This is a genomic window from Natronospira proteinivora, from assembly GCF_024170465.1.
GTDB lineage: Bacteria > Pseudomonadota > Gammaproteobacteria > Natronospirales > Natronospiraceae > Natronospira > Natronospira proteinivora.
Genome location: NZ_JALJYF010000002.1, coordinates 173,015 through 285,164, shown reverse-complemented (window position 1 = coordinate 285,164; position 112,150 = coordinate 173,015). Strand labels below are relative to the sequence as shown.

The 112,150-nt window shown below is 61.0% G+C and carries 108 protein-coding genes (2 of these 108 cut by a window edge); 63 read left to right on the top strand and 45 right to left on the bottom strand.

What is annotated here, in order from left to right:
* Positions 1-1,037 carry the 3' portion of a BtrH-related acyltransferase DarH gene (gene darH, locus J2T60_RS08605; protein ID WP_253448439.1) on the top strand. The gene continues 1 nt to the left of window position 1, outside the view, so only the last 1,037 of its 1,038 coding nucleotides appear in the window; the start codon is cut by the window's left edge — 2 of its three bases fall inside, at positions 1-2; its stop codon occupies positions 1,035-1,037.
* A gap of 18 nt (positions 1,038-1,055) precedes the next feature.
* Here the strand turns inward: darH and J2T60_RS08600 are convergent, their stop codons facing one another.
* From J2T60_RS08600 to J2T60_RS08580, 5 genes are all read right to left on the bottom strand, one after another.
* Positions 1,056-1,943, bottom strand: a complete 888-nt coding sequence (locus J2T60_RS08600; protein WP_253448437.1) for a beta-ketoacyl-[acyl-carrier-protein] synthase family protein — start codon at positions 1,941-1,943, stop codon at positions 1,056-1,058.
* Positions 1,940-3,091: a beta-ketoacyl synthase N-terminal-like domain-containing protein gene (locus J2T60_RS08595; protein WP_253448434.1), complete on the bottom strand. Its 1,152-nt coding sequence runs from the start codon at positions 3,089-3,091 to the stop codon at positions 1,940-1,942. Before J2T60_RS08595 ends, J2T60_RS08600 begins: the two co-directional genes overlap by 4 nt.
* Positions 3,091-3,360 (bottom strand): phosphopantetheine-binding protein, encoded by a 270-nt coding sequence (locus J2T60_RS08590; RefSeq protein WP_253448431.1) that lies wholly within the window; start codon positions 3,358-3,360, stop codon positions 3,091-3,093. The genes J2T60_RS08595 and J2T60_RS08590 overlap by 1 nt, the downstream gene beginning before the upstream one ends.
* 84 nt (positions 3,361-3,444) lie before the next feature.
* The gene (locus J2T60_RS08585) at positions 3,445-4,602 is read right to left on the bottom strand and encodes an ABC transporter permease (protein ID WP_253448428.1); all 1,158 of its coding nucleotides are present in this window, start codon (positions 4,600-4,602) and stop codon (positions 3,445-3,447) included.
* A 1-nt stretch (position 4,603) separates the two neighbouring features.
* Complete coding sequence (locus J2T60_RS08580; protein ID WP_253448425.1) at positions 4,604-5,572, bottom strand: ABC transporter ATP-binding protein; 969 nt, start codon at positions 5,570-5,572, stop codon at positions 4,604-4,606.
* Between the two features lie 89 nt (positions 5,573-5,661).
* Between J2T60_RS08580 and J2T60_RS08575 the strand changes: the two genes are divergently transcribed.
* The 17 genes from J2T60_RS08575 to J2T60_RS08495 all read left to right on the top strand — a co-directional run bounded on the left by J2T60_RS08575 (position 5,662) and on the right by J2T60_RS08495 (position 21,020).
* Positions 5,662-6,426, top strand: coding sequence for a beta-ketoacyl synthase chain length factor (locus J2T60_RS08575; RefSeq protein ID WP_253448421.1), 765 nt, complete (start codon positions 5,662-5,664; stop codon positions 6,424-6,426).
* The gene (locus J2T60_RS08570; RefSeq protein WP_253448418.1) at positions 6,413-7,192 is read left to right on the top strand and encodes a lysophospholipid acyltransferase family protein; all 780 of its coding nucleotides are present in this window, start codon (positions 6,413-6,415) and stop codon (positions 7,190-7,192) included. Before J2T60_RS08575 ends, J2T60_RS08570 begins: the two co-directional genes overlap by 14 nt.
* Positions 7,193-7,416: 224 nt before the next feature.
* Positions 7,417-7,686 (top strand): phosphopantetheine-binding protein, encoded by a 270-nt coding sequence (locus J2T60_RS08565; protein ID WP_253448415.1) that lies wholly within the window; start codon positions 7,417-7,419, stop codon positions 7,684-7,686.
* A 3-nt stretch (positions 7,687-7,689) separates the two neighbouring features.
* Positions 7,690-7,935 carry an acyl carrier protein gene (locus J2T60_RS08560; protein WP_253448412.1) on the top strand — a complete coding sequence of 82 codons (246 nt, stop codon included), beginning with the start codon at positions 7,690-7,692 and terminating at the stop codon, positions 7,933-7,935.
* Positions 7,936-7,939: 4 nt separating this feature from the next.
* Positions 7,940-8,515 (top strand): COG4648 family protein, encoded by a 576-nt coding sequence (locus J2T60_RS08555; RefSeq protein ID WP_253448409.1) that lies wholly within the window; start codon positions 7,940-7,942, stop codon positions 8,513-8,515.
* The gene (locus J2T60_RS08550) at positions 8,512-9,891 is read left to right on the top strand and encodes a class I adenylate-forming enzyme family protein (protein WP_253448406.1); all 1,380 of its coding nucleotides are present in this window, start codon (positions 8,512-8,514) and stop codon (positions 9,889-9,891) included. The genes J2T60_RS08555 and J2T60_RS08550 overlap by 4 nt, the downstream gene beginning before the upstream one ends.
* Positions 9,891-10,241, top strand: a complete 351-nt coding sequence (locus J2T60_RS08545; protein WP_253448404.1) for a 3-hydroxyacyl-ACP dehydratase FabZ family protein — start codon at positions 9,891-9,893, stop codon at positions 10,239-10,241. Before J2T60_RS08550 ends, J2T60_RS08545 begins: the two co-directional genes overlap by 1 nt.
* On the top strand, positions 10,238-11,944 hold the full coding sequence (locus J2T60_RS08540) for a glycosyltransferase family 2 protein (protein WP_253448401.1): 1,707 nt from the start codon (positions 10,238-10,240) through the stop codon (positions 11,942-11,944). The genes J2T60_RS08545 and J2T60_RS08540 overlap by 4 nt, the downstream gene beginning before the upstream one ends.
* Positions 11,945-13,507, top strand: a complete 1,563-nt coding sequence (locus J2T60_RS08535) for an HAL/PAL/TAL family ammonia-lyase (protein WP_253448398.1) — start codon at positions 11,945-11,947, stop codon at positions 13,505-13,507.
* On the top strand, positions 13,504-13,938 hold the full coding sequence (locus tag J2T60_RS08530; protein ID WP_253448395.1) for an acyl-CoA thioesterase: 435 nt from the start codon (positions 13,504-13,506) through the stop codon (positions 13,936-13,938). The genes J2T60_RS08535 and J2T60_RS08530 overlap by 4 nt, the downstream gene beginning before the upstream one ends.
* A gap of 20 nt (positions 13,939-13,958) precedes the next feature.
* Positions 13,959-14,522 carry a LolA family protein gene (locus tag J2T60_RS08525; protein WP_253450796.1) on the top strand — a complete coding sequence of 188 codons (564 nt, stop codon included), beginning with the start codon at positions 13,959-13,961 and terminating at the stop codon, positions 14,520-14,522.
* Entirely contained in the window at positions 14,519-16,843 is a 2,325-nt protein-coding gene (locus tag J2T60_RS08520; RefSeq protein WP_253448392.1) for an MMPL family transporter, read from the top strand. Before J2T60_RS08525 ends, J2T60_RS08520 begins: the two co-directional genes overlap by 4 nt.
* A 2-nt stretch (positions 16,844-16,845) precedes the next feature.
* The gene (locus tag J2T60_RS08515) at positions 16,846-17,418 is read left to right on the top strand and encodes a DUF3261 domain-containing protein (protein ID WP_253448389.1); all 573 of its coding nucleotides are present in this window, start codon (positions 16,846-16,848) and stop codon (positions 17,416-17,418) included.
* A complete protein-coding gene (locus tag J2T60_RS08510) occupies positions 17,415-18,602 on the top strand; it encodes a beta-ketoacyl-[acyl-carrier-protein] synthase family protein (RefSeq protein WP_253448385.1) in 1,188 nt (395 codons plus the stop codon). Before J2T60_RS08515 ends, J2T60_RS08510 begins: the two co-directional genes overlap by 4 nt.
* An 11-nt stretch (positions 18,603-18,613) precedes the next feature.
* Positions 18,614-19,054, top strand: coding sequence for a hotdog family protein (locus J2T60_RS08505; RefSeq protein ID WP_253448382.1), 441 nt, complete (start codon positions 18,614-18,616; stop codon positions 19,052-19,054).
* Positions 19,051-19,788 (top strand): 3-oxoacyl-ACP reductase FabG, encoded by a 738-nt coding sequence (fabG, locus tag J2T60_RS08500; protein ID WP_253448379.1) that lies wholly within the window; start codon positions 19,051-19,053, stop codon positions 19,786-19,788. The genes J2T60_RS08505 and fabG overlap by 4 nt, the downstream gene beginning before the upstream one ends.
* The gene (locus J2T60_RS08495) at positions 19,788-21,020 is read left to right on the top strand and encodes a beta-ketoacyl-ACP synthase (RefSeq protein WP_253448376.1); all 1,233 of its coding nucleotides are present in this window, start codon (positions 19,788-19,790) and stop codon (positions 21,018-21,020) included. The genes fabG and J2T60_RS08495 overlap by 1 nt, the downstream gene beginning before the upstream one ends.
* Here the strand turns inward: J2T60_RS08495 and J2T60_RS08490 are convergent.
* A complete protein-coding gene (locus J2T60_RS08490) occupies positions 20,991-21,731 on the bottom strand; it encodes a pseudouridine synthase (protein ID WP_253448373.1) in 741 nt (246 codons plus the stop codon). The two genes, J2T60_RS08495 and J2T60_RS08490, sit on opposite strands and share 30 nt — an antisense overlap.
* Positions 21,732-21,835: 104 nt before the next feature.
* Here J2T60_RS08490 and J2T60_RS08485 point away from each other — a divergent pair, with 104 nt between their 5' ends.
* Both J2T60_RS08485 and J2T60_RS08480 read left to right on the top strand, forming a co-directional pair.
* On the top strand, positions 21,836-22,993 hold the full coding sequence (locus J2T60_RS08485; protein ID WP_253448371.1) for a DmpA family aminopeptidase: 1,158 nt from the start codon (positions 21,836-21,838) through the stop codon (positions 22,991-22,993).
* Positions 22,994-23,024: 31 nt separating this feature from the next.
* The gene (locus J2T60_RS08480) at positions 23,025-23,495 is read left to right on the top strand and encodes a c-type cytochrome (protein ID WP_253448368.1); all 471 of its coding nucleotides are present in this window, start codon (positions 23,025-23,027) and stop codon (positions 23,493-23,495) included.
* Between the two features lie 177 nt (positions 23,496-23,672).
* Here the strand turns inward: J2T60_RS08480 and J2T60_RS08475 are convergent, their stop codons facing one another.
* From J2T60_RS08475 to J2T60_RS08460, 4 genes are read right to left on the bottom strand one after another with little or no spacing between them, the layout of a single operon-like run.
* A complete protein-coding gene (locus J2T60_RS08475; RefSeq protein ID WP_253448365.1) occupies positions 23,673-24,230 on the bottom strand; it encodes a hypothetical protein in 558 nt (185 codons plus the stop codon).
* Entirely contained in the window at positions 24,227-27,334 is a 3,108-nt protein-coding gene (locus J2T60_RS08470; protein ID WP_253448362.1) for an efflux RND transporter permease subunit, read from the bottom strand. Before J2T60_RS08470 ends, J2T60_RS08475 begins: the two co-directional genes overlap by 4 nt.
* A complete protein-coding gene (locus J2T60_RS08465; RefSeq protein ID WP_253448359.1) occupies positions 27,331-30,555 on the bottom strand; it encodes an efflux RND transporter permease subunit in 3,225 nt (1,074 codons plus the stop codon). Before J2T60_RS08465 ends, J2T60_RS08470 begins: the two co-directional genes overlap by 4 nt.
* Positions 30,556-30,580: 25 nt before the next feature.
* The gene (locus J2T60_RS08460) at positions 30,581-31,666 is read right to left on the bottom strand and encodes an efflux RND transporter periplasmic adaptor subunit (protein ID WP_253448356.1); all 1,086 of its coding nucleotides are present in this window, start codon (positions 31,664-31,666) and stop codon (positions 30,581-30,583) included.
* A gap of 263 nt (positions 31,667-31,929) precedes the next feature.
* Between J2T60_RS08460 and J2T60_RS08455 the strand changes: the two genes are divergently transcribed.
* The 3 genes from J2T60_RS08455 to J2T60_RS08445 are packed head-to-tail and all read left to right on the top strand — an operon-like array spanning position 31,930 to position 34,773.
* On the top strand, positions 31,930-33,252 hold the full coding sequence (locus J2T60_RS08455; protein ID WP_253448353.1) for a dipeptidase: 1,323 nt from the start codon (positions 31,930-31,932) through the stop codon (positions 33,250-33,252).
* 12 nt (positions 33,253-33,264) lie between these two features.
* Positions 33,265-33,801 (top strand): hypothetical protein, encoded by a 537-nt coding sequence (locus tag J2T60_RS08450; protein ID WP_253448350.1) that lies wholly within the window; start codon positions 33,265-33,267, stop codon positions 33,799-33,801.
* 15 nt (positions 33,802-33,816) lie between these two features.
* Positions 33,817-34,773, top strand: a complete 957-nt coding sequence (locus tag J2T60_RS08445) for an SDR family NAD(P)-dependent oxidoreductase (protein WP_253448347.1) — start codon at positions 33,817-33,819, stop codon at positions 34,771-34,773.
* Between the two features lie 16 nt (positions 34,774-34,789).
* On the opposite strand, the gene mnmM is transcribed toward J2T60_RS08445, so the two are convergent.
* Together mnmM and J2T60_RS08435 are read right to left on the bottom strand one after the other, a co-directional pair.
* Positions 34,790-35,347: a tRNA 5-(aminomethyl)-2-thiouridylate-methyltransferase MnmM gene (gene mnmM, locus J2T60_RS08440; protein WP_253448344.1), complete on the bottom strand. Its 558-nt coding sequence runs from the start codon at positions 35,345-35,347 to the stop codon at positions 34,790-34,792.
* Positions 35,347-36,438 carry an NAD(P)/FAD-dependent oxidoreductase gene (locus tag J2T60_RS08435; RefSeq protein ID WP_253448341.1) on the bottom strand — a complete coding sequence of 364 codons (1,092 nt, stop codon included), beginning with the start codon at positions 36,436-36,438 and terminating at the stop codon, positions 35,347-35,349. The genes mnmM and J2T60_RS08435 overlap by 1 nt, the downstream gene beginning before the upstream one ends.
* Positions 36,439-36,525: 87 nt before the next feature.
* Here J2T60_RS08435 and J2T60_RS08430 point away from each other — a divergent pair, with 87 nt between their 5' ends.
* The 3 genes from J2T60_RS08430 to J2T60_RS08420 all read left to right on the top strand — a co-directional run bounded on the left by J2T60_RS08430 (position 36,526) and on the right by J2T60_RS08420 (position 40,396).
* Entirely contained in the window at positions 36,526-38,910 is a 2,385-nt protein-coding gene (locus tag J2T60_RS08430; protein ID WP_253448338.1) for a Lon protease family protein, read from the top strand.
* Entirely contained in the window at positions 38,903-39,376 is a 474-nt protein-coding gene (locus tag J2T60_RS08425) for an LEA/WHy family protein (protein WP_253448335.1), read from the top strand. The genes J2T60_RS08430 and J2T60_RS08425 overlap by 8 nt, the downstream gene beginning before the upstream one ends.
* Before the next feature lie 75 nt (positions 39,377-39,451).
* Entirely contained in the window at positions 39,452-40,396 is a 945-nt protein-coding gene (locus J2T60_RS08420) for a sensor domain-containing diguanylate cyclase (RefSeq protein WP_253448332.1), read from the top strand.
* 28 nt (positions 40,397-40,424) lie between these two features.
* Here J2T60_RS08420 and J2T60_RS08415 read toward each other — a convergent pair whose 3' ends face one another.
* Both J2T60_RS08415 and J2T60_RS08410 read right to left on the bottom strand, forming a co-directional pair.
* On the bottom strand, positions 40,425-41,486 hold the full coding sequence (locus tag J2T60_RS08415; RefSeq protein ID WP_253448328.1) for a mandelate racemase/muconate lactonizing enzyme family protein: 1,062 nt from the start codon (positions 41,484-41,486) through the stop codon (positions 40,425-40,427).
* Between the two features lie 2 nt (positions 41,487-41,488).
* Positions 41,489-42,547, bottom strand: coding sequence for an N-acetyltransferase DgcN family protein (locus tag J2T60_RS08410; protein ID WP_253448325.1), 1,059 nt, complete (start codon positions 42,545-42,547; stop codon positions 41,489-41,491).
* Between the two features lie 153 nt (positions 42,548-42,700).
* Here J2T60_RS08410 and nadD point away from each other — a divergent pair, with 153 nt between their 5' ends.
* From nadD to J2T60_RS08355, 11 genes are all read left to right on the top strand, one after another.
* Positions 42,701-43,399, top strand: a complete 699-nt coding sequence (nadD, locus tag J2T60_RS08405; protein WP_253448322.1) for a nicotinate-nucleotide adenylyltransferase — start codon at positions 42,701-42,703, stop codon at positions 43,397-43,399.
* A gap of 5 nt (positions 43,400-43,404) precedes the next feature.
* Complete coding sequence (gene rsfS, locus J2T60_RS08400) at positions 43,405-43,803, top strand: ribosome silencing factor (protein ID WP_253448320.1); 399 nt, start codon at positions 43,405-43,407, stop codon at positions 43,801-43,803.
* A gap of 5 nt (positions 43,804-43,808) precedes the next feature.
* On the top strand, positions 43,809-44,279 hold the full coding sequence (rlmH, locus tag J2T60_RS08395; RefSeq protein ID WP_253448317.1) for a 23S rRNA (pseudouridine(1915)-N(3))-methyltransferase RlmH: 471 nt from the start codon (positions 43,809-43,811) through the stop codon (positions 44,277-44,279).
* Between the two features lie 11 nt (positions 44,280-44,290).
* A complete protein-coding gene (locus J2T60_RS08390; RefSeq protein ID WP_253448314.1) occupies positions 44,291-44,872 on the top strand; it encodes a Maf family protein in 582 nt (193 codons plus the stop codon).
* 143 nt (positions 44,873-45,015) lie between these two features.
* The gene (gene rng / locus J2T60_RS08385; RefSeq protein WP_253448311.1) at positions 45,016-46,485 is read left to right on the top strand and encodes a ribonuclease G; all 1,470 of its coding nucleotides are present in this window, start codon (positions 45,016-45,018) and stop codon (positions 46,483-46,485) included.
* A gap of 27 nt (positions 46,486-46,512) precedes the next feature.
* Positions 46,513-50,379 carry a YhdP family protein gene (locus J2T60_RS08380; protein WP_253448308.1) on the top strand — a complete coding sequence of 1,289 codons (3,867 nt, stop codon included), beginning with the start codon at positions 46,513-46,515 and terminating at the stop codon, positions 50,377-50,379.
* On the top strand, positions 50,376-50,708 hold the full coding sequence (locus J2T60_RS08375) for a hypothetical protein (protein WP_253448304.1): 333 nt from the start codon (positions 50,376-50,378) through the stop codon (positions 50,706-50,708). The genes J2T60_RS08380 and J2T60_RS08375 overlap by 4 nt, the downstream gene beginning before the upstream one ends.
* Positions 50,709-50,740: 32 nt before the next feature.
* On the top strand, positions 50,741-51,577 hold the full coding sequence (locus J2T60_RS08370; RefSeq protein WP_253448301.1) for a carbon-nitrogen hydrolase family protein: 837 nt from the start codon (positions 50,741-50,743) through the stop codon (positions 51,575-51,577).
* Between the two features lie 40 nt (positions 51,578-51,617).
* Positions 51,618-53,057 (top strand): metalloprotease TldD, encoded by a 1,440-nt coding sequence (gene tldD, locus J2T60_RS08365; RefSeq protein ID WP_253448298.1) that lies wholly within the window; start codon positions 51,618-51,620, stop codon positions 53,055-53,057.
* 1 nt (position 53,058) lies between these two features.
* A complete protein-coding gene (locus J2T60_RS08360; RefSeq protein ID WP_253448295.1) occupies positions 53,059-54,039 on the top strand; it encodes an alpha/beta fold hydrolase in 981 nt (326 codons plus the stop codon).
* A gap of 111 nt (positions 54,040-54,150) precedes the next feature.
* Positions 54,151-54,591 carry a MerC domain-containing protein gene (locus J2T60_RS08355; RefSeq protein WP_253448291.1) on the top strand — a complete coding sequence of 147 codons (441 nt, stop codon included), beginning with the start codon at positions 54,151-54,153 and terminating at the stop codon, positions 54,589-54,591.
* A 17-nt stretch (positions 54,592-54,608) separates the two neighbouring features.
* Here J2T60_RS08355 and J2T60_RS08350 read toward each other — a convergent pair whose 3' ends face one another.
* Positions 54,609-54,776 carry a hypothetical protein gene (locus J2T60_RS08350; protein WP_253448288.1) on the bottom strand — a complete coding sequence of 56 codons (168 nt, stop codon included), beginning with the start codon at positions 54,774-54,776 and terminating at the stop codon, positions 54,609-54,611.
* A gap of 263 nt (positions 54,777-55,039) precedes the next feature.
* Here J2T60_RS08350 and J2T60_RS08345 point away from each other — a divergent pair, with 263 nt between their 5' ends.
* The 5 genes from J2T60_RS08345 to holA all read left to right on the top strand — a co-directional run bounded on the left by J2T60_RS08345 (position 55,040) and on the right by holA (position 60,086).
* On the top strand, positions 55,040-56,617 hold the full coding sequence (locus J2T60_RS08345) for a TonB-dependent receptor (RefSeq protein WP_253448285.1): 1,578 nt from the start codon (positions 55,040-55,042) through the stop codon (positions 56,615-56,617).
* Positions 56,618-56,702: 85 nt separating this feature from the next.
* Positions 56,703-57,587 carry a metal ABC transporter substrate-binding protein gene (locus J2T60_RS08340; protein WP_253448283.1) on the top strand — a complete coding sequence of 295 codons (885 nt, stop codon included), beginning with the start codon at positions 56,703-56,705 and terminating at the stop codon, positions 57,585-57,587.
* Between the two features lie 73 nt (positions 57,588-57,660).
* Positions 57,661-58,161, top strand: a complete 501-nt coding sequence (locus J2T60_RS08335; protein ID WP_253448280.1) for an ATP-binding cassette domain-containing protein — start codon at positions 57,661-57,663, stop codon at positions 58,159-58,161.
* A gap of 2 nt (positions 58,162-58,163) precedes the next feature.
* A complete protein-coding gene (locus J2T60_RS08330) occupies positions 58,164-58,979 on the top strand; it encodes a metal ABC transporter permease (protein ID WP_253448277.1) in 816 nt (271 codons plus the stop codon).
* A 75-nt stretch (positions 58,980-59,054) separates the two neighbouring features.
* A complete protein-coding gene (holA, locus tag J2T60_RS08325; RefSeq protein WP_253448274.1) occupies positions 59,055-60,086 on the top strand; it encodes a DNA polymerase III subunit delta in 1,032 nt (343 codons plus the stop codon).
* Positions 60,087-60,091: 5 nt separating this feature from the next.
* Here the strand turns inward: holA and J2T60_RS08320 are convergent, their stop codons facing one another.
* From J2T60_RS08320 to J2T60_RS08305, 4 genes are all read right to left on the bottom strand, one after another.
* Positions 60,092-61,192, bottom strand: coding sequence for a 5-(carboxyamino)imidazole ribonucleotide synthase (locus J2T60_RS08320; RefSeq protein WP_253448271.1), 1,101 nt, complete (start codon positions 61,190-61,192; stop codon positions 60,092-60,094).
* Positions 61,193-61,216: 24 nt separating this feature from the next.
* Positions 61,217-61,720, bottom strand: coding sequence for a 5-(carboxyamino)imidazole ribonucleotide mutase (gene purE / locus J2T60_RS08315; RefSeq protein ID WP_253448269.1), 504 nt, complete (start codon positions 61,718-61,720; stop codon positions 61,217-61,219).
* A gap of 152 nt (positions 61,721-61,872) precedes the next feature.
* Positions 61,873-62,385 carry a ribosome biogenesis factor YjgA gene (yjgA, locus tag J2T60_RS08310; RefSeq protein WP_253448266.1) on the bottom strand — a complete coding sequence of 171 codons (513 nt, stop codon included), beginning with the start codon at positions 62,383-62,385 and terminating at the stop codon, positions 61,873-61,875.
* A 27-nt stretch (positions 62,386-62,412) separates the two neighbouring features.
* Positions 62,413-63,474 (bottom strand): isoaspartyl peptidase/L-asparaginase family protein, encoded by a 1,062-nt coding sequence (locus tag J2T60_RS08305; RefSeq protein WP_253448263.1) that lies wholly within the window; start codon positions 63,472-63,474, stop codon positions 62,413-62,415.
* 237 nt (positions 63,475-63,711) lie between these two features.
* Here J2T60_RS08305 and J2T60_RS08300 point away from each other — a divergent pair, with 237 nt between their 5' ends.
* From J2T60_RS08300 to J2T60_RS08275, 6 genes are all read left to right on the top strand, one after another.
* A complete protein-coding gene (locus J2T60_RS08300) occupies positions 63,712-65,196 on the top strand; it encodes a circularly permuted type 2 ATP-grasp protein (protein WP_253448260.1) in 1,485 nt (494 codons plus the stop codon).
* Positions 65,177-66,115: an alpha-E domain-containing protein gene (locus J2T60_RS08295; protein ID WP_253448257.1), complete on the top strand. Its 939-nt coding sequence runs from the start codon at positions 65,177-65,179 to the stop codon at positions 66,113-66,115. The genes J2T60_RS08300 and J2T60_RS08295 overlap by 20 nt, the downstream gene beginning before the upstream one ends.
* A complete protein-coding gene (locus J2T60_RS08290) occupies positions 66,112-67,152 on the top strand; it encodes a zinc-binding metallopeptidase family protein (RefSeq protein ID WP_253448254.1) in 1,041 nt (346 codons plus the stop codon). Before J2T60_RS08295 ends, J2T60_RS08290 begins: the two co-directional genes overlap by 4 nt.
* 78 nt (positions 67,153-67,230) lie before the next feature.
* Positions 67,231-68,580, top strand: a complete 1,350-nt coding sequence (gene pmbA / locus J2T60_RS08285; protein WP_253448251.1) for a metalloprotease PmbA — start codon at positions 67,231-67,233, stop codon at positions 68,578-68,580.
* Between the two features lie 13 nt (positions 68,581-68,593).
* Complete coding sequence (locus tag J2T60_RS08280; protein ID WP_253448248.1) at positions 68,594-69,322, top strand: proteasome-type protease; 729 nt, start codon at positions 68,594-68,596, stop codon at positions 69,320-69,322.
* Positions 69,319-69,534: a hypothetical protein gene (locus J2T60_RS08275; RefSeq protein ID WP_253448245.1), complete on the top strand. Its 216-nt coding sequence runs from the start codon at positions 69,319-69,321 to the stop codon at positions 69,532-69,534. Before J2T60_RS08280 ends, J2T60_RS08275 begins: the two co-directional genes overlap by 4 nt.
* A 1,168-nt stretch (positions 69,535-70,702) precedes the next feature.
* On the opposite strand, the gene J2T60_RS08270 is transcribed toward J2T60_RS08275, so the two are convergent.
* The 3 genes from J2T60_RS08270 to J2T60_RS08260 form a co-directional block, all read right to left on the bottom strand.
* On the bottom strand, positions 70,703-70,975 hold the full coding sequence (locus J2T60_RS08270) for a hypothetical protein (protein WP_253448242.1): 273 nt from the start codon (positions 70,973-70,975) through the stop codon (positions 70,703-70,705).
* A 44-nt stretch (positions 70,976-71,019) separates the two neighbouring features.
* Positions 71,020-72,162: a hypothetical protein gene (locus tag J2T60_RS08265; protein WP_253448239.1), complete on the bottom strand. Its 1,143-nt coding sequence runs from the start codon at positions 72,160-72,162 to the stop codon at positions 71,020-71,022.
* Between the two features lie 174 nt (positions 72,163-72,336).
* On the bottom strand, positions 72,337-73,683 hold the full coding sequence (locus J2T60_RS08260; protein ID WP_253448236.1) for a YihY/virulence factor BrkB family protein: 1,347 nt from the start codon (positions 73,681-73,683) through the stop codon (positions 72,337-72,339).
* Positions 73,684-73,766: 83 nt separating this feature from the next.
* On the opposite strand from J2T60_RS08260, the gene J2T60_RS08255 reads away from it, so the two are divergent.
* Positions 73,767-74,570 carry a cobalamin-binding protein gene (locus J2T60_RS08255; RefSeq protein WP_253448233.1) on the top strand — a complete coding sequence of 268 codons (804 nt, stop codon included), beginning with the start codon at positions 73,767-73,769 and terminating at the stop codon, positions 74,568-74,570.
* 94 nt (positions 74,571-74,664) lie between these two features.
* On the opposite strand, the gene J2T60_RS08250 is transcribed toward J2T60_RS08255, so the two are convergent.
* The gene (locus J2T60_RS08250; protein WP_253448229.1) at positions 74,665-75,723 is read right to left on the bottom strand and encodes a PepSY-associated TM helix domain-containing protein; all 1,059 of its coding nucleotides are present in this window, start codon (positions 75,721-75,723) and stop codon (positions 74,665-74,667) included.
* Between the two features lie 181 nt (positions 75,724-75,904).
* Between J2T60_RS08250 and J2T60_RS08245 the strand changes: the two genes are divergently transcribed.
* Positions 75,905-77,020 carry an SLC13 family permease gene (locus J2T60_RS08245; protein WP_253448226.1) on the top strand — a complete coding sequence of 372 codons (1,116 nt, stop codon included), beginning with the start codon at positions 75,905-75,907 and terminating at the stop codon, positions 77,018-77,020.
* A 9-nt stretch (positions 77,021-77,029) separates the two neighbouring features.
* Here J2T60_RS08245 and J2T60_RS08240 read toward each other — a convergent pair whose 3' ends face one another.
* The 4 genes from J2T60_RS08240 to J2T60_RS08225 form a co-directional block, all read right to left on the bottom strand.
* On the bottom strand, positions 77,030-77,503 hold the full coding sequence (locus J2T60_RS08240) for a Crp/Fnr family transcriptional regulator (RefSeq protein WP_253448224.1): 474 nt from the start codon (positions 77,501-77,503) through the stop codon (positions 77,030-77,032).
* A gap of 74 nt (positions 77,504-77,577) precedes the next feature.
* The gene (locus J2T60_RS08235; RefSeq protein ID WP_253448221.1) at positions 77,578-78,345 is read right to left on the bottom strand and encodes an ABC transporter permease; all 768 of its coding nucleotides are present in this window, start codon (positions 78,343-78,345) and stop codon (positions 77,578-77,580) included.
* Positions 78,342-79,280, bottom strand: coding sequence for an ABC transporter ATP-binding protein (locus tag J2T60_RS08230; protein WP_253448219.1), 939 nt, complete (start codon positions 79,278-79,280; stop codon positions 78,342-78,344). The genes J2T60_RS08235 and J2T60_RS08230 overlap by 4 nt, the downstream gene beginning before the upstream one ends.
* 101 nt (positions 79,281-79,381) lie before the next feature.
* Positions 79,382-81,910: a bifunctional diguanylate cyclase/phosphodiesterase gene (locus J2T60_RS08225; protein WP_253448216.1), complete on the bottom strand. Its 2,529-nt coding sequence runs from the start codon at positions 81,908-81,910 to the stop codon at positions 79,382-79,384.
* A gap of 279 nt (positions 81,911-82,189) precedes the next feature.
* Between J2T60_RS08225 and J2T60_RS08220 the strand changes: the two genes are divergently transcribed.
* Entirely contained in the window at positions 82,190-82,999 is an 810-nt protein-coding gene (locus tag J2T60_RS08220; protein WP_253448213.1) for a hypothetical protein, read from the top strand.
* The gene (locus J2T60_RS08215; protein WP_253448210.1) at positions 82,996-83,160 is read left to right on the top strand and encodes a hypothetical protein; all 165 of its coding nucleotides are present in this window, start codon (positions 82,996-82,998) and stop codon (positions 83,158-83,160) included. The genes J2T60_RS08220 and J2T60_RS08215 overlap by 4 nt, the downstream gene beginning before the upstream one ends.
* Positions 83,161-83,266: 106 nt before the next feature.
* On the opposite strand, the gene katG is transcribed toward J2T60_RS08215, so the two are convergent.
* The 7 genes from katG to J2T60_RS08180 all read right to left on the bottom strand — a co-directional run bounded on the left by katG (position 83,267) and on the right by J2T60_RS08180 (position 89,928).
* The gene (gene katG / locus J2T60_RS08210; protein WP_301288400.1) at positions 83,267-85,477 is read right to left on the bottom strand and encodes a catalase/peroxidase HPI; all 2,211 of its coding nucleotides are present in this window, start codon (positions 85,475-85,477) and stop codon (positions 83,267-83,269) included.
* Between the two features lie 210 nt (positions 85,478-85,687).
* Positions 85,688-86,893, bottom strand: coding sequence for a cyclopropane fatty acyl phospholipid synthase (cfa, locus tag J2T60_RS08205; RefSeq protein ID WP_253448204.1), 1,206 nt, complete (start codon positions 86,891-86,893; stop codon positions 85,688-85,690).
* A 128-nt stretch (positions 86,894-87,021) separates the two neighbouring features.
* Positions 87,022-87,291, bottom strand: coding sequence for a DksA/TraR family C4-type zinc finger protein (locus tag J2T60_RS08200; RefSeq protein ID WP_253448201.1), 270 nt, complete (start codon positions 87,289-87,291; stop codon positions 87,022-87,024).
* A gap of 127 nt (positions 87,292-87,418) precedes the next feature.
* Positions 87,419-87,793 carry a VOC family protein gene (locus tag J2T60_RS08195; protein ID WP_253448198.1) on the bottom strand — a complete coding sequence of 125 codons (375 nt, stop codon included), beginning with the start codon at positions 87,791-87,793 and terminating at the stop codon, positions 87,419-87,421.
* An 85-nt stretch (positions 87,794-87,878) separates the two neighbouring features.
* Entirely contained in the window at positions 87,879-88,841 is a 963-nt protein-coding gene (locus J2T60_RS08190; RefSeq protein ID WP_253448195.1) for a helix-turn-helix transcriptional regulator, read from the bottom strand.
* Positions 88,842-88,868: 27 nt separating this feature from the next.
* Entirely contained in the window at positions 88,869-89,360 is a 492-nt protein-coding gene (gene soxR / locus J2T60_RS08185) for a redox-sensitive transcriptional activator SoxR (protein ID WP_253448193.1), read from the bottom strand.
* A gap of 10 nt (positions 89,361-89,370) precedes the next feature.
* Positions 89,371-89,928 carry an NADPH-dependent FMN reductase gene (locus J2T60_RS08180; protein WP_253448190.1) on the bottom strand — a complete coding sequence of 186 codons (558 nt, stop codon included), beginning with the start codon at positions 89,926-89,928 and terminating at the stop codon, positions 89,371-89,373.
* A gap of 189 nt (positions 89,929-90,117) precedes the next feature.
* Here J2T60_RS08180 and J2T60_RS08175 point away from each other — a divergent pair, with 189 nt between their 5' ends.
* The 5 genes from J2T60_RS08175 (at position 90,118) to J2T60_RS08155 (ending at position 93,078) form a co-directional block, all read left to right on the top strand.
* Entirely contained in the window at positions 90,118-90,462 is a 345-nt protein-coding gene (locus tag J2T60_RS08175; protein ID WP_253448187.1) for a YciI family protein, read from the top strand.
* 6 nt (positions 90,463-90,468) lie between these two features.
* A complete protein-coding gene (locus J2T60_RS08170) occupies positions 90,469-91,719 on the top strand; it encodes an RNA polymerase sigma factor (protein ID WP_253448185.1) in 1,251 nt (416 codons plus the stop codon).
* Between the two features lie 78 nt (positions 91,720-91,797).
* The gene (locus J2T60_RS08165; protein WP_253448182.1) at positions 91,798-92,163 is read left to right on the top strand and encodes a nuclear transport factor 2 family protein; all 366 of its coding nucleotides are present in this window, start codon (positions 91,798-91,800) and stop codon (positions 92,161-92,163) included.
* Entirely contained in the window at positions 92,160-92,573 is a 414-nt protein-coding gene (locus J2T60_RS08160) for a YciI family protein (protein ID WP_253448180.1), read from the top strand. Before J2T60_RS08165 ends, J2T60_RS08160 begins: the two co-directional genes overlap by 4 nt.
* A gap of 19 nt (positions 92,574-92,592) precedes the next feature.
* Positions 92,593-93,078, top strand: coding sequence for a VOC family protein (locus J2T60_RS08155; RefSeq protein WP_253448178.1), 486 nt, complete (start codon positions 92,593-92,595; stop codon positions 93,076-93,078).
* A gap of 81 nt (positions 93,079-93,159) precedes the next feature.
* Here the strand turns inward: J2T60_RS08155 and J2T60_RS08150 are convergent, their stop codons facing one another.
* Positions 93,160-93,393, bottom strand: coding sequence for a metallothionein (locus tag J2T60_RS08150; protein ID WP_253448176.1), 234 nt, complete (start codon positions 93,391-93,393; stop codon positions 93,160-93,162).
* A gap of 170 nt (positions 93,394-93,563) precedes the next feature.
* Here J2T60_RS08150 and J2T60_RS08145 point away from each other — a divergent pair, with 170 nt between their 5' ends.
* The 4 genes from J2T60_RS08145 to J2T60_RS08130 all read left to right on the top strand — a co-directional run bounded on the left by J2T60_RS08145 (position 93,564) and on the right by J2T60_RS08130 (position 97,281).
* Positions 93,564-94,040 (top strand): hotdog fold domain-containing protein, encoded by a 477-nt coding sequence (locus J2T60_RS08145; RefSeq protein ID WP_253448174.1) that lies wholly within the window; start codon positions 93,564-93,566, stop codon positions 94,038-94,040.
* A gap of 87 nt (positions 94,041-94,127) precedes the next feature.
* Complete coding sequence (locus J2T60_RS08140; RefSeq protein WP_253448172.1) at positions 94,128-94,592, top strand: ArsI/CadI family heavy metal resistance metalloenzyme; 465 nt, start codon at positions 94,128-94,130, stop codon at positions 94,590-94,592.
* 7 nt (positions 94,593-94,599) lie between these two features.
* A complete protein-coding gene (locus J2T60_RS08135) occupies positions 94,600-95,169 on the top strand; it encodes a sigma-70 family RNA polymerase sigma factor (protein ID WP_253448170.1) in 570 nt (189 codons plus the stop codon).
* A 186-nt stretch (positions 95,170-95,355) separates the two neighbouring features.
* On the top strand, positions 95,356-97,281 hold the full coding sequence (locus J2T60_RS08130) for an alpha/beta hydrolase family protein (protein ID WP_253448167.1): 1,926 nt from the start codon (positions 95,356-95,358) through the stop codon (positions 97,279-97,281).
* A gap of 60 nt (positions 97,282-97,341) precedes the next feature.
* On the opposite strand, the gene J2T60_RS08125 is transcribed toward J2T60_RS08130, so the two are convergent.
* The 3 genes from J2T60_RS08125 to J2T60_RS08115 form a co-directional block, all read right to left on the bottom strand.
* Positions 97,342-99,321 (bottom strand): serine hydrolase domain-containing protein, encoded by a 1,980-nt coding sequence (locus J2T60_RS08125; RefSeq protein WP_253448164.1) that lies wholly within the window; start codon positions 99,319-99,321, stop codon positions 97,342-97,344.
* 17 nt (positions 99,322-99,338) lie between these two features.
* The gene (locus J2T60_RS08120) at positions 99,339-100,358 is read right to left on the bottom strand and encodes a GGDEF domain-containing protein (protein ID WP_253448161.1); all 1,020 of its coding nucleotides are present in this window, start codon (positions 100,356-100,358) and stop codon (positions 99,339-99,341) included.
* A 208-nt stretch (positions 100,359-100,566) separates the two neighbouring features.
* Positions 100,567-101,565: a helix-turn-helix transcriptional regulator gene (locus tag J2T60_RS08115; RefSeq protein WP_253448159.1), complete on the bottom strand. Its 999-nt coding sequence runs from the start codon at positions 101,563-101,565 to the stop codon at positions 100,567-100,569.
* Between the two features lie 149 nt (positions 101,566-101,714).
* Here J2T60_RS08115 and J2T60_RS08110 point away from each other — a divergent pair, with 149 nt between their 5' ends.
* On the top strand, positions 101,715-102,539 hold the full coding sequence (locus J2T60_RS08110) for an ADP-ribosylglycohydrolase family protein (protein WP_253448156.1): 825 nt from the start codon (positions 101,715-101,717) through the stop codon (positions 102,537-102,539).
* A gap of 2 nt (positions 102,540-102,541) precedes the next feature.
* Positions 102,542-102,700 (top strand): hypothetical protein, encoded by a 159-nt coding sequence (locus J2T60_RS08105; protein ID WP_253448153.1) that lies wholly within the window; start codon positions 102,542-102,544, stop codon positions 102,698-102,700.
* 29 nt (positions 102,701-102,729) lie between these two features.
* Here J2T60_RS08105 and J2T60_RS08100 read toward each other — a convergent pair whose 3' ends face one another.
* The 7 genes from J2T60_RS08100 to recB form a co-directional block, all read right to left on the bottom strand.
* Positions 102,730-103,098 carry a helix-turn-helix domain-containing protein gene (locus J2T60_RS08100; protein ID WP_253448150.1) on the bottom strand — a complete coding sequence of 123 codons (369 nt, stop codon included), beginning with the start codon at positions 103,096-103,098 and terminating at the stop codon, positions 102,730-102,732.
* Entirely contained in the window at positions 103,098-103,391 is a 294-nt protein-coding gene (locus J2T60_RS08095; protein ID WP_253448147.1) for a type II toxin-antitoxin system HigB family toxin, read from the bottom strand. The genes J2T60_RS08100 and J2T60_RS08095 overlap by 1 nt, the downstream gene beginning before the upstream one ends.
* A 116-nt stretch (positions 103,392-103,507) precedes the next feature.
* The gene (locus J2T60_RS08090; protein WP_253448144.1) at positions 103,508-104,680 is read right to left on the bottom strand and encodes a vWA domain-containing protein; all 1,173 of its coding nucleotides are present in this window, start codon (positions 104,678-104,680) and stop codon (positions 103,508-103,510) included.
* Positions 104,677-105,855 carry an ATP-binding protein gene (locus J2T60_RS08085; RefSeq protein ID WP_253448141.1) on the bottom strand — a complete coding sequence of 393 codons (1,179 nt, stop codon included), beginning with the start codon at positions 105,853-105,855 and terminating at the stop codon, positions 104,677-104,679. The genes J2T60_RS08090 and J2T60_RS08085 overlap by 4 nt, the downstream gene beginning before the upstream one ends.
* Before the next feature lie 41 nt (positions 105,856-105,896).
* Positions 105,897-107,771 (bottom strand): hypothetical protein, encoded by a 1,875-nt coding sequence (locus tag J2T60_RS08080; protein WP_253448138.1) that lies wholly within the window; start codon positions 107,769-107,771, stop codon positions 105,897-105,899.
* Between the two features lie 97 nt (positions 107,772-107,868).
* A complete protein-coding gene (gene recD / locus J2T60_RS08075) occupies positions 107,869-109,887 on the bottom strand; it encodes an exodeoxyribonuclease V subunit alpha (RefSeq protein WP_253448136.1) in 2,019 nt (672 codons plus the stop codon).
* Positions 109,880-112,150 carry the 3' portion of an exodeoxyribonuclease V subunit beta gene (gene recB, locus J2T60_RS08070; protein ID WP_253448133.1) on the bottom strand. 1,488 nt of this gene lie beyond the right edge of the window, so only the last 2,271 of its 3,759 coding nucleotides appear in the window; the start codon falls outside the window, past its right edge — the gene reads right to left on this strand; its stop codon occupies positions 109,880-109,882. The genes recD and recB overlap by 8 nt, the downstream gene beginning before the upstream one ends.

Genomic DNA, 112,150 nt, shown 5'->3' with positions numbered 1-112,150 from the left:
TGGCAGCCGTGGCCACAGACACTTATTCCCCCGGGTTGATCGGCGTGCCCACCTTTGAGCATCAACATGCCGCTCATTGTGAGACCGGCGTCATGGCCCGTCTGCTGGGGCATGCGGGCCTGCCTCTTAGTGAGCCGGCAGCCTTTGGGCTCTCGGCGGCCTTTACCTTCGCCCATTTGCCCATGGTTCGAGTTAATCAACAGCCCCTCACTTCTTATCGCATGCCACCGGGCCGGGTGGTTCGAGGTCTGGAGAAGCGACTGGGATTGACCATGCACCGGGAACGCTTCCGGGACCCGGTGGCGGGCATGCAGGCCCTGGATGACCATCTGGCCGAGGGTCGCCCGGTGGGCTTGCAGACCTCGGTGTACTGGCTGCCCTATTTCCCCCGGGACATGCGCTTTCATTTCAACGCCCACAATCTGATCGTCTATGGGCGGGAAGGGGAGGATTATCTGATCAGTGACCCGGTTTTTGATCACCCGGTGCGGGCGCCCTGGCGGGATCTGATGAAGGCTCGTTTTGCCCGGGGGCCCTTTGCGCCCAAGGGTCTGATCTACTATCCCGAGGATTTCCCCAAGCATTTGGACTGGTCGGGAATCGCCCGCCGTGCCATTCGCAGCAGCTGCAACATGATGCGTTACTCGCCGGTACCCTGGATCGGCTTGCGGGGGATCCGTCATCTGGCCAAGCGTCTGGAAAAGCTGTCGGGAAAATCCCTGGAGGATCGCGAAAAGCAGCTCTATGTGGCCCAGATCATTCGCATGCAGGAAGAAATCGGTACCGGTGGTGGTGGCTTCCGTTTCCTCTATGCGGCTTTCCTCCAGGAAGCGGCTGACTGGATGCAGTCTCCGGCCCTGGAAGACAGTGCGGCCTTGATGGCCGAGGCGGGTGAACAGTGGCGCGACTTTGCCCTGGAAGGCGCGCGTTACGTGAAAAGTGGTGACCCGGGTCAGCTCAGGGGTTTGCCCGAGCAGCTACGTTGCTGCGCCGAACAGGAAGGGCGGGCACTGAAACATCTTGCCCGCCAGCTCTGAATCGGGATCGGTGGCCCCTTAACGATCCAGCAGCCATAGCCGCCATTGACCCTGGGGGCCGGTCTGATCGATATGGGCCAGTCGTCCGGCGCCGTTACAGATATGCTCGGCAAAGGCCATGGCCGGGTTGCTCAGTATCCAGCCCTGGGTCTGGTGGTAGTCCCACACCGCATAATTCGGGAAGGCGGCCTGCAAGGAAGCCGGGTGGCGATCGGCCGAGGTGCCTACTGCCAAGCAGTCCGGCCGGGCATCGTGCAAGGCATCGGCCAGCACAGATGGATCACCATAATCGCCGCCATGTTGCAGAAGGGCCCCTTCCTGATGCAAATCCGCAGTGAGCAGAAGCCAGCCACTGCCTTCTCCGGGTATGCGGCCTTCCGGCGTCTTGGTGCGGCTGCGGTGCAATGCCAGGTCGTCGTCGCCTTCATCTACGCCACCCACCATGGCGCAGTCAGTCTGTCCCAAGGCCAGGTCCATGGCTGCCGTTTCCAGTGCCGCATCAAACGCCCCCTTCAAGCGAGCAATGGCCAGGTTTTCCCCGGACGTTCCCAGATGGGCGGCTACATGAAAGCCGGCAATATTGCTCAATACATTCACGAAACGAAAGGGCGTGATGGGCAAATGGCGCTGTACCTGGTCTTCCAATAGCCGGACGGTGTCAGTGAAGCTGCCGTGGGCGGTGGCCAGATAGGTACCACAGTCATCGGGGAGCTTGCCTGAGTAATGCCGCCGACAACGATGGGCCCCGAGTACCGCCAGGCTAATGAAACGGTTGGCCCGTCGAATGGGGGGCAGGCCTTCGGTCTTGAACAGGTCTCGCAGGTCCTGTCCCTCGGGCGAGTCCAGTGGGCGACTGAACTGGCCGGCTGCCAGGACCCGGAATTGCTGGATGGCCGGCGCACTCACAGGGTCACCACCAGGCTGGTGTTATTGCCGCCGAAACCAAAATAGTTCAGCAGCAGCCGTCCGGGTTCCGGCCAGGCTTGCTGTGTATCCAGGGGCAGCAGGGGCAGTGACTCGATCTCCTCTTCCTCTGCGGTTTCCTGGGTCTGCGGGGGATGGTCGCCGTAGCCCAGAGAGGCGGGCAGAAACCCCCTGTCGCGGCAGACGCTCAAGCTCAGCAGTTCCACCAGTCCGCAGGCCCCCAGACTGTGTCCCAGACCGCCCTTGAGGGAAAAGTAGGGGGGTGCCTGCTCACCGAATACCTGGTGGATGGCGTTGGCTTCCGCCTGATCATTGCCGGCCGTGCCGGTGCCATGGGCCTTGATCGCCTGCACCGGGGTATTGCCGGTTTTATCGAGGGCCGAGCGCATGACACGGGCCAGGCTGTCTTCCGAAGCCACCGTGATGCCGGTGAAGTCGATGGCGGTGTCGCCGCCTTCCAACCGTGCTACGGCACCCTTGTCGTCCCGGCGTAGCACGGCCACAGCCACCCCCTCCCCCAGGATGATGCCCTGCCGAGAAGGATCGAAAGGACGGTAGTCTTGCGGGGACAGCAGCATTAGTCCATGAAAGCCGCCAAAGCTGATGCCGTTATAGGCTTCAAAGCCGATGACCACCACCGCGGGTGCCAGATCCAGACTCAGGATGCGTTGTGCGTAAAGCAGGGCGTTGGCGCTGGAGCTGCAGGCGGTGTTGAAGGTCGTCTGGGGACCTTCCAGGCCGTGGCGCTGGCAATACTGATCCAGCATGAAACCCCAGCGGGCATCTTCCAGGGCGGGGGATGAATCGCTCTGATGCAGCTGCTCGATGATGCGTTTTTCATTCTCGCCGATATTCAGCGAAGAGGTGCCCATGAGAACCGGGGCCTGGACTCGTTCCGCCGCACTCAAGCCAGCCCGGCTCAAGGCTTCATCCAGTAGCCGGTCCAGGGCCTGTTCGGGGGCTTCCCGCTGGTGCAGGAAGCCGTAAGGTCGTTCCACACCCGGATAGCCGGGAACCGGCAGCGGGGTCCAGGTGGGCGGAGCACCGGCCTGGAAGGCGGCAGCCGGGTCGTTGTGGGGGCAGGCCATGGCATGGCCCACGATGTGCACGGGGTGGATTGGCTTGGGCATCAGTCGGGGCGCAGGAAGTCGGCCAGGGTGTTGATATTCGCCATCACGCGGCGCAGACGCTTGCTGTCATTAAGCTCGACACCAAACTGCTGTTTCAGTGCCACCGATACCTGGAGGCCATCCAGGGAATCCAGTTCCAGGGAAGTGTCCGGCCCGAACAGGGCCTCGTCATCGGCGATCTGTTCCGGGCTCAGTTCGTCCTTGCCGGTCTCCTCCAGGATCAGTTCCTTGAGCGATTGCTTGAATTGATCATCCTGAGAGCCAGACATTCCCTTCTCCGCCGTGTGGACATTGCTGCCAGTGGTCAATGGGCAGTTTATCAAAAAGCCGACAGCAAACGGGGCTTGGGCTTGCTAGTGGCGGCGGGCGATGATGCCCACCGCCAACAGGAAGCAGAGCAGGGCAAACAGGGAAAGCCCCAGCAGCGGCAGCCATATTACGGACAGGGCGTCCTCGCGCAGAAAGGCGGCCAGAAAACCATCCAGTGCCCAGCCCATGGGAGAGAGCCACGCCACGGACTGCATGGTATCCGCCATGACAAATCGCGGCACCATGATGCCCCCGGCGGCGGCAAAGAGGATATTGAAGACACCGCCGGCCGTGGTGGCCTGCATATGGGTTTTTGCAATAACGCCCACCAGCAGGGCAAAGGTGATGGCGGCCAGACTGGTAATGGAGGCCACCAGTATCAGGGCGGTGAGATGAATCGGCGGTTGAAGGGCCTCGGCGCCCGCCAGGGGAACAATCCAGAAGCCAATCGCCAGCATGGCCAGCAACTGGACCTGGTTGACCAGAAAGTAGGCCGGCAGTTTGGCCAAAAGGAGAATGCTCGGACCCACCCCCATGAGGCGTAGCCGGTCCAGGGTGCCTTCCTGGCGTTCCCCGATCAGTACCGTGGACAGGGGGATTACCACGAAAAACATGCCAAAGACCAGCCAGGCCGGAACCGATTGCTGCACCGAGCTCAGGGTGGTGGTGGGATCTGCCTGGCCAGGCCGCAGACCGCGAATGGCGTGGCGATCCAGTTGGGTCAGCAGGTCGGCCACTTCCCCGTCACCTTCCATCTCCGACAGGGCTTCGCCCAATGCCATCTGGATGGCACTATCGATGACTTGCAGAGAACGGCCATCCACGCCGGGGTCCGCCAAGCGGTCCAAAGCGGGAGCGGGATTTTCACCGGGATCTTCAACCAGGGCCGTCAGTCGTTCTCCAAAATCCGCTGCCAGCTGTAGGCGTACCTCATCCCGGGCCAGGGGATCATTGGCGTCCACAGTCACCAGCAGGACTCGTTTTGACAGGTGATCGAGAAAGCTTTCCGCGGTGGCGTCGGGGATGGGGTCGGCCACAGCGACTTGTCCCATTTCCTCGCCATCCGGCGCAAAGACATCCTGCAGGGCCACCGACATGACCAGGATGAAAACCGCCGGCATGAGAAACAGTACCGCCAGGCCATGGGGGTCCCGGGCCAGCACCTGCCATTCCTTCCAGATCAATGAGATCAGTCGATGCATCTTATTCCCTCAGGGCCCGGCCGGTGAGTGACAGGAAAAGGGTTTCCAGGCTGGCCCCAAAGCGCAGGGTGCTGATGACTTGTTGCTGTGCTTCGATCAATTCGGTGATGGCCGACAGACTGAGGTTGCATTCGGCCAGGCTCAGGGACAGTTCATGGTCGCGTACTGCTTCCACCACGATGCCTTCTTTTCGCAAGGCCGCGAGCAGTGAATTGGGTGCCGACCCTTCCAAGCGCAGCTGAAGTCGCCCCAGGGCGCGGGCTTGACGGAGTGCCTGGTCCAGGCTGTCATTGAGCAGCACGCGCCCCTCATCCATGATGGCCACATCGTCACAGAGCTGTTCCACTTCTTCCATGTAGTGGGTGGTGTGGATCACGGTCATGCCCTCGTCCCGGCAAAGCCGGCGAATGGATTCCAGTATGAAATGACGGGACTGGGGATCGATGCCCACGGTGGGTTCATCCAGCAAAAGCAGTCGGGGTTCCCCCAGCAGTCCCACTGCCAGGTTCAGCCGTCGCTTCTGCCCGCCACTGTATTGTTCCACCCGGTAATTCAGGGCTTCTCCCAGATCCGCAATGGCCGCACAACGGTCCACGGCCCGCTGCCGTTCCCTGGGGTGACGCCAGAGCAGGCCGGCGAAGAAGTCCAGATTCTGTTGGCCGCTGAGACTGGGGTAGAGGGCAATATGCTGAGGCACCAGGCCCGCGATACGCCGCAAGGCGGTGCGTCGCCGGTCCAGGGGCTGGCCATCCAGCTCAAAGCGACCGGCATCTGCGGGTGTCAGGCCCATGAGCACGGATAACAAGGTCGTCTTGCCGGCCCCATTGGGGCCAAGTAGCCCCAGGATGCGGCCCTCGGCGACAGTGAGGTCGAGCCCGTTCAGGGCGGGATGCGGCCGTCCCGGCCATTGTTTTTGAACCCCGGATAACTGCAGCAGGGGAGTGGGTTTGCCTGGGGCCGGATTGCTCATTGCACGGTCTTTTTAGGGTCGCCATTCAGCGGAAAGGGGAAACAGGCTTTACACTATCGCCATCTTGGATGGGGATTGGCAAGCGGACCATGAACAATAATTCGACCGAGATCGATTTTCGATTGCGTGACTGGCAAGCCTGGGCGCCCGGCATGAGCAGCCATAAGGACTGGCTGGCCTGGATCGAGCGGGGTGGGCCACCCGCTGGCGAGGAGCGTGCCGACGTCAGTTTTCTGCCTGCCATGCAGCGTCGTCGTCTGGGCCCCATGGCGCGAATGGTGTTTCGAGTGATGGAAGACACCCTGCATGATGCCGATGATCATGCGCCCATGGTGTTCGCTTCGCGGCATGGCGAATTGGCCCGATCTTATTCACTGTTACAGTCATTGGCCGAAGGCGAACCGCTGTCACCCCGGGACTTTTCTCTCTCCGTCCACAACGCCATTCTGGGGCTGCATTCCATTGCCCGCAAAAATCGGGAGCCGGCTACGGCAGTGGCGGCGGGGCTGGATACCTTGCCTGCGGGCTTGCTGGAAACTGCCGTGCAGGCAGCGGTTTCCCAGCGGGACTGCCTGATGGTCTGGGCCGAGCAGTCGATACCGGCCTTTTATCGCCATTATCTGCCCGAGGACGCCCCCGTCGCCTGTCTGGCCTTGCGCGTTGCGCCCAAGGAAGACACCCAGGCCGGCCCCCTGTTTCGTCTTGCCTGGCGTGCCGTGCCACCAGGTGACCCCGCCGGTGAAACGGCCGTTCTGCAATCCATGCTGACGGGGCTGGTTCGGCCACAGGGCAGGGGTGATTGGCGTAGCGAGCGACGGGCATGGCAGCTGGAGCCGGTTCATGTGGCCGCTTGAACGTATCTACCGCAGCCTGGGTACAGGCTGGGTCTTTCTCAGCTTTGGTCTTGGTGGTGTGGTTATGAGCCTGGCGGTGCTTCCCCTGGTGCTGCTGATCCCGGGAAGCGCCAAAGCCCGCCGCCGCCGGGTCCGCGGTCTGATTCGCTGGGGCTTTGCCACCGTGCCATGGCAGATCGAGAAATTGGGTCTGGGGCGTTTCGAGATCGAAAACGAGCATTTGCTGGCCCAATCGGGGGGCTGTCTGGTGTTGCCGGTCAAGCATCCCACCCTGATTGACGTGGTAGTGTTGATCTCCCGGTTACCCGAGGCTGATTGCGTGGTCAAACAGTCTGCCTGGCGCAATCCGGTGCTGGCATTGATGGTGAGTGCGGCGGGCTATGTAAGCAATGCCGAGGCCGAATCGGTGGTGGCTACCGCTGCTGAGCGCCTCAACACCCGAAACGAACCCTTTATCGTTTTTCCAGAAGGGACCCGTACCGTGCCCGGCGAGCCCCTGCGCTTTCGCCGGGGTGCGGCCCGAATTGCTCTGGCCAGCAGCGCACCGATTATGCCGGTGGTCATGGAATGCACGCCGCCCACCCTGAATAAGGGGACTCCTTGGTATCGGGTGCCGGATCGGGTGTGGACACTGAAGATTCGGGTCCTGGAGGCGCGCCCCCTCAGCGCCTTCGCCGAGGTGGAAGGACTGGAAGAGAGCCTGGCTGTAAGACGACTGACCCAGGGACTGAAGCGCTTTTTTGAACGTGAGCTTGGGCTCTTGTAGAATTCCGCGCCTTGTCCGAGGGAGCTGGGTGGCTTTTGGGGACCGCATACCCCTCATATGAGGGGTTCGGAGACCGGCGAGGGGCGCGTATATTGGACTTGCTACGCGAGATCGCCGGGGAGCCGCACAGGTCTTGCCGATTTAACAGAATCTCCGCCGGGTGACTTGCGCATGGGTCCTGGAAGGACTGCTGAGTCATACCGCGTGGATTGAGGGTAAAGAGCATGTCTGGATTGAAGACAGAGTTGCGTGAATTGCTGATCGAGGCCCTGGAGCTGGAAGATATTGCCGTGGAGGATATCGATCCCCAGGCGCCCCTGTTCGGCGATGGCCTGGGACTGGATTCCATTGACGCACTGGAGATCGGTGTGGCGGTGCAGAAGAAATACAATGTACGTCTTGATGCCACCTCCGAAGACACTCGGGAACATTTTTACAGTATCGAGAACCTGGCCCGATTCATTGAATCGGCACGGGCCAATGGAGCGGGGTGAATCATGGCGAGCGCAACCGTGGATTTTGATGAAATCAAGCGCATTCTCATCGACCATTTTGAGATTGATGAGAGCGACATCCAGCCCGAGGCCCATCTCTATGAGGACCTGGAGCTGGACAGCATTGATGCGGTTGATCTGGTAATCAAGCTGCAGGAAATCACCGGGCAGAAGATCAAGCCGGAGCAATTCAAGGACGTGCGTACCGTGGATGATGTCATTCGCGCCATGGAGAAGCTGCTGGCCTGATGCCATGAAGAACCCCCTTCCGGCGATCACTGGCATTGGCCTGGCGGTGTATCCCCTGGCAGTGATTGCCGGAATCCGCTTCTGGGAAGTGGGTACGCTCTGGATGGTCCTGCTGGGTCTGATGACCCTTCGCTTGCTGTCCGCCCGATGGTTTCATCGGCAGACACTGATCCTGCAAGGGAGTCTGGTCGTGATACTGGGGATCCTGCTGGCCCTACCGCTTTGGCTGGAACTGGATTTCATGCTGGGGATTCGTTTTTATCCGGTCCTGGCCAATCTGGCCGTGTTCAGCCTGTTTTTTTCCTCCCTGTTCAGCGAACGTCCCCTGGTGGAACGGATTGCCCGTTTGCGGGAGGGGAAACTTCCACCGGAGGCCATCCCCTACACCCGCCAGGTTACCCGGGTCTGGAGCCTGTTTCTGTTTGCCAACAGCCTGGTCGCCCTGGCCACGGCCCTGTGGGCACCGGACTGGCTTTGGGGGCTTTATAACGGCCTGATCAGTTATTTGCTGGTGGCCACCTTGTTTGCCATTGAGTACGGTATTCGTCAGCATCAGCGGCGCCGGTGGTCAGCGCCATGACCATTGCCACTCAGCTAACCGCCGCCCTGAATCAATCCGATACAGGGCGAATCATCAGCTGGCATCCGGAGGCCGAAGGCCATTCCCTGGGTCTGTTGCGGTCCATGGTCGAGCAGGTCCGACGTAACGTGTCCGAAGACTCCCGCCAGCAATGGCTGGTGGTGGATGACAACGCCACCCGGTTCCTGGCCGCTGTGCTGGGGGTGCTGGCGGCCGGTGCAACCCCCGTGCTCCCCCCTCACAGTGGCGTGGCTGCGGTGCGACAGCTGGTGGATGACCAGCGGGGTCTGGTCAGTGGGGCCCCCGAGCTGGCGGACGACCGGGATGTGGCGGTGGCGGCGGGAGCCCCGGTGAATACGCCCATTGAGCTTTCCCGCAAGGCTCGCCTGCTGTTGTTTACCTCCGGCTCCACCGGTGAGCCCACGCGGGTGGACAAGACCCTGGCCCAGCTGGAAGACGAGCTGCTGGTGTTGCAGGAGGCCTGGGGCGATCTCCTTGAAGCGAGTGCGGTGGTGGCCACGGTGCCCCATTTCCATCTCTATGGCTTGCTGTTTCGCTTGCTCTGGCCCTTCGTAGCCGGGCGGCCCGTGCCGGAGCTGGCCCTGCTGGAGCCCCCCCGAATTGCCGCTGCCATCGATCGCTTCCCCCGCAGTGTCCTGGTGAGCAGCCCAGCCCATCTCAAACGCTGGCCGGGCTATACCGCTCTGGTGGCTTCCGCCGGTCGGCTGGATGGCGTGTTTTCTTCTGCCGGGCCGCTACCCGCTTCCACCTCCCTGGCCCTGCACCGGGCCCTGGACCCCCTGGCGGTATGGGAAGTCTATGGCAGTACCGAGACCGGTGGCATTGCTTTCCGTGATCAGGGACGGCCCGAGCATGCACACTGGCAGACCTTTGCCGGCGTCGAGCTGGCATTCCCGGACGCTGAGCCGGGGCCCATGCAGGTCCGATCCCCGGCCACTGGTCATGAATGGCTGGATACGGGTGACCGGGCTCGGCGGCGGCTGGATTCCGCAGGCGGATTCGAGTTGTTGGGGCGTAGTGACGGGGTGATCAAGATCGAGGATCGCCGTATCTCACTGGCCGAAATCGAGACTGCCCTGGAAGCCAGCGACTGGGTCCGGGAAGCCGCGGTGCTGCGCCTGAACGGCGAGCGGCAGACCACGGCAGCAGTATTGGCCCTGAGTGAGGTCGGTCAGCAAGCCCTGGAGGCCTTGGGCAAGTGGCAATTCAAGCGGCAGTTGCGGGCGCAACTGGCCACCCGTTTCACCGAGGTTGCTCTGCCGCGACGCTTTCGCTACCTGGAAACCTTGCCCCGCAATCCCATGGGCAAGCTGCGCCGGGCTGATCTGCTGGCCTTGTTTCAGGAGGGGGCCTGATGAGTCTGCCACCCATACTGAGCGAGCGTGTCAGGGGGCCGGTGGCCGAATACCGCCTGGCCGTGCCCGTCGATCTGCCCTGGTTTCGGGGCCATTTTCCCGGCCACCCGGTGTTGCCCGGCCTGGTTCAGGTGGAATGGGCCCGCCAACTGGCCGAGCGGGATCTCTGTCCCGATGGAGGCTTCCAGGGCCTGCGCTCGGTGAAATTCCAACGGGTAATCCAGCCGGATTGTGAGCTTTGCCTGCACCTGGAAGCCCGCGATGGCCAGGTGGACTGGCGTCTGACCCTGGATGGACTGGATGGCCCCCTGTGTTCCGAAGGCCGACTGTTTTTCGGAGCATCCCAATGAACCTGTCCTTTTGTGCGGTAGTTCCGGTCTATCGTCAACCCGAGCGGGTGGCCGAGGTGGTGGCGCAGTTGCGCGATCAGGGATTGCCCTGTTACCTGGTGGATGACGGCAATGATGCCGACACCGCTCGGCGCTTGGCGGAAATCGCCCAGGCCGACCCCCATGTGATCCTGCTTCGTCAGGCCATTAACCGGGGCAAGGGCATCGCCGTGCTGTGCGGCATGCGCCAAGCCCGGGCCGACGGTTTCAGCCATGTTCTGCAGGTGGATGCCGATGGCCAGCATGATCTGGCGGACCTGCCGGCCTTTCTGGACGCGGCCCGAGCCGAACCGCAAGCCCTGATCTCCGGCCGGCCTCGCTACGATGCCTCGGTGCCCGCCGGCCGGGTCTTTGCCCGCTATATCACCCATGTCTGGGTCTGGATTGAAACCCTGAGTTTCCAGATCCGGGATTCCATGTGCGGCTACCGCATCTACCCCCTGGCCGCCAGCCTGGCGGTGGCGGATGAGGAAGGGGTCGGGCCGCGCATGGACTTCGATACCGAGATCATGGTGCGTCTGTTCTGGCGGGGCACCGCGGTACGTTTCATCGAAACCGGTGTTCGCTATGACACCGGCAGCCGCTCCACCTTTCGCCTCTTTCGGGACAATGTCCGTATCTCGGCCATGCATGTACGCTTGGTGTTCGGGATGCTGGCTCGTTGGCCCGGCTGGTTGATGGCCGGGCGCCGGGCCGATCACTGGGCCGGGGTGGAGGAACCGGGCACCGTGTTGGGGATGCGCATGGCGGTCTGGGCCTATCGCCTGCTGGGGCGTCGGGGTATGGCGGTGGTGCTGTTTCCCGCCGCCCTCTATTTTCTGCTGTTCAATGGCCGTGCCCGCCGGGCCTCCATGCATTACTTTCGCCGCCTGCATGCCTTTGACCCCAGCCAGCCCCGGCCCGGCTGGAGAACCACCTTCCGGCATTTCTGGCAGTTTGTCCGCGCCAACATCAAGCGAGTGGAAGCCTGGTCCGGTGGTGGGGATCCCGATGCGCTGGAAATGCCCAATTGGGAGGCATTCCAGTCCCTGCTGGACCGGGGGCAGGGGGCCCTGCTGGTGGGGGCCCATGCCGGCAATCTGGAGGTGGGCCGGGCCCTCGCTACCCGCTATCCCGAGGTGAAGATCAATGCCCTGATCTATACCGCCAATGCCCGCAAATACAATCGAGTGATGCGAGCGTTGAACCGGGAGCATGGTGCGCGGGTGATCATGGTGGAGGAGATCGGGGCCGATACGGCCCTGATGCTGAAATCTCGGATCGATCAGGGGGAATTCGTGGTGATCGTGGGAGACCGGGCACCGGTGGCGGTCGACAGTCCCCGCGTCCGTCTGCCCTTTTTGGGGGATGAGACAGATTTCCCCATTGGTCCCTGGGTGCTGGCCCATGCCCTGCAGTGTCCGGTATACGGCTTTTTCTACATGGATCGTCCCGACGGCAATGCCCGGATTTATTTTGAGCGCTTTGCTGAACGCTTGCGCTTGCCCCGGCGGGAGCGCGAAGCCAAGCTGCGTTCGGTGGTGGATGAATATGTCCGCCGCCTGGAATCGCTGCTGTGCGAATACCCCTATCAATGGTACAACTTCTATGACTTCTGGCAGGACGAGACCCCGGCGCGGCGTGCCGGGGTGGTTGAGCCGGAATCCCCTGTGGAGAAAGAGTAGATGAGTCAACGAGCCGACAAGCTGTCGTCCCAATCGGCCGATTGCAAGCCACTGGCCATTGGCAGTGAGACCCTCTCGGTGGCATCGGTGGATGCCGTTGCCAGGTCGGTGCAACCGGTGGCCCTGAGTCAGGACAAGGCCTTTCGAAAGCGTATTCAAAAGGGCGCCGACCGGGTGGCCGAGCTGGTGCACAGTGGCGCCCAGGTCTACGGTATTTCCACTGGTTTTGGTGATTCCTGTACCGTCTCCATTCCCAATGAACAGCTGCATGCCCTGCCCCTGAATCTGACCCGCTACCACGGCTGTGGTCTGGGGGAGCATCTGGCACCCGAGCTGGTTCGAGCCACCATGCTGGCACGGATCAATTCCCTGGCCCACGGGGTCTCCGGGGTTCGGCTGGAGCTGCTGGAAAAGCTGGTCGCGCTGTTGCAGGAAAATGTACTGCCCTTGATGCCGGCAGAAGGCTCGGTGGGCGCCAGCGGTGATCTCACGCCCCTGTCCTATCTGGCTGCGGCCCTGGTGGGGGAGCGGGAGGTGCTGCACAAGGGACAGCGACGGCCCGCCGCCGCTGTGCTGGACGAGCTGGGTATCAGGCCGCTTGAACTGCTCCCCAAGGAAGGTCTGGCCCTGATGAATGGCACCGCAGTGATGACCGGCATTGCCTGTGTCACCTGGACCCGTGCCCGCCAGCTGGTGGATCTGGCCAATCGCATCACGGCCATGGCCTGCCTGGCCATGGCCGGCAATGCCAATCATTTCCATCCTCGGCTGTTTGAAATGAAGCCTCATCCCGGCCAGAGCCGTTCCGCTCACGCCATTCGTGCCGTGCTGCCGGATGACAGTGGCAAGCCTGGTACCCGGCTCCAGGACCGCTATTCCATTCGCTGTGCCCCCCATGTCATCGGGGTGCTGGATGACAGCCTGGACTGGTGCGAGCGCTGGCTGGAAATCGAGCTGAACAGCGCCAACGACAACCCCCTCATCGACCCGGAAACGGGAGAGGTCTATCACGGTGGCCATTTCTACGGTGGCCATGTGGGCCAGGCCATGGACAGTCTCAAGACGGCCATCGCCAGCGTCTCCGACCTGCTGGATCGGCAGATGGCACAACTGGTGGACAGCCGATTCTCCAATGGCCTGCCTTCCAATCTGGCCTGGGAGGCCAATCCCGAGCATGCCAGCAGTCATGGCCTCAAGGCTCTGCAGATTTCGGTATCCGCCTGGACCGCCGAGGCCCTTAAACTCACCATGCCGGCCACCTCCTTTTCCCGCTCCACCGAGTGCCACAATCAGGACAAGGTGAGCATGGGTACCATTGCCGCCCGTGATGCTTTGCGGGTGCTGGAGTTGAGTGAGCAGACTGCGGTCGGCCTGTTGGTTTCGGTGAGCCAGGCCCTGGAGATCCGTCGGCGCCGGGGCGAGTTGAGTGAATTGCCCGCCGAGCTGGCCGAGACCCTGTCCCAGGTGCAGAAACTGTGCCCCTTCGTGACCGAGGATCGTGCCCTGGAAGGGGATTTGCGTGAACTGCTGGCGGCCCTGCGAGAAAGAAGGATTTCTGCATGAAGAAGGCCGAGATCGTCGAAAGCATTGATATAGAGATTCCCTTCCAGGATCTGGATCCCATGGGGGTGGCTTGGCATGGCAATTACTTTCGCTATTTCGAGGCCGGCCGGGCTGCTCTGTTGCGCAAGATCGATTATGACTATCCCCAGATGCGGGCCTCGAACTTCATGTGGCCCATCGTGGACACCCGGGTCAAATACATCGCGCCGCTGGAATACGCTCAGCAGGTGCGGGTTACCGCCGGGATCATGGAATGGGAAAACCGCCTGCGCATCGATTATGAATTGCATGACATCGAAACCGGCAAGCGTCTCTGCCGGGCCCATACCATCCAGTGTGCGGTTTGTGTGGAGAGCGGGGAGCTGCAGTTTGTCTGCCCGCCGGCCCTGACCGATCGTATCCGCGCCCAGCTGGCGCACCAGGCTTCATGAGGGGGCGCGGTTTGAAGCTTGTGTTGTTTGTCCTGCTGATGGGGCTGGTCACGCCCCTGGCAGCCGAGCCGGCCGCCTTTGAGGCGCGCTTCCAGCAGGAACGCACCACGCCGGGACTGGATCGGGCTTTTCGCAGTGAGGGGCGGGTCCACTGGGTGGCCGGCGAAGAACTGCGCTGGGAAACCGAGTCCCCCTTCGAGCATGTTTATCGCCTGTTGCCGGATCGCATCATCGAGATCCACCCCGAGGGCGAAGCAGAAGAGATTCGTGCCGAGGATGCCCCCTGGGTGGTATCCCTGAATGAGTTGCTCATGGCGTTGATGAGCGGTGATCAGGAACAGCTCGCGGCACTTTTTGATGTTCAACCGCTGGCGGCGGATGACGAGGACGGAATGCGTTTTCGCCTCAAACCCCGGGATGAAGCCCTGGCGGAACAGATCGATGCCATCGAAGTGGTCCAGGGGCGCTGGCCAGAGCACATTCATATAAAGGAGGCCGATGGGGGGCACCTGGATATTCGCCTGAGCGACCATCAGGGCGACCGCCCCGATGACGAGATGCTTGAGGTGGAAGACGATTCATGAGCGTCATGGCGTTGGGACGGGGCCTGGCCTGGCTGCTCATGATCCTCGCCGGCCTGGCGGTGCTATTGGTCTGGTTGCCCCAGCAGCACCCGGCGGGCGACTGGCTGGACAGCGACATTACCCACCTGATGCCGGCGGAGCATCAGGATCCCCTGATTGCCCGGGCCATGGGCCGGGATCGCATTGGTGCCACGGGCGAGTGGCTGCTGCTGATTGAAGGCCCAGGGGAGGCCTCGGCGGCGGCTGCCGGACAGGTCCGTGAGATTATCCGTGACAGCGAGGTTGCCCAACCGCTGGCGATGGGCGATCCGCAAACCCTGCTGGAGGCACTCAAGCCCTATCAGTTTGCCCTGTTGCGGCCCGCCACCCTGGAGCGATTGCGACTGGACCCGGCGGGCTACTACTGGCGTACCGTCCAGGGACGCTTGGCACGACCTTCGCCCGCCACCGGCCGGTCGTTTGATCAGGATCCGGCGGGTTTTCTGGGCGAATACCTGAGCCATCAGCCGAGCCCCTATCCGGATTTCCAGCGTCGTGAGGGGCTTTGGTACCAGGCCGGCGATGATCAGGACCGTTGGCTCCTGCCGCTTTCCTTGAGTGGCAATGCCTTTGAGACCCCGGTCCAGACCGCTCACCAGGCAACCCTGGCCCAGGTGGAGCAGGCCGTGGCCCAGGCCTGCCCGGATTGCCGCCTGAGCAGTACCGGGCCGGTCCATTTTGCGGCCGAGCAACGCCAGCTGGCCCGGGGCGAGGTCATGCTGATTTCCTCCCTCTCCCTGGTCGGTATTCTGTTGCTGATTCTTCTGGCCTTTGTCAGCCTTCGGCCCCTGGTGCTGGCTGCCCTGGCCCTGGGGGGCGGGGTCCTGATGGCGGCGGCGGTCTCCCTGTTGCTGTTCGGCCGGATCCATATCATCACCCTGGTGGCGGGCAGTACCCTGCTGGGGATTGCCATCGACTATGTCTTCAAATACCTGGTTCACCGCACCGAGCGCGGTTCCGATTCCCCCGAGCGACTGGTCCGGCGCCTGCAGCGTCCGCTCTTGCTCGGTGTGCTGAGCAGTCTGCTCTGTCTGGGTGTGCTGGCGGTCAGTCCCTTCCCGGTGCTTCGGGAGTTGGCGGTTTTTTCCGCCGCAGGCTTGGCCGGCGCCTGGCTGACCGTGGTGCTGTTGTTCCCGGTTCTGGACCGGCATATGCCGGTCCATCTCAGTGCGCCTGTCACCCGCCTGTTGAACGAGCCCCGGACCCTGCTCGCAGGGATCGGCCCGGCACGCTGGCTGTTCCCCTTGCTGGTATTGCCCCTTGGCTTTGTGGCCTTTTGGCAGATGCCGGGCAGTGACGATCTGCGGGCCTTTCAAGCCGAATTGCCCGAGCAATTGGACGTGGATCACCATGTGCGGGCGGTGAGCGGGACGGATTTCCCGCCCGGTTTTTTCCTGATCCAGGGGCGGGATCTGGATCAGGTCATGAGCCGGGAGCGGGCCCTGCGCCAGCGCTTGGCCGAGCAAGACCTGGGGCAGCGTAGCGTGGCCCTGTCCCGGCTGATTCCGCCGCCCTCCATCCAGGCCGAGACCCATGCCCTGCTGGGACAGGCCCTGGCGGATTCCACGCTGGATGCCTCGCTGGGGGAAATCGGTTTGTCCGCCTCGGCCCGTACGGCACTGCGAGCCCGTTGGGCCGAGGCCCGGGGACACTGGCTGCAGCCCGATGCGCTGCGAGACGGTCCGCTCGCGCCCCTGGTGGAACGACTCTGGATTGAGGGCGAGACCGACAAGGCCAGTCTCTTGATCCCCCGCAGTGACCTGGACGGACTGGACGAGGAACAACTGCCGACGGGGGTTCGCTATGTGGATGCCATGGCCTTGATGAACCGGAACCTGTCCGAACAGCGGGCAACGGCCAGTCGCTGGATACTGGCGGCTGCCGTGATCGGTATTCCGGCCCTGTTTGTCCTGTTGCTGGGTTGGCGTCGTGGCGGCATGGCGGCCCTGGCACCCCTCTCCGCGCTGTCCCTGACCTTGTGCTTTCTATGGCTGAGCGGCATTGGCCTGAACACCTTCGTGCTCATGGGGGTCATTCTGGCCTTGGGTGTGGGGGCGGATTACGCGGCTTTTCTGGCCGCCGAGCGTCAACCGTCACCGGCCGGGGTGGCCGGTATTGGTCTGGCCGCAGTGACCACGTTGCTGGCCTTTGGTCTTCTGGGCTTGAGTCAGGTGCCGGCCTTGGGACAGTTCGGCTTGACCGTGATCGTGGGTATCGTGGCGTCGTATCTCTCGGCCCTTTTGCTGGCGGGCCAGGCTGCTGAACAGGGGGAGGCCTCGTGAGAATGGGATTTCAGAAACCCTGGCGCCTGGCCCTGCTGTGCCTGCTGTTGGCGGCGCTGACGGCCTGCGCGCCCCTCACCCTGCCTGATCGTTCGGGCTGCGAGCGTCTACATGCCCGGCTGGCCTATTGTCTTTTGACGCCGGCCGAGATGGGCCGCTCTCTGGAACGCCTGGACCGGGTGCAGCTTCGCTCACCGGCGGGCCGACAGGATTTCATCGGGCAGTTGGCGGTGGATGAAAAGCGGTTCCTGCTGGCGGCCCAGAGCCTCACCGGCATGGCCCTGTTCCGGGTGGAATGGGACGGTGAGCAGTTGTCCAGCCGAGGACGGTTCCCGGATGAGGCGCCTGAGCCCATTCAATTGCTGGCCTTGCTGCAATTGCTACTGGCCGAGCCCGAAGACCTGAACCGGGTGATTTACGGTGGCCATCTGGAAGTGGACGAGCAGGGGGATCGGCGCTTGCGTCTGGACAATGGTCGGGTCATCCTGCGCATCCTTCGCGCTTCCGACACCGGGATGATTGAAATGATTATGGACGAGGATATCCGTATTACCCTGGAGCCATTGTCGTCATGAGCAGCAGGATTTATCTCAACCACCTGGGCCTGATCAACCCCCTGGGCCGCGACAAGGCGTCGGTGACCGAGGCCATGCTGGCGGGCACCCGCCATGGGCTGAGTCGCCGCATGCCCCTGCTGCGGGGGGGCGAGGCCACGGTGGGTGCCTGCAGCGATGAATTGCCGGCTGTGCCCGAAGGCTGGACCCATCGGGCGAGCCGTAACAATCGTCTGTTGCTGGGGGCCCTTCAAGAAATCGAGTCCGAAGTACAGGCGGCGATTGAACGCCATGGTCCCGATCGAGTGGCGGTGGTACTTGGCTCGAGTACCTCCGGTGTCCGGGAAGGCGAGGCCGCCGTGGCCAGCCACCAGTACTCGGGACAGTATCCGGCTGAGTTTGATTATCGTCTGCAGGAGGTGGGCAGTCCTTCGGAATTTCTGGCCGAGTATCTGGCCGTTTCCGGGCCGGCGCTGACTCTGTCCACTGCCTGTACCTCGTCCAGCAAGGCCCTGATTGCCGGCGCCCGAATGCTGGAATTGGGGCTGTGTGATGTGGTGGTCGCCGGGGGCGCGGATTCTCTGTGTGATCTGACCGTGAACGGCTTCGATGCCCTGGAAAGCGTCTCCGCTCAGGCCTGTAATCCCTTCAGCCGCAACCGGGATGGCATCAATATTGGTGAAGCCGCTGCTCTGTTTCTGATGAGTCGAGCGCCAGGACCGCTGCGCCTGATGGGCTGGGGCGAGTGTTCCGACGCCCACCATATTTCCGCACCCGATCCGGACGGGGTGGGCGCCGAGCAGGCCATGCGCTTGGCCCTGGCCATGGCCGGCTGTGATCCGGTCGACATTGCTTACCTCAACCTGCATGGAACAGGTACCATGAAGAACGATTTGATGGAGAGCCATGCTGTGGCCCGGGTTTTCCCGGGAGGCGTGCCGGCCAGCTCCAGCAAGGGCATGGTGGGGCATACCCTGGGGGCGGCCGGGGCTACGGAGGCGGCCTTTTGCTGGCTGGCCCTGCATGAGGCCTATGGCGGGGGGCAGTTGCCACCCCATGTCTGGGACGGCGAAAATGATCCCTCACTGGCCCCGCTGGATCTGGTTTCGCCCGGGGGGTGGATTCAAGGGCAGCATCGATTGGCCATGAGTAACTCCTTTGCCTTTGGTGGCAGCAATGCCGTGTTGCTGCTGGGTGCGGATTGAGCCGGTGAAGAATGAAGCTTGAGTCGCTTTTGCCCCACCGGGGCCACATGCTGCTGATCGACGCCCTGCTGGACTGGGATGACAAGACTGCCCGGGCCCGGGCAGTGATGGCCCCCTCCCATCCCTTTGCTCTGGCGGATGGGCGAGTGCCGGCCACGGTGGGCCTGGAGATGATGGCTCAGACGGTGGCGGCCTGGGCCGGCGTCCGGGGGCAGGACCAGGGCGAGGGCCCGCGGGTGGGTTACCTGCTGGCTTGCCGCAGCTATGACAGCGAGGTGGCGGCCTTTGCCGCCGGCAGTGAACTGGAAATCCGGGTCGAGGAGCTGATACGCCAGGACAATGGCTTCGGCTCCTACCGTGGAGAAATACATCAAGGTGGCGAGTGTCTGGCGCGGGGGCGTCTGAGCGTCATGGAACAGCCACCGCAAGCCTTGTCGGGAGAGAATGAATGACAGTGGGGGATCAAAGACGAGTATTGGTCACAGGCGCCAGTCGCGGTATCGGCCGGGCCATTGCCAAGCGGCTGGCCGAACCCGGTTGGGCCCTGACCCTGCATTATCGTTCCGGTCAATCCGAAGCCGAATCCCTGGCCGCCGAATTGGCCGAGCAGGGTGTGAGCGTGGATACCCTGGGATTCGATATTGCCGATCGGGAGGCGGCCCGCGAAGCCCTGGAGGCACGGGTCGAGGAGAAAGGGCCCTATTATGGCGTGATTTGCAACGCGGGGATTACGGCGGACAATGCCTTTCCGGCCATGCCGGGCGAGGATTGGGACCGGGTGGTGAACACTAATCTGGGCGGTTTCTATAATGTGATTCACCCCCTGGTCATGCCCATGGTTCGGGGCCGCAAGGGTGGGCGCATTATCGCCATGTCCTCGGTCTCCGGTTTGATGGGCAATCGGGGTCAGGCCAATTACGCCGCCTCCAAGGCCGGCATCATTGCTGCCGCCCAGAGCCTGGCCCTGGAACTGGCCAAGCGCAAGATCACGGTCAATTGCGTGGCCCCGGGCCTGATCGAGACCGACATGATTGCCGATGCCCCCGTGGAGGAAGCACTCAAGCTGATTCCCGCCGGCCGCCTGGGCCGCCCGGAAGAAGTGGCGGCCACGGTGGATTTTCTGATGCGGGATGAGGCTGCCTACATCACCCGCCAGGTGCTGGCCGTCAATGGGGGAATGTGCTGATGCGACGGATTGTGGTAAGCGGTGTCGGAGGCCTGACCTCCCTGGGGCACGACTGGCCTCGCATCCGTGAGGCCCTGAAGGCCGGCCGTACGGGGATTCGCTACATGCCCGAGTGGGAGCGCTTCGAAGGGCTCAATACCCGGCTGGGTGGCCCGGTGATGGATTATGAATTGCCCAAGGCCGGCTATGGGCGCAAGCAGACTCGCAGCATGGGTACGGTGGCTTTGCTGGCCACCCGGGCCGCCGATCTGGCCCTGCAGAATGCCGGTCTGCGCGAGCATCCGGTATTGAACAGTGGCCGCGCCGGGGTCTCCTGTGGTTCCTCCTTCGGCAGCATTGATGCCACCGAGACCTTCGCCCGCTATCTTCAAACCGGCAACGTGGCGGGTGTGACCTCCAACAGCTATGTGCAAATGATGGGGCATACCGCCCCGGTGAATATTGCCCTCTACTTCAAGATGACCGGCCGCATCATTCCCACCAGTTCCGCCTGTACCTCGGGTTCCCACGGGGTGGGTTACGGTATGGAAGCAATTCGCTATGGCCATCAGGACATGATGATCGGCGGCGGTGCCGAGGAACTCTCCAGCGCCGATGCCGCGGTCTTCGATACCCTCTTTGCTACCTCCACCCGAAATGATGCCCCGGAGACCACCCCCGCTCCCTATGACCGGGACCGGGATGGTCTCGTAGTGGGGGAAGGGGCGGTAAATCTGATCCTTGAATCCCTGGACCATGCCCGGGAACGGGGAGCGGATATCATGGCCGAGCTGGTAGGTTTCGGAACCAACTCCGACGGCACCCACATTACCCAGCCCAATGCCGAGACCATGGCGGTGGCCATGCGACTGGCCCTGGAAGATGCCGGCCTCCATCCTGACCAAGTGGGCTATGTGAGCGGCCATGGTACCGCCACCGACCGGGGCGATATCGCCGAAACCCAGGCCACACGGGAAGTCTTTGGCCGCCCGGTGCCCATCAGCTCCATGAAGGGCAACTTCGGTCATACCCTGGGGGCCTGCGGTTCCCTGGAGGCCTGGCTGGCCATTGAAATGATGAATGAAGGTTGGTTTGCCCCCACTGCCAATCTTCACAATGTGGATGAACGCTGTGCGGAGCTGGATTACATCATGGGGGATGGCCGAAAAATGGATGTGGAATACGTGATGAGCAACAATTTTGCCTTTGGCGGCATCAATACCTCACTGATCTTCAAGCGCTGGACGGAATAGCGCCTTCGCTTCATTGTCCAGCCAGTCCTTCCATCCCAGCCCTATCATGGCGTCGATAAATTGATCACCGGGCGGACAGGATACGGTCAGCCGGCGAGTGGATTCGGCGGGGTGGGGCAAGGTGATGGTTCGGGCATGGAGGAGCAGGCGCCGGATGCCCAGGTGCTCGCGAAAAATACGGTTGTGTTCACCGTCCCCGTGGGTGGTATCACCAATGATGGGATAGGCCATGCGCTCGCAGTGAATTCGCAGCTGATGGCGCCGCCCCGTCATCGGCTCCAGCTCAAGCAGGGCGTAGCGTGAAGTGGGGTAACGGCGATTGGGAACGGGCAGCTCACACTGGGCCAGGCGCCGATAACGGCTCAGCGCCGGTCTATGTTCTGCACGATCATCATCCTTGACCGGTCGATTGATTTCCCCCTGGGCCGGCGGCCAGCCCCGCACAATGGCCAGATATTGCTTGTGAACTTGCTGCTCACTGAAGGCCTGATTGAGCTGATGGGCCGAGCGGGAATCCAGGGCGAACACAATCACGCCGGAAGTGGCCCGGTCCAGTCGGTGAACCGGATAGAGGGTCCGACCCAGCTGGTCCCTCAGGCTCTGGAGCATGAAAACCCGGTCCCGGGCCAGGGCCGTGCGGTGCACCAGTATATCGGCCGGTTTTCGGGCAGCCACCAGGTAGTCATCCTGGTACAGAATGGGGAAATTCAAATCCGTCCTCCGGCCTTGCTCGGGTGCGCGAGGGTACCTGCTCAGGCTAGTTATCTGCGCTAGAATGGGCTGCTGATTCTGAACCAAAGACGGCGGGGACGTCCATGCGATTATGTCGATCTATCATTCCACTTGGCCTGGTTCTCGGGCTTCTGGCTCAGCCTCTGGTGGGTGAGGAACGCCCCCGGGCCCGTGATCTGGGCATTGCGCCAGGGGTGTTGCCCGCTGGCGAGCTCAACGCCATTACCGATGTGGAGGACGTGCGTGTCGGGCATGTCTCCCTGGTCTCCGGTGATGATATTCGTACCGGGGTGACCGCTGTCTTACCCCATGGGGGGAATCTGTTCCAGGACAAGGTGCCCGGCGCCGTTTACACCGCCAATGGTTTTGGCAAGGCGGCCGGTTTCGAACAGGTCCGGGAACTGGGCGTGCTGGAATCACCCATCCTCTTGACCAATACCCTGAACGTGGGCACGACCCTGGAAGCCGGTGTGGCCTGGATGCTGGAGCAAGATGGCAACGAGGACGTGCATTCGGTGAATGTGGTGGTGGGGGAAACCAATGACGGTTTCCTCAATGATATCCGTAGTCAGTCGGTACGTCCCCAGCATGTCTTTTCCGCCATTGAATCCGCGGAAGGGGGCACGGTGGCGGAAGGCAATGTAGGGGCGGGTACCGGTACCCGGGCTTTTGGCTGGAAGGCAGGCATCGGCACCGCTTCCCGTGCCTTGCCCGACCCCCTGGGCGGTTACACCGTGGGAGTTCTGGTGCAATCCAACTTCGGGGGTGTGCTGACCATGGATGGGGCCCGGGTGGGCGAGGCCCTGGGCAGTTATACCTTCCGGGAAGAAGTGGAGACCGAGCTTGAGCTTGAGTTGAACAATGTGGTGGATGAGCAAGGCTCCATCATGGTGGTGATCGCTACCGATGCCCCCGTGAGTGAACGGAATCTGGAGCGTATGGCCAAGCGCGCCAGCCTGGGTATTGGACGCAGCGGTGGCTTCATGAGTAATGGCTCCGGTGATTTCATGGTGGCCTTCTCCACCAGTGACACTGTTTCCCATCAATCTCCATCCGAGGGGCGTAGTCGCAATGTGCTGGCTGATCGAGACATGGACCCCCTCTTTATGGCCACGGTGGAAGCCACCGAAGAAGCCATTTACAACAGTTTGCTACAAGCCGAGTCCATGACCGGGCGCCAGGGGAATCATATGGAAGCATTGCCCATCGAACGTCTGGAGGAAATCCTGGATGATCGTTAGGCCTGCTATGTGGCTGCTTGCGTTATTGTTGATGACTTTTCTTTTGGCTTGCGATCAGCAGCAGGAAGAGCTGGAAGCTACGGTGGATGAGGCCATTGAGGAATCTCCTTATCCCCAGGGAGCCGCCTTGTATGAGCGTCAATGCCGGGCTTGTCACCAAATGGACGGCAGCGGCCACGGCCGGGCGTTTCCGCCGCTGGCGGATCATGTGCCCAAGTTGCTGAAGGCCGAAGGGGGGCGGGAATACCTGATACAGCTGACCCTTTACGGCCTCGGTGGCGAGATCCAGGTGCTGGGGGAGCAATACAGCGGTGTCATGCCCGGCTTTCGGAGAATGAGTGATGAGCAGGTGGCGGCTTTGCTCAATCATGTCAGTTATGCCTGGGAAGGCAAGGATCAATTACCTGAAGATTTTGAGCCTTATGAAGCCGAGGACGTGGCAAGACAACGGGAAGAGCGCTTGAGCCCCAGCCAGGTCTGGGAACGGCGTCCAGAGCTTTGAGTCGGACTATCGTACTGAACATGCCCCGAGATGAGTAAATCGAATGAGTGACAAGCAACCCAGTAACAAGCAGCTGTTCATCCGTCTTGGCATTCTGATTGGCATCCTTGCCATTCTGCTGACCACCTCACTGGTCATTCCCAGATTGGAATGAGGCCGTGATCGTGTGCCCGGGTCTTAGTCAGACCGGCAAGGTCCGTAGTCGTTATCCAGATGTTCCAGGGCTTGGTCCGAGATCCGTTTCATGGCCTCGTCCAGGTTCTGATTGGGCAGGCCAAGCCATTGCAGTAGGTCCGGCAATACGAGGAACCAGCGGCCGAATACTGTCTCCGCCGAGGCATCGGCACGAATATCCAGGCGGCTGCCACCGTTTTCCAGGGCCTGCATTCGGACTTTCACCGGCATGCTGAAACGGCCTTCCTGGGCCACTTCATAGTGGACGAAACTCTCCATCCGGCTGTCGGTGACATCCACCCTCAGCCAACGCTCCCCATCTCGCCATCGGACGCCGTCATCCAGAATACTCACTTCATCCATGCTGTCCGGGAAGAACCAGGCCGCCAGGGCCTCCGGCTCCCGGAAGCTGGGGTAGACCCGCTCCAGGGGGTGGCAACTTTCTTCCATGGCCTCGCCGACTCGGCTATCCGGTAGCACGGCCCCCACAATCAGAAACAAACCCGCCAAGACCATGATGACAACGGCAACCGTTGCCAAGGCCTTCTGAAGAATGCTCATATTTTTTCCCGTTGCAATGGAGAACCCCCATCATAGTGCATGCCTGTTTTGGCTGTGGGTAGTCCCACCACGCGTCCGGCTCGCTGCCATTGACGGCGAGCCCGGACCCCGAGCCGGTCCAGCAGAATGTATAGAGACGGCAGCAGGAAGAGGCTGACCACGGTGGAAAAGGCCAGTCCACCGATCACCGCCCGGGCCATGGGTTGGTAGGAGGGACCGTCACCGGCCAGGGAGGCATCCCCCAGGGCCAGGGGCAGCAGGGCCAGAATGGTGGTGGCCACCGTCATCAGAATGGGCCGGAAACGGTGCAGGCTGCCATGATAGAGGGCATCGTACATATTAAGGCCCTGCCAGCGTAAGTGATTCACGTGGTTGACCAGCACGATGCCGTTGTTCACCACCACCCCCATGAGAATCAGAATCCCGATCATGGCCATGAAGGTGAAGCTGGTGCCGGTGAACAGGAAGAACCAGTAAACCCCCGTGATGGAAAAGGCGATGGCACTGAGTATGGCCAGGGGCTTGAGCAGGGCCTCGAACAAGGCCGCCATGACGATGTAGATCAGGAAAATGGACAGCATGATGTTCTGAAGCATGCGCTGCATGGATTCCTGGTCTTGTTCAAAGCCCCGGCCGAAACTCCAGCGGTAGCCCGCCGGCAGGGTGACATCGGCCATGGCACTGCGGATTTGGCTTTGGGCCTGGCTGGTATTGGTATCCGCCGCCAGATCAAACTCGATATCCACCGCCGTGCGCCGGTCGCGCCGCTGAATGGCGGCGGCCTGCTCGGCGATCTCGAGATCGGCCAGGCTGTCCAGCCGCACCCGTTCGCCATTGGCCATGGAAATGGTCATGCCCGCCAGCTGCTCCAATGAGCGCCGTTCCGCCTCCCGATAGATGACCCGCAGTTCGGTATCGTCCACGTCACCTCGGAGGGGGCGCAGGCCCTGCCCCTGCAACGCCAGGGAGACGGAGGTCGCGATCTCCCGGGGCCGGATGTCGAACTGTTCGCTGGCATCCCGGCGAACCCGGACTTGCAGCTCCTGAGCCCGGCTCTCAATCACCGGCCGTGCCCGGGTGATGCCTTCCAGCAGGCTAAGTTGCTCGGCCAGCTCCCGGGCCATGGGCAGCATTTCTTCATAGCGTTCCCCCTCGATCCGCAAATTGAGGGTTTCGGTACTGCCGCTGCGCTGCCAATCGAAACTGGGATTGCCGATGACGATGTCGGGCAGGTTCTCCATGACCCGTTCCCGAACCTGGGCAGCGGTCAATTGGGCGTCATCCCCCGTGTTGAGGATCAGGGCGGATTGAGCGCGGCCACTTTCATAAAAGGAATAGACCGAGTCCAGATCGAAATCGTCCTGGTTGGCGTAAAGATATGCCTCAATGGTGTCCACGGCTTCCCGCATATCACTCAAGGGATGGCTGCCGTCCACGTGATAACTGAGCCAGAGGGTACGGCTGTCCTGCTGGGGGAACATCTCCGACTCCACCAGGTTGGTCGGAATCAGGATCGAGGCCATGGCCAGAACCCCGAACAGCAGCGTGAGCCGGGGGCGGTTAAGACTCCATTGCAGCCCGCGGCCGTAGATCCGGGCCAGGCCGGCCACCGGATTGGGCCGGTTTTCCGCTGCCTGATCCGCCGATACCCGGGACAGCAGCAAGGGGATCAACGTGAGTGAAATCAGCAATGAGGCGATCAGGGTGACCACGATGGCGGCCGCCACGTGCTGCAGGAAGACGGTGATATCGTCCTGGCCCCCGAATACCAGGGGCAGGAAAACGATAATGGTGGTCAGGGTGCCGGCGAATACCGCCACCCCCACTTCCTTGCTGCCCCGCAGGCTGGCGGACAGGGGGTTGCGATGCTTCTCCTGGCGGTGGCGGAAGATGTTTTCACTGACCACCACGGCATTGTCCACCAGCATGCCCACGGCCAGCATCAGCCCCATCATGGACAGAATGTTGAGGGACAGCCCCAGCAGATACATCACCGCCAGACTGGTGGCCATGGCGGCGGGGATGGTGGCCACCACAATCAACGTGGTGCGGAAGGAACGCAGGAAGAACCAGAGCACGGCCAGGGCCAGCAGGGCACCGATGAAGCCGGCCAGCAGCAACTGCTTGAGGGATTCGGTTACCGCCGCCGATTCGTCGTTCATCTCGAAGATGCGGATGCCGGAGAACTGCGGATCCTGCCGGATGTCATCCAGCTCGGCCTTCACCCGGTCGGCCACCGCCACTAGATTGGCCCCGGATTCCCGCAGGATATTCAGTCCCACCGAGGGCTCGCGGTCCAGCAGGCGAACCAGGCGCAGGGGCGGGGTGGTCTCGTGGATGTCGGCCACGTCATTCAGTCGTACCCCATTGCCCAGGGGTAGCTGGGCCAGCTCTTCGGTGCTGTGAAACTCGGCATCCGGGCGTACCCGTAAACGGCGAGGTGATACGTCCAGCATGCCCCCGCTGACCGTCTGGTGATTGCGGTCGATGGTGTTGGCCACGTCTTGGCCGCTGAGGCCGAAGGCCGCCAAACGGTCCGGGTCCAGCTGGATTTCGATTTGCGGTTGCTGGATGCCGTAGAGCTGAACCTGGGAGACCCCCTCGATTCTTTCCAGCCGGGCCCGCAGGTGCCGATCCAGCAGGCTGTACTCCCGGGACAGGTCCCGGTCCGAGGACAGGCGCAGGGTGAGCATGGGATTGTCGGAGGTGGAGCCGGTAAAGACCCGGACACGCTGGACGCTATCCGGCAATTCATGCCGTATGGCGTCGATGCGGGCCTGGACCTCCAGGTTGCGGGGGCCCATTTCATCCCCCCACTGGAAGAAGATGCGGACCTGTCCCTGGTCCGGGTTGGCCGTCCCTTCAAGGCGATCGATACCTTTTAGAGTGGCCACCGATTCCTCGATTGGACGCAAGACTTCCCGTTCCAGCTCTTCCGGGCCCATGCCGGGGGCTTCGACCTGGACAAAGACACCCGGGAAGTCCAGGTCCGGCAACAGGGCCAGCGGCAGCATCCGGGCGGCGGCGAGACCGGCCACCAGCACGGACGCACAGAGCATGAAAGTCGTGACCGGTCGACTCAGTGCCAGGCGAGTCAAATTCATGCCGAGGCCTCCTGGGCCCGGCGACGGGCCGCCAGCCAGTACTCCACGCGTTCATAGCTCACCGGGATCAGGATCAGCGTGAGCAGGGTGCCCACCAATAGGCCGCCAATGACGGTAATGGCCATGGGTGCCCGCAGCTCACCCCCTTCGCCCAGGCCCAGGGCCATGGGCAACAGGCCCAGCAGGGTCGTGAGCATGGTCATGAGGATGGGGCGAAGCCGGGTTTGGCCCGCCTCGGTCACCGCTTCCCGCAAGCCCAGGCCATCGGCCCGATTGCGGTTGATACGATCCACCAGGACGATGGCATTGTTGACGATAATCCCGCCCAGCATCATCAGGCCGATGAAGACCACCACGCTGATGGTGGACCCGGTGACCCAAAGTCCCAGGATGGCACCGGCCAGGGCGATGGGGACGGTGAACAGGATGATGAAGGGGTGCAGCAGCGATTCGAACTGCGAGGCCATCACCAGATAGACCAGGAAGATGGACAGCAGCAAGGCCATCTGCATGGCCGAGAAGGCCGCTTCCATTTCGTCGCTTTGGCCCGAGACTTGTGCCGTGACACCGCCCGGCAGCTCCAGGCCGTCGGCCAGCTCGGCCAGGCCCCGGCTGGCCCTGCCGGTGTCGCCACCAGCCGGGGTTGCCGAGATCACCGCCACCCGTTGCTGACTGTGGCGGCGGACTTCCACCGGCCCGGTTTCAATGCGGATGTCGGCCACCGCTTCCAGGGGCAGGCTGCGCTCGTCCCCCGGATTGATGGGCAAGGCCCTGAGGGCTTCCAGGGAACACCGGGTTTCCTCGCGGCCCCGCACCAGGATGTCCAGTTCCCGTTCCGGCAGAGAGTAGCGGCTGCTGGTTTGGCCGCGCACATGATCCGCCACCCGGCGGGCCACGGTGCCGGCGTCCAGGCCCAGGCTGGCCAACTGGTCGCGATCAAAGCGAATGCGGACCTCCGGATAGCCTTCCGCCATGGAGGAGCGGACATCCCGGAAACGTCCGTCCTGCCGGATGGCCGCAAAGGCCTGATCCGAGGCGGCCTGTAGCGCCTCCAGGCTGTCCGAGCGCAAGGTCAATTCCAGCGGTTGCTCAAAGCGCATGATGGCGGGTGCCTCAATCCGGTGACGGATGTCGTCGCGGCCTTCCAGAGCAGCGCGCAAGACATCGGCGGTGGCCGCTTCCGCAGCCTCGCCCAGCCCGGGATTCAAGCGCACCGTCAACTGACCATGGTTTTCACCGGCATCGCCGGGGGCGGCGTCCAGGCGATTGCCGGTGCCGGCCACCGAGGCGGTCACCGCGATTCGCGGATCGCCGTCCAGCCGCTCCCGCAGGGATTGCAATGTTTCGTCGGTACGCTCCAGGTCGGTGCCCGGCGGCAGCTCGATCACCATGTCGTATTCGCCCTGGCTGACCTCCGGGATCAGCTCGGTGCCCATGCGGGGCAGCACGGCCAGCGCCAGGGCCACCACCGCCAGGGTAATCAGCCAGACCTTGCCGGCATTGCCCAGTGACCAGGCCAGTATTGATGGGTAGGCTCGGTCGACCCGGTTCCAGACTGCATTGAAGCCCTTGCGCAGGGGCCAAAGAAGACCGTACATGCCGCTGGCAATGGCCCGGGCCGCGCCCCGCATCAGGAGCATCAGGGTGAGGAAAAAACCGCTCACCAGCCGGCCCGGCAGCCGGCGCAGCCAGCCGCGCCGGTCCTCGGCATTGAGGGCCGGATCATCACTGCCGTCCGGGCGTTGGCCGGGCACTGACAGCATGGGGATCACCGCCAGGGCGATCAGCAGGGCCAACAGCAGGGAGAAGGTAATGGTCAGGGCCTGGTCGCCAAACAATTGGCCGGCCAGGCCTTCCACGAAGATCAGGGGCAGAAAGACTGCAATGGTGGTCAGGGTGGAAGCGGTGATCGCGCCGCCCACTTCGGAGGTGCCGCGACGGGCGGCGGTGAGGGCATCATCCCCCGCTTCCCGACGCCGGGCAATGCTTTCCAGCACCACGATGGCACTGTCCACCAGCAGGCCCACGGCCAGGGCAATCCCGCCCAGGGACATGACATTCAGACTCAGTCCCGTGCCGTGCATCAACAGGAAAGTGCCGATCACCGACAGGGGGATGGAGACGCCGATAATGAAGGTGGGCCGGGCACTGCCGAGAAAGAGATACAGCATCAGGGCCGCCAGCAGGCCCCCGATCAAACCGGCCGAGACCACCTCTCGAACGGCCTGGCGAATGAACTGGGATTGATCGGCGATCACCGCCACATCCATGCCCGATGGCAGTTCACCTTTGACTGAATCCAGCCGCTGGCGCAGCAGTTCCGCCACGCGAACGGTATTGGCATCCCCTTCCCGGTAGATACCCACTTCCACCGCTTCTTCCCCATTGAGGCGGGTGATGGCTTCCCGGTCCCGATGCCCCATGCGGACGTCCGCAATCTCGCTCAGGCGCAGAATATTGCCCTCCAGGCGACCCACCACGGTCTGCTCGATATCATCCAGGTTTTCGAAGCGGTTCATGGTCCGCACCAGCAGTTCCCGGGAACCCTCGTAGAGACTGCCGCCGGAGACATTGACGTTCTCCGCTTCCAGGCGATCGCGGATATCCTCGATTTGAAGGCCCAGGGCCGCCATGCGGTCATCGTCCACCAGCACCTGGACTTCATTGTCCAGACCCCCGGAGACGCGAACGGCGGCCACGCCCTCCACGGTTTCCAGATCCCGGGCCAGCTGGTCTTCGGCATAGCGACGCAGGCGTTCCAGGTTGCCATTTTCACCATCCCCCAGGCTGAGCCTCAGGATGGGGTCCGTGGAGGGATCAAAGCGCAATAACAAGGGACGTTCGGCTTCCAGGGGTAGGGTGATGCGGTCCAGCTTCTCCCGCACCTCCACCACGGCGGTATCCATGCCGGTGCCCCAAGCGAATTCCAGGGTGACATCGGATTGTCCGGCCTGGGAGACCGAGGTGACGCGGCGTACGCCACTGACGGTGGCCAGCACTTCCTCCACCGGCCGGGTCAGCAGGTACTCAATCTCCTGGGGGGCGCCGCCCGGGAGCTCAGTGCGTACGGTCAGGCTGGGATAGCTCATCTCCGGCAGCAGGTTCACCGCCAGACGGGATTGGGCCACCAAGCCGAAGACCACGACCCCCAGGGCAATCATGGCGATGGTGACTCGCCGCCGGGTTGCCAGATCCACTATGCCAAGCGTCTTGCGTCGCATGATCGATTCCTAGTCGCTATTCGGGTTAACCGTGCTGGTTGTCGGCCAGCTGCTCGCTGCGTTCCTGACCATTGATCCGGACCTTGGCCCCGTCCCGCAGGGTGGCATGGCCCAGGGTGATGACCGGCAGTTGCTCGGACAGGCCTTCGGTGATCTCTACCCAGCCATCCGAGCTTTGCCCGGTGGTGACGGTACGGCGTTTGGCCACGCCGTCTTCCACCACGAACAGGCTGGTGCGGCCGTTTTCGAAGGTCAGGGCCTGGCGGGGCACCATCAGGGCGTTGTCGCGGGTTTCATAGAGAATACGAACCCGGGCAAAGGCGCCGGGGCGCAGCAGGCCGTCACTGTCTTGGACACGCACGGTGGTCTTCACCGTGCCCGAGTCTGCGTTGACGATCGGGCTGATACGCGCGATCTGGCCGGTGTGAATTTGATCCGGCGCCGCGTCCGTGCGGATTTCCACCAGCTGATCCACGGCCAGTCGGCCAAGCAGGCGCTCGGGGACGTGTACTTCCGCTTCCAGCTGCTGGGTATTGGTGACCCGAAACACGGTGTCGCCGGGGCTGACGTTATCGCCCCGGCGGATATGGCGCTCAGAGACCACCCCGTCCACGGGTGCCTTGATCCGGGTTTCGGTCAGTTCCACCTCGGCCAGGGCCAGGCCGGCCCGCTGGGCTTCCACTTCATAGCGCAGTTGTTCCACTGCATCGGCGCTGACCAAAGACTCTTCCAGCATCCGCTTGTGCCGGGTCAAATCCTGCTCCAGGCCCGAGAGATTGGCGCGATGCTGTTCCACTTCCAGGCGTCGCCGGCGGTCGTCCAGCACGGCCAGGATGTCGCCTTCCTCGACCATGTCGCCTTCCTCGACCCGCAGTTCCCGGACCAGGCCTTCGGCACGGGCCAGGACCCGGGCATCGGAAATGGCTTGCAGGGTGGCGGTGGCCCGGTGATTGGCGCTGACCTGCTCCCGGCGCGGCTCCTCCACCCGCACCGTGGTCAGGGTCTCACTGTCTTCGTCATTCTGTTCACCGGCATGGTCCTCCTGGCAGGCAGCCAGAGCACCCAGGGCCAGCATGAGGAGTACTGCTTGAGGAAATTTTGCCCAATTCATCGTCCTTCTCCTGCCACGTTTGTGACTTACCGTATAGGTGATGTAGCCAAGTATAACAGTAAATTTCTTCGCTGCAAGTAACAGATGGATCATTTTCTCCGCTGCTTGGAATCCGGCCAGGGGGAGCGGTTTCCGTGGGGTTCGGTGACTGTGGGCGCGGGGTGGAAGGAATATAGGGGCTGTGAGTGGAATTGCCAGTTTTTTCATTCGGTCCTTGAATGGCATAGAATCATGCCATTCCGAGAACTGAAATGGAGTGATTCATGCGCCGTATTCATTGGTGTGTACTGAGCTTGCTGCTGCTGATTGCGGCCCCGGTCCTGGCATTGCAGCCGGAAGAAGGCGAGCCGCCGCAGGAAGCGGAGACCGTTGAGAACGAGACGGAAGAAACCGAAGAACTGACTGATCGGGAGCGCGCCATTCGCATTCTCGAATCGGTGCCCCTGATTGATGGCCATAATGATGTGCCCTGGCAGTACCGCCAGCGGGTGGACAATCGCTTGGCGGAGATCGATTTGGCCGAGGATACCACCGAGCTTGATCCTCCCATGCATACCGATCTGAACCGCTTGCGGGAAGGTCGCGTGGGCGGGCAGTTCTGGTCGGTCTATGTGTCGCCCAGTCTCGAGGGGGCGGAGGCCACCAAGGCGCAGTTGGAGCAAATCGATATTGCCCGGCGTCTGATCGCCAGCCACGCCGATCTGTCCTATGTCACCACGGCCGATGAGCTGGAAGAGGCGTTTGAAGAGGGACATATCGCCTCCCTGCTGGGCATGGAGGGCGGCCATGTGCTGGATAACAGCCTGGCGACCCTGCGGACCTTTTACGCCTTGGGTGCTCGTTACATGACCCTGACCCACTGGCAGAATACGGATTGGGCGGATGCGGCCACGGATGATCCCGAGCACGGGGGCCTCACCGGTTTTGGCCAAGCGGTCATTGAAGAGATGAATCGGATCGGCATGCTGGTGGATCTGTCCCATGTGGCACCGTCCACCATGCATGATGTGCTGGACGTTACCGAAACTCCGGTGATCTTCTCTCATTCCTCGGCCATGGGTGTTACTCCCCATCCCCGCAATGTGCCGGATGATGTCCTGGACCGGCTGCCGGAGAATGGTGGCATCGTGATGGTGACCTTCGTGCCTTCCTTCGTCAGTGAAGCCGTTCGCCAGCACGGGGCCAACCGTGCGGCGGAGCAGGCCCGGCTGGAGTCCCTGCATATTGGCGACCCCGAGGCGGTGGAGGCCGGCATGGAGGCTTGGGATGAAGACAACCCCACGCCCGGGGCCACCCTGAGCGATGTAGCGGACCATATCGATTACATCCGTGACCGCATCGGGGTGGAGTACATCGGCATCGGCGGTGACTATGACGGCATTACCACCGTGCCGGAAGGCCTGGAAGATGTGTCGACGTATCCGGATCTGTTTGCCGAGCTGATTCGGCGAGGCTATGAGCGGGAAGAACTGGAAAAGATTGCAGGCCAAAACCTCTTGCGGGTGTTCCGGGCCAATGAGGCCTACAAGGAATCCGAGCAGGGCACAACTCGTCCCCTGGATGTCCGTATCGACGATTTCGAATAAAGGAGTCTGTTCATGAGATTGGGGGCGATCGGGATTTTCCTGGGCCTGCTGTTGGCGCTGGTATTGGTGATGACGGCCTTTTTACCCCGCCAGGTGGAGCGTAGCGGCGAGGTGCTGCTTTGCGTGGAGAGGGAAACTGCCTTTCCCCTGTTTAATGAAATCGCCCAGGTGGCCAGCTGGTCCAGCCTGATCGGCGGCGTGCCGGATGAACAGCGTCGGCTCGAGGGTGAGTCCGGTGAAGGGGCGGTGGCCGTGCTGGAGGATGAAGATGCGCGCTGGGTCCGGCTTGAGATCGTGGAGAGTCGCCCATTGGAAGCCGTGCATTATCGCTTTATGACCCACCAGGACCAGAATGCCCGGGCCCGGGTTGAGCTGGATGAGCAGACCGAGGGGAGCCATGTAACCTTGACCCTGAATGTGGACTTTCAGAGCTTCATGGGGCGTTGGGCAATTATCTTCATTCGTGGTGCCCTGGATGATGTGATCCGGGAAGAACTATCTGGCGTCCGCGGTTATCTGGATGAGCGGGACCAGGGCTGCGATACCTGAATCGGGAGAAACAGAATGTCTGATCACCATCATGAGAAGGGCCTGGAACACCATTGGAAAGCAGCGCTGTCCGGCGCGGATGGTGAAGACGAGGCCGTGGACACCGGCCGGCGTCGTTTTCTGGGCAGCAGTGTGGCGGGCCTGGCGGGTGTCGGCCTGGGCGGTGCCGGCCTGGCGGGGCTGGCGGGTACCTCACGAGCCGGTGAGGGTCAGTCCGGGAAACGCTATCAGGATAAGGTGGTCCTGATTACCGGCGCCACCTCCGGGATCGGTGAGGCCACGGCCCATGCTTATGCCCAGGCCGGCGCCCGGGTCTATTTCTGTGGTCGACGCGAGGAACGGGGAGAGGCGGTTGAGGCTGCTATCCGTGATGACGGCGGAAAGGCCTGGTTTATCCAGGCCGATGTGCGTGAGGCGTCCCAGGTCCGGGACCTGGTCAAGCAATGTGTGGACGCCGAAGGTCGCCTGGATATCGCTTTCAATAATGCCGGTATTGAAGGCCCCCGGGGTGGACTGGATGAGATCGATCTGAGCGGCGACGGCAGCTATCAGGATGTGATGAAAACCAATGTGGATGGCGTCCTGTTTGGCATGCGCTACGAGATTCCGGTGATGCGGGAACAGGGTAGCGGGGTCATTGTGAATACCGGTTCCATGTTGTCCCACCGTGGTTCCAGCTTTGCTGGCGCCTATGCTGCCTCCAAGCATGCGGTGATCGGTCTGACCCGTTCTGCGGCTAGCCGGGAGGCCGGCGACGGGGTGCGGGTGATCAGCGTCTCCCCCGGGGGTGTCGAAACGGATCTGCTGAAGCGTTTCATGGGGGGCAGTCTGGAAGGCGCGGGCGAAAACAGCCCCATGGGCCGGATTGCCCAGCCCTCGGAAGTGGCGGATGTGGTACTTAACCTCACCGCGCCCGAAGCTCTGTTCCTCAACGGCGATGACGTGAAAATTGATGGTGCTTCATCGGCCTGAGGTTGTCGCCCCGCTGTCAGGGATGGATATGCATGAGGATCGGGGCGTGGTCGGGGCGTTCGCCCACTGGTGGTAGTGACCAGCGGCATTCCTCGGCCTTCAGCCAGTCGAGAATGGCCTGGTACTCTTCCTGTCCGCCCGGGTGACCTCGGTAGACCATCAGGCTGATCAGTCCGTCTTCGGCCAATTGGGACAGGGCCGCTGACAAGGCTTCCAGGGTGGTGTCCGCCCGGGTGATCAGCTGCTGGTCGCCGCCGGGCAAGTAGCCCAGATTGAACATCACCACCTTGAGGCGGCCCTGCATTTCAGTGGGCAGGATATCCGTCAGTCGTTCATGGCCTGTCTGAATCAGACTGACCCGATTATCCAGTCCGGCCTGGCGGAGTCGTCCGCCCGCCACCCGGATGGCGGCTTCCTGGATGTCCAGCCCCAGCACATGACCGGACTCGCCCACCTGCCCAGCCAGAAACAGTGTGTCGTGGCCGTTGCCAACCGTGGCATCCACCGCGTAATCCCCCGGGCGGAGCAGGGGTTCAAGGTGGTCATGGGCCAGTTGGGTCAGGGGTGGCTTCATCAGCTGTTCACCGCATTGCCTTTATCATGCCAGTAGCGGGCGTCCGCTGCCTGGGGCAGGGGCGTGCCCTTCTCCAGGTGGTCCGCCAGCAGGCGGGCGTAGTGGGGCGCCAGTAGGCTGCCCCGGGAACCCAGGCCGTTGAAAATAGCCAGTTGGGGATGATCCGGGTGCCGGCCCAGTACCGGATAGTGATCGGTCTTTCCCGGTCGAACCCCGGCTTGATGATCCAGCACGGTGACTTCCGGCGGATCCAGAAAGAGGCGGGAGAAGGCCTCCAGCAATGTCCGGCGGCCGGCTTCGGTGGGGCCCGGGTCCCGATTGTCCCGCTCATAGGTCGCGCCCAGGCGGTAGCGACCTTCCCCCAGGGGGATCAGCCATTTGCCAGCATTGATAATACCTTCGGGCAGTTCCCGCCGAATGCCGATGGTCAGGATCTCGCCTTTGGAAGGGCGGACTGGGGCCCAGTGAAACCAGGGGTTACCAAGTACCCGAAAGCCCTCGCAAAAGGTCACCTGGCGAGCCCGAATATGGCGGTAATGGACCATCCCTTCCCGCAGTTCCAGGGCGTTGTGGTCCAGCGGTTCTTCCATCAATCTGGCGGTATCCTGAAAGAACTGGCGCAGGCGGTCCAGCAGCCGGGCCAAATCCAGGCGAGCCCCGTGCAAACAGACGCTGCCCTTGGGGTCGGCCAGGCCATGTCCCATGGCGCCAGCTGCCTGTACCTCCCCAATATAAGGTTCATAGGCCGGGTCCTCGCGGCGCTTGTTCAGTTTGGCCCATTCCAGATCGTCTCCCAGCAAGCGCCAGATGGGGCACTCCTGATAGACGATAAGACGGAAGGCCTCTTCGATCTCTCCGTAGAGGTCCACTGCGCTGCCAATCAGGGATTCCAGTTCCGCCGGCTTGGTGAAGCGGCGACCGGTCAACGGGCTGACAATGCCACCGGCCACGCGGGAGGCGCCTGGGTCCGCGGGGCCCGGGGGCGGATCCACCACCAGGACCCGGCGTTTGCGTCGGATCAGCTCCCAGGCCAGCAGGCTGCCGGCCAGTCCCTGTCCGATGATCAGGTTGTCCACATGTTCCAGTCGCATGACTTGGATTGTATGTCAGCAACGGCCCTCAAGGCCAAGGGGCATGATATCTTGTGCCTTTATTCAGCAATCAAATTGGGAGACTTCATGCCCGTAAGCAAAGCGTTGCCGGTTCAGGCCCTCTATCACTTTTGCGACCCTGAGCAGTTCCGCTTCGAGAACACCGATGAGCTCAGGGACCCGGAAGGGGTGGTGGGTCAGCATCGGGCACTGGACGCCCTGGAGTTCGGCGCTGGCATCCAGAGTCGGGGATTCAACATCTTCGTACTCGGCCCCTACGGGGTGGGCAAGAAGACCGTGGTTCGAAAATTCCTGGAAGACAAGGCCCAAGCAGCCGTCGTGCCACCGGACTGGTGTCACGTGCACAATTTCGAGGACGCCAACAAGCCTCGTCTCCTGCGTCTGGAATCGGGTCAGGGTACTGCCTGCCGGCGGGACCTGGATCGCATGATTGAACGCCTGAAATCGTCGGTGCCGGCGGCCTTTGAAAGCGAGGATTACCAAGCCCGTTTGCAGGCCATCAAGCAGGACTTCCAGAAACGACAGCAGGAGTCGGTGAAGGAGATCGAGGACGAGGCCGAAGAATACGACATCGCCCTGATCCAGACTGCCTCGGAGATGTCTTTCGCCCCACGCAGCAAGGGGGAAGTGATGGAACCGGAGCAGTTCCACAGCCTGCCCAAAGCGGACCGGGAGACCATCGAGCAGCAGATCGAACATCTTCAGGAGCGGCTGCAGACCGTAGCCGGCCAGTTTCCCAAGTGGCGTACGGAAATGCAGGAACGGGTCCGGGAATTGAATGAAGACACCATCAGGACCTGTGCTGCCCCTGTGCTGGAGGAGCTCACCGAGCGCTATCCGGATCATGCCGGGCTGGCCGCCCATGCCCGGGGCATCAGCGATGACCTGGTGGAGCATCAGGCCCTGCTGGCGCGAGCTGCCGACGAGGAAGAAGGCGATCTGCTGGCCGCCCTGGACAATCTCTTTGCCCGCTACAAGGCCTTGGTGCTGGTGGATAACAGCGAGCAGCAAGGGGCGCCGGTGGTCTACCACGATTTTCCCACCCACCAGCACCTGATCGGGCGGGTGGAACACAAGGTTCGTCACGGTGCTCTGGTGACCGACTTCTCCCTGATTCGCCCGGGGGCCCTGCACCGAGCCAACGGTGGTTATTTGATTCTGGATGCGGAAAAGGTGCTGACCCAGCCCTTCGCCTGGGAGAGCCTCAAGCGGGCCCTGTATGCCCGGGAAGTGCGCATCGAGTCCCTGGAGCAGATGTACTCCTCGGTGAGTACCGTCTCTCTGGAACCGGAGGCCATGCCCCTGGACATCAAGGTCCTGCTGTTGGGGGACCGGAATATCTATTATCTATTGGCAGAACATGACCCGGAGTTTGCCGAACTGTTCAAGGTCCAGGCGGATTTCGAAGATGACCTGCCCCGGGGTAACAGCAATGACTCAGCCCACGCCCGATTGGTGGCATCCATTGCCCAGCGCGAGGGCTTGCTGCCCCTGAGTCGCGATGCGGTGGCCCGGGTGATCGAACATGGTAGTCGCCTGGCCGAGGACAGTGAACGCATGTCCGCCCATGCCGGGCGCCTGGCGGATCTGTTGCGGGAGTCGGATTACTGGGCCCGCAAGGATGAGCAGCCCCTGATTACACCCCAGGCCATTCAGGTCACCATTGATCAGCAAACCTATCGAGCTCGCCGGGTGGAAGAGAAAATGGATCGGGAAGTGGCCCGAGAGACGGTGCTGCTGGATATCCAGGGTAAGGCCGTGGGCCAGGTCAATGGCTTGACGGTCATGCAGCTGGGCAGCTTTGCCTTTGGTCGCCCGGTCCGGATTACCGCCACCACCCGTCTGGGGTCGGGGCAATTGGTGGATATCGAGCGGGAAGTGGAACTAGGCGGCCCCATACACTCCAAGGGGGTCTTGATTCTGAGTGGTTACCTGGGCGCCCATTACGCACGGGATTGCAGTCTCTCGGTCAACGCCAGCCTGGTATTTGAGCAGGCCTATGGAGAAATCGATGGTGATTCGGCCTCCCTGGCAGAGTTGTGTGCGCTTTTATCGGATCTGTCGGGTGTGGGGTTGCAGCAATCGCTGGCTATCACCGGCGCGGTGAACCAGAAGGGACAGGTTCAGGCCATTGGTGGCGTCAATGAAAAGGTGGAAGGTTTTTTCAAGGTTTGCCAGCTCAGGGGATTGAACGGCAAGCAGGGGGTGATTATTCCCCAGTCCAATGTGAGGGATCTGATGCTGGATTATCGGGTTCGGGAGGCGGTGGCCGCCGGCCAGTTCCATATCTACTCGGTGGCTACGGTCAACCAGGCCCTGTCCCTGTTGACCGGAAAACGGGCTGGTGAACGACGTCGGGATGGTAGTTATCCGCCCAGCACCGTCAACGGCAAGGTGGAGGCCACCCTGGTGCGTTACGCCAAGCTGAAAGAGGATGACGGCGATGAATAGCATTCGCTTTGCCATGCTGCCCTTGCTGGCCCTGATGGTATTGCTCACCGCCTGTGCCCATATGGAGCGGGTGGTCAAGGCGCCTGAGGTGGTGCTCAAGGAAATCCGTCTGGATGCCTTGTCCCTGCAACGGCAACGCTTTTCCGTGGACTTGCTTGTGAGTAACCCCAATGACTTTCGAATGAATATTCGGGAGCTGAGCTATCATCTGACATTGGAGGGCGTGGATCTCACCCGTGGGGTGTTTGACCAGGGACTGGATCTGGCCGCGGGGGCCTCGGATCAGGTGACGGTGGCTATCGAGACGGATCTGTTGCAAACCGGCCAGGGTCTGTTGAGCTGGTTTCGTGATCCCGGCGACACCATGGCCTACCGGGTGGAGGGCGTGGTTCGTCCCGCCCGGGTCTGGATGGGGGAAATCCCCTATCGTCACAGTGGCGAGGTGGACTTTCGAACGGCGCACTGAATTGTGTTATATAGCGAGGATTGTCCGTTGGGCAGGATATTCAGGGAAGAATCGAAAATGACAATGACCGGGACGATGAATAAAGAGAATTCGATATTGACTGAACTGGGCTCGGAACTGTTCACGGCCCTCTGGCGCGAGTACCCGGATAACCTCTTTCTGATTCGCGTGAGTCCAGCCTGTGAATTTTATGTGGAGGCGGTCAATCCCACCCTTCAGGATCGCTTTTCCGTTCCGGATGGCGCACTCAATGGCCGTCTCATTGATGATATCCATCCGCCGGAGGTCAGCAAGGATATAAAGGCCCATTATCGGGATTGCCTGCTGGCGGGACGGGCCATTCAGTATGAAGAGGTCAGTCGTTCTCCGGTGGCCGAGGGGGAGGTCTTTGAGACCATCCTGATGCCTATTCATGATGCCGCGGGCGATATCCGCCACATATTGGGTATCTCCCGGGCGATCACGCGCCTGCGTCGGGCGGAACAGGCCCTGCGGCAAAGCAACCAGGATCTCGAGGCTCGGCTGGAACGTCGACAAAACGAGATCCGCCAATTGCGCGAGCAATTGCAGCGGGCTGCCATTCATGATGGCCTGACCGGCTGTTACCGGCGGGATTTGTTCATGGAGATCGGTGCCCGGGAATTGCGCCGTAGGGTGAGTGAGGACGAAGGCCAGACCGTGATGGTAGTAGTGATGGACGGGGTGGAGGACATGAAGGTGCAACTGGGTGTGCCTGCCAGTGATGCCATGGTCAGTACGGCCGCCCGTCTCTTCCAGGAGTTTCTCGAGCCCATGGAGCTGCTGGCCCATGAGGGAGAGGGTGTCTTCCTGTTGCTGCTGCACCGTCCCTTCGAACAGGCACAGCACTTACGTGATCAGCTGCTTGACGGCCTGTCCGAATTGCAGCCGGAATGGCGGGGACGGACCGTTGCCCTCACGGCTCGCACCGGCATGGTGGAAGTGGATGCGGGTGGGCGCAACAGCCTGGAAGAACTGGTGGAGCAGGCCAAAACCGTTTGAGCGCAGTTGCGATACATCCAGCGGTCCATTAGTCCAGGTAGACGCCCAGGCCGGCATCTGTCCCGGGTTTGAGTATTCCCTGATCCAGGGTGAAGCCCCCTCGGGCCGGGTCCTTGGCCAGATCCAGATGGCCGTCCAGATCCAGGTATCGGGTATTGGGTGCCGCCATGGCCGCATGCAGGGCAGCAGCGATGCTGATCCGCGATTCATCCATGCAGCCCCACATCAAATCTATGCCGGCCAGTTCCGCGATCTCGCCGATTCGTCGGGCCGGCCCCAGGCCGCCGCATTTCATCAGCTTGATATTGAAGATGCCGCAGGCCCGGGGTGGTGCCGCCAGTTGCAATGCATCATTGGGGCTGAGCAGGCTTTCATCGGCGGCCAGCTGATCCTGAACGGAGCGAGGCAGTGCGCGCATGTTACTGGACACCGGCAGGGGCTGTTCCACGAATTCCAGATTGCAATCCTCGGTTTGTCGCAGAAAATGCAGCAGCGCCGATTCATCGTAGCCCTGGTTGGGGTCCACCCGGATATGAATCTGGTCACCATAGCGTTGACGCAGTGCCTGCAGTCGGGCGATATCCGCTTCCACATCCTGGCCGGTCTTGACCTTTAGATAGCGAAAGCCCCGCTCGAAATATTCTTGTGCCTCTTCCAGTGTCTCTTCCAGGGACATGATCCCAATGGTGATGGAGGTGGGCAGCGCTTGTTGACACTGGCCCAGAAGGCGCACCAGGGGGATGTCCAGCTGTCGCGCCAGAAGGTCGTGCAAGGCCATGTCGATGGCGGCGCGTGCCGCCGGCGTATCGGGCAGGTGGCCGGCCAGTTCCCGGAGCAGCCGGGGCAGCTCCCGCACATCCGCGCCTTGCAGCCAATCCAGGCCCGCCACATCCAGGGCGGCCACGCAGTCATCCAGGGTCTCGCCGGTGACATGATGTTCCGGGGCGGCACAGCCCAGCCCCGCTTCACCATGTTCGGGAATCAGGCGGACGAAGACATTGCCCACCGAATCGGTGCGTCGAAAAGCAATCTCATAGGGGCGTGTCAGCGGGATGTCCTCCCGCCAGGTTTCGATTTGGGCAATGCGCATGATCAGGCCTTCTTGAGTAGGGGCATGAGGGTATCCAGCAGGGGATCCACGGACTCACCCAGGGGGCAGACCACCGGTAGGCCCAGGCTGACTTCAAGGGTGGCCTTTGCCTTGGCCACCACCGGATCATCGGGCTTGCCGTAGAGACTGACCCCCAGGGTGGGTACGCCGTAATGTTGGATCAGGGCAATTTCATCGGCCACCGAGGGCAGGGCGTAACCGCCTGCTTCCAAACCATCAAAATATTCGCGATGGGGATCGTGCTGAAGGATTACGCCCTGGGCGGCACCGGACAGCAGAAACTCCGCCCCGCAGGGGCCGCTGGGATTGCGCAGAGAGGATTGTCCTTCCAGCAGCATGATGTCCGGCGCGGCCTCCTCATGGCAGCGCACAATGGCATGCTCCAGCTCCCCGCTGACATAATCATTGGGGGTGGCGTCGAAAATAAAGCCGAAACGACCCCCTTGCAGCCAGCCGGTCTGGCCGGTGTAGATCATCTCTGCTGACTGGCCCCGTTCCCGCAGCCCCCGGGTCAGGATCCGGGCCGTGGTGCGCTTGCCGATGGCGCAGTCCATGCCCAGCACTGCCACCCGGGGCGTGGTGACACGGCGGATTCCACCCGTCCAGAAATGCAGCTCATGAGTGGGGGGCGGGCGGCGCAGGTCCACGATGCGAACCCCGTTCTCGCGAGCAGCTTCGGCAAGCTGGGGGTCTTCATTGGCGCAATCGTGCAGACCATTGACCAGGTTCAATCGTGAATGCAGAGCGCCCAGGGCCGCCTGGCGCAGCTCATCATTGAAGCGCCCGCCGTGGGGTGCCACGCCCAGCACGCACCAGGTGGGGGGATTGTCCGCCGCATCCAGCGCTTCGGGCACCGAGGCTACCACCGGGATGCCCCGTTCTTCGCCGTCCAGCAAGATCCCGGCGTCTTGGCCGGCCGAATCGGGATCAACCACCGCCTGGACCCGAAAGCGCTCACTGCCTCGGACCAAGCCGTGGGCCACCTTGCCGTTGGCGGTTTGAAAGGCCCCATTGGCCAGGACAATCGCGTCTTCCCGCATGCTGCTGCCTCCGTTGATTTAGGCGCCCATTTTACAAGGGCCGGCGCTGTTGTCATCTGTGCGGCAAAGGGTGACTCCGGGCCGTATTTGCGAGAAAATGGGGACCATGGAAATCATATCGGCAGTACAGTTCGGGGACCCGGGCGGGGTTTGATGAAAACACACGCACCGGCCCCCATCGGTCTTTTCGGTGGGACATTCGATCCCATCCACCACGGTCATCTGCGCCCGGCCCTGGAGTTGCTGGAAATTCTGGCACTGCGGGAGGTGCGCCTATTGCCCTGTGCCGACCCGCCCCATCGGGGTGCGCCCATGGCACCGGGTCCCTTTCGGCTGGAGATGGCCCAGGCGGCAGTCCACGATCAGCCCGGGCTGGTCGTGGATGATCGGGAAATGCGTCGGGAAGGGCCGTCCTTTACCCTGGATACTCTGCAGTCCTTCCGGGATGAATACGGGCTCGAGCAACCCTTGTGCCTGATCCTGGGCAGCGATGCTTTCATGGGCCTGCCGTCCTGGGATCGCTGGGAGGGCTTGCTGGATCTTGCTCACATCGTGGTGGCCCATCGTCCCGGCTGGCAGCTTGAACCGGAACCGGTGCTCGCCCGTCTCATGCGGGAGCGGGGGACCGGACGCATGGAGGATCTGCATCAGGTCCCGGCCGGTCGGGTATTCAGTCAGCAGGTCACCCAACTGGAGATCTCCTCGACCACCATTCGGGAAATCCTGGACCGGGGCGGGTCGGTGCGTTATCTCAGTCCCGACCCGGTGGTCCGGATGATCGAAGGCAGCCCTTATTATGCGCGCCATCCGGTGCGGTCAATGGCCCGCGTCACGCGGGAAGGAGGAAACTGAGCCCCATGCAAGGTGAAGCGCTCAACCATTGGATTGTGGACAAACTGGACGACATGAAGGCGCGGGATATTACCGTGCTGGATGTTCGCAGTGTTACGCCGATTTTCGATACCGTGATCATTGCCTCGGGCACCTCCAGCCGACATGTCTCCTCGGTGGCTGAATACCTGGTTCAGGCGGTGAAAAAAGCCGGCCTGCAACCGGCCGGTGTGGAAGGGAGTAGTGATTCCGACTGGGTGCTGGTGGATATGGGGGAAGCCGTGGTTCATGTCATGCATCCTGATAGCCGGGCCTTCTATAACCTGGAAAAGCTCTGGAGTCTGGATGACCAGGATGAGTCCGGCCGCGAAAACCGGGCCCGGGTGGCGGCCGGTGGCCGGCCCCCGTCCATGTCGGGCGACTGAGGGCCATGCGCCTGAGGCTTCTGGCGGTGGGTCAACGCTTGCCCGCCTGGATCAATGACGGCTTCTCCGAATACGCCCGCCGTCTCCCCCATGAATGCCGCCTGACGTTGCAGGAGATTCAGCCGGCCAAGCGCAACAGTGGCCGTACCGCCGACCGTCTCAAGGCGGAAGAGGGCGAGCGTATCCTCAAGGCCTTGGGCAACGACGAGGCTCTGATTGCCTTGGATGTAGGCGGCAAGTCCCCCACCACGGAAAAATTGGCGGACTGGCTGGGAGACTGGCTGATGGAAGGCCGGGATGTGAGTTTTACCGTGGGTGGGGCGGATGGCTTGTCCCCCGAAGTGCTGGCCCGGGCGGATCGTCGCTGGAGCCTCTCCCCTCTGACCTTGCCCCATGGGCTGGTGCGCGTGATCCTGGCCGAGCAGCTATATCGGGCCTGGTCGATTCGCAGCGGCCATCCCTATCACCGAGCTTGACGGACAAGGCCATGCCTCAACCCGCCCTCATACTGGCCTCCCAATCCCCCCGCCGCCGCGAGCTGCTGGCCCAGATCGGCCTGGATTTCACCGTCCAGCCGGCGCATATCGATGAATCCCATCACTCTGGAGAAAGCCCGGCTGATTTCGTCGAGCGCATGGCCCTGGAGAAAGCGCTTGCGGTGGCTGCCGATTTGCCCGAAGAGGCTGTCGTGATCGGTTCCGATACCGTCGTGGTCGTGGACGACTGGATCATGGGAAAGCCGCGGGACCGGGCTCATGCCCTGAGCATGTTGTCGGCTCTGTCGGGTCGCAGCCATCGGGTGCTGTCCTCGGTTGCGGTGGTAGGCGGCAACCGACAAGCGGTGGCCATGAGCGACAACCGGGTCCATTTCCGTGCCATCACCGAGGCGGAGATGACGGCCTACTGGAACAGCGGAGAGCCGGTTGACAAGGCGGGGGGCTATGCCATTCAGGGCAAGGGCGCTGTGTTTGTGGAAAAGATGCACGGCAGCTACTCAGCCGTTATGGGTTTGCCCTTGTTCGAAACGGCAAAGTTACTGGCCGCTTACCGGATCACTCCCTGGCCTTAGTGCCGGGTTGCCAATTGCTTCCCCGCTGAGCTTGCCTGATCCGGTGAAGCCGGTGAATGGTAATGGGAAATCCCGGCTGGTTTCCCGTGTAGCGGGCCTGCCTATGGCAAAATGGGCTTTTCGGCACCCCAGGCCAACACTTCATGAGCGAAGAGATTCTTGTCAATGTGACACCCCGGGAGACCCGGGTTGCCCTGCTGGAGAATGGCGTCCTCCAGGAGGTCATGATCGAGCGTTCCAACAGCCGGGGCTTGGTGGGCAACCTCTACAAGGGTCGCGTGTCCCGGGTCCTGCCGGGCATGCAGGCGGCTTTCATTGATATCGGTCTGGATCGAACCGCCTTTTTACATGCCTCGGATATTGCCCGTTCCGCCCATACCGAGAGTGAAACCCCCTCGGCCAGCCCGGCCAATATCCGGGATCTGGTTCAGGAAGGCCGGGAGATTCTCGTCCAGGTCTTAAAGGACCCCCTGGGAACCAAGGGCGCACGGTTGACGACCCACATCAGTATTCCTTCCCGGTATCTGGTCTATCTCCCGGGTGGCACCGGTGTTGGCCTGTCCACTCGTATTGAGAATGAGTTGGAACGGGCTCGGCTCCAGGGGGCACTGAGCCAGTTCATGGAGTCGGAATCCCCGGGTGGATACATCGTGCGAACCGCCGGGGAAGATGCCTCGGTGGATGCCCTGCGGGCGGACATGTTGTTCCTTAGCCGTCTATGGGAATCCATTTCCGTCAGTTCGGCCCAGGCCAAACCGGGTGATTTGATTCACGAGGACCTGCCTTTGCCGGTCCGAATACTCCGGGACATGATGAGTCAGGGCGTGGAACAGGTACGGGTGGATTTCGAGGCCACATTCCAGCGGATGAAGGATTTTGCCGAGCACTTCATTCCCGAATTGAGTCCCCGGGTCCAGCATTACACCGGGCGGCGCCCAATTTTTGATCTCTATGGCGTGGATGATGAGATCAATCGTGCCCTGGAACGGCGGGTCAATCTCAAGTCCGGTGGTTATCTCATTATCGACCAGACCGAAGCCATGACCACAGTGGATGTGAATACCGGCGGCTTTGTGGGCAGCCGCAATCTGGAAGAAACCGCCCTCAAGACCAATCTGGAAGCGGCCCGCGCCATTGCCCGCCAGCTCAGGCTGCGCAACCTGGGCGGCATTATCATCATCGATTTCATCGACATGGATGATGAAGAGCACAAACGGCTGGTGCTCACCGCCCTGGAACGGGCCCTGGCCCAGGATCCGGCCAAGAATCAGGTCTGCGAAGTCTCAGCCCTGGGCCTGGTGGAAATGACTCGCAAACGTACGCGCGAAAGCCTGGAGCATGTGCTGTGTGAAGCCTGTCCAACCTGTGAGGGCCGTGGCTCGCTGAAGACTGCGGAAACGGTCTGTTTCGATGTGTTTCGCGAGATTCTGCGGGAAGCGGGTCAATACGAGGTTCAGGAGCTGCTGGTGATTGCCTCCCAGCCGGTGGTGGATGTGTTGCTGGATGAGGAGTCCGCCAGCCTGGCGGAAGTGGAGGAAATGGTGGGCAAGCCCATTCGCCTGCAGGTGGAGACGCAGTACTCCCAGGAGCAATTTGATGTGGTACCGACCTAATTGTCTGTCGGGATGGACGGGGGACGCATGACAGCAGGACGCTGGGGAAGACGTATCCGCCTGGGCTTGTTGGGCCTGCTGGCGACCACCTTGATTTTGATGGCCGTCGTGGTGGGGACCTTTCGGTTGCTGGTGCCCCAGGTGCCCGAATACCGGGAATGGATCGCCGACTGGGCCGGGGAGGCCATCGGTGCCCCCATGGAAATCGCTGAAATGGATGTCCGCTGGCGCTGGCTGGTGCCGAAGGTGGTGTTATCCGATGTCAGCCTCTACGACGAGAGCGGGGCGTTTGAGCCCATTCGGGCCGATGAGATTACGGTTCGGATTTCCCTGCTGGATCTGCTGCGTCCCGGTCCCCTGAGACCGGGGCGTGTGGTGCTGAGCGGTGGGACCTTTGAGATCGCCCGTGTGGGAGAGGATGAATTCCATCTGCCCGGCATCGGTATTGTCGGTGGCGGCGATGCCGAGTTGAGCTGGGAGGAGGGGTTGGTGGAAATACTGGCCCACGCCGATTACCGGATCGAAGACAGTCTGCTCCGATTTCATGATCGCAGCGATGCGGGGGAATTCCGTATCGGCGACTGGCAGCTGGCCTTGGAACACCTGAGTTTGCAATCCAGCGATCAGCAACACCAGCTGAGTCTGGTACTGGATATGGAGTCCGGTCCCCGGGGACGGCTGGAGCTGGATTTTCAGGGGCAGGGACCGGCTGACCAACCCGGTGATTGGCAATGGCAGAGTCAGCTCAAGGTGGATGCACGGGAAATCCAGCTGGGCCAACACGGTTTTTCTCCGGAATGGTTGGCACCTCTGCTCTTGGGCCTGGAGGGAAGGCTGCGTGTTTCGGGGCGTGGCTTTACCCCTGGGCAGGCGGAGGGTGACATCCGGATCCCGTCCCTGGCCCCGGGCGGCGAAGGGCCGATGCTGACCGAGGACCGTGCGGGGGATGCCTTGGAACTGGGTGGCATCAACTGGCACCGGGACGGTCGGGGCTGGCAGCTGTCGCTGGCTGAGCTGGATCTGGGCGGGCTCGGTGGCAACTGGCCGGCCTCTCGCCTGGAGATGCGTTGGCGGGGTGACCATGAGCAGGCCCGTCTCACGGGCAATCTGCGCTATGCCAATATCGCCGACCTCAATCGTCTGGCCAATCGCCTGCTCCATGGTGATTTTGAGGGGCGTGACTGGTTGAGCCGTTTTAGTCCCCATGGAGAGGTGCGCGATCTCCTTGGCGAGTTGACCCTTAAGGAGGGCCGGCCGGAAGACTACAGTCTCCGAGGCCGGGTGGTAGGCCTTGGTATGGAGAGCTGGGAGAAGATTCCCGGTTTTTCGGGCGTCAGCGGCTGGTTCAGCGGCGATCAGGATCAGGGGTTTCTGGAGATTGATGCCGGCCCCGTCCACCTGGATTACCCGGATTTATTCCGTGAACGGATTACCGCGACTCGTCTGCAGAGCCGCGTGGAATGGCAGCGTGACGGGGATGTTTGGTGGGTGAGGGCGGATGAGATCATGGCCCGCAATCCGGATGCACGGGCCGAGGGGGATCTGATGCTGGAGATCGAACCGGGGGAACCCACCTGGATTCAATTAAATGCCCAGGTACCCGAAGCCCGCAGCGATAATCTCTCGGATTATCTGCCGGTGGGGCGGATGCCGGAGCGAGCGGTGGAATGGCTGGATACTGCCATTGTCAGTGGCCGCGCTTTCAATGGCGAGGTCAAGGTGGATGGTCCCTCCCGACCTTTCCCCTATGAGAACGGTGAGGGGGTATTCCAGATTGGTTTTGATGTCCGGGACGGCGAATTGGACTACGAGGCCGGTTGGCCCCGCCTGCGAGAGGCCGATGCCCGGGTGGAATTTGACGGGGCCGGCATGGAGATTCGCTCCCGCCGGGGCGAAATCGCTGGTTATGAGGTGGTCTCCGGGCGGGCCAGCATTGATGACCTGAGGGAGCCGGTGTTGCTTTTGCAAGGCCAGGCCCGGGGCCGGGTTGCCGATGGCGTGGATTTTCTCCGGGACAGCCCCCTGGGGGAGTGGTTCGGCCAACCCTTGGCGCCCCTCGACCTGGACGGCGATGCCACCGTAGCAATGACCCTGAATGCCCCCATTCGTGATTTCGGGGCCTTGCAATTGGACGGACAGGCCACGCTATCGGATGTGAACGGGACGGTGGATTGGCTACCGGGCGAGATTCGGGGTTTGTCGGGTGAATTGCAATTCACCGAGGATGGTGCGGCCGGAGAAGGTATCCGTGGTCAGCACCTGGGCCACGACTTCCGGGTAGATATTGATCCCGGCTCCCGTGGCCGAGATGCCGATTCCGAAGCGGCCGCCTATACCCGGGCGCATATTGGAGGCGGGGCCTCGGTGGAGGCCCTGCGCGAAGCCTTGCCGGAGAACCCCTGGCTGGATCGCCTGAGTGGGGATTTCGATTGGGTCGGTCAGGTGGATGTTCCCAATGAACCCGACAGCGGGCCGGTGACCGTGCATCTTGAAAGCGACCTTGTCGGTACCGGGATTGATCTGCCGGCGCCGGTGGGCAAGTCGGCGGATGACAGCGCCCCGCTACGAGTTCATTTTCCGGTCACCGAGCGGGTCGGTCCGGTATGGGCGGATTACCGTGGCTTGATGGCCCTGAGTCTGGCCATTTCCCCCGAAACGGCGTCTCTGTCGGGCCTGAATATTCATTTTAATGAGCCCCGTCGGCCGGATGTGCCCCAGCCCGGCATTTATATCAGTGGTTATCTGGCGGAACTGGATGCTACGCCCTGGCTGGGTCTGGACTGGCCGCAGGATGGGGGTGATCAGGGGATGAAGCTGGAACGCTTGTCGCTGGGGGTGGAGCGCTTGTTGCTTGGCCCCCTGGATCTGGGCGATCAGCGGCTGAATTTAGAGCGCGCTGAGGCTGATTGGGTTGCACAGCTGGATGGGCCCCGGGCCCGTGGCAGTCTCCGCATACCCATGGCGCTGGACGCCCGTGCCGCCCCGGTGGTGGGGGCGTTGTCACGGCTGGACCTGGCCTGGCGGCCGGCTCGGGGTCTGGAGGTGGACGAGCTTTTGCCCAGCCGGGTGCCAGCTATCCGGTTGAATGTGGATGATTTGCGCCATGGTCTGGTTCCCTTGGGAGCCTTGGACCTCCGCCTGGACAGTCTTCCGAGGGGCTTGAGCCTGTCGCAGTTCGAGTTGACCGGAACCCATATGAATGCCGACTTGAGCGGTGAATGGCGAGAAGATTCGGTAGCTGGCACGGTGGGGACGCTGGTCGGGCATTTGGAAAGCACGGATGTGGCCGAGACCCTGGCCGCCCTCGGTTATGCCCCCGGGATCGAAGGTAATCGCGGCCGTCTGGAGGTGGATCTGAGCTGGCAAGGCCCCCCAGGCTGGTCGGCTCTGCCGAGCCTCATGGGTGAGGCCCGTCTGGAAATGGGTTCTGGTCAACTGAGGGAGGTCAGTCCGGGCGCCGGGCGAGTGTTCGGGCTGCTCAGCCTGACGGCGCTGCCGCGCCGCCTGTTCGGTGACTTTCGGGATGTTTTTGGACAGGGCTTGCGCTATGACAGTATTGAGGGGGATTTCTTCCTGGTGGACGGGGACGCCTTTACCCCGAATCTGGTCTTGACGGGACCGGCCGCCACGGTGACCCTGCGCGGGCGTACCGGCTTGGCAAGTCGGGACTACGATCAGCGCATGACCATTGAAACCCCGGTGGGTGCCACCCTCCCAGTGGCAGGCGCCATCGCCGGCGGGGCCACGATGGGGGCGGCCATGTTGCTGTTGTCGGAAATATTTCGTGAACCTCTGTCGCGCATGGGCAGTCTGGAATATCGTATTGACGGGGACTGGGAATCACCTCGCCTGATTCCTCTGGATGAAGCGGCCCGGGAGGCCTTGGAAGAATGATTAGGACACTACGTGGCTGGACCGCGGTGAGCTTGCTGCTGTTTGCCAATGGCCTGCTGGCGGAGAGTTGGCAGTTGACCCTGGATGAGTGGAGCCGACCTCGCAGCGGTGAGGTGGTCATGGAGATGCCGGCTGTGGCTGATGCGGTGCTTGCTTGGCATGGCGATAGTGAGCAGGCACTGGAAGTGGTCTATCCCGGCGGCGAACAGGGTGAAATTTGGGCTTCGGAATTGAGGGGCTGGCTGGTGGCTCTGGGCGTGGACGCCTCGGCCATCCGCCTGCAGGCCGGCGCGCCGAGCGAAGACCAGGTTGTCCTGCGCATCCGTTGATCGACTGGTTAAAACGACAAGAGAGCTGATTCATGAGTGAGCGAGTGGGTAAGGCCCCGAGGGCGGCGGCCATACAGATGGCCTCTGGGCCCAATGTCAGTGCCAACCTGATCCAGGCAGAGAAACTGCTCGCGGATGCTGCCCGCGATGGCGCAGCCTTGGCGGTGCTGCCGGAAAACTTTGCCATGCTGGGCAAGACGGACAGCGAGCGCCTGAACCACGCGGAGCAGGAAGGAGAAGGTCCGCTTCAGACCTGGCTGGCCGAGCAGGCCCGCAAGCATGAAATGTGGATCGTGGGCGGCACTATTCCGCTGGCGGCTTCCCCGAGCAAGGTCAGCGGGGCCTGTCTGGTTTATGACCATCATGGCGAACGGCAGGCACGATTCGACAAGATCCACCTGTTCGATGTGACCTTGCCCGATGGCCGGGAAGAGTACCGGGAGTCCGCTTCCACTCAGCCGGGGGATCAGGTGGTGGTACTGGATTCGCCTATCGGTCGGCTGGGCCTGGCCGTCTGTTACGATTTGCGTTTTCCCGAGTTGTTCCGGGAGATGTCCGCCCAGGGTGCGGAAGTCATTGCCGTACCCTCGGCCTTCACCGCTCAGACGGGCCGCGCCCACTGGGAAATCCTGTTGCGGGCCCGGGCCGTGGAGAACCTCTGCTACGTGGTGGCCGGGGCCCAGGGCGGCTTCCATGTGGAAGGCCGTGAAACCTGGGGACACAGCATGATCGTGGATCCCTGGGGCAGCATCCTGGCCGAGCAGGGCCAGGGGAGCGGCGTGGCTGCTGCTGACATCTCACTGGAACGTTTGAAACAACTACGAGACCGATTTCCGGTACTCAAACACCGGCGAATGAGTTGTTCCTGATCCGATTGCCAACCCCGACAATGGAGAAAAAACCAAGCCCATGAGCGATGCCCTGAACATAGCCAAAGCCCAGCTTCTGGAACCCGGTGGCCTGGATGAATCCGCCTTGTCCCGGGTTTTAAGCCGGATGATGAGCCCCTCCGTGGATGAAGCAGATTTGTATTTCCAGCTGCGTCGCAAGGAAGGCTGGTCACTGGAGGACGGCATTGTTAAGGATGGTGGCCACAGTCTGGATCGGGGGGTTGGTCTGCGGGCAGTATCTGGCGAGAAGACCGGTTTTGCCTACTCCGACGACATTGTGCTGCCGGCCCTGGAACGAGCCTCGGGCATGGCCCGGGCCATTGCCAGCGGCGGCCAGAGTGGGAGCCTGCAGGCCTGGCGGGCCGGGGGAGGGCAATCTCTGTATCAGCCGCTTGACCCCATTGAAAGTCTCGCCCCGGCCCAGAAGGTGGCCCTGTTGCAGAAGGTGGACGCGGCTTGTCGGGATCAGGACAGCCGAATCAAAAAGGTCAATGTCAGCCTCAACGCCCAGCATGAGGTGGTTTTGATCGCTGGCAATGATGGACGGCTAGTGCCCGATGTGCGGCCCCTGATTCGAATGAGCGTGGTCTGCATTGCCGAGCAGGACGGGCGGCGTGAACAGGGTATGTCCGGGGCCGGCGGCCGGATCTCCATGCAGGCCTTCATGGAAGGCGAGGAGCCCATGCGCCTGGCCCGGGAGGCGGCCCGTTCGGCCCTGGTGAACCTGGAGGCGGTGGAGGCCCCCGCCGGTACCATGCCGGTGGTGTTGGGTCCGGGCTGGCCCGGGGTGTTGTTGCACGAGGCCATCGGTCACGGCCTGGAAGGGGATTTCAACCGCAAGGGCACTTCGGCCTTCAGTGGTCGCATCGGCGAGCGGGTGGCTTCGGAATACTGCACCGTGGTGGATGACGGCACCCTCAGCGGTCGCCGGGGCTCCTTGAACGTGGATGACGAAGGTGAGCAGAGCAACTGCACCACCCTGATCGAGAACGGCATCCTCAAGGGCTATATGCAGGACCGGATGAATGCCCGGCTCATGGGCCAGCAATCCACCGGCAACGGCCGGCGGGAATCCTATGCCCATCTGCCCATGCCCCGCATGACCAATACCTATATGCAGGCCGGGCCCCATGATCCGGAAGAAATCATTCAGTCGGTGGACAAGGGCCTGTACGCGGTGAATTTCGGCGGCGGCCAGGTGGATATCACCTCCGGCAAGTTTGTCTTTTCCGCCAGTGAAGCCTATCTGATTGAAAACGGTCGTATTACCCGTCCGGTGAAGGGCGCCACCCTGGTGGGTAACGGCCCCGATGTGCTCACCCGCGTCAGCATGGTGGGGAATGACCTGGAGCTGGATCGCGGTATCGGGGTCTGTGGCAAGGATGGCCAATCCGTGCCGGTGGGGGTGGGCCAGCCCACCCTGCGTGTGGACAGCCTGACCGTGGGAGGCACCGGCTAAGATGGACAGCCCGTCCAGTACGATCCGGACGTCGCGTTTCTGGCGTATCGGCTTGACCATGTGCCTGATCGTGATCGGTGGGCTGTCCCTGCTGCCCTATCTCATGTCCACCGGCGCCGAGGGGGAGATCCCTGAGGCCCCCTTCCACGACAGCCGCTTCATGAGCGTGGAAGACACGCGCCTGCATTACCGTGATCTTCGGCCTGAGGGTGTCGAGGCCCCCCGGGGACAGATTCTGCTGGTCCATGGCCTGGCGGGTTCCACCTACAGCTGGCGCAAGGTGGCCGAACCCCTGGCCTCGGTCGGTTATCGGGTGGTTAGTGTGGACTTGCCGCCCTTCGGCTATAGCGAAGCCCGGGTTCCGGGGGATGATGCCGCCTCCGCCGAGACTCTGCTATGGGGCTTGCTGGAAGCGTTGGATCAGGGGGGTGGCTGGCATCTGCTGGGCCATTCCATGGGCGCCGGTGTAGTGGCCAGGATGGCGGTGGATGCCCCGGAGTCCGTGCGCGCACTGGTCATGGTGTCGGGCACACCGGATACCGCGGCCGAAGGCGGGCGCGGCATCGGTGGCCTGGTCATGCGCTATCCGCCCGTGCGGCGCTGGCTTACCGTGATCGGCAGTGGTCGTCTGCTCAACCCGGAAGGCATGGGCCGGGCCCTGTCATCCGCCTATGGTCGTGATGCCACCGCTGAGGAAATTGATGCCTATCTGGCGCCCCTGCTTACATCCGGAAAGCCTGACGCGGTGATCCGCTTCCTGCACCAAGGGCAGGAGGTGGTTGAACCGGAGCAGCTGCAGGGACTGCCGCTGACCGTCATTTGGGGCGGGCATGACGAATGGGTGCCCTTGTCCAATGGTCGTCGCCTGGCCGATGCCGCTGACGCGCCCCTGCAGCTCATCGACGAAGCCGCCCACAACCCCATGGAAACCCACCCCGAGGCCTTCCTCGACGCCCTGGAACGCCCGCTCCAAGGGCAGTAATGGTCACCCGGATAGGGGCTCTGCGCCTTCTCGCTGACTGGATCGCTACGGCCCTTTACCCAAACGTTATACTGTTTCATAATAGCGGGCTGGAAATCACGGGTGGCAATCATGGCGAGCAGGATCAACAATCCGGCCAAATTCGATTACGCGGCGATCTGCTTGTCGGGTCTGTGTGTCGTCCATTGCCTGGCCTTGCCGGTCATGGCGGCGGCCTTGCCGTGGATTGCCGCTCTGGGCCTGGCCAATGAGTGGTTCCATCTGGGCATGTTGCTGCTGGTGGTCCCCTTGAGTGTTTACGCCCTGGGGCGGGCCTGGTGGGTCAACGGCCATCTCATGCCACTGGCCCTGGGTCTGCCCGGGTTGGGGTTGATGGTGGTGGCCCCGCTGGAATTTCTGGCCTGGCATAGCGAGGCCCGTGAACAGGCCCTGACTTTACTGGGGGCCGCTGTGCTCAGCGGTGCTCATCTTCTCAATCTCTGGAACTCGTTCCGCTCGCCTGGGTCTTTTGTCGATGACGAGCCTACGGCAACCGTGCAGAGGCCACATTGAGCCGTTCTTTTTCAGCATCAAGGGCAGTGTATATGGCGTCGTTGAGACAATCGCCATGCAGACATTTCGCCTTGCTGGCCATTGTTCTGGTCAGCTTGATGTTGCCCGTATATGCCGTAGCCCATGATGCCAGCCATGGTGATGGTGCCGTGGACCATGCCGCGGAGCAGTGCCTGCTCTGCCATGTTGTATCCCCCAAGTTTCCTGCTATTCCTGCTCGTGACGGTCTGAAACCACTGCCGGTACAGGTGACTACCTCGCTTGCCAGTCAGGTGGTCGATTTGCCCCCCGTCAGTGGGCCCAGACTGCATTCCGCATCCGTACGAGGCCCACCTCGGGCCTGAGGGTCTCTCTCCCTCGTCGGGGAAGCCCTGTTCATTCCTGTTGAACCCCTTGTGACTACCCATGTGGTGTGGTGGTCCATGTCCCTATCTCCAAGGAGACTGAAATGACTATGCGTAAATCAACGGCTAGCCTTTGGCTGTTTGCCGCCATTCTTGCCAGCCCCGTCACCGCGGCCGAAACCGCTGCCGAGGAAGAAGGTGCCGGGTTGATGATGGATGAGGTGGTCGCCCAGGCCGAGGACGAGACTCCCGAGGCCCGTCAGGCCCGTGAAGGTCAGCAGGCCGGTCCGGCCCGGGACCCACTGGATCCCACCCCGGCCCGTACCCGTGCCATGCAGCTGGGTGGTACCGGAGAAGTGAGTTCCGGCACCCTGTTCAACCCCGCCATTTCCGTGATTCTGGACGGCGTGTATTACAACGAGTTCAGTGGTCATGTGGACGAGCCCGGCGGTTTTGACGGCGGTCACAGCCACGGTCATGGCCATGGTGGCCACGGTTTTCAAGATGGCTTCCAGATGCGTGAGGTGGAGTTCGCATTCTCCTCCACGGTGGATCCCTATTTTGATGCCTTTGTAATGTTCGTCTTTGAAAACGGCGACATTGATCTGGAAGAGGCCTATATCACCACCCGTTCCCTGCCGGCCGGTCTGCAAATGAAGGCGGGGAAGTTCCTCAGTGATGTGGGCTATATCAACAAGCAGCATCCCCATGACTGGGCCTTCGTGGATCGTCCCTGGATGAATGAGTTTCTGTTTGGCGATCATGGTTTGATGGAAACGGGCGTTCAGATGACCTGGATGCCGGAAACCCAGACCTATACCCGTTTCGGTGTGGAATTGCTGAATGGTGAATCTTCAGGCATCGCACCGTACGTGGGTAATGACAACCATGAAATGGTGACTGTCCTGCCGACCCATGTGGTGGACCCGGACATTGGTCCCGACGACCCGGGTGCCAATGCCCCGGTGCGTAATCGCTGGCGTGCGGACAACAGCTTCGAGGATGATACCGGCCCGCGCTTGGCCACCGCCTTCGCCAAGTGGGCACCGGATCTGGGTTATGACCATGCTCTTCAGCTGGGCGCCTTCGGTGGTGTTTCCAGCTCCTATCAGCGGGATGAGGCCCACTCCAGTGGTCGTTATGAGACCTGGGATGGTGACTCCTCTTTCTGGGGTGTGGATGCCGTCTACAAGTACGACGGCGGCGGTGTCATGGGCCATCGCAACTTTACCCTGCAGTTTGAATACACCATGCGGGAAATCGATGCCCTTTACATGAGCCGCCAGTTCACCGATTTCGGTGACCTGGACCCCACCACCCGGAATCCGGATGGTGATGTGGTGGACCAACGCTGGAAGCAGGATGGTTTCTATCTGCAGGGTGTCTATGGTTTCGCGCCGCGCTGGAACTTCGGCATGCGGGTGGATGGCCTGGGTCTGACCAATGATGCCTATGCTGATCATTCCTCCGGCCGTGGTCTGCCCACGGAGTTCGATACCTCCTGGCGCTATTCCACGCAGCTGACCTATGCCCCCACCGAGTTCTCCCGGCTTCGTGCCCAGGTGAACTACAACGATATCGGTGAGGAATCCGGGCACCATCATGGACATGATCATGATTCCTGGGAGTTCATGCTTCAGTACAACATCAGCATCGGTGTCCATGGCGCCCATGCATTCTGAACCGCATGATCAGGCATCTTTTTGCCCGATATGGTGAACTCATTGGGTGCGACAGCAGTCAGCATCCGAATACTGGAGGCAAGATATGAAGAAGTGGATACTTGGCACGATTCTCATGCTGGCGGCGGTGGCTGCCAGCGCCGAAGTCCGAGTGGCGGCCACCGTGCCCAATATGGGCCTACTGGCTCGTGCCATCGGTGGTGATGCCGTGGAAGTGACCGTGATGGCACCGCCGGATCGGGACGCCCATTACCTGGAAGCCCGTCCCAGCATGATGGCGGCCCTGCGCCGTGCGGATCTGCTGGTGGCGGTGGGTGCCGAGCTGGAAGTAGGCTGGCTGCCGGCCGCACTGCAGGGTGCCAACAACCCTCGTGTTCAGGTGGGGCGAACCGGCTATTTTGAGGGCGCGGCCCATGTGGATTTGATCGAGGCCGGTGCGGCCGCTGATCGGGCCGGTGGTGATGTGCACCCGGTGGGTAACCCGCATTTCTATATGGACCCGGAACGCATGGCAGAGGTGGCCTACGCCCTGGCCCAGCGCCTGGGACAGCTGGATGAGGACAATGCCGACCGCTTCATGGAGAACGCCGAGCGTTTCGAAGAAGCCGTTATGGCCCGTATGGATGGTTGGGAGGATCGCGTTTCGGACGCCCCGGGGGCGGTGCTGTATCATAAGGACATCAACTATTTGATGCGCCGCCTGGATGTCTCCATCCTGGGTTATCTGGAGCCGCTGCCGGGCATTCCGCCGACGGCCAGCCATCTGAGAGAGTTGGTCCGGGAACTGCAGGGGCGTGAAGGCATTACCCTGTATACGGATTTTCAGCCGTCCCGCGGTGCGGACTTCCTGGAGCGGGAACTGGGCTGGTCCAGCCGCCAGTTGCCCAGCCAGGTGGCCGCCGATGCGGATGACATTCAGGCTTATATCGACATGATCGATGCGTGGGTAGAGGCGTTAGCCAGTGTCTAAAGCAAAACCGGTACAACCCCTTCTGCGGGTTGACAAGCTGATCGCTGGATACACGGGGCCCGTTGTGGGCCCCGTGTCTTTTGATGTGCAGCCCGGAGAGGTATTGGGCTTGAGTGGGCCCAATGGCGCGGGTAAATCCACCCTGCTAAAGGCTATCACCGGGGCGGCCACAACCTTCGAGGGTCGGGTTGAGCCCTGTAATGGCCTTACCGTGACCCACCATCAACAGCGACCGGAATTGCCTCCCGAGCTGCCCTTGCTGGGTCGGGAGCTGTTGCGTGTCATGGCGGCGGATCGCTCCGATGCGCCCGAGATCATCCAGCCCTTGCTGTCCCGTCCCATCAACCGCATGAGTGGTGGGCAATTTCAGCTATTGGAGGCCTGGGCCTGCCTGGGCGGGGACGCGGAATTGGTCCTGCTGGATGAGCCCACCAATAACCTGGATGGGGATGCGGTGGAAGCCCTGTCGGCCTTTATCCGCGCGGCTCGGCCACCCCGGGCCATTCTGCTGGTGAGCCATGAACGTGAATTCCTGAACCAGAACTGCACCCGCATCGTGGAGGTCTCGAGCTAGCCGTGTCCGATTTCATCCTCTTCGACCCCCTTTTTCGCATGCCCTTTGTCGTGGGGCTATTACTCAGCGTAGGCCTGTCCCTGATCGGTGCCTATCTCCATATGCGTGATGAATGGCTGGCGGCCATGGGCCTGTCCCATATCGCCGCTGCCGGCGGTGTGGCTGCTCTGCCCTTGGGTATACCCGCTCTGGCGGGTGCCTTGTTGTTTGCGGCAGTGGCGGCACTGCTGAAAGGTCTATTGCCACGGGCCAGCAACAGTCATTATGGTCTGATGCTCTTGTTGGGTTGGGGCGGGGCACTCATGCTCGCCGCCAATACCCACCAGGGGGAAGTGGTGGGCGAGGCCCTTTTGCGAGGGCAACTGTATTTCACCAGTACCCCGCATCTGATCGCAGCGCTGATTTTGGTGGTGGTCTTGCTGGCCAGCTTGAACTGGCTCTCACCCCGTCTTCTCAAAGAACGTTTCTTCCCGGACTATTTCTCGGCCAACCGAATTCCGGCCTGGCCCCACCGCCTGCTTTTTGGGGCCCTAGTGGTGGTCGCAGCCGTGGCAGGGACCTTGGCCATGGGGGCCATGTCCGCATTCGCCATGTTCTTCGTGCCTGCCTGGGTGGCGTTTGTCCTGGTGAAAGGTTGGCGCCGGGCGCTACTGCTCACCGTGACGCTGGGGGTTACGGCCTATGTGGCGGCCTTTGTGCTGTCGATGATGCTGGATCAACCTTTTGGACCCAGTTTGACCCTTTGTCTGGTGATCATGGCCGGACTTCGGCTGTTCGCCAACCGGGCCGCCCGCGTGTCCGGCGATCCCGGCGAGTGAAGATGGCTTCAGATTGGCATTCCCCGGCTTTATGCGACAATATCCTGATCGAGTCAGCCCTGATGGAGCGGTATTGTGAAACTGCGCCCGGAACAACTTGACGCCCAGCTCAAGAAAGCCGATTTACCGCCGGTCTGGCTGCTGGCCGGTGATGAGCCATTGCTCGTCGACGAGGCCGCGGATGCCATTCGGCGCAAGGCCCGGGAATGCGGGGTGGAAGAGCGTAGCAGTTTCATCGCCGAGAAGGATTTTGATTGGCAGGTCCTGGCCGATGCCTCCGCCAGCCTCTCCCTGTTTGCCCAAAAGCGTTTAATGGAGCTGCGCCTGCCCACCGGCAAGCCTGGCAAGGAAGGTGGCAAGGCCTTGAGTGAATGGGCTGAGCGCCCCCCGGAAGACACCACGCTCGTCGTGATCAGTGGCAAACTGGATCGTGCGAGCCGCAATGCCAAGTGGGCCAAGGCCCTGGAGCAGGCCGGAGTGATGGTGGAGTTCTGGCCGGTTCCTCGCCAGCAGTTGCCCGCCTGGGTGCAGAGTCGCATGGCCGGCGCGGGTTTGCAGGTTACAAGGGACGCGGCGCGTTTCATCGCCGAGCGCGTGGAAGGCAATCTCTTGGCCGCGGCCCAGGAAGTGGAAAAGCTCCGTTTGCTGTTGGGCGAAGGGGTGGTGGAAGACGATACCGTCTATTCCGCAGTGGTGGACAGCGCCCGCTACGATCCCTTCCAGCTGGCCGATGCTGCCTTGGCCGGACAGGCCCGTCGGGCAGTGAAGATTCTGGAAGGCTTGCAGGGGGAAGGGGTTGAGCCACCCTTGCTGATCTGGGTATTGGCCCGGGAGATTCGTGCCACCACGGACATGGCCGCCGGTCTGGCCCGGGGCAAGCGGATGGACGATGTGACCCGCCGGGTCTGGAACAATCGCCGCGCCCTGATCCAGAAAGCCTTGAGCCGTCACTCCGAAGCCCAGTGGCTGCATTTGCTGCGAGAGGCCGGACGGGTGGATGCCATGGCCAAGGGGGCGGCCCCCGGCAATCCCTGGGATGCCCTGCAACGCCTGGTGCTGGCCATGGCCTCCCCCAAGGCGGCCGAGCGCCTGGGCCTTGCGGCCTGAGTGGCCTATTCTCCGCCCTCGGCGGCTTTGATCAGGGGCATCAATTCAGTGATCACCGCATCCAGTGATGCCCGATCATCCCGCACCACCGTGATGTGGCCCAGTTTGCGCCGGGGGCGGGGGGATTTGCCGTAATCGTGGTAATGGGTGTCGGCGAAGCGGATCACCGGCTCCAGTGCCGGCATCCGGCCCAGGCAATTGATCATGGCCGCATGGCCACGGGGCCGGGTAGAGCCCAGGGGTAAATCCAGAATCCCGCGCAGGTGGTTTTCAAATTGACTGGTGGCCGCGCCCTCAATGGTCCAATGCCCTGAATTGTGCACCCGAGGGGCCATCTCATTGGCGATCAGGCGGCCATCCTTTTCAAAATATTCCACCGTGAGAATGCCCGCATAGCCGTGGTCTTCCATCAGCGCCTTGAGCTGGGTTTCGGCCTCGGATTGAAGGGCCGGCTGTCCCGCCGGGGCCACGGACAGACGCAGAATGCCGTCCTCGTGGCTGTTTTCGCTCAAGGGGTAGAAGGCCGTCTCACCGGACCGGTTGCGAACACCGATCAATGAGACTTCCCGGTCAAAATCCACAAAGCCTTCCAGGATCAGGGGCGCGCCCTTCAGGGCTTCCCACGCGGTCTCGATATCGGCGGCGGCACGAATGAAATGCTGACCGCGACCGTCATAGCCCAGGCGGCGGCGTTTGAGTACCGCCGGCATGCCCAGGGCTTCAATCGCGGTCTCGAGGGCTTCCTTGCTGTCCACCGGGCGGTAGGGTGCGGTCTCGATCCCGTGGCGGGCAAAGGCCTGTTTCTCATCCAGGCGGTCCTGGGCGGCCTCGAGGATGGCCGGTGCTGGATGCACAGGGGTATCCCCGGCGGCTTCCCGCAGGGCCTGCACCGGCACGTTTTCCACATCGTAGGTGAGCAGTTCCACTTCCCCGGCCAGGCGGCGGATGTCTTCCGCCTGCATGAAGTCACCCAACACGATATCGCCCACCTGGGCGCCGGGGGTGTCCTTGCTCTTGTCCAGGAAGGTGAAGCGCAGGCCCAGTGGGTAGCCCGCCAATGCCATCATCCGGCCCAACTGGCCGGCACCGATAATGCCGATGCTCATTAGATGCGTCCCCGGGGGTTGCGGTTATTCCGGCCTTGGGTCGGGATTGTCCAACACGCGCTCGGTCTGCTGAGCCCGATAATCATCCAGGGCTTGACGGATATCGTCGTGCTCATTGGCCAGCATGGCTGCGGCCAGCAGGGCCGCATTGGTGGCCCCGGCCCGACCGATGGCCAGGGTGCCCACCGGCACGCCGGCCGGCATCTGGGCAATGGACAGCAGGGAGTCCATGCCGTTAAGGGCCTTGGACTGAACCGGCACACCCAGCACCGGCAGCGGCGTCTTGGCGGCGGCCATGCCAGGCAGATGGGCGGCGCCACCGGCCCCGGCAATCAGTATCTTGAGGCCCCGGTCACGGGCCGAGGCGCAGTAGTCGAACAGCAGGTCGGGGGTGCGGTGGGCCGACACGACCCGGGTTTCATGGGGCACGCCGAGTTTTTCCAGGGTCTCGATAGTGTGCTGCATGGTCTCCCAATCGGATTGGGAGCCCATGATGATGCCAACCAATGCCTGCTTCCCTGTTTCCATGTCATCACCATCAAAAGCCCGATCAGTGCGACGCCGGGGCTTGCCGGGCCGACCGAGTCAGGCGTTCGCGAAAACGGGGAATTGTACCGTATGCCCGCTGCGGGGGCCACAGAAGGCCACAGGCGGTACGCTGCCTGGGCGGGTGGGTAGACTCAGCCTGCTTTCGACAGGGTATCGCGGACCAGGCGAAACAATGCCCGGGCAGCAGCGGGGGGCTGGCCCCGGATTTCTTCCTGCTCCGCCCTATGGACCAGTTCACGGGCCTGTTGAACCGCCTGATCGCCACCGGCCTGTTGCAGGGTTTTGAAGGCCTCGTCCTCGCCGGCCAGCATCCGATCGCGCAGCTGCTCCAGATGGTGAAAGGCCCGGGCCTCGGCCGCTTTTTCAGCTTCCCGCTGGGCCAGGGTCTGTTTCACTTCGCTAATATCGATCTTGCGCATCAGGGCGCCGATTCGCTGGCGTTCCCGCCGCAGACCGCCACCGCGTCTCATATGCCGGATCCGCTTGAGCGACTCGACCAGTTCATCCGGCAAGCCCAGCCCCCGCAGGGTGGAGTCGGGAAGCTCGGACAGGCGTTCACCCATCTTTTGACGCATCTCGGCTTCCCGTTTCATCTGAGAGCGGGACGGGCGATCGTCCTCGCCCGTCCCGTTTTCATCATCCATGCTTGTGTCCACGCATCGCTGTTGCCGTTAGTCGTCGGCGAAAATGGCGGTATGCTTATTGCCCGCCGCATCGACGCTGCCACGGTACATACCGCTGGTGTTGTGGGGCATGGTGATATTGCCCTGGGCATCGATGGCAATCACGCCGGCATTACCACCCATATCCACCAGTTTCTCATTCACCACATGGTCGGCGGCTTCCTCCACGCTCATGCCGCGATAGGCCATCAGGGAAGAGATATCATGCAGGGTTACCGCTCGCATGATGTACTCGCCGTGGCCGGTGGCCGAGAAGGCCCCGGTTTCATTATTGGCATAGGTGCCCCCGCCCACGATGGGCACATCGCCAATCCGGCCAAAGCGCTTGTTGGTCATGCCCCCGGTGGAGGTACCGGCGGCTACATTGCCGTTTTCGTCCAGGGCCACGGCACCCACTGTGCCCAGGTTGAATTCCTTGTTATCCCGCTCACTGCGGAACTCCTCACCCTGCTCGGTTTCGGCCTCCTGGGCTCGGCGCAAAGCCTCGCGGCGGTGCTCGGTCTCGAACCATTCCGGGTCCTCGGTGGCCAGACCGAACTGCTCACCGTAGGTCTCGGCGCCGTCACCTGAGAAGAAGACATGGGGGGATTCATCCATGACCACCCGGGCCAGATCGATGGGGTTGCGGATGGTGCGCACCCCGGTCAGGGCCCCGGCATTCAGGTCCCGCCCGTCCATGATGGCCGCGTCCATTTCGATCTGCTCATCGCTGGTGAATACCGAGCCCCGGCCGGCATTGAACAAGGGGCTGTCCTCCAGGACACGAATGGCGGCCTGAACGGCGTCCAGACTTTCGCCACCGTTCTCCAAGATGGTGTATCCGGCTTCCAGAGCCGCCTTAAGGGCGTCATGGTATTCCGCTTCCTGCTCCTCGCTCATGTCCTCACGAGCCATGGTCCCGGCTCCGCCGTGAACGGCCAGGCCGATGGGCCGTTCATCGCCGGCCTGCTGGTTGGCTTGCTGCTCGGACTCGCCGCAGGCGGCCATGCCCAGACCGAGGGTGAGGCCGATCAGGGGCAGGGAAAACATCGTCAGGGACTTTTTACGCATATGGCGCCACTCCTTGATTGAAAAGGTCAGGCTGGCTGAATGTCACCGGGGGATGATAGCAAGCTGGCAAGAGATTGTCTGAATATCTCCTGGCTTGTCCGGGCAATGGCCCCTTGTTTTTATGCCCAATGGGCACACAATGGGAACAACAGGCAAGGGCAGAACCAGCAATAATCGTGATGCAATCGACCCTGTCAGGGGCGATGCCAATCCATAATAATCAAGGGAAACGCGCTCATGTCCATTGATTGGAAGGCCTACGACCCGGGCCATTTCTACGATGAACTGATCAGTTCCCCCGGCTATCCCCGCGCTGCGGCGCGGGAACTGTGCAAGCGATTGCGCCGGCTCAGCGACGAGGAACTGATGGAGCGGCGGGATGCCGCGGAGCTGGCCATTATCGTGATGGGGATTACCTTCACCGTTTACACCGAAGGTGGCAGCATCGATCGCGCTTGGCCCTTCGACATTATTCCCCGGATTATTCCGCGTAAGGAATGGGAGCACACCGAAGCCGGGCTCAAGCAGCGGGTCCAGGCCCTGAATCATTTCATCCATGATATCTATCACGATCAGAAGATTATCAAGGATGGTGTCTTTCCCCAGGCGCTGCTGGATTCTTCCAAGAACTTCCGCCCCGAGTGCGTGGGCGTGAATCCGCCACTGGATACCTGGGCCCATATCTGCGGCAGCGATCTGATTCGGGACGCGGATGGTCGCTTCTACGTTCTGGAGGATAATCTCCGCGTACCTTCAGGCGTTTCCTACATGCTGGAGAACCGGCATGTCATGAAGCGGACCTTCCCGGAGGTGTTCGAGCATCAGAACATTCTGCCGGTGGATGACTACCCCGCTCAGTTGTTCGACATGCTTGCCTCCATGTCCCCCCGGCCCCAGGATTATCCGGTGGTCACCGTGCTCAGCCCGGGGATTTACAACTCCGCCTATTTCGAGCATGCCTATCTGGCCCAGCAAATGGGCGCTGAGCTGGTGGAAGGCCGGGACCTCATGGTGGGCAAGGATGATTGTGTCTATATGCGTACCATCGAGGGGCTGACCCGGGTGGATGTGATCTATCGTCGCATTGATGATCTCTTTCTGGACCCGGAAGTCTTCGAGCCGAATTCCCTGCTCGGGGTACCCGGCCTGATGCGGGCCTGGCGGGCGGGGAATGTGGCCCTGGCCAATGCCCCCGGTGCCGGGGTGGCTGACGACAAGGTGGTCTATGCCCATGTGCCGGACATGATTCGTTACTACCTGGATGCAGAACCCATCCTGGACAATGTGCCCACCTATGTCTGCCATGATGAAAAGCAGCGCGAATATGTGTTGGCCAACCTGGACAAGCTGGTGGTCAAGCCGGCCAATGAATCCGGCGGCTACGGCATGCTCATGGGGCCTTCCGCCAGCAAGGCCGAGCGGGAGGAGTTTGCCGAACTGATCCAGGCCAATCCCCGCAATTTCATTGCCCAGCCGCTGATCAATCTCTCCACTACACCCACCATTGATGGCCAGGGCAAGGTGGCTCCTCGTCATGTGGATCTGCGGCCCTTTATCCTCAGTGGACAGGAAATCAACGTGACAACCGGTGGTTTGACCCGGGTGGCACTGAAGAAGGGCTCCTATGTGGTGAACTCCTCCCAGGGGGGCGGGAGCAAGGACACCTGGATCGTGGATGCCGAGACCAAGCCGAGGAGGTCCCATGCTCTCAAGAGTGGCTGAAAACCTGTACTGGACTGCTCGCTACATGGAACGGGCGGAAGATTTGGCCCGGCTGGTCAATGTCCATTCCAATCTGATTCTGGACCTGCCGCGCTCGGTGGAGCTGGGCTGGGAACCCCTGATTGCCATCACCGGGGCGGAGAAGGCCTTCGCCGGGCTTTTCGAGGAGATGGATGAGCGCAATGTCACCCGCTTTCTGATTGCCGACAAGCGTTATCCGGGCTCCATTCTCAGCGCCTTGTTCATGGCTCGGGAAAACCTGCGTTCCACCCGGGATCTGGTACCCCGGGAAGGCTGGGAGCAGGTTAATGATCTCTATCTCCACGCCCGCCAGGAACTCAAGGGGGGGATCGCCAAACGCAAGCGCTATGATTTCCTGCGCGGCGTCATCCAGCGCTGCCAGCAACTCACCGGCCTGCTCTCCGGCACCATGAGCCATGACGAGGCCTATGAGTTCATCCGCATTGGCCGCAATCTGGAGCGGGCAGACATGACCACCCGGATTCTGGATGTGCGTTCGGAAGACCTGCTGCCCCGGCGGGCCGAGGACTTGACTCCCTTTGAAAACATCCAGTGGATGAGTGTGTTGAAATCGCTGACCGCCTACCAGATGTATCGCCGCAATGTGCGGGTACGGGTGCGTGGCGCGGATGTGCTGCGCTATCTACTGCAGGACCCCAATCTGCCCCGGGCCCTGCACCACTGCATGAGCCAGGTGGAGGCCAGTCTGCATGCCCTGCCGCGTAATGATGCCCCTCTGCGGGCGGTGACCCGCATGAAGCGCCAGGTCCAGGAGGCGGATGTACCGCGGCTGGCCGAAACCGGGTTGCATGAATTTATCGATGACATACAGGTGGATCTGGGCCAGATTCATGGCGAGATCAGTAATACCTACTTCCTGCTGGATCGAGCTGCATGAATACCTTTCACTGCGCCTGCGGTAATCGGGTCTACTTTGAGAACGATCGTTGCCTGGCCTGCAAGCGGGGACTGGGCTTTCTTCCGGACCACCTTTGCCAAGCCGCCCTGGAAGGACCGGGTCCGGTCTTTGAGGCCCATGGCCCGGACGGTTTGATCGGGCACTATCGCAAGTGCCGAAATTACAGCCAACACCAAGTCTGCAATTGGATGGTGCCGGCTGACAGTGATGACAGTTTCTGCATGGCCTGTCGCTTGAACCGCATCATTCCCAATCTGGACAAACCGGGCAACCGGGAGAAATGGCTGAACGTGGAACGGGAAAAGCGCCGCTTGATCTATGATCTGCTGCGTCTGGGCCTGCCGTTTACGGCCAAGCGGGATGATCCACGCACGGGCCTGGCTTTTGCCTTCATGGAAGACCAGGAGCCCAATCAGGAGTTTGTGGATGCTGATTGGTCCGGGGGCAAGGTGTTCACCGGTCATGCCAATGGTCTGATCACCATCAATATCCTGGAAGCCGATGACGCCGCCCGGGAGGCCATGCGACAACGCATGAATGAGGCCTCCCGTACTCTGCTGGGACATTTTCGGCACGAGATCGGCCATTACTACTGGGATCGCCTGATTCAAGACAGCGAGTGGTTGGAACCTTGCCGTCAAATCTTCGGGGATGATCGACAGAATTATTCAGCGGCCCTCAAACGCCATTATCGGGAAGGCCCGCCCGCCGACTGGCAGCAAGGCTTTATCAGTGCCTATGCCACCGCCCACCCCTGGGAGGACTGGGCCGAGTGCTGGGGGCATTATCTGCAGATCACCGATGCCCTGGAGACGGCACATGCCATGGACATGGGCATTCCCCAGCCCCAGGATTTCGATCACCTGATCGAGACCTGGACCCACCTCAGTATTACCCTGAACCTGATGAACCGCAGCATGGGCCTGCGTGATGCCTACCCCTTTGTCCTGACCAATCCGGTAATCGACAAGCTTCGTTTCATCCACCGGCTTATCCAGGAAACCGCCAGTCCCTGAGCGGCATGGGACGCCCCCGCCCTGCCTCTGTTAGAATCGCAGCCCTTTTGGATCCCTTTGCCAAGCGGAGTGTTTTTCATGCAGGACAGCCTTGAGGTCAAATCCAGTACCCGCCCCGCCGAGTTGGAACAGGCCGTGGAGAAGGCGCTGGCCGAGGCCCGGCGGCAGGGAGCGGATGCGGCTGAGAGTGGCGCCAGCGTGGATACCGGCCTGGGCGTGACGGTGCGTATGGGTGAAGTGGAAACCCTTGAGTATCGCCAGGACCGGGGGATCGGCGTCACCGTCTTTTTCGGCCAGCGCAAGGGCGCGGCCAATACCTCGGATTTGTCCGATGGTGCGATCGTCGAAGCGGTGGCCAAGGCCTGTGATATTGCCCGTTTCACCGAGGATGACGAGCATGGCGGCCTGCCGCCGGCCGATCGCCAGGCCCGGGACTGGCCCGATCTGGACCTCTGCCATCCCTGGGCCATCAGTCCGGATGCCGCCATCGACATGGCCCGCCGCTGCGAGGATGCTGCTCGCGGCTTCGATGCCCGCATCGATAACTCCGATGGGGCCAGCGTCGACACCCATCACGGGGTCCGGGCCTATGGCAACAGCAACGGTTTTCTGGGCAGTTACGAGGGCACCAATCACGGCATGAGTGCCAGTGTCCTGGCCCGGGATGAGCAAGGCATGCAGCGGGATTTCTGGTACACCGCCGCGCGCCTGGCCGATGACCTGCAAAGCCCGGAGACCGTGGGTCGCAAGGCTGCCGAGCGCACGGTGAAGCGCCTGGGGGGGCGGCGCCTGTCCACCCGCAAGGCACCGGTTCTGTTCCCGCCCTCTCTGGCTCGGGGACTGATCGGCGCCCTGGTGGGGGCAGCCTCCGGCCCGGCTCAGTACCGCCAGGCCTCCTGGCTGCTGGATGCGGTGGGTGAATCGGTCTTGCCAGAGTGGTTAAGCTTGGTGGAGCGGCCCCATCTGCCCCGTGCCATGGGCAGCTCGCCCTTCGACGGCGAGGGGGTGGCGCTGAGTGACAATCCCCTGGTGGAAAACGGCCGGCTCAGCCGATACGTACTGGACAGCTACACGGCCCGACAATTGGGGCTGGAGAGTACCGGCAATGCCGGCGGCGTGCACAACCTGAGCCTGGAAGGGGAGGCCTGTGATTTTGAGACCCTGCTCAAGCGCATGGATACCGGTCTGATGGTCACCGAGCTCATGGGGCAGGGCGTGAACGGTGTTACCGGGGATTACTCCCGGGGCGCGGCTGGCTTTTGGGTGGAAAACGGGGAAATCCAGTGTCCGGTGGAAGAGATTACCGTGGCCGGCAACCTCAAGCCCATGCTGGGCAATATCGTCGCCGCCGGCAATGACGTGGATTATCGCGCCAATGTCCTGACCGGTTCACTGCTGCTGGAAGAAATGACCATCGCGGGCGAATAGACCCGGTACCAACATGACTTATTGTGTCGCCATACGCACCGAAACCGGCCTGATTGTCGCCTCCGATTCCCGTACCAGTGCCGGGGTGGACGATGTCAGCGTTTACAGCAAGATGCATGTCCTGCCCGCCGGGCCTGACCGCTGCTTCGTCCTGCTGTCGGCGGGCAATCTGGCCACCACCCAGGCGGTGACCAGCCGCATCCAGCGGGACCGGGACGATCCGGATGCCGAGACCTCCATTGATCGCCTGTCCCATCTGGAGGATGTGGCTGAGTACATTGGTGCGGTCAGCACCCGGGTTCAACGGGGTCCGGAGGGGGCCAATCAGGCGGACTTCCGCCCCAAGGCCAGTTTCATTCTGGCCGGCCAGATCGGGGAAGAGGACCACAACCTCTTTCTGATCTACCCGGAAGGCAATTACATCCGGGCCAGTGAGGAGAAGCCCTTTCTCCAGGTGGGGGAGACCAAATACGGCAAACCTATCCTGGATCGCATCGTGGAGCCGGAGATGTCATTGGAAATGGCGGCCCGCTGCGCCCTGGTTTCCCTGGATGCCAGCATGCGCTCCAACCTCAGTGTGGGTCCACCCCTGGAGCTGGGCTTCTATCATCGCAACAGCTTCCATCTGGAGCCCCGTCTTCGTTACGAAGATGACGATGCCTTCTGGCGCCGCATGCAGGATGCCTGGTCCCGCAACCTCCGCCAGGCTTTCATGGACCTGCCCCGCTTCGAATGGGAATGAGCGAACTCCAACGCCTTCGTCGCGACCTTCGCTGGACCATGATCCGCTGGGGGGCGGGCATGACCCTGGTGGGCCTGGTCGTCGGGTTGGGCTTGTGGTGGTTGCTTGGCGGGGCCAGCCATTACTTGATTTCCTTCTCCATTGTGCTGGGGGCCCTGCTGGGCCCGGTCATCGGCCGTCACCGCTGGATGAAAGCCCGTTTGCCTCGCTAGCGTAAGTCGTTTCCGGTGGTTCCTCCCCTAGCGTTCCGTGAAGTTTAAACAGTAACCAACACCCTTCGCTGGCTGTAGTTTGAACAGCCCCGACAATGGCTAATGGGCAGCGTTCTGAACTTGCCCAGTTTGAACACGGGACAGGGTTTCAATTACTCAATGACCTAACACTGTCAGATCAGAACCCTACGAGGCGATTCAGGCCTGCCAGCCGGTGGGGATGAATTTCTTTCAGGGCTTCACGGCTCGATCGCATGGTGGAATTTTCCAGGGACGCGTGGACCCATCCCTGGGGCTCTGGGCGCGACATCCCTGTCAGGGCCACTCGCCAAGGTCCCTACGCGCTCGCAGCCTCACCCCGGCTTGCTCTCGCAAGGCGCGAGGAGCGCCGTGTAGCCACCGTGCTACATAAGCGAGTCGCAACGCAGTCGAGAGGAAGCCGGGGTGGGGCCCTTCGGGTTGCCCCTGAGCCGTCCTGCTTCGGCGTTGCAATGCTTGCCCGTGGTTAACACCACTGTGCAGCGCACTGCGCCTTGAATCAGAACGGCTCAGGGGCAACTGCGAGTGCGTAGGGACCTTGGCGAGTGGCCTAGCCCTGGAAAACCCCACCATGCGCTCGATCCTCCAGACTGAAAGCAGTGGTGGGGGTAAGCTGGCTTCGGCTTCGATGGCTTTGCTGATGTAGCCAGTCGCGCATAACGTGTAGCCGACCATTTCCCACGGAAGCGTACGATCCCCTTCTATGACCTACCTACCTTGTCGGCAATGTCCTACACGGCAACGGGCAGCTGACTGATTCGAGCCACGCCCCTTTTCCGTATCGTATGAACCGTAGCGCGGGCAATCGCAGCAAAAGGGGATTGCCAAATGCCGGGGGCGTCGGCCAGGAAGGCACGATTCCCGAACAGGGAGGTTCAATCGGCAAAGAACGGGTGATAGCCCGCGTGATCAGGGAAGGTCGACGGTTGCAAGGGAGACGCAACCGGCCAGGGAAGGTTTAGGGATTGCCCAGGAAGGGCCTCCCGGGAGGGGAGTGGGCACTGATGCCCGAATCATATCCGCCCGCCAGGGAAGGGGGGATGAACACCGCGGACAGACCTCAGGCTGTCCGCGGTGTTTTTTTTGTAGACCTATATTCCGGCGACGCCTATTCCACCGCTGTGCCCTTTTAGGGCGTCTTCTCAGAATGCCGGAAAAGCGTGACGCGATAGCCTTCCCTGACGGAAAAGAAGCAGGCAATCGCCGCCACTATGATCCCCAAGGCGACGGCCGACTGAAGCGCGTCCGCCGAGTCGATGGCATAAGGTTCCGGAAAAAAGAGAAAACCACTAAGCAGGATTGCCGCCATCACGGGAATATAGAAAACGATATACAGCAACGCGTATTCTTTCCAGAATGTACCCGTTTTCCAGGCGCCCGGTTTCTTGAATTCGCGGCTCATGACACTCACCTCCTTGTCCAAAGATGGAAACTCATAACTCGGCATTACTCAAGCATCTGCTCAATTTCATGATTGATCTGGGTTCCGATGACCCAGCCTACGCCAAAGGCAAAACCAACGGCTGCTCCGGCACCTCCCCCCTGAGTCAAACCATAAGAAGTAGCAGCACCAACAGCAAAACCAGCGCCAGCGCCGGCCCCAGAACTTATTGCAATAGGGGAAACCCAGTCAGGTAGGCTGTAATCAGGCCCATCGCTCAGGAGTCCGTAGCCTAGATTGCTCTGGGGCTCGATGTAGCCACAACATCCGCCATCGTTACCGCCGCCACCCCAATTGATGGACTCAGGGTCCGTCGCCTCAGCGATCATCGACGCCTGCATGAGTTCCTCAAAAATAGAGGGGATGTTATTCATCTCCGGAACATAAAGGTCTCGATCTTCTTTGTATTGATTTATTGCAGCATCTGGATTGGATCCATCATAGAAGGGTTGTCCATTGATTTCGTATTCGAAAGAAATCGTTTCCCCTTCATGGAAGTGATGCTCTGCGATGACTTCATCTACAGAGCCACTGCCGTCGTCGTATATTTCATGGTAAGTGTGGACGCCGCTGACATCACCTGCGTGTTCCCCCTCGATTACTTCGAGGATGTCGTAACCAGCATTTTCAATGAGGAGCTTCCACGTTTCGCCGGAACCGTTTTCGAAGAGCAGGGAAACGTCGCCATGGGCGAGGTCTGCTGCCAAGCATAGGTCTTCCGTAAACACCAGGGCGTACATGTCTCTATGGAAATCGGGATGCTCGGAAGCAGGGCCAGTTTCAATGACGTATTCGTACTCAGTGCCATTGTGCTCAAATGTGCCAGACCCAGTGTCAACGGAGTTTGAGTTGCTTTGTCCCTGAATGATGATGGGCGGCTCACCACCGCCGCCGCCGCCACCACCACCACCGCCGCCGCCGCCTGAGCCTGGTGGGGTGATCTCATTTGCCTCTGGGCATGAATTGATGTGGCCCAATGCAGGTATAGAAAATACAAAAAGAAAGAAGCCACTTACAATTGCCGTTTTAAGGTTCGGAAACCGCATATGCCCTCCTCCTGATTGACTTCTCAGCGCATAAACGCAGGCTTCCTTAAGCAAGGTTACGTGTAATAAAAAAAAGCAAAATAGAAATGAAATTTCAACCATTTCTTTACATAAATCCAATTTTGGGATACCTAAGGGGCGATTGCTGCTTTGGCCGAAATAGAATGTGCGGTATTTTGCTAAGGCCCGTATGCGGTCGTCTCATTGGGGTAGGGAAGTCCTCAGGGGAGAGGGATGAACACCGCGGACAGACCTCAGGCTGTCCGCGGTGTTTTTTTATGCGGTTTCCTGATCCGTTCCCTGGCGGCTGTCTTCCAGGAAATCCTTCAGGGTCTTGCTCGCCAGTTCCTGATCCATCATCGTTTCCAGGGCATCCAGCTGGGCCTTAACGCCGGGTATATGGCGCATCTGGGCATCCGGGTCATCGGCCATGGACAGGCCCCGGCTGGCATCCCGAATACGCTTGAGAGTCATGCGGCCAATGTCCTGCCCGGGCAGAAAGCCCGGGGACTGCCCTTCAGTGCTCAGGATCAGCCCGGCACTCTCCAGCCTCGCCACCACATCTTCCAGCACATCGCCACGAACATGCAGGCGCCGGCACAGGGATTCAAACTGCCAGGGGCGGTCGCCCTCCAGATAGCTGCGCCCGATGAGATACATCACCGACAGGGCCAGTTCCTCCTTCTCCCGGTGGGTGGCCCCTGTGGCCGCCGGTAGCCGGGTGACGAACTGGGGGTTTTGGATATAGAAGCTGACCTTGCCGCCGAAAAGCAGAATCAGCCAGGTGAGGTAGAGCCAGATGATGAAGAACATCAGGCTGGCAAAACCGGAATAGATGGCGGTGTAACGGGCAGACGCCGCAATCACCTGGGCAAATATCCAGCCGGTGGTTTGCCAGGCCAGGCCTGCAATCAGGGCGCCGGTGAGTGCGGCCCGGACTCTGACCCGGGTATTGGGCACGAAGGTGTAGAGAAAGGTGAAGGCTGCGACGACCAGGAAGTAGGGCATGAGGGTGCTGAACCACACCATCAGGGTGCCGAAGGGTTCCACCTGGGAGATACGTTCAACAAAGGTATAGCTGGAGAAGGAGGCGGTGACCCCCACGGCGGAGAAAACCAGCACCGGCCCCACCAGTACCACACTCAGATAGTTGCTGAATTTCTCGGTGACCCCCCGCTGGCGACGGATATGCCACGCCTCGTTCAGGGCCGCCTCAATCTTTTGCAGCAGGGCGTAGACGGTATAAACCAGCAGCAACAGGCCCACCGAGCCCAGAACCCCCACCTGGATGTTGTCCACGAACTCCAGAATGTTATTGACCACTTCCGGGCCCCGGTCCCCCAGGGGCTCCAGGGTTCGCAGGAGAATAGGTTCCAGCTGATTGTGAACCCCGAACCCCTTGAGCACCGAGAAGCTGAAGGCCAGCAGGGGCACAATGGAGAGCAGGGTGGTATAGACCAGACTCATGGCCCGCAGGTTGAGCTGCCCGATGGAGGCATCCTGGAAAACCGCATGGACCACCCGGCCAATCCGGACCGTCCAGGCCATCTTGGCCGGCAGGTCCTGGATCTGTACCGACCAGAGCCAGTGGGTGAATCGGCTAATAGGGTTCAGTGGCGTCATGTCCGTCTTTTCCCTGGAAATTTTTCTCATGGTAGCAGGCTGGCGCCCTTCTTGGGCCGGCCCGGATTCTTTATGATGGGCCCATGAGCGATTATCCCCAACGTATTGTTTGTCTGACCGAGGAAACCACCGAGACCCTGTATCTGCTGGAAGAAGACTGGCGGATCGTGGGCATCTCGGGTTTCACCGTGCGCCCGGCCAAGGCGCGTAAGGAAAAGCCCAAGGTTTCCGCCTTTCTCAGCGCCAAGATCGGCAAGATCCTGGATCTGGAGCCCGATCTGGTACTGGGCTTTTCCGATCTCCAGGCCGATATCGCCAGCGAGCTGATTCGCCAGGGCGTGGAGGTGCATGTCTTCAACCACCGCAGCGTGGCGGAAATCTTCCGCATGATGGCCATGCTGGGGGGCATGATCGGCTGCCAGTCCAAGGCCGAGGCCCTGATTGGGGAGTTGCGCGCGGGGGTGGAGCAGATTCGGACCCAGGCGGCGGCCCTGCCCAGGCGTCCCCGGGTCTATTTCGAGGAATGGGATGAGCCCATGCTGTCCGGCATTCGCTGGGTCTCGGAGCTGGTGGAGATTGCCGGCGGCGAGGACTGCTTCCCGGAGCTCAAACACGAGGCCCTGGGCAAGGACCGAATTATTGCCGAGTACGATACCGTCATCCAGCGCCAGCCGGATATTATCATCGGTTCCTGGTGCGGCAAGAAATTCCGCCCGGAAAAGGTGCGTGAACGACCCGGCTTTGAGGATATCCCCGCCGTCCGCGACGGCGAGCTGCATGAGATCAAATCCGTGGACATTCTCCAGCCCGGCCCCGCCGCCCTCACCGACGGCCTGCGGCAACTGCACGAGATCATCGCCCGCTGGAGCCGGGCGCAAGATTCCTGATTATCCCCCTGTGGGAGCGGCATTCCTGCCGCGACTGGCATGACTAAGCTTTCCTTGTCGCGGCAGGAATGCCGCTCCCACAGGGGCCTCGTGTTTATGGCGTTTGCTGTTGTCTGGTTCGCCGGCGCAGCCACAAGCGCAGGCCGGTGACATACAGCAGCAAGGGCACCAGCCCCAGCAGCGCCACCACGGCCTGGCCCCAGGCCCCGAAGGCACTGCCACCGTGGATACCGCGCAGGGCACTCATGAAGCGATCGCCGCCGCTTTGTTCTGACCAGTGCTGTTGGGCCAGAACCTCGCCGCTGTAACGGTCCAGCACCACGCGGCCGCTGCCGGCCAGCCAGCCGCTGGGTGTCGCTTCTCTCAGGGTGAGGCGGTAGATGCCCTCGGGCTCCCGGGGCAGGCCCACACTGCGGATCTCGCCGCCCGGCATATCTTCTCTGGCCAGCCTCAATGCCTGCTCCAAACCAATATCCTTTGAGGTCTCATCGACTTGAGACTGGTGATCCAGATCCAGGCCGGACAGCGGCGAGAACCATTCAACCGCCGGACGGGTGTACTGGGGCAGGGCCAGCAGGATGCCGGTTATCACCACCACCCCCAGGGGCAGGCCGGCATAGACCCCGAAGCCATGGTGCAGTGGCACCTGTCTAAGCCGATAGCCCCGGCGCCGCCACCACAGTACGCCGCCGCTGATCATGGAAAACAGCAGGATCAGACCGGTGAAACCAATCAAGGTCTGCCCCGAGCGGCCCAGATGCAGGCGAAAGTGCAGCACGTGCACAAAACGCATGAGGCCCTTGCCCACGGGACGTACCCCCATGAGCTCGCCCGAGGCCGGGTCAACGGTCACCAGGCGATCAAAGCTGCGTTCCGGGGTGCCGATATAAAATCGGTACACTGCCGGGTGAGCACCGGGCAGGGACAGGAAGGAAACCACTTCCTCGTCCGTGGTGCGTGCTTCAACGGTCTCCAAGGCATCCGCGGCCGTAACCCGTTTCTCAGCCGGGGCCTCCGCCTGCAACAGCTCCGGATTGAGCCAGCGATCCAGAGTCGACTGGTACACCAGTAGGCTGCCAGTGAGGCCGAGCAGCACGAATACCGCACCCAGGGATAAAGCTACCCACAGATGCAGGCGATACAGCCATTTCATGGTGGTCTTCCTTGATTGGCTACCGTGTCGGGCAAGCAACATCAGGGGCAGGACGAAGAGGCCCAGGCGTTGATGCCTTCAGGGCGGACCATTGTAAGGCATGATTGGATCGACAACAGGGCGCTGAGCCGGATTTACGCTTGTGCGACAATCACCCGACCTTCACCCGCGAGCCAGGGGCATGTTCCGCCATCTCATATCCCGACTGAGTGAAGATCTCCTGCTGCTCATCCTGTTATTGGCGGTGGTGCCGCTATTGTGGTGGAACCCCGTTGAATGGACGGCGATACCGGAGCTGGTTCATTGGCATACCATTGCCGCCCTGGCGGGGCTGATGGTGATCAGTCGGGGCCTGGAGGTCAGTGGCAGTCTGGCGGCCGCCGGGGCGTGGCTGCTGCTTCGTCTTCACAGTGAGCGGCGGTTGGCGCTGGCCTTGATCCTCTTTTCAGCCCTACTGTCGGCCATTGTCACCAACGATGTGGCCCTGTTCATCGTGGTGCCCCTGACCCTGGGCCTGTGGGTGGCTGCGGATCTGCCCCTGGTCCGCTTGATCGTATTTGAGGCCCTGGCGGTGAATGCCGGGTCCACCCTGAGCCCGGTGGGCAATCCCCAGAATCTCTATCTGTGGCAGGCATCGGGGGTGGGGTTTATGGAGTTCATGCTCGCCATGCTGCCCCTGGGCCTGGCGCTGGTGTTCCTGCTGGTGCTGATGGTGCCCCTGGCCTTTTCTTCGGCCCGGATTACGGTGAATCAGACAGCCTGGCAGCCGCCCATTCAGCGAGGCATGCTTCTTGTCTCACTGATGCTCTATCCCCTGTTTCTGTTCATGCTGGATTGGGGGCAGGGCCTGCTGGCGGCTGTCGGGGTCGTTCTTTTGTACTTGTTCTGCTGGCCCCGGATTCTTCGCGGAGTGGACTGGCAGCTGTTGCTGGTTTTTTGTCTGATGTTCGTGGTGCTGGGGCTGTTGGCGCAAATGCCTGTGCTGGCCGAACTGACCCGGGCGGCCGAGGGCCGGCTGCCCGGCGGCATGCTCACCGTGGGGGCGCTATTGTCCCAGGGCATATCCAATGTGCCAGCGGCGATTTTCCTGCAGGGGCTGACAGATGACTGGCAGCTGCTGGCTTGGGGGGTGAGTGTCGGGGGCTTTGGCCTGGCCATCGGCTCCATGGCCAATATCATCGCCCTGCGCCTGGCCCGGGAGCCGGGCCTCTGGCGCAGCTTTCATGCCTGGTCCCTGCCCACCCTGTTGCTGGCGTGGGTGCTGGCCTGGGCCCTGGCTGCCTTGTTGGGCTACTAGCTTAAGCCTTTAGGCAAAGCCCGGCGGGTTCCATTCCTGCATCATTTTCTCCCGGGCAGAACTCAGGCGTTCGGACATCAGGCCCGAGAAGCGCTTCAGCAGCCCATAGCCGAAGTCTGGATCCTTTTCGCAGCGCTCAAAGAGAGCATCGCCGTCGAACTGGATCAGCTGGGCATCTTCCAGGGCCCGGGCCTGAAAGTGCCACTCATAGGGCGGGATCAGCCAGGACCAGCCGATGATGGCACCGGGCCCCAGATTCTGAAGTTCCAGGGGCGGGCCTTCGATGGCGGCCACTTCCAATGCAATACGTCCTTCGGTGACCAGATAGAAGGCGTTGGCCCGCTTGCCGTGGCGGAAGAGGACGTCATCTTCCTTCAGGGAGCGAAAGCAGGCATTCTCGGCCAGAAAGCCCAGGTCCGCATCATCCAGTCCCTTAAAGAAGCTCTGTTTGGCGAGTTCGGTCTTGATCTTTTCGGCACTCATGGCGCCTCCCAATTTAGCTTGAAATAACCTGATCCTCACTATACAGGGACCGTCAAAAACACACTTGATTCAGGTCAGGCCTTGAGGCGATAACCGGTTTTGAAAATCCAGGCCACCAGGGCGATGCAAACGGCCAGAAAGCCCAGGATTACGGCAAAACTGATCCCCACATGGACATCCGAGACTTCATAAAAGCTCCAGCGGAAACCGCTCACCAGATAGACCACCGGATTGAACAGCGACACCGTCTGCCAGAAGGGTGGCAGTACATCCAGGGAATAGAAAGTGCCACCGAGGAAGGTCAGGGGAGTCACAATAAGTAAGGGAACGAACTGCAGCTGCTCGAAGCCCTCCGCCCAGATGCCCAAAATAAAGCCCAGCAGGCTGAAGGTGAAGGCCGTCAACACCAGAAAAGCCAGCATGATGAAGGGGTGGGCAATGTCCATGGGGACGAAGAAATGGGCGGTGGCCAGGATGATCAGGCCGAGAATAATGGATTTGGTCGCCGCCGCGCCCACATAGCCCAGCATGATTTCCAGGTAGGAGGCCGGAGCGGAGAGGATCTCGTAGATGGTGCCGGTGAAGCGGGGAAAATAAATGCCAAAGGAGGCATTGGACACGCTCTGGGTCAGCAGCATGAGCATGATCAGGCCCGGAACGATGAAGGCCCCGTAGCTGACCCCGTCGATCTCCGTGATGCGTGAGCCAATGGCGGCTCCGAACACCACGAAATACAGGGACGTGGTCAGGACCGGGGAAATGATGCTCTGCATCAGGGTCCGCCAGGTACGGGCCATTTCGAACAGAAAGATCGCCTTGATGGCGCGAGGATTATGAATCATGCGCGGTCCTTCAATAGATCCAGAAAAATATCTTCCAGGGAGCTTTGTTCCGTGTGAAGGTCACCGATGGTGACACCGTTGGCATCCAGCTTGCGGAGCAGATCGGCAATGCGACTCTGACCGGCGGTTCGCTCATAATCCAGAATCAGGGCGTGGCCGTCTTCATCCAGCTGCAGGCCATAACCATTCAAGCCTTCCGGAAGTTGTTCCAAGGGGTCACTGAGATGAATGGTAAGCCGCTTTCGTCCCAACTGCTTCATCAGCTGACGGGTTTCCTCCACCAGCAATAGTCGGCCATGGTTGATGACCCCCACCCGGTCGGCCATTTCTTCGGCTTCCTCGATGTAGTGGGTGGTGAGGATGATGGTCACCCCGCTGTCCCGGAGCCGGCGCACCGTATTCCACATGTCCCGGCGCAGCTCCACGTCCACGCCAGCGGTGGGTTCGTCCAGAAAAAGAATGCGCGGTTCATGGGCCAGGGCCTTGGCGATCATGACTCGCCGCTTCATACCACCGGATAGGGTGCGGATCTTGTGTGTGCGCTTGTCCCACAGAGAAAGATCCCTGAGGACCGACTCCACCACGGCATCGTCACGCTTCAGCCCGAACAGTCCCCGGCTGAAGCTTACCGTGTCCCAGACCGACTCAAAGGAATCCGTGGCCAGTTCCTGGGGAACCAAGCCAAGCAGCTGCCGAGCCGCTCGATACGCCGTCACGATGTCATGCCCCCCGACCCGGATATCCCCGGCACTGCGATTCACCAGGCCTGTGATGATGGAAATCAGAGTGGTCTTGCCGGCCCCATTGGGACCCAGAAGGGCAAAGATTTCTCCGTGGCCGATTTCAAGAGTGATATCGTCCAACGCCTTAAAACCATTGTCATAGGTTTTGGACAAGGATTTGACCTGAATGGCCGGTGCCTCTTGCTGATGCATGTTTAAGTGATCCGATATTGCAAGAAAAAGGTATTGTCGCCATTCCAGCAGGGAAAAGCGAGATCAAGTGCGCTTGAGGTGCTTGAAGGGGCTCAGATGGCCTAGCTCGCATGAGCGAATGTCTCGGCGTCCTTGGGTCGGCCAAAATAATAGCCTTGAAAATACTGGCAGCCGAGTTGAACCAGAAAGGCATGTTGCGCTTCTGATTCTACTCCTTCGGCTATTACCCGGATACGTAGGTTTTTTGCCAGGCCAATGATCCCTTCAATGATGATCCAGTCACGCTGGGCATGATGGTGCCCGGCACTCTGGACGAAAGACTTGTCGATCTTTACCTCATCGAAGGGCAGCCGGGAAAGATAAGCCATGGAAGAATAACCTGTGCCAAAATCATCCATGGAAAGCTGGATGCCCAGGGCGCGAAGCTGCTGCATCTTGCAGGTGCTGTCCTCGATGTCTTCCAGGACCAGGGATTCAGTCAACTCCAGTTTGAGCAAATCCGGAGAGATCTCGTGACCGTCCACTGCTTTCTGTACTTGATCCACAAAATCCTTCTGGTGGAACTGCTTGGCGCTGACATTGATCGAGATGACGTGCTCACGGAATGCCTCATGCCGCTGCCATTGCCTGAGCTGAAGGCACGCTTCCTTAAGTACCCAATGTCCCAGGGGCAGGATAAGTCCGGTATCTTCGGCCACTGGAATGAATTCGATCGGCGATATGATCCCTTTTTCGGGATGTCGCCAACGCAGCAGGGCCTCCGACCCAACGGTGATGCCCTTCGCGTCCACTTGATTCTGGTAGACCAGGAAAAATCCATTGCCGCCAATGGCGTTTCGAAGATCCGATTCCATCCGGAAGCGTTTCTCCATGGTGGCTTGGAGGGCTGGGTTGTAAAAGCGAATGGAATTTCGGCCGGTGGCCTTGGCCTGATACATGGCGGTATCCGCCCTGCGCAGCAATTCTTCACGGGAATCCTGATCCCCTCGGAAGAGGGTAATGCCAATACTGGCGGAACAACGATAGTCATGGCCGGACAAGTGAAGTGGCTCGGTGATGACAGACTGTATATCCTCGGCGAAAAGTCCGGCTCTTTGAGCCGCGTCATTCTCCTCTTGTCCTACTTCGTTCAGAATGATTACAAACTCATCCCCCCCGATTCGGGCAACTGTGTCGGAATCCCGAAGACGATCGTTCAGTTTATAGGCCAGTGTCTTTAGCAGTTCATCACCGACTGAATGACCCAGTGTGTCATTCAGTCGTTTGAATGCGTCCAAATCCAGGAAGAGCATGGCACCGTAGCAAGCATGTCGGTTGGAGATGGATTGGGCAGAACCCATACGCTCTTCCAGTAGCCGTCGATTAGGCAGCCCAGTCAGCTCATCATAAAACGCCAACTGGTGGATTCTTTCTTCGGACTGCTTCTTATTGGTAATGTCTGTGATGAAACCGCTCCATAGGATGGCGCCGTCATGGGTAAGCTCCGGCATTGCATTGCCCTGTAGCCACCGTAAACCTAGCTCTGGATGGTTGACCCGGTATTCATGTCGCCACACGGTCATTGATTCCGCTGATTCCTGGATAGCCGTGAATACACCGTCCAAATCATCGGGATGGATGATGTCGGTCAGTATGTTGGCATCATGCTGAACGGCCTCGGGCGTCATCCCGTAGATATCTCGAATGGCTTCGCTTGCATAAGGAAAAGAGAGGGTGCCATCGGCGTCCATTCGGAATTGATAAACCACCCCTGGAAGACGGGACACTATCTTCTTGAAGCGATTGTCGATCTCGAGTGCTTTTCCACGGGAGATCTCAGCCTCCAATCGAGCCGCCTCAATACGATGTCGAAGGGTCACGGTGATGGTCGAGGTGACCAGTATGAAGAGGCTTGCCCCAACAGCCAGGCCTGCAATCAGGTTGGGATCAATGTTTGGGCCGGGCAGGGCGATGCTGTGCGCCTCTCCGGGAAGAAAACGGGTTGCCGCCATGGCCACATAATGCAGACTGGAAATGGCCAGGCCCATGAACACGGCGCTACTCAGCTTGAATAGCAGTGGTTGATACAGGCCGCGTTGCACCATGAAGGCGCCCAGCAGCCGTGGGGTCGCCAGGGCCAGGTTCGACATCACCACCGCGACGATCACCGACAGTAAAACCAGGCTCCTTTGATAGGTCATCTCGGCATCCAGCACCATGCCGGTCATGCCCAAATAATGCATGGCCCCGATGCCCAGTCCCATGAAGGTCCCTCCCAGAAGGATGGCACGGGCGGAAGGGGCGGTTCTCTGGAGTACAGTCAATGCGATATAAGCGGCAAGAATGGCCGGTAGCACCGATGCCAGGGTGGTGGTCATGTGGTACTGCACAGGCAGTGGGAGCTGGAATGCCACCATGCCGGTGAAATGCATGGTCCAGACGCCAATGCCAAGGCAGACCGCACCATTAAGGTGCCAGCCAAAGCGGATTGCACGGGAGGGCGTACTGCGCATCAGGTCCACATGGCTGATGCTGGCGAAGGCGGCCATGATGGCAATGATCAGGGAGAGCATGACCAGCGGGCCGGAATAGCTACCTTCGTAGCCCAGCACCCCGGTGATCTCCGCATTCACCATTTCGATCATGGGCATTCTCGGCCTCTGTTAGGGGGGGAGGCAGGCTGAGACCAGTCTAGCACCCAGGCTGTCTTGCCGCCCCATGCTCTCATGATAGTGCGGGGTATGGGCTTCAACCAGGCAAAAATTCAATGAGTCGCAAGGATTTGGAGTGCCCTGTATGGGGGGTATCTGCAACAGCAGTCCTTCTTTAGGGTATAAAGTACCAGGCTGAGGTTCCAGAGTTACGAATCCATCCTGACCAGTTTAATGTTTGAATCTATTGAGATTTTTTCTCCCCCGGAGGCCAGGAATATGAAAAAGCTTATCTCAAGCAATAGACGATTCGGTGCAGCTATCCTGCTGGGCGCAACCATTGCCGTTTCTGCGTCCGTTTTGAGCCTCGATGTACCAAATCAATTTCAAGCGGGCGAGCCCGCCCGCGCAGATGCAGTCAATGAGAATTTCCAAGCTTTGCTCTCTCATATTGAAAGTCTCGAAACCAGGATTGACAATCTTGAAGCAGAGCTTGTGGATATCGAGGATAACTTGGGCGCTGTAGAGGATAGTGACCTCTTCTCGATCGAGGATTTTCTCGTCGACCTTGAAGATTTGTTGCATATCTATCATACATCACCAGAAGACACGGCTGTACAAGGCCCTATATTAAGGTTGACAGGGGCCAACCTTCAGATCATCAATGGGTCCGATGACTTCGTTTCGGATGGAACGGGGAATCTTGTTGTAGGCATGGCCACCGCCCGTGAGACCGGGACCTACTTTTGCTCGGATCGAAGCTACAATGATGAGAGCGATTGTATTAGTGCCGGATATGATTGGAGCCAGACTCATAATTCCGGTTCTCATAATATTGTTTCAGGAATTGCACCAGCCTATTCGGGAACATACAACATTGTTCACGGCCGATTTGGAGGGACAAGCGGGCAAGCCAACGCGATTTTCGGTGAGCACAACATCTCCACCAGCTTGAGAACAATTCAGGGTGGCAGGTACAACCAGACCCATGCGTCAGAAGTATCAATTCTTGGTGGTTCAAACTGTGAAATCACTAGTAGCAGAAGGTGGGGCATAGGTTCGCCGCATGATCTTGGAGAGTGCGAATGAGTGCCTTGAATAAAATGCTCATGCTGGCTTCATTGTTTTTTCTTGCCATTTTGACTGCTTCTGCATGTAGTAGCAGCTCAGGCGATCAGGACAATTCCAGTGAGATCGATTCAGAATGTATCTGGGGTGAAGATGGCTGGGATGAGTGTGATTGGGCTTAATTTGGGTGCAAGATAAAGCTCAATGCTCTACAAGTAAAACGGGCGCAGCCAATTCAATGACTGCGCCCGTTTTTCTTTCAGAGGTGCTTTTCAACTAATCAGGTGATTACTTCTCCAGATCGAAGCGATCCAGGTTCATCACCTTGTCCCAGGCCTCGACAAAGTCCTTGACGAACTTCTCTTGGCCATCGGACTGGGCATAGACTTCGGATAGGGCCCGGAGCTGGGAGTTGGCACCGAAGACCAGATCCACTCGGCTGCCGGTCCACTTGGTCTTGCCTGACTTCATGTCGATGCCTTCGAACTCCTCGGCCTCGTCCGAGGTGGGCTTCCATTCGGTGTTCATGTCCAGCAAGTTGACGAAGAAGTCGTTCGTCAGGGTGCCGGGCTTGTCGGTAAACACGCCATGCTTGGAGCCACCGGTGTTGGCGTCCAGGGCCCGCATGCCGCCCAGCAGCACCGTCATCTCCGGTGCAGTGAGGGTCAGCAGGTGGGCCCGGTCCAGCAGCATTTCCTCTGCCGGCACCGTGAAGCGGGCCTTGCTGTAGTTGCGGAAACCATCGGCTTCCGGCTCCAGCACTTCGAAGGACTCCGCATCGGTTTGCTCTTCCGTGGCATCAGTCCGGCCCGGATGGAAGGGCACCTTGATGCTGTGCCCGGCTTTTTTGGCGGCGTCTTCAATGGCCGCATTACCACCCAGCACGATCAAATCCGCCAAAGACACCTTCTTGTTGCCTGAGGCGCTGTCGTTAAAGGCCTTCTGGATCTCTTCCAGCTTGCCCAGCACCTTCTGCAGCTGCTTGGGATCGTTGGCTTCCCAATCCTTCTGCGGGGCCAGGCGGATGCGTGCACCATTGGCGCCGCCCCGCATGTCCGAGCCGCGGAAGGTGGAAGCTGAAGCCCAGGCGGTCTTGACCAGCTCGGAGGTGGACAGCCCGGAATCCAGGATCTGCTTTTTCAGGGTCTCGATGTCCTTGTCATCGACCAGTTCATGGTCGACTTCCGGCACCGGGTCCTGCCAGATCAGGTCTTCTTCCGGCACTTCCGGTCCGAGATAACGGGTCTTGGGGCCCAGATCGCGGTGCAGCAGCTTAAACCAGGCCCGGGCAAAGGCGTCCTTGAACTCTTCCGGGTTCTGGTGGAAGTGTTCGGAAATCTTTCGATACTCCGGGTCTTCCTTGAGGGAGAGGTCCGTGGTGAGCATCCTGGGTGCCACCTTCTTGGAAGGATCATGCGCCATGGGCGCCATATCCTCGTCTTCTACATTCTTTGGCTTCCACTGATAACTGTCGCCCGGGCCCTTCTCCAGTTCCCAGTCGTACTTGAACAACACATCGAAGTAGCCCATGTCGAACTTGGTGGGCTCTTTGGTCCAGGTCACTTCCAGGCCACTGGTGATGGTGTCATCACCCTTGCCGCTGCCGTGCTTGTTCTTCCAACCCAGGCCCATTTGTTCCATGGGCGCGGCTTCGGGTTCGGGGCCCAGATTGCTGTCCGGTGCGGCACCGTGAGTCTTGCCAACGGTGTGACCACCTGCGATCAGGGCGACGGTTTCATAGTCATCCATGGCCATCCGCTCAAAGGTATCGCGGATGTCATGGGCAGCCTTTTTGGGATCAGGGTCGCCATCCGGGCCTTCCGGGTTCACATAGATGAGCCCCATCTGCACATTGGCCAGGGGCTGCTCAAGCTCCCGGTCCCCACTGTAGCGCTGGTTCTCCAGCCATTCCTTTTCCACACCCCAGTAGATGTCTTCTTCCGGGGCATAGATGTCTTCGCGGCCACAGGCGAAACCGAATGTCTTAAAGCCCATGGACTCATAGGCCACATTGCCGGCCAGAATCAGCAGGTCGGCCCAGGATATCTTGTTGCCGTATTTCTGCTTGATGGGCCAGAGCAGACGGCGGGCCTTGTCCAGGTTGCCGTTGTCCGGCCAGCTGTTGATGGGGGCAAAACGCTGGTTGCCGGTGTTGCCGCCACCACGGCCATCACCGCTGCGGTAAGTCCCGGCGGCATGCCAGCTCATCCGGATGAAAAGACCGCCGTAATGGCCGAAGTCCGCCGGCCACCAGTCCTGGGAATCGGTCATCAGGTCATGGAGGTCCTTTTTCAGGGCCTCATAATCCAGCTTCTTGAACGCTTCCCGGTAGTTGAAATCCGAACCCAGCGGATTGGATTCCGGGGTGTGCTGGTGGAGGATGCTGAGATTCAGCTGGTTCGGCCACCAGTCGATGTTGGTGGTGCCCTGGCCACGCTTGGTGGTCTGAGCACCGTGCATGACCGGGCATTTCCCTGTTTGATTGGCATTTGCGGCCATAGTTGTCTCTCCATTGCTTGTTGCCTTGAATGAACCGATCCGCGTATACCGAAGTCCACCGGTATGCGCGGCCTGTCGATCCCTTGGCCCGTGCCGGGCCCGTCGCCCCATCGTCTCAGGGGCTTATGCTTCTTGTTGTTACCCCTTAGTATTAGACCAAGTCTCCAATAGTTACAAATGAATAGTTCGGATTAAATTGATTGTTTTTGTTTATGGATCGTCGGGGCGCCGGTAGGCCCCGGGATAGCCGTTGGGGGAGAGCACGATTTGCCAGACCTGGTTGCGTCGAGCCCGAAAGGCCCCGGCACAGGACAGCAGGTAATAGCGCCACATACGAAAGAAGCGCTCGTTGAACTGGCTGTTGCGTTTGGACAGGGCCTCGGCATGACTGTTCACATTGCGATGCCAGGCCCGCAGGGTGGGGTCATAGTGGGGGCCGATATTCTGCCAGTCCTCGGCAATGAAGCGCCCGGCCATGGCGTCACCCAGATTGCCGATATAGGGGGCCATGGAGTTGGGGAAGATATAGCGAGCGATCCAGGGGTCGGTTCGGACCTGGCGGCGGTTGCCGGCGATGGTGTGCAGCAGGAACAAGCCATCGGGGGTCAAGAGCCGACGGGCGGCATCCATATAGGTTTGGTAATTCTTGAAGCCCACATGCTCGAACATGCCAATGGAGACGATACGATCAAATTTCCCGGCCAGATGCCGCGCCGTGTCCCGGTAATCTTCCAGGCGGATGGTCACGGGCAAATCCTTGCAGTGGGCTTCGGCCCATTCGGCCTGGGCCCGTGAAATGGTGATGCCGGTGACTTCTACACCGTACTGCTCGGCCAGATAGGCGGCGGTGCCGCCCCAGCCGCAGCCGATATCCAGTACCCGCATGCCGGGTTGGAGATAGAGTTTGCGGGCACAGAGATCGAGTTTGCGTTCCTGGGCCCGGTTCAAGCCTTCGGGGGTTGCCTCGATTTCTGCGGGATGGTCGCTATCCCAGTAACCACAGCTATAGACCATCCGACGGTCCAACATGCGGCGATAGAAGTCGTTACCCAGGTCATAATGGTGTTCACCCACGCGGTAACTGCGCCGGCCTTTCTGGAGATTGATCAGGCGGGCCTTGAGATAGTCCCAGGCATCGAAATGACTGCGGACCTGGTGGTCCAGGTCGGCGCTGAGCAAGGCACAAATCAGATCATCCAGGGCCTGGCAATCCCACCAGCCGTCCATATAGCTTTCGCCCAGGCCCACCGAACCTTCTGCCAGCACCCGGCGGTAGAAACGGGGATCATGGACCTGAATATCCTGGGGCCGATCCCCGTTGAGGCGAATGCCGATGTTGGAGAGCATCGTTCCGACCCGCTCGGCCAGTCGTCGATTACCCGCGGGGCGAATCCATGTGCGGATGGGTTCCAGCATGCCTACCTCCCGAAGCGACCTTGCTTCAGTATGAGGTCATAAGCATAGAACACCCTGGCCGGAATGAATGGATTTCCATCAATTCCAGTGGCGTCCGGGAGGAAATCTGGGTGCAAGCCGGGCCGGATTCAACGCAGCTGGCTATCCTTGCTGCCGCGCCGGTTATAGCCGCTGAAGTCTTGTTTGTCGGCTTCATCCTGCTCGCTTTGGCAGGCCACACACAGCCGGACGCCGGGAATGGCCTTCTGGCGGGCGGCGGGGATCTCCGCCTCGCATTCCTCGCAATGGCTCAGGCTCTTGCCCTTGGGCATGCGACTGCGCACCCGTGCCAGGGCATCTTCCACATTGCTGTCGATCTGCTCCTGCACGGCATCATCTTTTGCCCAACCACCGGCCATGGGTCGCCTCCAAGTCATGCGTATAGGACCATTATCTCCCCACCGCACCCGGGCATCAATGCACAGGCGGCCGGGTCGCACACCCGGCAAGGCTTATTGCCCTGCCGGGTGTGGCGGGATTCGCCGTTCAGCTCATGCTCCAGATACCCACCGGATTGCCTTCCGGATCCTCGAAATGGGCGAAGTATCCATGGGGCGGAATGGGCGTGCGGGGGCGGGTCACCTTGCCCCCCTCCTTCCAGACCCGTTCCAGCGTGCCGTCCAGATCTCCATCGGCGTCCAGATAGACCATGGTGCCGCCGACGCCCGGCTGGCATCCCTCCATTTGTGACAAACAGCCTCCAACGCCATGCTTCTCGTCGAAGGGAAAGATCAGCATTCGCGCTTCCTCGTCCGCCTCCGGGATGAGTTCCACGCCAAAGGCGGTCTCATAGAAGGATTTCATGCGGTCCATATCCTTGCAGAAGATCTCGAACCAGGCGATCGCATTCCGCTTTTCCATTGCAAAGCTCCTTGTTTCAGATGATGACGAGTGGCCGCCCTTGTCAGGTCGGCCAAAGCCATTGAAACAAGGCCCACTGACAACCCTATGTCAGTGGCTTTCCGAGGTGCTGCTCGGCAATCTGTCGAGCACTCTCGCCCAGCTTCCGGCGCAGGGACTGTGGTGCCTCCACCCGCAATTCCGGACCGAAGCTCAAAAGCCAGTCCACCAACCAATCCTCGGCATGGGCCAGAATGGAAAGCCGACAGCGCCCATCCGGCAGGTCCGTCTGTTGGGTGGGGGTACCGAACAGCTCCCGTTGAAAACGATCCACGGCCGTCCTCGGCAGGGTCAGGGTGACCGGGGTCAGCTCGCAGTCGGCGATGACCGATGCCAGGAAATCGTCGATATTGAAGTCGACGTGGCCGTCGAAGCCTCCCTCAAGCACCTCGAGCTCACGAACCCGGTCCAGGCGGAAATCCCGAAAATCCCGTCGCCATCGGCAGTAGGCGATAAGGTGCCAATGCTCGGCATAGAAAAGCAGACCCAGCGGTTCCACCGTCCGGCGACGAAGCCGGCCCTGACCGCCGGTGTCGTAGCACAGATCAATACAGCGGCGCCGGAGTACTGCATCCTGAACCGGCATGAAACGGTGTGCATGGCCGGGGGCAGCCGCTGCAGTTTTCCAGACCCCAACGCTGGCCTCCAAGCCCTTGAGATAATCCAGGGAAGCGGCGGGCAAGACCGAGCGCATTTTGGTCAAGGCAGAGCGCAAAGGGGCCTTCAGGCTTTCATCCGCCATGTTGCGAGCGACGACACCACCCACGGACAGGGCCGCGGCTTCCTGATCGGTGAACTGAATCGGCGGCAGGTGATAATCCGCCATCAGTACATAGCCCTGGCGTTCCTCGCAGAAATGGATGGGGACGCCCGCCTCTCCCAGGGCGGCCAGGTCCCGATAGACCGATCGTTCACTGATCTCCCAGTGCCGGGCGATGGCTGCCGCGCTCAGGCCCCGGTGATTTTGCAGCAGCAGAATGGTGCCGGTCAGCCGGTCAATGCGATTCACGGGCTTTGTCTCTCCCTGGGGTTTGAATCAGTCAGCCGTCTGCGTGCATTCTGATTCCAGCAGGCGCGGGCCGGCTCCCTCCCTGGCCAGGCGGTCTTCCGGGTTGCGTAGTGGACAGCTGGCGATGGACAGACAGCCGCAACCGATGCATTCGGATAATTGGTCCCGCAACTGTTCCAGGCGCTGAATGCGTTCCTCCAGATTTATCCGCCACTTTGACGACATCTCTTGCCAGTCTTTCGCCGTGGGGGTGCGTTGTTCCGGCAGGGACGACAATGCCGCACCGATCTCGGCCAGGGGAACACCAGCCCGCTGGGCTACCTTGATGATGGCCACCCGTCGCAGTACATCCCGGTGATAGCGGCGGTGGTTTCCTCCATTGCGCCAGCTTTGAATCAGGCCCCGGGATTCATAAAAGTGCAGGGTGGAGACCGCCACGCCACTGCGTTTGGCCACTTCCCCCACACTCATTTCCCGTCCGGGACAGCAGTTTTCCTTGCCATTGGTTTGAGTGCGCATGCCAATCCCCCTACGCATAAGCGGCTTCACGGCGGGCACGGGCCAGGGCACGGGCCCACCAGGCGAGACGCGTCAGTAAACGGTCCATGGCTTGTTCGGCCATTTCAGGATTGGTCAATCGGCCCTCGCTGTCAAAACGCTCCCAGGGATTGGCGAAACTCACCGTGTCCCGGACGCCCACCGCATGCAGTTCGGCGAAGACCAGCCGCAACTGCTCCACGGCCCTCAAGCCGCCGGAAATACCGCCATAGGAGACAAATCCCACCGGCTTGCCCTGCCAGGCACTGAAGGCTGAATCCACGAAGCTTTTCAAGGCCCCGCTGAAGCTGTGGTTGTACTCTGGTGTCACCACCACAAAGGCATCTGCCCAGACCAGGGTTTGCTGCAAGGCTTCCGGCGAAGGTGGCCCCTCATCCACCGGCACCCGCAAGGCCGGGTCCACCAGTGCCACCTCGAATCCCGGCCGGCTCCAGATTTGTTCCGCCGCCCAGGCGACTACCCGGTCGCAGAAACGACTCTGACGGCTGCTGCCGTAGATTACGGCGGTACGAATGGTCTCGCTGTCCATCCTCAATCCTCCTTCCTGTTTGCTTGTGGGGCGGGCTGCTGGCCCATGCAAGACAAGCCTAGTACCTCAAGTTAAATTGAGGTCAAGACTTTGCCCAGCATCCCTGTCCATTTTTTCCTATATTTATTGTTTGTCGATTCGGCATGGCGCAATTCGACTATGTCTCGAATTCATGACTGGAGTGGTTCAATGAAATACCTGTGTCTGGTGTATGCCCGGGAAACCGATCTGCATTCCCTGCCCGACAGCCCCGAGGACAGCGAATGCTGGGGTTATGCCGAGAAGCTCATGGACAGTGGCAAGATGCTGGCTGGCGAAGCCCTGGAGCCGGTAAGCACGGCGACCACCGTGCGCGTACGGGACGGCGAGACCTCGGTGACGGACGGCCCCTTCGCCGAAACCAAGGAGCAGTTGCTGGGTTTTTATCTCATCGAAGCCCGTGACTTGAACGAGGCGATTCGCCTGGCCGCCGGGATCCCCCCGGCCCGGGTGGGGTCTGTCGAGGTCCGCCCCATCCGGCAGCTGGATGTTTAATGCGTCATGACTGAGCGGTCCTCCGACATCACGGCCCAGCTGGAAGCCATCTACCGCACGGAATCCCGGCGGGTGCTGGCGACCCTGATTCGTCTGTTGGGGGATTTCGAGCGGGCGGAGGAGGCATTGCAGGAGGCCTTTGCCGCCGCACTCAGTCAATGGCCCGAGCAGGGGGTTCCCGACCGACCCCGGGCCTGGCTGGTGTCCACTGGTCGCTTCAAGGCCATTGATCGCCTGCGTCGGCGGCGTCGCCACGACAGTCTGCTGCGGGAAAGGCCTCCGCCCATGGAAACCGCACCGGATCCCGCCGATGCCCTGGAAGACCTGAGTGTGACCGACGACCGTCTGCGCCTGATCTTTACCTGCTGTCATCCCGCCCTGGCCCCCGAAGTACGGGTCGCCCTGACCCTGCGCGAAGTCTGTGGCCTGACCACCGAAGAAGTGGCCAATGCCTTTCTCTCGAAACCGGCCACCGTGGCCCAGCGCATCGTCCGCGCCAAGCGCAAGATCCGTGATGCCCGCATCCCCTACGAAGTGCCATCACAACAGGCCCTGCCTGAGCGCCTGGAGACGGTCTTGCAGGTGATCTACCTGGTCTTCAACGAAGGCTATTCGGCCTCCAGCGGCGAGGCCGTGTTGCGCGCCGATCTCTCCGCCGAGGCGATTCGTCTCGGCCGGCTGCTTCAGCAGCTGATGCCTGATCCGGAAGTCAGTGGTTTGCTGGCACTCATGCTGCTGCAGGAGTCCCGTCGTTCGGCCCGGAGCGACGCGGAAGGATCGCTATTGCGCCTGGAAGAGCAGGATCGCTCCCTCTGGGACCGCAAGGCCATCGAGGAAGGCGACGCACTGGTTCATGCGGCCCTGCGTTCGCGACGCTTTGGTCCATACACCGTCCAGGCCGCCATCGCTGCCGTCCACGCCCAGGCCCCTCGTTATGAAGACACCGACTGGGAGGAGATTCTCGGTCTCTACGACATTCTTTTGCGGATACAGCCCACGCCAGTGGTGGCTCTGAACCGGGCAGTGGCGCTGTCCATGGTGCGCGGACCGGTTGAGGCCCTGGCCGTGGTGGACAGCCTGCTGGCCCAGGGCAGTCTGGGGGACTATTACCTGGCCCATGCCGCCCGGGCCGAATTCTGCCGACAACTGGGCCGTATGGAGGAGGCCCGGGCCGCTTTCGCGCAAGCCTTGTCGCTCACCGCCCAGGGCCCGGAACAGCGCTTTCTGGCCCAGCGTCTGGAAGAACTGGCGGAATAATCGTGACCCTGTCGATTTGTCGGGCCGGGATGCGACTAGGAAGCATAAACCTCAGGGACTTACTCAGGAGTGATTCCGATGCAAGACACTGAAACCTTTCTCCGGGCCTTCAACGAGGCCTTCGCCCGGGAAGATGTAGACACCATCATGTCCTCGGTTACCGACGACATCCGCTTTCGCATGGCCAGTGAAACTGGGATTGAAGGCAAGCCGGCTTTCGAGAAGATGTTGCGGGAAATGAGTGCCTCCGGCTGTATATTCAATCTGGAAATATTCGATGTGGTGGTTGCAGGCGATAGAGCTGTGGTCAATGGCGAGATGACACTCAAGGAAAACAAAGACGGCCCGGTCCGGGCTTATGCCTTCTGTGATCTCTATCAACTGAGAGACGGAAAGATCGCTGAAACCATCGCCTATGGGATGGAAATGGGAGACAAGCCATGAGATTCATGATCATTGTGAAAGGTGATGAAAGAACGGAAGCCGGGGAGATGCCCGAGGAGAAGGATTTGCTCGCCATGGCCGAATACCACGAGCAGCTTGCTGACGCCGGGGTGCTGGTGGACGGCTCCGGCCTACAGTCATCCGCCAAGGGTTTTCGGGTCCGTTATGAAGGCGAGCAGCGTCAGATCATTGATGGCCCCTTCGCCGAAACCAAGGAGCTGGTCGCCGGTTACACCATTATTCGGGTCAATTCCCGCGAAGAAGCCAAGGAATGGGCGCGGCGGTTTCCCAACCCCAGGGGAGAAGGCACATCCTGCGAAGTGGAAGTCCGCCAGATGTTTGAACTGGAAGACTTTGAGCAGAGCGACACCATACAGCGTTTTCGTGATATCGATATGGCCGGTGGCTGATCATCGGCGGGGAGGGAAGATGCCTGACACGATTACTTTGAATAGCCTAATGCCCTGTCTCTGGTTCGATGACCAGGCGGAGGAGGCGGCAGCCTTTTATACCCGGGTCTTTCCCAATAGCCAGGTGGGCAAGATCGTTCGCAAGCTGGACGGTAGCGGCGAGGCTCTCACCGTGACGTTCACTCTGGACGGGCGGGATTTTGTGGCGCTCAATGGCGGGCCCCATTTCCAGTTCAATGAGGCCGTCTCCTTCCAGGTGCTCTGTGATAATCAGGAACAACTGGACTACTACTGGCAACGCCTGGGGGAGGGCGGTGATGAGGCTGCCCGGCAATGCGGCTGGCTCAAGGACCGTTACGGCCTGTCCTGGCAGATCGTGCCGGTGGTGCTGCCTGAACTGGTCAGTGATGCAGACCCGGCACGAGCCGAGCGGGCCATGAACGCCATGATGCAGATGAAAAAGCTGGACATCGCCGCCCTCCAGGCGGCCGCGGAAGGCGCTTGACGCCCTCTGCCGCCACTCCTCTCAGCCTATCGCCGAGCCAGCAAGCTGGATTGCCCTGATGTCGGCGGAGCGTTAAGGGCCTTAGACGTGGTCGGCGAGACCGGCCGCACCCGCCTGGCGGGCACAATGGGCACCACAATAGATGGTCTGGTTCTGTTGCACGCCGTGGCCCATGATTCGACAGCCACAGCGGCTGCAGCTGGGCGCCAGCTTGTGAACGGCACACTCGAAGCAATCAAAAGTGTGATCCTGGCCGTTCATCCGTACCTGGAAGGCATGTTCATAGCTGTTGCCGCAAACTTCGCACTCGCTCATGGCGGCACCTCCTGTCGCGTTTCCCCTTGTTGCTGTGATGTGCCAATGGATAAGACCAGTCTGGGGATGAAACGGCTCGAGATAAAGGGGGGGGGTGTCTCTAATGTGCGGGGCAGGGCCCCTGTGGTAGGTTTCCGGTTGTAGCAGAAACCACATTGGAACCGCACATCATGAGTCACGCAAACCATACCCTCGCCACCTGGAAGAAACTCAGCGCCTATCCCGGCGGCCGCTGGCTGTTCTCCCGGGTAGTGGGCCGTAGTGCTCCCTATTTCGCCACCATCAAGCCCCGCATCCAGGTGCTGGAACGGGGACTCTGCCAGGTCTGGATCAAGAATCGCCGCAAGGTGCACAACCACATCGGCACCGTGCATGCCATCGCCATCTGCAATATGGCCGAGCTGGCCGCCGGTGTGATGATCGAAGCCACCCTGCCGCCCAGCCATCGCTGGATTCCCAAGGGCATGCAGGTGGAGTACCTCAAAAAGGCCGCTACTCACCTCACCGCCCGGGCCGAACTCGACCCGGTTCCCGCATTTGGCGAGGAAGGCCAGGAGCTGCCTATTCCCGTCAGCGTGGTGGATGAGGCCGGCGAGGAAGTGGTTCGGGCCACGATCAACATGTGGGTCACCCCCCGGAAAAACTGACTCCGGTCTGCGACCATGCCGGGGCTTTTGCGTCTATGGGAGTGAGCACCGAAAAAATCGTGACACAACCATAGAGGAGACAAGCCCATGAAACGTCTGCATGTTCATGTCGGGGTGGCGGATCTCGAGCAAAGCATCCGCTTCTATAGCCACTTGTTCGGTCAGTCCCCCAGCAAGCAGCGGCAGGATTACGCCAAATGGATGCTGGAGGATCCCCGGGTGAATTTTGCCATCTCCGCCCGGGGCGCGGGCACGGGTATCGACCACCTGGGTTTTCAGGTGGATTCCGAGGCAGAACTGGCACAGCTGAAGGAACAGGCTGTGGCGGCTGATCAGTCGGCCCTGGTAGAAGAGGGTGAAGCCACCTGCTGCTACGCGCAAAGTGAGAAACACTGGACGGTGGACCCCCAGGGCATTGCCTGGGAACACTTCCATACCATGGGGGAAGTGAACGTGTTCGGGAACAACAGCCCCCAAGCCCTGAGTGAGAAGCAGGCTGCTCGCGCTGCGACGGTGGATTCCGAGCGGCAAGCGGCCTGTGGCTGTGGGTGAAGCGAATATGTCCGCGAACCCCTCTCTGCACATCCAGCGGGACAAGGCGGCCGGCGATGCGCTGGCCGCCGCCTATCCCCTTTTCCGTAAGCGGCTGCTGGGCTTTTTAAGGCGCAAGCTCGCCGAGCCCGCCGTGGCCGAAGATCTGCTGCATGATGTCTTTCTCAAAGCCCTGGATGCCCTTCAGCGGGGCGCCCGTCCGGATAACCTGGCCGCCTGGCTTCAGACCATCGCCGCCCATGCCCTGAGTGATCATTACCGCCGGGCCCGGCCCACCGAGGCCCTGCCGGAGACGCTGGCTGATAGGGGCCCCGAGCGCAGCCAGGCGGAGCGGGAAATGGCCGAATGCCTGCGCCCTTTCATCGAGGGGCTGCCAGCCAAATACCGTTTGGTGATGTCCACGACCGTTCTGGAAGGCAAAACCGGCGCTGAACTCAGCCGGGAGCTTGGCTTTACCCCGTCGGCCATCAAAAGCCGTGCCGCCCGTGGCCGTGCCATGCTCCACGACGCTATCCTCGAGTGTTGCCACGTGGAGGCCAAGGCCAGCGGCGAGATCGAGGAGTACCGCCGCCGCTGACAAAATAATTGTTCCCTGAATCACGATTTTTGAGCTCGGTGATAGCGATTATATTAATAGGAATAAGAAGTCATCGGTCACGTTCCCGGGACATCGTTGTTGCATACAAGGTGATCGCAATCACCCTTTTCGTTCTGTATATTGCAATGTATTCATGCTTGGCAGCACATTTGAACGGGGAGGCGTATGCGTAGATTCGCGGGGGTACTTGCTCTAGGGTTTATGTTTGTCATGGGAGATGGCTTTGCAGAAGAGCCAGTGCCTGTGGAGAAACTGGCTCAGTTACCTGAGTTTACTGACGTTAGTCTTTCGCCGGATGGACGCTATGTAGCCCTCGCCGCACCTGCGGACGATCAGACCGGGCTTGCGGTACTTGATATCTCGGCACTTCCAGACATCCAGGTTACCAATGCCTTGCAACTTCGTACCGAGGAGCATGTTGCCGCTATCCACTGGCTGAATACCGATAGGGTTCTGTTCGAGACGGATCGTCAGGTGGGGACACTTGCTCAGCCGCGGCCGACAGGCCGCTTCTATACGGTTGCAGCCGATGGTGGTCGTCCCGATTTGCTGCACGATGGTGGTACTCAGGGTTCTGTTGGCCGTCATGCAACATTGATGTCCTTGCTACCGGATGAGCCTGAGCGTTTCATGGTCATCGATCTTGCGACTGACCGGGGCCCTCGTGCGGAGATCATCAATGCGGAGTCTGGACGTACATCGACTGCCGCTGTGAGTCCTTTTGACAATGGTGGTCTTCTTGCAGACAGGGATGGCCAGGTTCGATTTGCCTATGCCCAGAAAGACGACGGTACTCCGCAATTTTCCTACCGGGATTCAATGGAAGACGATTGGTCTAGTGGGCTTCCCTTTGATCTGGATATGAATCTGCGCTGGATCGAGATTCATGGTTTCGCGGGCAATAACAAGGATGTTTACTTCAGCAGCCGTGAAACTGGTCATATGGGGTTATATCGCCTGGATACCGAAACCGGTGAAACGGAACTCATGATTGAAAAGGAGAATGTTGAAGTAAGCGACGTTCTCTGGGACCGGCATCAGGAAACGGTTATCGGGGTTATTAGTGAAGATGGTAAACCTGAAATGCAGTTCATTGATCCGGATGAGGAGACCAGCGTTCTGCAGCGACAGATTGCCGAGGCATTCCCGGCGGAGTTTTCACGGATCGTGCATTTTGCCTCGGATGCCGAGCTTGCCGTGGTATCGGCGACCGCAGACATCGCGCCCACAGGTTTCTATCTTTTTGATACCGAGGAGCTATCGGCTGATTATCTTGTGGGGTCACATGATGGTATTCAACCTCAGGCGTTGCGCCCCACCGAACCCTTCACCATGGAGGCCCGTGATGAAATGGAGCTTCATGGCTATGTGACCGAACCCGAAGGAGAGCCGCCCTATCCCACAGTGGTTCGCATTCATGGTGGTCCGCATGGGCCACGTGATCATTGGGCCTTCAATCATGAGGTTCAGCTACTGGCCACTCGTGGGTATGCGGTGATCCAAGTCAATTTCCGGGGCTCAGGTGGTTATGGGCACGAGTTCGAACAGGCCGGCTATCGCCGTTGGGGAGCGGAGATGCAGGATGATGTCACCGATGCCACCCATTGGGCGATTGATGAAGGTATTGCCGACCCTGATCGTGTCTGCCTTTTTGGTGGAAGTTTTGGTGCATATGCCACCCTCCAGGGCCTTGTTCGTGAGCCTGATCTCTACGCCTGTGGCGTGGCCAATGCCGGGGTCTATGATCTGCCGCTGATGAAAGAGGATGGTGATATTCCGGAGAGACCTCAGGGGCAAGCGTATCTGGATCGGGTTCTCGGTACCGATGAAGAAGATCTCAAGGAACGCTCTCCCGCCCGGCATGTGGAGCGAATCCAGGCGCCCTTGATGCTGGCCCATGGGGAAGAGGATGTTCGCACGCCCATGAGTCAGTTCGAGAAACTGGTTGAGAATCTGGATGCGGCGGATATTCCTTACGAAAGTACCGTTTATGAAGAGGAAGGACACGGTTATTACAAGGAAGAAAACCGGGAAGCCTACTACCGGGATATCCTCGACTTTCTGCAACGGCATCTTGCTGAGTCAGACTGAGCCTGATGCATGTGCCACCCCGGCCTATCGGACCGGGGTGGCCGCTCCCCACCTTCGATTTCAGAATCGCCAGCCGATCAGCTGCCAGTCATTGAGCGTGAATACCAGGGCCAGGCCGGCCAATACGGCCAGCAGCTGATAAAGACGCTGGCGCAGGGACCAGGAATGGTGCCGCCACAGCGGGAACAGGCCGGCGATTGCCGCCACGCTGAGCACCGCGGCCAGGTTGTTGGAAAGCACCCAGCCCTGTAGCCAGGCCGGTGGCCAGTTGAACAGGTTCTCGGCCCCGGCGGATTGAATGCCGGATATGGCCTGCCAGGCCAGCAATAGACTAATCAGCCAGGCCAGGGACCAGAACAGCATCAGCACACCGGCCCAGGCTTCGCTACGGCTCTGTGTCACGCCGGCCCGCCGCCGTTGCCAGAAGGCGCCCATCTGCCAAATGGCGGTGAGGCCGGTGACGCCCATGATGATGAACAGCCAGTTCGCGCCCTGGAAGAAGCCGATCCGTTCGCCGGCATTGATGCCACTGGGATGGTAGACCCGGTGGATCTCTCCACGGCTGTCCTCACCGAAGGCCAGTCGCTCGGCACCATCCACCCGTTGGAACAGGTGTTCACCCTCGGCGACCGGTTGCCAGCGTCGGGTCACGCCGTTCATGCGCGTGACCAGTTCCTCGTCCTCATGGACGCTGACCTCCATCAGGCTGTCCAGGGCGGTGAATTTTTCTGCCGTGGTATAGCTTCGCCGGGTATTTCGATAGGTACCGGCATAGGCGTCCAGTGATGCGCCCGCTTCCGCGTCGGCGGCCTCGGTCTCGGTGTCGTCCTTGTCGGCGAAGCGCGCCACCAAGTGTTTGGGCAGGGCCTGGCTGAAGCCACGCCCGCCCGCGGTATTGGTGGAGACGAAAATACCCAGATCCAGTTCCGGTACCAGGACCATGCCGGAGAAGAAATGTACCAGGGCCCCGCCATGGCCGTAGCCTCGTAATTCGCCCGGGAAACGATATTCAATGAAGCCATGGGCCAGACCGTTCATGCCTTCGGCATTGCTGAAAAGGGTCTGGCGCATGCGCTGGGCGGTGTTCGCCGCCAGAATCCGCTCGCCGTCCAGTTCGCCGTCATTGAGCAGGGCCTGCATGAAGCGTGACATGGCCCCGGCGCTGGCGGACATGCCACCGGACGGTGCGGTGTGGATCAGATATTCAAAGTAGGCCGGTTCCAGCAGGCCCTGCTGTTCACGAAAGCCTTCGGAAAAATCCTCGGCCAGGGTCTCGCTCACCGGTGCCGGCATGCCTTTGTGCACAGCGTCGGGGTCGTATATCTCCCGAAAGGTGGCCTGCTCCATCCCTAGTGGCGCGTAGATATGGCTCTCCACATAATCGTGGAAGGATTGGCCGGAGACATGGGCCACCAGGGCCCCGGCCAGGGCGCTGGCGTAGTTGGAATAGGTAGCCAGTTCGTCGGGCTCCCGTACCAGGGTCGGCCGGACCCGGGCCAGGTAATCATTCAGGGGTTCCAGATTCCCCTTGTCCCGTTCCAGCAGATGGCCCAGGGCGGAATCCTCGAAACCGGCGCTGTGGGTCATTAAATGCCGGACAAGCAATGGTTCACCGTCCAGGCCCGGTGGCAACTGCAGGGCCTCGGGCAGGTGTTGGTTGGCCGGGTCATCCAGGCTGATTTCTCCCTGTTCTTCCAGCTGCATCAGCGCGACCCAGATGAAGGTCTTGGAGATGGAGGCAATACGGAACAGGGTCTGCTCGCCATCCACCGACGTGCCTTCCCCGTCACGCACGCCATAGCCCTTGATCAGCTCTACCTCGCCGTTGTGCACCACGGCCACCGTGGCCCCCGCCAGGCGGTCGCTTTCCATGTGGCTGGCGACAATGCCATCCACGAAGGCCTCCAGATTCGTGTCCTGGTCCGGGTCCACCTCATGGGGGGCTTCGCTGACCGGTTCTTCCGGCGGTACCGGGCCCTGGGCCAGGGGCCCATTGGAAAGGGAAAGGAACAGAATCAGGCATGGCAGCCACTTGTGCATATTGGAATGTTCTTTGATTAACTTTCGGTTCGGTTGCGGCCATTGGCCTTGGCCCGGTACAGGGCTTTGTCGGCGCGGGTCAGAATGGCCTCGATATTGTCCCCGTCCTGGCAGCAGGCCACGCCCATGCTCAGGGTGACGGGAATCTCGTAGCCGTCGAGCTGAAAAGGCCGGACCTCAAAGGCTTGGCGTAATTTCTCCGCCACTTGTACGGCTTCTGAAAGTTCTGTTTCGGGCAGTACTATCAGAAATTCCTCACCGCCCCATCGGGCTGCGGTATCGGTCTCGCGAATATTACCCTGGATGTGCTTGGCCAAGGATTTGAGAATCTTATCGCCAACCAAGTGGCCGTGGTTGTCGTTGATCTGCTTGAAGTGGTCCAGATCCAGAAAGATCACCGAGAAATGCCGCTGATAACGACTGGCACGAACCACTTCCTGTTCCAGCACCTCATCAATCCTTACCCGGTTATACATGCCGGTGAGGCGGTCTCTGACCACCATCTGCTCGAGGCGTCGGTAGGATTCGGTCAGGGATTGGGTGCGGTTGTGGATCAGTTCGTCCACCACCTGGGAGACCTCTTCCAACTCCTTGAGGGGGTAGGGTTCCTCTTCACCGTGCAGATCGGTGGGGAAGGAAACATGGACATGGCAGATCCGGGGGTCGCCTTCAGCCGGCAAGTGCCAGACCAGATTGTGTCGGGATTCCCGAAGGGTCATGCGATGGGTATTGTTGGTGATGCTGAAGTCCAGCAACATCTGGGAAATCACCACCTCCGGGGTCACCTGATAAAATGCCCGGGTCTTGATGTCCAGCTCCACCGAGCTGGTGTAACCACCAAGATCATTGCGTACGATCTCCCGGAGGCTGGCGGGATCCATGGCGGTCTCACCCCGCCCGGTGCCCAGGCCTACGGCATTATCATGGTACTGGGCCAGGGTGGCCTGGATGTCCCGCTCCACGAAATAGCGCCGGATGTGCTCATCCAAAGCCGCCAGACACCGTTCATAAACCGGGCCTTCACTCAGTCGCTCCATACGCGAGTCGGCCTCCCCAATGGCTCCCCGAAAAGTCTATCGTGCCTGCTGAGTCACAGTGCTGCAATGCTTGGGATGGAGTGGCACGAACGCCACGGCCTGGTTACCGACTAAGCAAGCCTACGCAAGAAGGCTGGGTCGCGGCCCCTTGTAGGAGCGGTTTCAACCGCGATTCCCTCGTATTCATGAGAGGGGATGTGTCACCAGATCAGTCTTGATACCGTTCCAGCAAGGCACGGGCATTGGCCGCCATTTCCTCGCGCAAGTCCTTGGGTTCGATCACCTCCACCGCGGGGCCAAAGCCCATTAACCACCAGCGGAGTTGCTTGGTGTTCTGGACGGTGGCCGTGACCCGGGTCTCCTCTTGATCTATTGCTTCCAACGTCTGGTCTTTGCTGAGTGGCGTTTCTTCCAGGTGCCGGGCGGCTTCGCGATTGAAATCCGCCACCAGCCGGATCTCCGGGCCGGCGAGAATGTCCGGTGCCCCCGAGGCCACGTAATCCTTCAGATCGAAACCCGCCGGCCACCAGGCGTCTTCCTCGGTGAGGGACGCCTTCTCCAGGCGATGCATGGCGAGGATGCGGATATCCTCGTACTCAAACAGGGTGCAGATGAGATAAAGGATATTGTCCCGTAGCACCACCCCCAGAGGATTGATGGTGAACTGCTGGCGCTTGTCCCGTGAGGCGGAGTGATAGCTGGCTTCGAAACGCTTGCGGTAGAGCAGGGCGTCGTAGGCGGTTCGCACCGTATCCTCATCACCGGTGGGTGGAATCAGGGGTTGGCTCCTGGGTGCCACGGTCACCAGATCGGACCATTCGCTTAAACCGGGGTTCTGGTCATTGATCTCTGTAAGAATGCCCCGCGCCCGGTCCAGGTGCTGGTCCAGAAAGGCCCGGATATTATTGGGGAGCAGCGGCCGCGAGAATTCATTGAGCATCAAAAAGGACAGGGCCGTGGCCGGACTCATGGCGGGCAGCTCAATCCCCTGCGCGCCCTGTGCCCACTGCCAGCCCCTGGGCGTACCCTCATCATGGGTTAGCGGGAAATAGCCGGATAATTTTTCCAGGTCCCGCTGGACCGTCCTCAAGCTGGTGGTTAGGCCTTCAGATTCCAGTCGGTCCAGGATCTCTTGCGCCGAGGACTTGCGGGGCCAGCCGGGAACGAGTTCCAGCATGCGGACATAACGGACGGTGGTTTCAGCCATGGAGCCCGACTCCTTTCAGGTGGTAGCTCAGTAGGGATGGCGGCTGGATTGTCGGTCGACCAACCGGACCACCATCCTCTGCATTACCCGCGACAGTCAGTGTCGCAAATAACCGGATAATAGGAGAGGGTAACAAGAGAGGAGTTCTTATGCTGGGCGCAATTGCAGGCGACATCATCGGCTCGCCCCATGAATTCAACAATATTCGCCACACGGAATTCGAACTGTTTCCGGCGGCTGCGGATTTCACCGACGATACCGTTCTCACCGTTGCGGTGGCCGAGGCCATTCTTGAAGGTCGTGCTTTCAATCGCAGCCTTCAGGGTTGGTACATGCGATTTCCTCATTGCAGCTACGGCGGTTCCTTTCACAATTGGGCGCGATCCGGCGGATCCGCCCCCTATAACAGCTGGGGTAACGGCTCCGCCATGCGGGTCAGTCCTGCCGGCTGGGCCGCTGCCGATGAGATGGAGGCGCTGGCGCTTGCCGAGCAGTCGGCAGCGGTGACCCATAATCATCCCGAAGGGATCAAGGGCGCCCAGGCAGTAGCCCTGGCCATCTTCTTGGCACGGCAGGGTGAATCCCAAGCCCGTATTCAAAATGCGATTGAGGATGTTTGCGAATACCAGCTGGATCATGACCTGACCGAGCTTCGGGCCCATTACACTTTTGATGTGTCCTGCCAGGGATCGGTGCCTCAGGCCATTGCCTGTTTCCTTCAGTCAGAAGACTTCGAAGACGCCATTCGCAAGGCGGTCTCCATCGGCGGTGACAGCGACACCATTGCGGCCATCGTGGGCGCCATTGCGGAGGCCTATTTTGACGGTGTGCCCGAGTCTATTGCCCAAGCCAGCTGGGCCCGACTGCCAGACACCATGCGCAGCGTGATACGCTCATTCCATGCCCAATATCCAGGGCCCACCCGGATCCCGGAGGGCATGTCGGCCCGCCAAGATTTCATGCCAGGGAGGTAAGCATGTCCATCAACCGAACCCGTGGTTTGCTCTATTGGCTCGCCCGTGTTCTGGGTGACGTGAATGCGGTGAAACGGGGCCGTGTCGGGCGCCGCATCGGCCGTCGTGCCGCCGGCCGGGTGGCTGGCCGCGGCCTGGGCAAGCTCTTCCGCCGATTCTGACCTTTCTGAAGGGGTGTGGACGGGATGTGTCAGGAGGCCTTGTCGAAGGGCTGGATTAAACTTTCAAGGGGGATGCCAAGACCGGAGTGCAGGCGGCGGATCATCTGCAAGGAAAGTCCCCGCTTGTAGTTCAGCACCTCGGCCACGCGGCCACTGTGGCCAAGGTAAGGCTCAAGATCCTTGCGGCTGAGTCCCGCTTGTTCCATCCGGAATTTAATCGCGGCCACTGGGTCCGGTGCCTCAATGGAGTGGTGTTCAGCCTCATAGGCTTCTACCAGCGTCGATAGGATATCCAGCTCGTCAGAGGCCTCGGAACCTGGTTCCGCCTCCATCAAGGCATTGATACGTGCCAGTGCGGCCTCGTAATCCTGTTCATTATGAATGGGGCGAATATCCATCACACCGTCTCCACATTGATTCGGTCATACTCGGCATGCGTACCGATAAACCGCACGAAGACAATCCCTAGGTCGTAGCGAACACGGACCACCAGCCGGTATTTATTGCCTCCAATATTGAATACCACCCGATTGTTTCCGACGAAACTCGCTGATCCATAGCGATTTTTGATGTCCTGGGGCGTCTTCCAGGCGGCATGCTCTACTTCACTGTGCCATGCTTTCAATGGCTCGGCCGCATCCGGGTGTTTCTCCCAGAATTCCCGCAGAGTGCGTTTTGCAATGACACGCACAATCCCTCTCCTTGGCTGCGTATGGCTTCAATATAGATGCTCCCAAAATGGGAGTCAAGTGTTTCGTATCGCCCAGATTGCCCGCTGTCATTCCCGCGGTTGCAGTCAGAATGTAGTCAAGTTCCCTTGTCGATCTGCACCCACTCGCCCCAGTTGGCCGGCTTGCGCCCGCGTTGGTCAGTGACCCAGAGCGTTGGCCAGGGCGGGCCTTCGTCCGGTGCGGGCCCGAAACCATCGGTGAGGTAAATCAGGGCCTGGGGCGGGGTCTGGGAAAGGGCCTGGAAAACGGGATGGAAATCCGTGCCCCCGCCCCCACTAATCGTGTCCAGCTCGGGTAGGGGATCGCCATCTTCAAGTTCCCAGTGGGCATGGATGTCGGCATCGCATAGCAGAATGGTGATCCGATAGCGGCCGAAGCCATGCAGGATGGCGCGCAACTCCGCCACGAACTGGGGCAGGATGCGATCGGTGCTGCCGCTGGTATCAATCGCCACCGCAATATCCAGGCGCTCGCCACGTTGGCCCGGCAGGTACAGCCCCTGGCTCAAAAAACGCCGGTTGGGGGGCGTCCAGCGGAACTGGCGATCGAAGCTGCGGGTGATGAAGCGCCGCAACAGCGTCTGCCAGGGGACGCGGCTTTCAGCAAGGCTGTTGATCCAGCGGTGCAGGCGCTTCGGCACACTGCCCGGTTCCTGGGCCGCCGCATCAATCACCCCCTGCTGCCAGGCTTCTTCCAGTGCCGCATCCGGGGTAACGGGCCGGTAATCCGGATCCATGCGGGCCTTCGGGCCAGGCTGGCCCAATGGGCAGCCGTGACCATCCAGCGGCTGATCGCCTTCATCCGGCGGATTGTCCAGCAACCATTGATATACCACCTCGGCCGAACAGCCGGCCTTCTCCGGGTAATGCACGGCTCCCTCTGGGGCCTTGAGCCCGTCCTGCATCAACAGCGTGTTCACTTCGTGGTCCACCGCCAGGTTCCACAGCCGTGCCTGGCGATGCCCCGCGCGGCGCAGGTGGCCGAGTACGCAATGCCAGACTTCGTGGGCGAGCACGAATCGTCGGTCATTGGGAGATAGACTCAGCAACCACTCGGCATTGACGAAGGCATGCCGACCATCCGTGCAGGCCGTGGGTACCCGATCATCAATCACCGGCACCAGGTCCAGACGCATGGCCAGACGGGCAATGAAGGGCTGGGCCGTGAGCAGCCAGGCCCGGTCCGACTGCCAACGGGCCAGGGCCTCGGCCTTGCGGTGCTGTTCCGTCTGCGACAGGGCCGCGCTCATTGCCAACCCTCCAGGCTACCCGTTGCATCGGCTTCAAAGGGTTGGCCGTGCTGGCGGGTCCAGGCCTCAAACTGCGGATGGCCCATGAGTTTTTCCGTACGGCGGTCGGCTTCCTCGCGGTCCGGGTGGCTGATGGCATCCATGAGCAGCAGGGTGGCGAAATCACTGCCCAGGGCTTCATTGATCCGGAAAAAGCCGTCCAGACGCGTGTCAGTCTGGCCACCCCGCCACAGGTGATGGAGTACCGAGGCACAAAAGGCATAAACCCGGTCAGCCCCCTGGGGCAGGGTGACGTCGATCTCACCATCCAGCATGGCTTCCACATCCGGCAGCTCATCCGCCACCCGGCGGAAGGCGACAAACTCCCGGCCCGTCCCCGGCCCGATCAGGCCGTGAATCATGGCGGTCTCGGCTTCTGTCGGCAGGCCTTTTGCGCCGTGCAGCAGTTCACTCACCCGTTCCCAGCTTCGCGGGCTGGGCCAGCCCCGCTCCAGGTCTCCCTTCATGTCATGCAGGGCATCGGGGCGGTACCGCAGAAAGCCCGTCACCGTCGGGTGAATCCCCGCCGCCTGGGCCCAGCGCAGCCAGTCGTCCAGGCGGGCGGCCAGTTCCAGGTGCAGGAAACGGTTGGCCAGGGCACTGGAAAAGCCGGTGGCCACGGCCCGGTCCTCGCCCCGGTTGCCGGCACCCATCAGGTACCAGCCGCTGGGCAGTTCATAGAGCGAGCCCAGGCGGCGGTCCAGCAGGATTTCATACACCGCCACCTGCAGCGCCCGGTCAGCCGCGGTCAGTTCATCAAACAGAATAATCCCCCGGGAATCTTTGTCCCTTGGCCAGTCCGAAGACAGCAGCCAGTCCACCACGCCATCCCGGGGCACCGGCAGGCCGCGGATATCCACCGGATCACGCTGTGAGAGGCGGATATCAATAAAGCCGATGCCGTGGCGCTCGCAGGCCTCGCGCACCAGGCTGCTCTTGCCCACGCCGGGCGGACCCCAAAGCATGGTGGGTGGAACTGAGCCCGCCGCTTCTGGCCGGGCCCAAAGCGTCTTGAGCTGGTGATCAATCACCTGACTCACCACGGCCGGGCCCACGGTATGGCCCGGGTTCATGTCAAAACTGTCTTCTTCGTTGCGCCGACGCGGCCGCCGGGGCAGGGTGGATAGCTGTGTCATGGCTGTGTCTCCTGGTTGATTCGATAATCCGCCGCTCGGGTTCATACGGGCAGGGCTTGCTGCCACTGCTCCTCAGTTGAGAAAAGCCGGGATTGCGGCGGGCGCAGGGCGGCCTGAATCCATTCCGCCCGTTCGTGGTCTTTGAGGGTTGGTGTGGTCTTGGCCAGGCGCAGCAGCCGGGCCCGGGCCTTGTCCTGGCCGTGGCTGGCCAGGGCCCTAAGCATGCGCAGGGCCAGCGCATGGTCCGGCAGCCAGCCACCCAGCCGGGCCAAGGCCTCGGCCATGCGGCCATTGCCCAGGCGGATAGCGGCCTGAACCAGCAGGCGATAGTCCTCACTCACACTGTCCCGGAACTGCCAGGGCAGGCCCCGCCAGCGCGAATCGCGCCCCACACCCGGGATGTTCCAGCTCGGGCTCCAGGATGACTCGCTCCAGCCATGCTGGCGGTGCCCGCGAATCAGACGCACCAGCGACCGCTCCAGGATCACTCGCAATCCAGCCGGGTCCTCATCGTGCTGCATCAGCCATTCGGCCAGCGTTGCCAGATGGCGCGGGACCAGCGTGTTCGCCAGCAACTGCTCAAAGCGCCGGGCCGCCGGCAGGTGACGGCAATGAAGATAAATGCTCAGATCCGCCAGCCAGCCTTCCCGGTACTGATCAGACGGGAAGGACCACACCCAGCGATTGCCTGCCTGCTTGAGCACCCGGGCACGATCATCCAGGCCCGCCAGCTCGGTATCTTCCTCGCCCGGGTCCAGATCGTTATCCACCATCAGCAGGCAGCGCAGGTTCCAGGCCATATCGGCCGAACAGCCACCGGCTTCCAAGCGGGCCGCCAGAAGCTGCAATACCTTGAGACGATTCCAGTCACCATCGGAGTCCGCCCAGTGCTGAATCAGCCGGGCCGCCCCGGCATGGCCTTTAAGGGCCTTGTCCAGGCACTCGGAAAGGGCCGAGGCCCGCAGTGCGGTTTGTCCGGTCAGATCCGCAAAGTGCCCCACATCCCGGCCCAGCGAGACCTGGGTCAGAGGATGAACATCCAGGTTCTGCAGATGGGGGAGTGCGGCCACTTCCAGCGCATCGGCATCCCGGCAGCTTAGCGAGGTCACAGCCATCGCCTCCAGCAGCAATTGCTGCCAGTTGCCCTCAATCGTCAGGGCCTCACCGGCCTTATCCAGATCACCATCGCCGCGAATGGCGAGATGCCGGCCACGGGCATTCACCTCAGCCAGTTGCCGCGCCCCGGTCAGCGTCAAGCGACTCACCGGCGCATTGGCCACCAATCGGGTCAGCGACCCCGCGTCTTCGATTTGCAGCGATTCCATATCGACGCGATTGCAAAGCGCAAGCTCGCTCGCCAGCCCACGCCCATCCGCAATCACCAACTGGCGAAGGCGATTATCCGGCAGCGCAGCACCCAGCCGCTCTGACCAGCACGGCACCACCGCTGCCTCAACCTCACTCAACAAGGAAAGATCCGGTTCGATCTCAGCGGGAACCGCCGGCTCAATCCGCAGCCCCTCAAGCGGCAACGCCTCCCGCGGCCGCTCCAGCGCCACCGTCTGCCCTCGCCAACAGGCATCAAAGCCATCAAGCAGCCCGGTAAACAGCATCTCCCCCGGCCCATCACCGGCATCCAGATGCACCACTGCCCCCGAACCACCATCCGGCAGCACCACCAGTTGCAACTTGGGGCAATCAATAATCAACAAATGCAGTCCCGCCGGACAGCGGGACAGATCCAGGTAAGTCAGCTCCGGGCAATGGACTACATCCAATGCCTGAACTTTGGAACAGGGCAGCGCCTGTCCATCAATCAGGCCGGAAACCCGCACACCACCGGCGGGATCAATGGCCTTATCTATCGCGTCGTGAAACGCTTGAGTATCAGAAAACGCTTGTGCATTGACCTCCATCCATACCTCCGTGGGTTCTGCAAAAGCCTTTCGGCCATCGCAGAACCAGTATGGAGGCAGGGCGCGACAAACTATGTCGCGACGAGGCGGGAAGTATTCAGAGGCCCAGCCGCTCGCGCAGCCCCGAACGTCGGGTGACCTGTCGTTCCACAGCAGCGCGAATCAGTGCATGGCCAGTGGCGGCGATGGTGACGCCTTCTCGAGCGCGGGTTACGGCGGTGTAGAGTAACTCCCGGCTGAGGATGGGGTTGTCCTGTTCAGGTAGCACCACCAGGACTCGGTTGAACTCCGAGCCCTGGGACTTGTGCACGGTCATGGCATAGACGCTTTCGGCCCCGTCCAGGCGGCTGGGAAGTACGAGACGAATCTTGCCATCCGGCAACTCGAAGGCCACTCGGAGACGGGCCTCATCCTCATCTTCCAATCGGGTCTTGAGACAGATACCCACATCCCCGTTCATCAGGCCCAGTTCATAGTCATTCCGGGTCATCATGACAGGCCGGCCCTCGTACCAGCCATGGTGGTTTTTCACCAGCTCGGCTGACTTGAGCTTTCTGGCAATACGTTCATTGAGACCGTTCACCCCGAGCGATCCCTGACGGACCGTGGCCAGTACCTGGAAACGGCTGAAGGCGTGGATCACCTGTTTGGCCCAGGCCCGGGTCTCCTCATCCAGCGGGGCCTTGTCGCCATGCTCCTGAGGGCGCTGGTCTTCCATCAGACTGAGATAATCGCGATAGCCGGCCAGTGCCAGGGATTCGACCACCGTATCGTCCGGTCCCTTGAGGGTTTGCTGGGTGACATCCCGGTCCGCTTCGCCCAACAGGTCCAGGCTTCGATCGCTGTCGCCCTCATTGATGGCTTTGGCCAGCCCGCCAATGCCACTCTCGGCCGAGAAGCGATGGCTGTGTCTCAGCATCACGGTGTGCTGGCGAATGGCCGGGGCCTGGTCATCGCTATCTGCCTGGAAGTCCCGGATATCTTCGCCACAGGCCGAATCAATCCATGCCACCGTATCCGCCCGGTAGTCACCGGCCTCCGCCCCCCGACAGAGGTCACCCAATACCGCCCCGGCTTCCACAGAGGCGAGTTGGTCCTTGTCACCCAGCAAGATCAGGCGGCAATCGGAAGGCAGCGCATCCAGTAACTTGGCCGTCATTTCCAAGTCGATCATGGAGGCCTCATCCACAACAACGACATCGGCATGGAGGGGGTTATGTCGGTCATGCCGGAAAAAGCGGCTGTTGCGGCGGCTACCCAGCAGGCGGTGCAGGGTGGTGGCTTCCCGGGGAATGGCATCCTTTACCGAGCGATCCAGGGCCAGGGCCTCAACGGCACCGCCAATGGATTCACTCAGGCGGGCAGCCGCCTTGCCGGTCGGCGCCGCCAGGCGAATGCGCAGGGCCCGGTCTTCGCCCCCTTCCAGATGGCGAGCCTGGAGCAGGCCCAGCAGCCGTACCACCGTGGTGGTCTTGCCGGTTCCCGGCCCGCCGGTAATGATGGTGAGTGGCGAATGTAGCGCCAGGGCAGAGGCCACCTTTTGCCAGTCCGGGCCGGTTGCCGGGGCCTGGTCCTGTGCCTGGGGAAAGAGTCCCGCCAGTCGTTCCGGCAGTCCTTCGGCAACCGTGGGTTCGGCGACCAAGCGCTTCTCGAGGGCTTCAGCCACCTCCTGTTCGTGACGCCAGTAGCGACGCAGATAGAGGCGATTGCCCGAGAAAACCAACGGCCGACTATCGTCCACTTCATCCTGACCGGGCGTGCTGACCACAGTTGATTTCGCCAAGGCAGCCGCCAGCTCATCAATCGGGCGCTGACGGAGCCAGGCTGGTGGCGTGTCGAGCGTCTCTTCCTGGGGTTCCACTGCCCAGTGCTCCGGCCACAGCACCATAGGTTCTGATACCGCCTGCTGCAGGTCCAGGCAGATATTGCCCTGGCCCACCTGTTGGCTGGTCAAGGCGGCCAGCAAGAGCACGATCTCGTTCTGCTCGCCGCTTTCTTCATTGAGCAGGCAGGTGAAAGCGTGATCCACGCTGCGTAGCCAGCCTTCACGGGTCCAGTCATCCAGAATAGCCGAGATGGCTGTATTCAAGGGCAGAGCGATATGGTCATTAAGCATGGGCCACCTCCCGGCTGAACAAGGCATCCAGTTCATCCACCAGTGCCCGCGGTGGGCGCTCCAGGTGGAGCCCCCGGCTTTCATGATTCACACCCCGCAGGAAAAGGCAGCCCGCGCCACCCACATGCCGGTCGTAGTCGTAATCCTCACCCAGGCGTGCCTTTAGCAAGCGGTGCAGTGCCAGCAGATAAAGACTGTACTGGGCGTCATAGCGTTTTTTGACCACCGCCTGCTTCAGTGCTGATTGGGAGTAAGCCGCATCCGATGGCCCCAGATAGTTCGATTTATAGTCGATGACATAGAAGCGGCCTTCGTGCTCGACCACCAAGTCGATAAAGCCCTTGAGCATGCCATTGAGATCGTTCTGGCCGAGCTGCGGACGGCCTGCTTCCGGCAGGGCGTGTCGACGGATAATCGCATCGATTTCGCCAGCATTCACAGCGTTGACCGAGAACATGAATTCCAGCTCGGGGATGTATTGGCCCGGTTCCAGATCCGCTAAGCGAGCCTTGCTCTCCATTAAAGGCAGAGGACTCTCTACAGTGGCGGCCACCCAGGCCTCCAGCGACTGGCCCCATTGCCGCCAACGGCGGGTATTCAGCCGTTCATAGAGAAGCTCACGAAATGCGGGTTCCCCCACGGCCGGAAAACCTTGCCCGGCCAGTGCTTCCAGCAGCCCGTGTAAAAAAGTCCCGGCTGCCGGGCCACGAGGGAAGGCATGCAAGCTATCGGGCTCCGGCTCAACGTCTTCCACCTCTTCGGCCAGACTCTCTTCCACGATCACATCTTCATCAGCCGAGCCCGGTGCCCAGGCCCGGGGGCCATCCTCCAGTAGGGCGCTGTAACTGGCAATCCACCATCGCTCGGCATTGGGTGGCTGCCCAGCATAGTGTCTGGGCATGGCCATGCTTGGGGCACCCGCTTCTTCTGTCAGGAGAAAGGCATCGGGTGGGTGACTGTCGGCGCGGATAATGTGCGTTGGCTCATGCCCGATGACAATCTCATCCAGGCGATCACGAAGATCCAACGCCGGAGCGCCGGGCTGCCAGCGGATCAGATGGCCAATCGCGGCATGCTCCAGGTCCGATTTCTGGAGTTTTTCAGGATCCTTTGTTCGAGGATCCGCCGCCTGTTCCCGTACACCGGCCATCCCTACCCAGCAGGCATGACGGGCCCGGGTCAGGGCCACATAAAGCAGGCGCAGGTCTTCCTGAAAACGTAGCGCTTCGGCCTCTTCGATGATCTCCTCATCGGGTTCGAAGCTCAGGTGACGCTGACCGCCCTTGTAGTACCAGAGTGGCGGGTTCTGCCCGCTCTCCTTGCGATAGGCACAAGGGAAGGGCAGAAAGACCAGGGGGTATTCCAGGCCCTTGGACTTGTGAATGGTGATGACCTTGATCAGCTCGGCGTCACTTTCAAGTCGTATCAGTTGCTCATCACCCGTCTCGCCCTGGCCGGAATCATGGATCTGCTCATCCAGCCAGCGAATCAGGGCCTGGGCCCCATCCAGATGGGCAGCGGCTTCCTGCAGCAATTCACTCAGGTGTAGAAGATTGGTCAGCTGCCGTTCTCCACCCTCAGTTTTCAAGAGACGAGCCGTTAGCTGATGCTCACGCATGAGCTGACGGAGCATGGGGAGCACACCGATGGCCTGCCAGGTTTCTCCATAACGCCAGAAGCGCTCCAGCTCCTGTTCCCAGCGGGCATCGTTCTGTACCAGTTCGTGGAGTGTGTCCCAGCCATGCCCCAGGGCCGCTGTTCCTAGCGCAGCCCGTACAAGGTTTTCGGACTCCGGTTCCGCTGCCGCCTTCAGCCAGCGCAGCACATCCAGTGCCTCTTCACTGCTAAAGATGTTTTCCCGGTCAGAAAGATAGACTGAGCGGAGGCCGCGTTTTCTCAGGGCCTCTCGCACCAGGCTGGCTTCCTGTCCGGTGCGAACCAGGATGGCGATATCGGAGGGGCGAATCGCCTGGAAACCATCCGGGTGATCAAAGCCGGCTTCATCTTGCTCGGCCTGCCATAGCAAGTGGGAGATCTCGCTGGCACAAACCTCGGCCATGGTATCCCGGTATTCTGTTTTGGGAATGCTGACGACCCCAATGTCATCTCGGGTCTTTTCCAGCAACCAGAAATTCATGGCCGCCGCTTCTTCGCCATCAATCACAAGGCGTTCCTTGCGGCCCTTGTAATCCACATCGCGGTAGATCAGGTCTTCTCGGGAAAACGGACCACCGGGCATGGACTGGGCGTGTTGGAACAAATG

What these genes read in the sequence shown, in the direction of transcription:
- J2T60_RS08300 (WP_253448260.1), top strand. Translation starts at nt 63,712, where the DNA reads ATGTCCATTGATTGGAAGGCCTACGACCCGGGCCATTTCTACGATGAA.
- J2T60_RS08370 (WP_253448301.1), top strand. Translation starts at nt 50,741, where the DNA reads ATGAGTGAGCGAGTGGGTAAGGCCCCGAGGGCGGCGGCCATACAGATG.
- J2T60_RS08280 (WP_253448248.1), top strand. Translation starts at nt 68,594, where the DNA reads ATGACTTATTGTGTCGCCATACGCACCGAAACCGGCCTGATTGTCGCC.
- J2T60_RS08265 (WP_253448239.1), bottom strand. Translation starts at nt 72,162, where the DNA reads ATGGTTGAAATTTCATTTCTATTTTGCTTTTTTTTATTACACGTAACC.
- pmbA (WP_253448251.1), top strand. Translation starts at nt 67,231, where the DNA reads ATGCAGGACAGCCTTGAGGTCAAATCCAGTACCCGCCCCGCCGAGTTG.
- J2T60_RS08260 (WP_253448236.1), bottom strand. Translation starts at nt 73,683, where the DNA reads ATGACGCCACTGAACCCTATTAGCCGATTCACCCACTGGCTCTGGTCG.
- J2T60_RS08220 (WP_253448213.1), top strand. Translation starts at nt 82,190, where the DNA reads ATGAAAAAGCTTATCTCAAGCAATAGACGATTCGGTGCAGCTATCCTG.
- fabG (WP_253448379.1), top strand. Translation starts at nt 19,051, where the DNA reads ATGACAGTGGGGGATCAAAGACGAGTATTGGTCACAGGCGCCAGTCGC.
- mnmM (WP_253448344.1), bottom strand. Translation starts at nt 35,347, where the DNA reads ATGAAGCCACCCCTGACCCAACTGGCCCATGACCACCTTGAACCCCTG.
- J2T60_RS08090 (WP_253448144.1), bottom strand. Translation starts at nt 104,680, where the DNA reads ATGAGCGCGGCCCTGTCGCAGACGGAACAGCACCGCAAGGCCGAGGCC.
- J2T60_RS08495 (WP_253448376.1), top strand. Translation starts at nt 19,788, where the DNA reads ATGCGACGGATTGTGGTAAGCGGTGTCGGAGGCCTGACCTCCCTGGGG.
- J2T60_RS08380 (WP_253448308.1), top strand. Translation starts at nt 46,513, where the DNA reads ATGACAGCAGGACGCTGGGGAAGACGTATCCGCCTGGGCTTGTTGGGC.
- J2T60_RS08555 (WP_253448409.1), top strand. Translation starts at nt 7,940, where the DNA reads ATGAAGAACCCCCTTCCGGCGATCACTGGCATTGGCCTGGCGGTGTAT.
- J2T60_RS08375 (WP_253448304.1), top strand. Translation starts at nt 50,376, where the DNA reads ATGATTAGGACACTACGTGGCTGGACCGCGGTGAGCTTGCTGCTGTTT.
- J2T60_RS08455 (WP_253448353.1), top strand. Translation starts at nt 31,930, where the DNA reads ATGCGCCGTATTCATTGGTGTGTACTGAGCTTGCTGCTGCTGATTGCG.
- J2T60_RS08120 (WP_253448161.1), bottom strand. Translation starts at nt 100,358, where the DNA reads ATGGAGCGACTGAGTGAAGGCCCGGTTTATGAACGGTGTCTGGCGGCT.
- rng (WP_253448311.1), top strand. Translation starts at nt 45,016, where the DNA reads ATGAGCGAAGAGATTCTTGTCAATGTGACACCCCGGGAGACCCGGGTT.
- J2T60_RS08435 (WP_253448341.1), bottom strand. Translation starts at nt 36,438, where the DNA reads ATGCGACTGGAACATGTGGACAACCTGATCATCGGACAGGGACTGGCC.
- J2T60_RS08580 (WP_253448425.1), bottom strand. Translation starts at nt 5,572, where the DNA reads ATGAGCAATCCGGCCCCAGGCAAACCCACTCCCCTGCTGCAGTTATCC.
- J2T60_RS08160 (WP_253448180.1), top strand. Translation starts at nt 92,160, where the DNA reads ATGAGATTCATGATCATTGTGAAAGGTGATGAAAGAACGGAAGCCGGG.
- J2T60_RS08355 (WP_253448291.1), top strand. Translation starts at nt 54,151, where the DNA reads ATGGCGAGCAGGATCAACAATCCGGCCAAATTCGATTACGCGGCGATC.
- J2T60_RS08240 (WP_253448224.1), bottom strand. Translation starts at nt 77,503, where the DNA reads ATGAGTGCCGAAAAGATCAAGACCGAACTCGCCAAACAGAGCTTCTTT.
- soxR (WP_253448193.1), bottom strand. Translation starts at nt 89,360, where the DNA reads ATGCGCACTCAAACCAATGGCAAGGAAAACTGCTGTCCCGGACGGGAA.
- J2T60_RS08200 (WP_253448201.1), bottom strand. Translation starts at nt 87,291, where the DNA reads ATGGCCGGTGGTTGGGCAAAAGATGATGCCGTGCAGGAGCAGATCGAC.
- J2T60_RS08345 (WP_253448285.1), top strand. Translation starts at nt 55,040, where the DNA reads ATGACTATGCGTAAATCAACGGCTAGCCTTTGGCTGTTTGCCGCCATT.
- J2T60_RS08520 (WP_253448392.1), top strand. Translation starts at nt 14,519, where the DNA reads ATGAGCGTCATGGCGTTGGGACGGGGCCTGGCCTGGCTGCTCATGATC.
- J2T60_RS08295 (WP_253448257.1), top strand. Translation starts at nt 65,177, where the DNA reads ATGCTCTCAAGAGTGGCTGAAAACCTGTACTGGACTGCTCGCTACATG.
- J2T60_RS08125 (WP_253448164.1), bottom strand. Translation starts at nt 99,321, where the DNA reads ATGCACAAGTGGCTGCCATGCCTGATTCTGTTCCTTTCCCTTTCCAAT.
- nadD (WP_253448322.1), top strand. Translation starts at nt 42,701, where the DNA reads ATGAAAACACACGCACCGGCCCCCATCGGTCTTTTCGGTGGGACATTC.
- J2T60_RS08535 (WP_253448398.1), top strand. Translation starts at nt 11,945, where the DNA reads ATGAGTCAACGAGCCGACAAGCTGTCGTCCCAATCGGCCGATTGCAAG.
- J2T60_RS08585 (WP_253448428.1), bottom strand. Translation starts at nt 4,602, where the DNA reads ATGCATCGACTGATCTCATTGATCTGGAAGGAATGGCAGGTGCTGGCC.
- J2T60_RS08350 (WP_253448288.1), bottom strand. Translation starts at nt 54,776, where the DNA reads ATGGCAGAGCAGGCACTGCTCCGCGGCATGGTCCACGGCACCATCACC.
- J2T60_RS08460 (WP_253448356.1), bottom strand. Translation starts at nt 31,666, where the DNA reads ATGAATTGGGCAAAATTTCCTCAAGCAGTACTCCTCATGCTGGCCCTG.
- purE (WP_253448269.1), bottom strand. Translation starts at nt 61,720, where the DNA reads ATGGAAACAGGGAAGCAGGCATTGGTTGGCATCATCATGGGCTCCCAA.
- J2T60_RS08480 (WP_253448368.1), top strand. Translation starts at nt 23,025, where the DNA reads ATGACTTTTCTTTTGGCTTGCGATCAGCAGCAGGAAGAGCTGGAAGCT.
- J2T60_RS08545 (WP_253448404.1), top strand. Translation starts at nt 9,891, where the DNA reads ATGAGTCTGCCACCCATACTGAGCGAGCGTGTCAGGGGGCCGGTGGCC.
- J2T60_RS08140 (WP_253448172.1), top strand. Translation starts at nt 94,128, where the DNA reads ATGAAACGTCTGCATGTTCATGTCGGGGTGGCGGATCTCGAGCAAAGC.
- cfa (WP_253448204.1), bottom strand. Translation starts at nt 86,893, where the DNA reads ATGCTGGAACCCATCCGCACATGGATTCGCCCCGCGGGTAATCGACGA.
- J2T60_RS08105 (WP_253448153.1), top strand. Translation starts at nt 102,542, where the DNA reads ATGTCCATCAACCGAACCCGTGGTTTGCTCTATTGGCTCGCCCGTGTT.
- J2T60_RS08485 (WP_253448371.1), top strand. Translation starts at nt 21,836, where the DNA reads ATGCGATTATGTCGATCTATCATTCCACTTGGCCTGGTTCTCGGGCTT.
- J2T60_RS08085 (WP_253448141.1), bottom strand. Translation starts at nt 105,855, where the DNA reads ATGACACAGCTATCCACCCTGCCCCGGCGGCCGCGTCGGCGCAACGAA.
- J2T60_RS08170 (WP_253448185.1), top strand. Translation starts at nt 90,469, where the DNA reads ATGACTGAGCGGTCCTCCGACATCACGGCCCAGCTGGAAGCCATCTAC.
- J2T60_RS08465 (WP_253448359.1), bottom strand. Translation starts at nt 30,555, where the DNA reads ATGCGACGCAAGACGCTTGGCATAGTGGATCTGGCAACCCGGCGGCGA.
- J2T60_RS08255 (WP_253448233.1), top strand. Translation starts at nt 73,767, where the DNA reads ATGAGCGATTATCCCCAACGTATTGTTTGTCTGACCGAGGAAACCACC.
- J2T60_RS08245 (WP_253448226.1), top strand. Translation starts at nt 75,905, where the DNA reads ATGTTCCGCCATCTCATATCCCGACTGAGTGAAGATCTCCTGCTGCTC.
- J2T60_RS08505 (WP_253448382.1), top strand. Translation starts at nt 18,614, where the DNA reads ATGAAGCTTGAGTCGCTTTTGCCCCACCGGGGCCACATGCTGCTGATC.
- J2T60_RS08320 (WP_253448271.1), bottom strand. Translation starts at nt 61,192, where the DNA reads ATGAGCATCGGCATTATCGGTGCCGGCCAGTTGGGCCGGATGATGGCA.
- J2T60_RS08340 (WP_253448283.1), top strand. Translation starts at nt 56,703, where the DNA reads ATGAAGAAGTGGATACTTGGCACGATTCTCATGCTGGCGGCGGTGGCT.
- J2T60_RS08110 (WP_253448156.1), top strand. Translation starts at nt 101,715, where the DNA reads ATGCTGGGCGCAATTGCAGGCGACATCATCGGCTCGCCCCATGAATTC.
- recD (WP_253448136.1), bottom strand. Translation starts at nt 109,887, where the DNA reads ATGCTTAATGACCATATCGCTCTGCCCTTGAATACAGCCATCTCGGCT.
- J2T60_RS08145 (WP_253448174.1), top strand. Translation starts at nt 93,564, where the DNA reads ATGAGTCACGCAAACCATACCCTCGCCACCTGGAAGAAACTCAGCGCC.
- J2T60_RS08515 (WP_253448389.1), top strand. Translation starts at nt 16,846, where the DNA reads ATGGGATTTCAGAAACCCTGGCGCCTGGCCCTGCTGTGCCTGCTGTTG.
- J2T60_RS08590 (WP_253448431.1), bottom strand. Translation starts at nt 3,360, where the DNA reads ATGTCTGGCTCTCAGGATGATCAATTCAAGCAATCGCTCAAGGAACTG.
- J2T60_RS08470 (WP_253448362.1), bottom strand. Translation starts at nt 27,334, where the DNA reads ATGAATTTGACTCGCCTGGCACTGAGTCGACCGGTCACGACTTTCATG.
- J2T60_RS08360 (WP_253448295.1), top strand. Translation starts at nt 53,059, where the DNA reads ATGGACAGCCCGTCCAGTACGATCCGGACGTCGCGTTTCTGGCGTATC.
- J2T60_RS08135 (WP_253448170.1), top strand. Translation starts at nt 94,600, where the DNA reads ATGTCCGCGAACCCCTCTCTGCACATCCAGCGGGACAAGGCGGCCGGC.
- J2T60_RS08475 (WP_253448365.1), bottom strand. Translation starts at nt 24,230, where the DNA reads ATGAGCATTCTTCAGAAGGCCTTGGCAACGGTTGCCGTTGTCATCATG.
- J2T60_RS08540 (WP_253448401.1), top strand. Translation starts at nt 10,238, where the DNA reads ATGAACCTGTCCTTTTGTGCGGTAGTTCCGGTCTATCGTCAACCCGAG.
- J2T60_RS08155 (WP_253448178.1), top strand. Translation starts at nt 92,593, where the DNA reads ATGCCTGACACGATTACTTTGAATAGCCTAATGCCCTGTCTCTGGTTC.
- katG (WP_301288400.1), bottom strand. Translation starts at nt 85,477, where the DNA reads ATGGCCGCAAATGCCAATCAAACAGGGAAATGCCCGGTCATGCACGGT.
- J2T60_RS08215 (WP_253448210.1), top strand. Translation starts at nt 82,996, where the DNA reads ATGAGTGCCTTGAATAAAATGCTCATGCTGGCTTCATTGTTTTTTCTT.
- J2T60_RS08230 (WP_253448219.1), bottom strand. Translation starts at nt 79,280, where the DNA reads ATGCATCAGCAAGAGGCACCGGCCATTCAGGTCAAATCCTTGTCCAAA.
- J2T60_RS08430 (WP_253448338.1), top strand. Translation starts at nt 36,526, where the DNA reads ATGCCCGTAAGCAAAGCGTTGCCGGTTCAGGCCCTCTATCACTTTTGC.
- J2T60_RS08425 (WP_253448335.1), top strand. Translation starts at nt 38,903, where the DNA reads ATGAATAGCATTCGCTTTGCCATGCTGCCCTTGCTGGCCCTGATGGTA.
- J2T60_RS08595 (WP_253448434.1), bottom strand. Translation starts at nt 3,091, where the DNA reads ATGCCCAAGCCAATCCACCCCGTGCACATCGTGGGCCATGCCATGGCC.
- J2T60_RS08100 (WP_253448150.1), bottom strand. Translation starts at nt 103,098, where the DNA reads ATGGATATTCGCCCCATTCATAATGAACAGGATTACGAGGCCGCACTG.
- J2T60_RS08410 (WP_253448325.1), bottom strand. Translation starts at nt 42,547, where the DNA reads ATGCGGGAAGACGCGATTGTCCTGGCCAATGGGGCCTTTCAAACCGCC.
- J2T60_RS08550 (WP_253448406.1), top strand. Translation starts at nt 8,512, where the DNA reads ATGACCATTGCCACTCAGCTAACCGCCGCCCTGAATCAATCCGATACA.
- rsfS (WP_253448320.1), top strand. Translation starts at nt 43,405, where the DNA reads ATGCAAGGTGAAGCGCTCAACCATTGGATTGTGGACAAACTGGACGAC.
- J2T60_RS08130 (WP_253448167.1), top strand. Translation starts at nt 95,356, where the DNA reads ATGCGTAGATTCGCGGGGGTACTTGCTCTAGGGTTTATGTTTGTCATG.
- J2T60_RS08570 (WP_253448418.1), top strand. Translation starts at nt 6,413, where the DNA reads ATGTGGCCGCTTGAACGTATCTACCGCAGCCTGGGTACAGGCTGGGTC.
- yjgA (WP_253448266.1), bottom strand. Translation starts at nt 62,385, where the DNA reads ATGGATGATGAAAACGGGACGGGCGAGGACGATCGCCCGTCCCGCTCT.
- J2T60_RS08415 (WP_253448328.1), bottom strand. Translation starts at nt 41,486, where the DNA reads ATGCGCATTGCCCAAATCGAAACCTGGCGGGAGGACATCCCGCTGACA.
- J2T60_RS08180 (WP_253448190.1), bottom strand. Translation starts at nt 89,928, where the DNA reads ATGGACAGCGAGACCATTCGTACCGCCGTAATCTACGGCAGCAGCCGT.
- tldD (WP_253448298.1), top strand. Translation starts at nt 51,618, where the DNA reads ATGAGCGATGCCCTGAACATAGCCAAAGCCCAGCTTCTGGAACCCGGT.
- J2T60_RS08270 (WP_253448242.1), bottom strand. Translation starts at nt 70,975, where the DNA reads ATGAGCCGCGAATTCAAGAAACCGGGCGCCTGGAAAACGGGTACATTC.
- J2T60_RS08530 (WP_253448395.1), top strand. Translation starts at nt 13,504, where the DNA reads ATGAAGAAGGCCGAGATCGTCGAAAGCATTGATATAGAGATTCCCTTC.
- J2T60_RS08450 (WP_253448350.1), top strand. Translation starts at nt 33,265, where the DNA reads ATGAGATTGGGGGCGATCGGGATTTTCCTGGGCCTGCTGTTGGCGCTG.
- J2T60_RS08275 (WP_253448245.1), top strand. Translation starts at nt 69,319, where the DNA reads ATGAGCGAACTCCAACGCCTTCGTCGCGACCTTCGCTGGACCATGATC.
- J2T60_RS08575 (WP_253448421.1), top strand. Translation starts at nt 5,662, where the DNA reads ATGAACAATAATTCGACCGAGATCGATTTTCGATTGCGTGACTGGCAA.
- J2T60_RS08175 (WP_253448187.1), top strand. Translation starts at nt 90,118, where the DNA reads ATGAAATACCTGTGTCTGGTGTATGCCCGGGAAACCGATCTGCATTCC.
- J2T60_RS08080 (WP_253448138.1), bottom strand. Translation starts at nt 107,771, where the DNA reads ATGGAGGTCAATGCACAAGCGTTTTCTGATACTCAAGCGTTTCACGAC.
- J2T60_RS08225 (WP_253448216.1), bottom strand. Translation starts at nt 81,910, where the DNA reads ATGCCCATGATCGAAATGGTGAATGCGGAGATCACCGGGGTGCTGGGC.
- J2T60_RS08565 (WP_253448415.1), top strand. Translation starts at nt 7,417, where the DNA reads ATGTCTGGATTGAAGACAGAGTTGCGTGAATTGCTGATCGAGGCCCTG.
- rlmH (WP_253448317.1), top strand. Translation starts at nt 43,809, where the DNA reads ATGCGCCTGAGGCTTCTGGCGGTGGGTCAACGCTTGCCCGCCTGGATC.
- J2T60_RS08250 (WP_253448229.1), bottom strand. Translation starts at nt 75,723, where the DNA reads ATGAAATGGCTGTATCGCCTGCATCTGTGGGTAGCTTTATCCCTGGGT.
- J2T60_RS08165 (WP_253448182.1), top strand. Translation starts at nt 91,798, where the DNA reads ATGCAAGACACTGAAACCTTTCTCCGGGCCTTCAACGAGGCCTTCGCC.
- J2T60_RS08560 (WP_253448412.1), top strand. Translation starts at nt 7,690, where the DNA reads ATGGCGAGCGCAACCGTGGATTTTGATGAAATCAAGCGCATTCTCATC.
- J2T60_RS08305 (WP_253448263.1), bottom strand. Translation starts at nt 63,474, where the DNA reads ATGCGTAAAAAGTCCCTGACGATGTTTTCCCTGCCCCTGATCGGCCTC.
- J2T60_RS08115 (WP_253448159.1), bottom strand. Translation starts at nt 101,565, where the DNA reads ATGGCTGAAACCACCGTCCGTTATGTCCGCATGCTGGAACTCGTTCCC.
- J2T60_RS08290 (WP_253448254.1), top strand. Translation starts at nt 66,112, where the DNA reads ATGAATACCTTTCACTGCGCCTGCGGTAATCGGGTCTACTTTGAGAAC.
- J2T60_RS08445 (WP_253448347.1), top strand. Translation starts at nt 33,817, where the DNA reads ATGTCTGATCACCATCATGAGAAGGGCCTGGAACACCATTGGAAAGCA.
- J2T60_RS08235 (WP_253448221.1), bottom strand. Translation starts at nt 78,345, where the DNA reads ATGATTCATAATCCTCGCGCCATCAAGGCGATCTTTCTGTTCGAAATG.
- J2T60_RS08390 (WP_253448314.1), top strand. Translation starts at nt 44,291, where the DNA reads ATGCCTCAACCCGCCCTCATACTGGCCTCCCAATCCCCCCGCCGCCGC.
- J2T60_RS08195 (WP_253448198.1), bottom strand. Translation starts at nt 87,793, where the DNA reads ATGGAAAAGCGGAATGCGATCGCCTGGTTCGAGATCTTCTGCAAGGAT.
- J2T60_RS08150 (WP_253448176.1), bottom strand. Translation starts at nt 93,393, where the DNA reads ATGAGCGAGTGCGAAGTTTGCGGCAACAGCTATGAACATGCCTTCCAG.
- J2T60_RS08510 (WP_253448385.1), top strand. Translation starts at nt 17,415, where the DNA reads ATGAGCAGCAGGATTTATCTCAACCACCTGGGCCTGATCAACCCCCTG.
- J2T60_RS08420 (WP_253448332.1), top strand. Translation starts at nt 39,452, where the DNA reads ATGAATAAAGAGAATTCGATATTGACTGAACTGGGCTCGGAACTGTTC.